102 protein-coding genes and 1 pseudogene (2 of these 103 only partly in view) are annotated in these 115343 nt (G+C 52.1%); 82 read left to right on the top strand and 21 right to left on the bottom strand.

The features are described from left to right. Positions 1 to 682 carry the final stretch of an NADP-dependent phosphogluconate dehydrogenase gene (gene gndA, locus R50912_RS14020; protein ID WP_039297916.1) on the top strand. The gene continues 731 nt to the left of window position 1, outside the view, so only the last 682 of its 1413 coding nucleotides appear in the window; the start codon falls outside the window, past its left edge; it ends in the stop codon at positions 680 to 682. 147 nt (positions 683 to 829) lie between these two features. After that, positions 830 to 1336: a shikimate kinase gene (locus R50912_RS14025; RefSeq protein WP_042235669.1), complete on the top strand. Its 507-nt coding sequence runs from the start codon at positions 830 to 832 to the stop codon at positions 1334 to 1336. Between the two features lie 31 nt (positions 1337 to 1367). On the opposite strand, the gene R50912_RS14030 is transcribed toward R50912_RS14025, so the two are convergent. Next, positions 1368 to 1676 carry a rhodanese-like domain-containing protein gene (locus R50912_RS14030; protein ID WP_042235672.1) on the bottom strand — a complete coding sequence of 103 codons (309 nt, stop codon included), beginning with the start codon at positions 1674 to 1676 and terminating at the stop codon, positions 1368 to 1370. Between the two features lie 117 nt (positions 1677 to 1793). Between R50912_RS14030 and aroA the strand changes: the two genes are divergently transcribed. The 8 genes from aroA to R50912_RS14070 all read left to right on the top strand — a co-directional run bounded on the left by aroA (position 1794) and on the right by R50912_RS14070 (position 11640). Next, positions 1794 to 3086, top strand: coding sequence for a 3-phosphoshikimate 1-carboxyvinyltransferase (gene aroA, locus R50912_RS14035; RefSeq protein WP_042235675.1), 1293 nt, complete (start codon positions 1794 to 1796; stop codon positions 3084 to 3086). Next, positions 3074 to 3634 carry a GNAT family N-acetyltransferase gene (locus R50912_RS14040; protein ID WP_231637854.1) on the top strand — a complete coding sequence of 187 codons (561 nt, stop codon included), beginning with the start codon at positions 3074 to 3076 and terminating at the stop codon, positions 3632 to 3634. Before aroA ends, R50912_RS14040 begins: the two co-directional genes overlap by 13 nt. Before the next feature lie 168 nt (positions 3635 to 3802). Next, entirely contained in the window at positions 3803 to 4237 is a 435-nt protein-coding gene (locus R50912_RS14045) for a CoA-binding protein (RefSeq protein WP_042235678.1), read from the top strand. A 332-nt stretch (positions 4238 to 4569) separates the two neighbouring features. Next, the gene (locus tag R50912_RS14050) at positions 4570 to 5241 is read left to right on the top strand and encodes a hypothetical protein (RefSeq protein WP_042235681.1); all 672 of its coding nucleotides are present in this window, start codon (positions 4570 to 4572) and stop codon (positions 5239 to 5241) included. 586 nt (positions 5242 to 5827) lie between these two features. Next, positions 5828 to 7714, top strand: coding sequence for a glucose PTS transporter subunit IIA (locus R50912_RS14055; protein WP_042235684.1), 1887 nt, complete (start codon positions 5828 to 5830; stop codon positions 7712 to 7714). Further along, the gene (gene ptsP / locus R50912_RS14060; RefSeq protein WP_042235687.1) at positions 7711 to 9477 is read left to right on the top strand and encodes a phosphoenolpyruvate--protein phosphotransferase; all 1767 of its coding nucleotides are present in this window, start codon (positions 7711 to 7713) and stop codon (positions 9475 to 9477) included. Before R50912_RS14055 ends, ptsP begins: the two co-directional genes overlap by 4 nt. A 221-nt stretch (positions 9478 to 9698) precedes the next feature. Next, the gene (locus tag R50912_RS14065) at positions 9699 to 10238 is read left to right on the top strand and encodes a sigma-70 family RNA polymerase sigma factor (protein ID WP_081956497.1); all 540 of its coding nucleotides are present in this window, start codon (positions 9699 to 9701) and stop codon (positions 10236 to 10238) included. Then, on the top strand, positions 10225 to 11640 hold the full coding sequence (locus R50912_RS14070) for a hypothetical protein (protein ID WP_042235690.1): 1416 nt from the start codon (positions 10225 to 10227) through the stop codon (positions 11638 to 11640). The genes R50912_RS14065 and R50912_RS14070 overlap by 14 nt, the downstream gene beginning before the upstream one ends. Positions 11641 to 11732: 92 nt before the next feature. Here the strand turns inward: R50912_RS14070 and R50912_RS14075 are convergent, their stop codons facing one another. Next, positions 11733 to 12257 carry a type 1 glutamine amidotransferase domain-containing protein gene (locus tag R50912_RS14075; RefSeq protein ID WP_042136527.1) on the bottom strand — a complete coding sequence of 175 codons (525 nt, stop codon included), beginning with the start codon at positions 12255 to 12257 and terminating at the stop codon, positions 11733 to 11735. 283 nt (positions 12258 to 12540) lie between these two features. Here R50912_RS14075 and R50912_RS14080 point away from each other — a divergent pair, with 283 nt between their 5' ends. The 3 genes from R50912_RS14080 to R50912_RS14090 all read left to right on the top strand — a co-directional run bounded on the left by R50912_RS14080 (position 12541) and on the right by R50912_RS14090 (position 15171). After that, positions 12541 to 12996, top strand: a complete 456-nt coding sequence (locus R50912_RS14080; protein ID WP_042235692.1) for a hypothetical protein — start codon at positions 12541 to 12543, stop codon at positions 12994 to 12996. Between the two features lie 374 nt (positions 12997 to 13370). Then, positions 13371 to 14381 carry a catabolite control protein A gene (gene ccpA / locus R50912_RS14085; protein ID WP_036695017.1) on the top strand — a complete coding sequence of 337 codons (1011 nt, stop codon included), beginning with the start codon at positions 13371 to 13373 and terminating at the stop codon, positions 14379 to 14381. Positions 14382 to 14475: 94 nt separating this feature from the next. Next, positions 14476 to 15171 (top strand): 5'-methylthioadenosine/adenosylhomocysteine nucleosidase, encoded by a 696-nt coding sequence (locus R50912_RS14090; RefSeq protein WP_042235695.1) that lies wholly within the window; start codon positions 14476 to 14478, stop codon positions 15169 to 15171. A 26-nt stretch (positions 15172 to 15197) separates the two neighbouring features. Here the strand turns inward: R50912_RS14090 and R50912_RS14095 are convergent, their stop codons facing one another. Continuing rightward, on the bottom strand, positions 15198 to 15830 hold the full coding sequence (locus R50912_RS14095) for a GNAT family N-acetyltransferase (RefSeq protein WP_042235696.1): 633 nt from the start codon (positions 15828 to 15830) through the stop codon (positions 15198 to 15200). Between the two features lie 160 nt (positions 15831 to 15990). On the opposite strand from R50912_RS14095, the gene acsA reads away from it, so the two are divergent. Then, on the top strand, positions 15991 to 17715 hold the full coding sequence (gene acsA / locus R50912_RS14100) for an acetate--CoA ligase (RefSeq protein WP_042235698.1): 1725 nt from the start codon (positions 15991 to 15993) through the stop codon (positions 17713 to 17715). Between the two features lie 95 nt (positions 17716 to 17810). Here the strand turns inward: acsA and R50912_RS14105 are convergent, their stop codons facing one another. Further along, positions 17811 to 20729: a transglycosylase domain-containing protein gene (locus R50912_RS14105; RefSeq protein WP_042235701.1), complete on the bottom strand. Its 2919-nt coding sequence runs from the start codon at positions 20727 to 20729 to the stop codon at positions 17811 to 17813. Between the two features lie 244 nt (positions 20730 to 20973). Then, on the bottom strand, positions 20974 to 21573 hold the full coding sequence (gene rpsD / locus R50912_RS14110; RefSeq protein WP_039297946.1) for a 30S ribosomal protein S4: 600 nt from the start codon (positions 21571 to 21573) through the stop codon (positions 20974 to 20976). Between the two features lie 391 nt (positions 21574 to 21964). Between rpsD and R50912_RS14115 the strand changes: the two genes are divergently transcribed. From R50912_RS14115 to R50912_RS14135, 5 genes are all read left to right on the top strand, one after another. Beyond that, on the top strand, positions 21965 to 23965 hold the full coding sequence (locus tag R50912_RS14115; RefSeq protein WP_042235704.1) for a sensor domain-containing diguanylate cyclase: 2001 nt from the start codon (positions 21965 to 21967) through the stop codon (positions 23963 to 23965). Positions 23966 to 24135: 170 nt separating this feature from the next. Next, positions 24136 to 25002, top strand: coding sequence for a hypothetical protein (locus tag R50912_RS14120; RefSeq protein WP_042235706.1), 867 nt, complete (start codon positions 24136 to 24138; stop codon positions 25000 to 25002). 95 nt (positions 25003 to 25097) lie between these two features. Beyond that, positions 25098 to 26213, top strand: a complete 1116-nt coding sequence (locus R50912_RS14125; protein ID WP_042235709.1) for an aminopeptidase — start codon at positions 25098 to 25100, stop codon at positions 26211 to 26213. Between the two features lie 138 nt (positions 26214 to 26351). Continuing rightward, the gene (locus R50912_RS14130; RefSeq protein ID WP_042136544.1) at positions 26352 to 26597 is read left to right on the top strand and encodes an HPr family phosphocarrier protein; all 246 of its coding nucleotides are present in this window, start codon (positions 26352 to 26354) and stop codon (positions 26595 to 26597) included. A gap of 178 nt (positions 26598 to 26775) precedes the next feature. Then, a complete protein-coding gene (locus R50912_RS14135) occupies positions 26776 to 27078 on the top strand; it encodes an Fpa/YlaN family protein (RefSeq protein ID WP_039297956.1) in 303 nt (100 codons plus the stop codon). Between the two features lie 72 nt (positions 27079 to 27150). Here the strand turns inward: R50912_RS14135 and cax are convergent, their stop codons facing one another. Beyond that, positions 27151 to 28221 (bottom strand): calcium/proton exchanger, encoded by a 1071-nt coding sequence (gene cax / locus R50912_RS14140; RefSeq protein WP_042235710.1) that lies wholly within the window; start codon positions 28219 to 28221, stop codon positions 27151 to 27153. A gap of 154 nt (positions 28222 to 28375) precedes the next feature. On the opposite strand from cax, the gene R50912_RS14145 reads away from it, so the two are divergent. Then, entirely contained in the window at positions 28376 to 28741 is a 366-nt protein-coding gene (locus R50912_RS14145; protein WP_019911482.1) for an Asp23/Gls24 family envelope stress response protein, read from the top strand. A gap of 106 nt (positions 28742 to 28847) precedes the next feature. Here the strand turns inward: R50912_RS14145 and ftsW are convergent, their stop codons facing one another. Together ftsW and R50912_RS14155 are read right to left on the bottom strand one after the other, a co-directional pair. Further along, positions 28848 to 30116, bottom strand: coding sequence for a putative lipid II flippase FtsW (gene ftsW / locus R50912_RS14150; protein WP_081956498.1), 1269 nt, complete (start codon positions 30114 to 30116; stop codon positions 28848 to 28850). Continuing rightward, entirely contained in the window at positions 30113 to 30460 is a 348-nt protein-coding gene (locus tag R50912_RS14155) for a YugN family protein (RefSeq protein WP_042212854.1), read from the bottom strand. The genes ftsW and R50912_RS14155 overlap by 4 nt, the downstream gene beginning before the upstream one ends. A 240-nt stretch (positions 30461 to 30700) precedes the next feature. On the opposite strand from R50912_RS14155, the gene R50912_RS14160 reads away from it, so the two are divergent. From R50912_RS14160 to R50912_RS14230, 15 genes and pseudogenes are all read left to right on the top strand, one after another. Next, positions 30701 to 31873, top strand: a complete 1173-nt coding sequence (locus R50912_RS14160; RefSeq protein ID WP_042235714.1) for a M20 family metallopeptidase — start codon at positions 30701 to 30703, stop codon at positions 31871 to 31873. 80 nt (positions 31874 to 31953) lie between these two features. Next, positions 31954 to 32385 carry a CBS domain-containing protein gene (locus R50912_RS14165; RefSeq protein ID WP_042235716.1) on the top strand — a complete coding sequence of 144 codons (432 nt, stop codon included), beginning with the start codon at positions 31954 to 31956 and terminating at the stop codon, positions 32383 to 32385. Positions 32386 to 32556: 171 nt separating this feature from the next. Then, the gene (locus R50912_RS14170; RefSeq protein WP_042235718.1) at positions 32557 to 34269 is read left to right on the top strand and encodes a DNA repair helicase XPB; all 1713 of its coding nucleotides are present in this window, start codon (positions 32557 to 32559) and stop codon (positions 34267 to 34269) included. Continuing rightward, positions 34266 to 36431, top strand: coding sequence for a helicase-associated domain-containing protein (locus tag R50912_RS14175; RefSeq protein ID WP_042235720.1), 2166 nt, complete (start codon positions 34266 to 34268; stop codon positions 36429 to 36431). The genes R50912_RS14170 and R50912_RS14175 overlap by 4 nt, the downstream gene beginning before the upstream one ends. A gap of 46 nt (positions 36432 to 36477) precedes the next feature. Then, the gene (locus R50912_RS14180) at positions 36478 to 36915 is read left to right on the top strand and encodes a YlbF/YmcA family competence regulator (protein ID WP_042235721.1); all 438 of its coding nucleotides are present in this window, start codon (positions 36478 to 36480) and stop codon (positions 36913 to 36915) included. 42 nt (positions 36916 to 36957) lie between these two features. Then, entirely contained in the window at positions 36958 to 37221 is a 264-nt protein-coding gene (locus R50912_RS14185; protein WP_020432997.1) for a YlbG family protein, read from the top strand. Positions 37222 to 37605: 384 nt separating this feature from the next. Then, positions 37606 to 38756: pseudogene (locus R50912_RS14190) on the top strand (IS110 family transposase). A 400-nt stretch (positions 38757 to 39156) separates the two neighbouring features. After that, complete coding sequence (locus R50912_RS14195; RefSeq protein ID WP_042235722.1) at positions 39157 to 40665, top strand: ethanolamine ammonia-lyase reactivating factor EutA; 1509 nt, start codon at positions 39157 to 39159, stop codon at positions 40663 to 40665. A gap of 20 nt (positions 40666 to 40685) precedes the next feature. Further along, positions 40686 to 42041: an ethanolamine ammonia-lyase subunit EutB gene (locus R50912_RS14200; protein WP_042235723.1), complete on the top strand. Its 1356-nt coding sequence runs from the start codon at positions 40686 to 40688 to the stop codon at positions 42039 to 42041. A 20-nt stretch (positions 42042 to 42061) separates the two neighbouring features. Continuing rightward, the gene (gene eutC, locus R50912_RS14205) at positions 42062 to 42772 is read left to right on the top strand and encodes an ethanolamine ammonia-lyase subunit EutC (RefSeq protein ID WP_042235724.1); all 711 of its coding nucleotides are present in this window, start codon (positions 42062 to 42064) and stop codon (positions 42770 to 42772) included. A 610-nt stretch (positions 42773 to 43382) separates the two neighbouring features. Continuing rightward, entirely contained in the window at positions 43383 to 44291 is a 909-nt protein-coding gene (locus R50912_RS14210; RefSeq protein ID WP_042235727.1) for an EAL domain-containing protein, read from the top strand. Continuing rightward, positions 44272 to 45240 (top strand): GGDEF domain-containing protein, encoded by a 969-nt coding sequence (locus tag R50912_RS14215; RefSeq protein ID WP_042235730.1) that lies wholly within the window; start codon positions 44272 to 44274, stop codon positions 45238 to 45240. The genes R50912_RS14210 and R50912_RS14215 overlap by 20 nt, the downstream gene beginning before the upstream one ends. Positions 45241 to 45357: 117 nt before the next feature. Then, a complete protein-coding gene (locus R50912_RS14220) occupies positions 45358 to 45795 on the top strand; it encodes a hypothetical protein (protein WP_042235732.1) in 438 nt (145 codons plus the stop codon). A gap of 122 nt (positions 45796 to 45917) precedes the next feature. After that, positions 45918 to 46817, top strand: coding sequence for a selenium metabolism-associated LysR family transcriptional regulator (locus tag R50912_RS14225; RefSeq protein WP_042235734.1), 900 nt, complete (start codon positions 45918 to 45920; stop codon positions 46815 to 46817). A gap of 126 nt (positions 46818 to 46943) precedes the next feature. Next, positions 46944 to 47804 (top strand): PHP domain-containing protein, encoded by an 861-nt coding sequence (locus tag R50912_RS14230; protein WP_042242377.1) that lies wholly within the window; start codon positions 46944 to 46946, stop codon positions 47802 to 47804. Between the two features lie 154 nt (positions 47805 to 47958). Here the strand turns inward: R50912_RS14230 and R50912_RS14235 are convergent, their stop codons facing one another. Beyond that, positions 47959 to 49845 (bottom strand): Rqc2 family fibronectin-binding protein, encoded by a 1887-nt coding sequence (locus R50912_RS14235; RefSeq protein ID WP_042235736.1) that lies wholly within the window; start codon positions 49843 to 49845, stop codon positions 47959 to 47961. A gap of 191 nt (positions 49846 to 50036) precedes the next feature. On the opposite strand from R50912_RS14235, the gene R50912_RS14240 reads away from it, so the two are divergent. The 20 genes from R50912_RS14240 (at position 50037) to spoVM (ending at position 74517) form a co-directional block, all read left to right on the top strand. Continuing rightward, positions 50037 to 52847 carry a calcium-translocating P-type ATPase, SERCA-type gene (locus tag R50912_RS14240; protein WP_042235740.1) on the top strand — a complete coding sequence of 937 codons (2811 nt, stop codon included), beginning with the start codon at positions 50037 to 50039 and terminating at the stop codon, positions 52845 to 52847. 112 nt (positions 52848 to 52959) lie between these two features. Continuing rightward, positions 52960 to 53796, top strand: a complete 837-nt coding sequence (gene dapF, locus R50912_RS14245) for a diaminopimelate epimerase (protein ID WP_042235742.1) — start codon at positions 52960 to 52962, stop codon at positions 53794 to 53796. A gap of 251 nt (positions 53797 to 54047) precedes the next feature. Beyond that, on the top strand, positions 54048 to 55364 hold the full coding sequence (locus R50912_RS14250) for an ABC transporter substrate-binding protein (protein WP_042235745.1): 1317 nt from the start codon (positions 54048 to 54050) through the stop codon (positions 55362 to 55364). Continuing rightward, entirely contained in the window at positions 55361 to 57076 is a 1716-nt protein-coding gene (locus tag R50912_RS14255; RefSeq protein WP_052416322.1) for a methyl-accepting chemotaxis protein, read from the top strand. Before R50912_RS14250 ends, R50912_RS14255 begins: the two co-directional genes overlap by 4 nt. 257 nt (positions 57077 to 57333) lie before the next feature. Continuing rightward, positions 57334 to 59208: a bifunctional homocysteine S-methyltransferase/methylenetetrahydrofolate reductase gene (locus tag R50912_RS14260; protein WP_042235748.1), complete on the top strand. Its 1875-nt coding sequence runs from the start codon at positions 57334 to 57336 to the stop codon at positions 59206 to 59208. Between the two features lie 38 nt (positions 59209 to 59246). Then, complete coding sequence (locus R50912_RS14265; protein ID WP_042235751.1) at positions 59247 to 60143, top strand: YicC/YloC family endoribonuclease; 897 nt, start codon at positions 59247 to 59249, stop codon at positions 60141 to 60143. Between the two features lie 50 nt (positions 60144 to 60193). Continuing rightward, positions 60194 to 60454: an extracellular matrix/biofilm regulator RemA gene (gene remA, locus R50912_RS14270; RefSeq protein ID WP_006209218.1), complete on the top strand. Its 261-nt coding sequence runs from the start codon at positions 60194 to 60196 to the stop codon at positions 60452 to 60454. Positions 60455 to 60472: 18 nt separating this feature from the next. Next, the gene (gmk, locus tag R50912_RS14275) at positions 60473 to 61042 is read left to right on the top strand and encodes a guanylate kinase (RefSeq protein WP_039298007.1); all 570 of its coding nucleotides are present in this window, start codon (positions 60473 to 60475) and stop codon (positions 61040 to 61042) included. A gap of 54 nt (positions 61043 to 61096) precedes the next feature. After that, positions 61097 to 61300, top strand: coding sequence for a DNA-directed RNA polymerase subunit omega (rpoZ, locus tag R50912_RS14280; RefSeq protein WP_039298009.1), 204 nt, complete (start codon positions 61097 to 61099; stop codon positions 61298 to 61300). Positions 61301 to 61612: 312 nt separating this feature from the next. Then, positions 61613 to 62845, top strand: a complete 1233-nt coding sequence (gene coaBC, locus R50912_RS14285; protein WP_042235754.1) for a bifunctional phosphopantothenoylcysteine decarboxylase/phosphopantothenate--cysteine ligase CoaBC — start codon at positions 61613 to 61615, stop codon at positions 62843 to 62845. After that, a complete protein-coding gene (priA, locus tag R50912_RS14290) occupies positions 62845 to 65376 on the top strand; it encodes a primosomal protein N' (RefSeq protein WP_042235757.1) in 2532 nt (843 codons plus the stop codon). The genes coaBC and priA overlap by 1 nt, the downstream gene beginning before the upstream one ends. Before the next feature lie 104 nt (positions 65377 to 65480). After that, a complete protein-coding gene (def, locus tag R50912_RS14295; protein WP_042235760.1) occupies positions 65481 to 65966 on the top strand; it encodes a peptide deformylase in 486 nt (161 codons plus the stop codon). Positions 65967 to 65971: 5 nt separating this feature from the next. Then, positions 65972 to 66913, top strand: coding sequence for a methionyl-tRNA formyltransferase (gene fmt / locus R50912_RS14300; protein WP_042235762.1), 942 nt, complete (start codon positions 65972 to 65974; stop codon positions 66911 to 66913). Beyond that, entirely contained in the window at positions 66910 to 68394 is a 1485-nt protein-coding gene (gene rsmB, locus R50912_RS14305; RefSeq protein WP_081956500.1) for a 16S rRNA (cytosine(967)-C(5))-methyltransferase RsmB, read from the top strand. Before fmt ends, rsmB begins: the two co-directional genes overlap by 4 nt. A gap of 151 nt (positions 68395 to 68545) precedes the next feature. Continuing rightward, positions 68546 to 69586 (top strand): dual-specificity RNA methyltransferase RlmN, encoded by a 1041-nt coding sequence (rlmN, locus tag R50912_RS14310; RefSeq protein WP_042235764.1) that lies wholly within the window; start codon positions 68546 to 68548, stop codon positions 69584 to 69586. Positions 69587 to 69592: 6 nt separating this feature from the next. Beyond that, a complete protein-coding gene (locus R50912_RS14315) occupies positions 69593 to 70369 on the top strand; it encodes a Stp1/IreP family PP2C-type Ser/Thr phosphatase (RefSeq protein ID WP_042235766.1) in 777 nt (258 codons plus the stop codon). Further along, complete coding sequence (gene pknB, locus R50912_RS14320) at positions 70366 to 72573, top strand: Stk1 family PASTA domain-containing Ser/Thr kinase (protein ID WP_042235767.1); 2208 nt, start codon at positions 70366 to 70368, stop codon at positions 72571 to 72573. Before R50912_RS14315 ends, pknB begins: the two co-directional genes overlap by 4 nt. A gap of 118 nt (positions 72574 to 72691) precedes the next feature. Beyond that, positions 72692 to 73597, top strand: a complete 906-nt coding sequence (gene rsgA / locus R50912_RS14325; RefSeq protein WP_042136602.1) for a ribosome small subunit-dependent GTPase A — start codon at positions 72692 to 72694, stop codon at positions 73595 to 73597. A gap of 4 nt (positions 73598 to 73601) precedes the next feature. Then, on the top strand, positions 73602 to 74270 hold the full coding sequence (gene rpe / locus R50912_RS14330) for a ribulose-phosphate 3-epimerase (protein WP_042235769.1): 669 nt from the start codon (positions 73602 to 73604) through the stop codon (positions 74268 to 74270). Positions 74271 to 74436: 166 nt separating this feature from the next. Then, the gene (spoVM, locus tag R50912_RS14335; protein WP_020431362.1) at positions 74437 to 74517 is read left to right on the top strand and encodes a stage V sporulation protein SpoVM; all 81 of its coding nucleotides are present in this window, start codon (positions 74437 to 74439) and stop codon (positions 74515 to 74517) included. A gap of 98 nt (positions 74518 to 74615) precedes the next feature. Here the strand turns inward: spoVM and rpmB are convergent, their stop codons facing one another. Then, entirely contained in the window at positions 74616 to 74804 is a 189-nt protein-coding gene (gene rpmB / locus R50912_RS14340) for a 50S ribosomal protein L28 (RefSeq protein WP_019911441.1), read from the bottom strand. A 191-nt stretch (positions 74805 to 74995) separates the two neighbouring features. Here rpmB and R50912_RS14345 point away from each other — a divergent pair, with 191 nt between their 5' ends. From R50912_RS14345 to R50912_RS14360, 4 genes are all read left to right on the top strand, one after another. Beyond that, positions 74996 to 76774 carry a DAK2 domain-containing protein gene (locus tag R50912_RS14345; RefSeq protein WP_042235772.1) on the top strand — a complete coding sequence of 593 codons (1779 nt, stop codon included), beginning with the start codon at positions 74996 to 74998 and terminating at the stop codon, positions 76772 to 76774. Between the two features lie 59 nt (positions 76775 to 76833). Continuing rightward, positions 76834 to 77694 carry a DegV family protein gene (locus tag R50912_RS14350; protein ID WP_042235774.1) on the top strand — a complete coding sequence of 287 codons (861 nt, stop codon included), beginning with the start codon at positions 76834 to 76836 and terminating at the stop codon, positions 77692 to 77694. Between the two features lie 14 nt (positions 77695 to 77708). Continuing rightward, a complete protein-coding gene (gene recG / locus R50912_RS14355; protein WP_042235776.1) occupies positions 77709 to 79760 on the top strand; it encodes an ATP-dependent DNA helicase RecG in 2052 nt (683 codons plus the stop codon). 66 nt (positions 79761 to 79826) lie between these two features. Further along, a complete protein-coding gene (locus tag R50912_RS14360; protein ID WP_039298036.1) occupies positions 79827 to 80114 on the top strand; it encodes a stage VI sporulation protein F in 288 nt (95 codons plus the stop codon). Between the two features lie 111 nt (positions 80115 to 80225). Here the strand turns inward: R50912_RS14360 and R50912_RS14365 are convergent, their stop codons facing one another. Both R50912_RS14365 and R50912_RS14370 read right to left on the bottom strand, forming a co-directional pair. Continuing rightward, positions 80226 to 81098 carry a YitT family protein gene (locus tag R50912_RS14365; RefSeq protein ID WP_042235778.1) on the bottom strand — a complete coding sequence of 291 codons (873 nt, stop codon included), beginning with the start codon at positions 81096 to 81098 and terminating at the stop codon, positions 80226 to 80228. Positions 81099 to 81168: 70 nt separating this feature from the next. Further along, positions 81169 to 81525 carry a hypothetical protein gene (locus tag R50912_RS14370; protein WP_042235781.1) on the bottom strand — a complete coding sequence of 119 codons (357 nt, stop codon included), beginning with the start codon at positions 81523 to 81525 and terminating at the stop codon, positions 81169 to 81171. Between the two features lie 185 nt (positions 81526 to 81710). Between R50912_RS14370 and R50912_RS14375 the strand changes: the two genes are divergently transcribed. Beyond that, a complete protein-coding gene (locus R50912_RS14375) occupies positions 81711 to 82124 on the top strand; it encodes a DUF2500 domain-containing protein (RefSeq protein WP_231637855.1) in 414 nt (137 codons plus the stop codon). A 141-nt stretch (positions 82125 to 82265) separates the two neighbouring features. Then, positions 82266 to 84974 carry a calcium-translocating P-type ATPase, SERCA-type gene (locus tag R50912_RS14380; protein WP_042242388.1) on the top strand — a complete coding sequence of 903 codons (2709 nt, stop codon included), beginning with the start codon at positions 82266 to 82268 and terminating at the stop codon, positions 84972 to 84974. 99 nt (positions 84975 to 85073) lie between these two features. On the opposite strand, the gene R50912_RS14385 is transcribed toward R50912_RS14380, so the two are convergent. Then, positions 85074 to 86003, bottom strand: coding sequence for a C40 family peptidase (locus tag R50912_RS14385; RefSeq protein ID WP_042235783.1), 930 nt, complete (start codon positions 86001 to 86003; stop codon positions 85074 to 85076). Positions 86004 to 86329: 326 nt separating this feature from the next. Between R50912_RS14385 and R50912_RS14390 the strand changes: the two genes are divergently transcribed. The 3 genes from R50912_RS14390 to R50912_RS14400 all read left to right on the top strand — a co-directional run bounded on the left by R50912_RS14390 (position 86330) and on the right by R50912_RS14400 (position 89182). Then, the gene (locus tag R50912_RS14390; protein ID WP_042235785.1) at positions 86330 to 87406 is read left to right on the top strand and encodes an ABC transporter substrate-binding protein; all 1077 of its coding nucleotides are present in this window, start codon (positions 86330 to 86332) and stop codon (positions 87404 to 87406) included. A 68-nt stretch (positions 87407 to 87474) separates the two neighbouring features. Further along, positions 87475 to 88401 (top strand): ABC transporter permease, encoded by a 927-nt coding sequence (locus tag R50912_RS14395; protein WP_042136618.1) that lies wholly within the window; start codon positions 87475 to 87477, stop codon positions 88399 to 88401. Then, the gene (locus tag R50912_RS14400) at positions 88388 to 89182 is read left to right on the top strand and encodes an ABC transporter ATP-binding protein (RefSeq protein WP_039298046.1); all 795 of its coding nucleotides are present in this window, start codon (positions 88388 to 88390) and stop codon (positions 89180 to 89182) included. The genes R50912_RS14395 and R50912_RS14400 overlap by 14 nt, the downstream gene beginning before the upstream one ends. Before the next feature lie 149 nt (positions 89183 to 89331). On the opposite strand, the gene R50912_RS36205 is transcribed toward R50912_RS14400, so the two are convergent. After that, positions 89332 to 89454 carry a hypothetical protein gene (locus R50912_RS36205; protein ID WP_269322101.1) on the bottom strand — a complete coding sequence of 41 codons (123 nt, stop codon included), beginning with the start codon at positions 89452 to 89454 and terminating at the stop codon, positions 89332 to 89334. Positions 89455 to 89646: 192 nt separating this feature from the next. On the opposite strand from R50912_RS36205, the gene R50912_RS14405 reads away from it, so the two are divergent. The 4 genes from R50912_RS14405 (at position 89647) to R50912_RS14420 (ending at position 94702) form a co-directional block, all read left to right on the top strand. Then, positions 89647 to 90438, top strand: coding sequence for an SDR family oxidoreductase (locus R50912_RS14405; protein WP_042235790.1), 792 nt, complete (start codon positions 89647 to 89649; stop codon positions 90436 to 90438). A gap of 224 nt (positions 90439 to 90662) precedes the next feature. Further along, positions 90663 to 91388 carry an MgtC/SapB family protein gene (locus R50912_RS14410; RefSeq protein WP_039298052.1) on the top strand — a complete coding sequence of 242 codons (726 nt, stop codon included), beginning with the start codon at positions 90663 to 90665 and terminating at the stop codon, positions 91386 to 91388. Positions 91389 to 91474: 86 nt separating this feature from the next. Further along, positions 91475 to 92464 (top strand): aldose 1-epimerase, encoded by a 990-nt coding sequence (locus tag R50912_RS14415; RefSeq protein WP_042235792.1) that lies wholly within the window; start codon positions 91475 to 91477, stop codon positions 92462 to 92464. A 426-nt stretch (positions 92465 to 92890) separates the two neighbouring features. Next, a complete protein-coding gene (locus R50912_RS14420) occupies positions 92891 to 94702 on the top strand; it encodes an LTA synthase family protein (protein WP_042235795.1) in 1812 nt (603 codons plus the stop codon). A gap of 15 nt (positions 94703 to 94717) precedes the next feature. Here R50912_RS14420 and R50912_RS14425 read toward each other — a convergent pair whose 3' ends face one another. From R50912_RS14425 to R50912_RS34185, 4 genes are all read right to left on the bottom strand, one after another. After that, on the bottom strand, positions 94718 to 95704 hold the full coding sequence (locus tag R50912_RS14425) for a hypothetical protein (protein ID WP_042235797.1): 987 nt from the start codon (positions 95702 to 95704) through the stop codon (positions 94718 to 94720). Next, positions 95701 to 96693: a BtrH N-terminal domain-containing protein gene (locus R50912_RS14430; RefSeq protein ID WP_231637856.1), complete on the bottom strand. Its 993-nt coding sequence runs from the start codon at positions 96691 to 96693 to the stop codon at positions 95701 to 95703. Before R50912_RS14430 ends, R50912_RS14425 begins: the two co-directional genes overlap by 4 nt. Continuing rightward, entirely contained in the window at positions 96683 to 97603 is a 921-nt protein-coding gene (locus R50912_RS14435) for a helix-turn-helix transcriptional regulator (RefSeq protein WP_042235803.1), read from the bottom strand. Before R50912_RS14435 ends, R50912_RS14430 begins: the two co-directional genes overlap by 11 nt. Before the next feature lie 125 nt (positions 97604 to 97728). Beyond that, entirely contained in the window at positions 97729 to 97917 is a 189-nt protein-coding gene (locus R50912_RS34185; RefSeq protein WP_042136633.1) for a hypothetical protein, read from the bottom strand. 256 nt (positions 97918 to 98173) lie between these two features. Here R50912_RS34185 and R50912_RS14440 point away from each other — a divergent pair, with 256 nt between their 5' ends. The 9 genes from R50912_RS14440 (at position 98174) to R50912_RS14480 (ending at position 109177) form a co-directional block, all read left to right on the top strand. Then, positions 98174 to 99187: a substrate-binding domain-containing protein gene (locus R50912_RS14440; RefSeq protein ID WP_042235806.1), complete on the top strand. Its 1014-nt coding sequence runs from the start codon at positions 98174 to 98176 to the stop codon at positions 99185 to 99187. A gap of 24 nt (positions 99188 to 99211) precedes the next feature. Next, the gene (locus R50912_RS14445) at positions 99212 to 101071 is read left to right on the top strand and encodes a cache domain-containing sensor histidine kinase (protein ID WP_042235809.1); all 1860 of its coding nucleotides are present in this window, start codon (positions 99212 to 99214) and stop codon (positions 101069 to 101071) included. A gap of 21 nt (positions 101072 to 101092) precedes the next feature. Beyond that, the gene (locus R50912_RS14450; RefSeq protein WP_042235812.1) at positions 101093 to 102319 is read left to right on the top strand and encodes a response regulator transcription factor; all 1227 of its coding nucleotides are present in this window, start codon (positions 101093 to 101095) and stop codon (positions 102317 to 102319) included. Between the two features lie 43 nt (positions 102320 to 102362). Beyond that, positions 102363 to 102686 (top strand): hypothetical protein, encoded by a 324-nt coding sequence (locus R50912_RS14455; RefSeq protein WP_042235816.1) that lies wholly within the window; start codon positions 102363 to 102365, stop codon positions 102684 to 102686. Between the two features lie 181 nt (positions 102687 to 102867). Further along, a complete protein-coding gene (gene chvE, locus R50912_RS14460; RefSeq protein ID WP_042235818.1) occupies positions 102868 to 103956 on the top strand; it encodes a multiple monosaccharide ABC transporter substrate-binding protein in 1089 nt (362 codons plus the stop codon). Between the two features lie 99 nt (positions 103957 to 104055). Beyond that, positions 104056 to 105585: a multiple monosaccharide ABC transporter ATP-binding protein gene (gene mmsA, locus R50912_RS14465; protein WP_042235820.1), complete on the top strand. Its 1530-nt coding sequence runs from the start codon at positions 104056 to 104058 to the stop codon at positions 105583 to 105585. A gap of 6 nt (positions 105586 to 105591) precedes the next feature. Continuing rightward, positions 105592 to 106755 (top strand): multiple monosaccharide ABC transporter permease, encoded by a 1164-nt coding sequence (gene mmsB, locus R50912_RS14470; RefSeq protein ID WP_042235825.1) that lies wholly within the window; start codon positions 105592 to 105594, stop codon positions 106753 to 106755. A 151-nt stretch (positions 106756 to 106906) separates the two neighbouring features. Next, positions 106907 to 107575 carry a TraX family protein gene (locus R50912_RS14475; protein WP_042235828.1) on the top strand — a complete coding sequence of 223 codons (669 nt, stop codon included), beginning with the start codon at positions 106907 to 106909 and terminating at the stop codon, positions 107573 to 107575. Between the two features lie 93 nt (positions 107576 to 107668). Further along, positions 107669 to 109177 (top strand): copper amine oxidase N-terminal domain-containing protein, encoded by a 1509-nt coding sequence (locus R50912_RS14480; protein WP_052416327.1) that lies wholly within the window; start codon positions 107669 to 107671, stop codon positions 109175 to 109177. Between the two features lie 431 nt (positions 109178 to 109608). Here the strand turns inward: R50912_RS14480 and R50912_RS14490 are convergent, their stop codons facing one another. Continuing rightward, positions 109609 to 109962, bottom strand: coding sequence for a DoxX family protein (locus tag R50912_RS14490; RefSeq protein WP_042235833.1), 354 nt, complete (start codon positions 109960 to 109962; stop codon positions 109609 to 109611). A gap of 135 nt (positions 109963 to 110097) precedes the next feature. Between R50912_RS14490 and R50912_RS14495 the strand changes: the two genes are divergently transcribed. The 5 genes from R50912_RS14495 (at position 110098) to R50912_RS14515 (ending at position 113914) form a co-directional block, all read left to right on the top strand. Continuing rightward, positions 110098 to 110442, top strand: coding sequence for a winged helix-turn-helix transcriptional regulator (locus R50912_RS14495; RefSeq protein WP_042235835.1), 345 nt, complete (start codon positions 110098 to 110100; stop codon positions 110440 to 110442). A 78-nt stretch (positions 110443 to 110520) separates the two neighbouring features. Further along, on the top strand, positions 110521 to 111735 hold the full coding sequence (locus R50912_RS14500; RefSeq protein WP_042235836.1) for a chromate transporter: 1215 nt from the start codon (positions 110521 to 110523) through the stop codon (positions 111733 to 111735). An 18-nt stretch (positions 111736 to 111753) separates the two neighbouring features. Beyond that, the gene (locus R50912_RS14505) at positions 111754 to 112260 is read left to right on the top strand and encodes a P-loop NTPase family protein (RefSeq protein WP_042235838.1); all 507 of its coding nucleotides are present in this window, start codon (positions 111754 to 111756) and stop codon (positions 112258 to 112260) included. A 246-nt stretch (positions 112261 to 112506) separates the two neighbouring features. Further along, positions 112507 to 113436 carry a phosphotransferase gene (locus R50912_RS14510; RefSeq protein ID WP_042242392.1) on the top strand — a complete coding sequence of 310 codons (930 nt, stop codon included), beginning with the start codon at positions 112507 to 112509 and terminating at the stop codon, positions 113434 to 113436. Positions 113437 to 113539: 103 nt separating this feature from the next. Then, positions 113540 to 113914: a hypothetical protein gene (locus tag R50912_RS14515; protein ID WP_042235840.1), complete on the top strand. Its 375-nt coding sequence runs from the start codon at positions 113540 to 113542 to the stop codon at positions 113912 to 113914. Positions 113915 to 114212: 298 nt separating this feature from the next. On the opposite strand, the gene R50912_RS14520 is transcribed toward R50912_RS14515, so the two are convergent. After that, positions 114213 to 114428, bottom strand: coding sequence for a helix-hairpin-helix domain-containing protein (locus R50912_RS14520; RefSeq protein WP_042235843.1), 216 nt, complete (start codon positions 114426 to 114428; stop codon positions 114213 to 114215). Between the two features lie 28 nt (positions 114429 to 114456). Continuing rightward, on the bottom strand, positions 114457 to 115343 hold the 3' portion of the coding sequence (locus tag R50912_RS14525; protein ID WP_197073082.1) for a metallophosphoesterase. The gene runs 490 nt beyond the window's last position; 887 of the gene's 1377 nt are visible here — the last part of the coding sequence; the start codon falls outside the window, past its right edge; the stop codon is at positions 114457 to 114459.

Here is a 115343-nt window from a genome sequence, read left to right on the forward strand (position 1 = left end):
AACCGGCAAACCAATGGTTGATGTCATTCTTGACGCTGCCGGACAAAAGGGTACCGGCAAATGGACAAGCCAAAGCTCGCTGGATCTCGGCGTGCCTCTATCCATGATCACCGAATCCGTATTCTCCCGCTTCCTGTCTGCGATGAAGGAAGAACGTGTTGAAGCCAGCAAAGTGCTGAGCGGTCCCGCTGCTGTAGCCTTCGATGGTGACAAGGCTGAATTCATCGAGAACGTGCGTAAAGCATTGTTCGCCAGCAAAATCGTATCGTATGCACAAGGCTTCGCGCAGCTGCGTGTAGCTTCTGATGAATATGGCTGGGATCTGAAATATGGTGAACTGGCCAAGATCTGGCGCGGAGGCTGTATTATCCGCTCCCGGTTCCTGCAGAACATCACGGATGCCTATGCCAATAATGCAGACCTGAAGAACCTGCTGCTTGATCCGTTCTTCAAGGATGTTATGGATAACTACCAATCCGCATGGCGCAAAGTTATTGCTTCGGCCGTAACCCTGGGTATTCCGGTTCCAGGCTTCTCTAGTGCGCTTGCTTACTATGACAGCTACCGTACAGAACGCCTTCCCGCGAACCTGCTGCAGGCACAACGCGATTATTTCGGCGCCCACACCTTCAAACGCGTGGACAAAGAAGGCGTATTCCACCACAACTGGCTGGCTGAGTAACAGCAACCGCCCAGCTTAGGCTATAGAGAGCCCGAAATGCTTTTCGCTTCCTGCGGAGAGCTTTCGGGCTTTTTTACACCTCTGCTGCATTGTGCAAACTTTTCACCCTGTGTTATGATATGACAAATGTCGCGGTTGGAGGTAGTTATGTACCATAGAAATATCATACTCGTCGGAATGATGGCTACGGGGAAGACCACGGTAGGCGCTATGCTGGCTGAGGAGCTTGGATATGAACTGGTTGATCTGGATGCAGTGATTACGGAGAGTGAAGGCCGGAGTATTGCTGATATTTTTGCCGCGGGCGGCGAAGAGGCTTTCCGGAAGATTGAATCAGCCGTACTGAAGCGGATGCTGCAGGGTGAACGCAGAATTATCTCTACAGGCGGAGGCGCAGTGCTTGCACCCGGTAATGCGGAAGTTATGCTCGAGCAGGGACTTGTTGTGGCACTTACAGCCACTGAGGAAGCGATTATCGCCCGTGTCAGCGGGGATGAGAACCGGCCGCTCCTCGCCGGCAATGCTGCAGAACGGGTCCACGCTATTATGGAGCAGCGCAGGGAAGCTTACCGTTTCGCGCACTGCACGGTCGATACAACGGAGCTGAATGTGGCCGAAGTCTCACAATATATTTTAATGCATTACCGCGCTTGAGCTTTTAAGTGTGTTTGCGTTCGTGATATGACTAGGCTTGTTCGGTTTCATTCCATTCAATCATGCCGCCGCTCAGATTCGAGCCCTTAATGCCGAATTGCTGCAAATATTCGCAGACACGCTGGCTGCGGTTGCCGGAACGGCAAATGAAGATGATCTCGGTATCAGCCGGAAGCTCATCAGTCTGCTGCGGGATCTGGCCCATTGGGATATGCTGCGCACCGGGAATCATGCCGAAGGCAACCTCATCGTCTTCGCGGACATCGATCAGAACAAGCTCTTCGCCTGAAGCGAGCCGCTCACGCAGTTCCTGCGGTGTAATCTGTGGGATTTCATTCATGGTTGTACCCTCTTTTCTGTCCTAATAGAATGTATCAATGATAACACAACTGCGGATTACCCTGTCAAACGGGGCCGTACATACAGAAACTATATTACTTTAAGGAGCGCTTAAATTATGGACGTTATTGTTAGGCCAACGCCGACACTGCAAGGGGAATTCGGAGCTCTGTCATCCAAAAATTACACAACACGCTACCTGCTGGTAGCTGCCCTGTCGGAAGGAGTCAGCACGATTTATCATCCCGCGCACAGCGAGGACAGCGATGCCATCCGCAGATGTATCGCCGATCTCGGTGCTGTACTGACCGAAGATGAGGAGAAGATTGTAGTTCAGGGGTTCGGGCGGCACCCGCGTGATGTCAAGGAGCTGAATGTCGGGAATGCCGGCGCCGTGCTGCGTTTCCTGATGGCGGTTGCCGCGCTGAGCCCGGAGGTCACTTTCGTGAATACGTATCCGGATTCGCTCGGCAAACGCCCGCATGATGACCTGATTCAGGCGCTGAGCCAGCTTGGTGTAGAGGTGGAGCATCATAACGGAAGGCTGCCGATCACTATTCGAGGCGGCAAACCGCAGGGTGGACGGATTACCGTATCCGGTGCCGTTAGCTCACAGTATCTCAGTGCGCTGTTATTTCTTACTCCGCTTCTTGAAGATGACAGCGAGATTATCGTCCTGGATGATCTGAAATCCAAGGTGGTCATCGGACAGACGCTTGAGGTCATGGAGCAGGCCGGTATTACCGTACATGCTGCTGAGGATTATATGTCCTTCAAGGTGCCTGGCCGTCAGGCCTATGCGGCCAAGTCCTATACGGTTCAGGGAGATTATCCGGGATCAGCAGCTGTACTTGCTGCCGCAGCGGTGACCAAATCGGATGTGACGATTCACCGTCTGGCCGAGCGTAGCAAGCAGGGGGAACGGGCGATTGTCGATGTGCTGCGGATGATGGAGGTACCGCTCACGCATGAGAATGGTACCGTGCATGTGCAGGGCAACGGTATTCTTAAGGCGGTGGAATTCGATGGTGATGCCGCTACGGATGCTGTGCTGGCCATGGTGGCAGCGGCAGTGTTTGCCGAAGGGACATCACGCTTCTATAACGTGGAGAACTTACGCTACAAGGAATGTGACCGTATAACCGATTACCTGGCCGAGCTGACCCGTGCCGGTGCGAAGGTGGAAGAGCGCCGTGACGAGATCATTGTCCATGGCACGCCTGAAGGTGTCGAAGGCGGCGTAACCATTAACGCGCATTATGATCACCGCGTAATTATGGCGCTAACAGTAGTGGGCCTCAGAGCCCGTCAGCCGCTGCGGATCAAGGATGCCCATCATGTCGCGAAGTCGTACCCGCAATACTTCGATCACCTGCGTTCGCTGGGCGCGAATGTGGAATGGGTAGAATAACAACCATGACAACGGCAGGTCCATTAAGTATTGTTCCGCTCACTGAGGACGATATTTCGCCGGTATCGGAGCTTTATAAGATTGCAATCACGGATGCCTTTGAAAGAGAAGGATTGGGTCACCTGCAGGGTGACATTCAGCAGGAGGTCGAATCCAAGATACGAATGGCTACTGCTTCCTTGAATCCGCCGAATTCAGATACCTGGTTCTGGGTTGCCCGAATAGATGGGGGTGTCGCAGGCACCATTTCTTATGCACCCTGCGGAGAGGACATCAGGGTCTGTACCGGGAATCAGCTGGATGCTGTAGGCGAGCTGGGTAGTCTGTACGTTTTGCCTGAATATCAGGGGCAAGGGGTTGGGTCCGCTTTAATTGCGATGCTTATGGTATTTCTTCGGGAGCAGGGTATCACTCAGTTCTGCCTGGACAGCGGCTACAGACGCGCACAAACCAGGTGGCTGCGGAAATTCGGAGAACCCTATGTGATAGTTAAGGATTATTGGGGTCCTGATTCTGTCCATATGGTCTGGCTGTGTACGGTGAGCTGAAATTTCTACCGCACCAATGCGAACGTGTCTCCCCGGCGCCGGCTTCTTTGCCAGACTGGTAATGAACAAGTTCTGCAGTCGCGTGAGCCGTGTGAATTTGGAACTTGGTAAGCTCCGCTGTATGATGTATTTATAACGAACATCTAACCACAGGAAGGGGAAATACACATGAGCTTTGAGAATCCAAGCAGGGAAGAAATCGGAGATATTCTGGCTGGAGCAGGTAATATTGCCGTAGTCGGCCTATCTGACAAAACGGACCGCACCTCTTATATGGTCGCAGGCGCTATGCAGAGCCGGGGGTACCGGATTATTCCGGTCAATCCGTCGGTAGACGGAGAGGTCCTGGGCGAGAAATGCTATCACACGCTGGCGGAAATTCCTGAGCCGGTGGATATTGTGAATGTATTCCGCCGCAGTGAATACTGCGCAGCTGTAGCGCAGGAAGCCGCAGATATCGGAGCGCGCGTGCTCTGGCTGCAGCAGGGCATCATTAGCCAGGAGGCTGCTGACATCGCCGCTGCACACGATATGATCGCCATCATGGACCGCTGCATCAAGGTGGAAGAAGCGATTACGATGAAGGGCCGGAGCCGGACCTAGATGATCGAATGTAACCGGATGAAAGAGCTCATGTGGAGCCGGATGGAGCCCGGCTTCTGGTTTCCATCATCCGGAATTCTGGAACGGTACTGAGCCTTAAATCCGCTTGTTTGTAACAGAAACTGTCTTCTTGTCGTGCACGGCAGGGGGAGTATAGAAAGAATAGGCATATGGGTTTAGCATACATGATCAGCTCATCTGTGAAGATCAGTTACTCATGCAGATTATAGATTTTATTGATTGCGATTGCTGTACTTGAAACAGACGAAGAACGTCCTTAACTCCATTTCATGGGGGAAGGGCGTTTTTTTATTTTACAGGAGGTCATTCATATGGACTTTGAACAGGCACATTGCACGTTTATGGAGACGCATACTAATGAACGAGCTGGTGAACGGCGGGGGAGGATGCTGCGTGGACACAACTATGCGGAGAAACTGTTTTTACAGAATGTATGGTGGCCGCTGTTTGAGTCGCTGGAGCAGCTGCATCCGGAATACGAAGTATATGACTGGAACCGCAAGTCGCAATTTTTGGATTTTGCTTTTCTGCCTGCAAGCGGCAGCCGTTTCGGAATCGAATGCGATGGTTTTCAGAGTCATGTTAAAGAGATGGACCGTGAAAAATTCAGCTATGCATTTAACAGGGATACCTTCTTAACAGGAATGGGTTGGAAAAGGCTGCATTTCTCATTCGACGATATCCAGCAGCGTCCGGAGGTATGCCGGATGCTGCTGCAACTGGCGTTGGCTCCTTATTTAGCCCGGAGTACTGCCGGAGGAGAGAAGCTGTTATCAGCAGAAAAAGAAGTGCTGCGCTTGGCGTGGCAGATTGGCAGGCCGCTGCAGCCGAAGGAGGTTACCGACTTTATCCAGATTAACTTTCGAACTGCCCGGAAGATGTTAAACTCTTTGAGCAATAAGGGGTTGCTCCAGCCCGTTCCTGGCGGAAGAGGAACAAGATCTTATGAATTGAAGCCGATGCATCCTGATCAGAGTTGGTAAAGAGAAGCAGTTAAGCTTAAGCGGCAAGCTCGTTAGGTGGGGGAGATGAGAAATGGAAGTGAAGCGGGGGATAGGGCAAATATATTGGTTGGCTGTTACGGCCTCCACTACTTCTACAACTGCTACTGCGTTGGATTGATTGTATTTTGTACACTAGAATTCATTAAAAAAACACTTTTTTAAGACTCTGTTGCACTTTGTACAGTAGAATAATGAATTTTGATGGATTTTAATCGATTTTTGAGAATTCTATTGTACGAAGTGCAATAGATCGTTAATTTGAGCGGAGATAGAGTCAATCTATTGTATAAAGTACAATTGCGGCTTAAGAGCGACCAAGATAATGGTTAGGCCTACTATTCAATTACGATTCAACACATTCCCAATACATCCTTGTAACCTTTGCATATGTTTCCATTGCAGTTCTCACCTCTTTTTTGCAGATGTTCTTCGGAATTATGTCCCCGTCTCCATTACTTGTTCCTGAATTCAGACGATACGATTGCCTAAATTCTCACACGTATTCTTTTGACAAAAACTGCTGCAGCGCTTACCATTCAATATAGAAAGAAAGGAGAGGGTCACCTTGAATTGGCTCGGATCTTTGCAGCAGTTAGGCAGAGCCATTATGCTTCCTACCATGGTGCTTCCGGCGGCGGCCATCTTGCTGAGTCTGGGCAGCTTACCGTGGTCTGCATGGGGACTTTCTTCGGTATCCGAAGTGACGACATACGCGGGGCAAGGAATATTCTATTTCATGCCTTATTTGTTTGCTGTCGGTGTAGCGTGGGGATTGTCCAATCAGGCCGGACCGGCCGGACTGGCGGCGCTCGCAGGGATGTTCACTTATGACCGGATTGTTTCCAACATGGGAGACGGGGCTGTACAGCCTGCAACATTAATTGGTATTATCCTTGGGATTGTAGCCGGCGTAGCGCATAACCGGTTTAAGAATATTAAGCTGCCGGAGGCGATCCAGTTTTTTGGAGGGTCGCGTTTTGTACTGCTTTTTATGGGTTTATTCTCCGCGCTGTTCGCCTGGGTGATGCTTGGCGTATCCCCGCTGCTCCAGCAGCTGCTGAATGATCTCTTCAGGGTAGTGCAGGTTACCGGCGGATATGGAGTTTTTGTCTACGGGGTATTGTATAGAGTGCTGACGGCCTTTGGCCTGCATCATATTCTCAATAATGTATTCTGGTTTCAGCTGGGCTCCTTCACGACGCCTGACGGAAGTGCGGTCGTGCAAGGGGATTTGCCGCGTTTTTTTGCCGGGGACCCTACAGCGGGGATCTTCATGGCCGGGCTATTCCCGATCATGATGTTTGCCTTGCCGGCGATTGCCTTTGCTATTATTCAGGAAGCGCGCGAGGACCTCAAGCCAAAGATCAAGAAGACTTTTTTGCGTGCCGCTTTGGTCTGCTTTCTGACCGGGGTATCGGAGCAGATTGAATTCGCGTTTCTGTTCGCTTCCCCGTATTTATTCGCGCTGCATGTAGTCATGTCCGGCCTTGCCATGGTACTGACCTACTCACTCGGTATTCATCACGGGTTCTCCTATTCGGCCGGTGCGATCGATTTCTTCCTCAATCTGCATCTGTCCCAGCGGGCTTGGCTGCTGATTCCGATCGGGATTGGTTACGCGATTGTTTATTATAATCTGTTCCGCTGGGCGATCCGCCGCTTCCAGATTCCTACACCGGGCCGCGAAGAAGGGTCCGAGCTGGGAGACTGGGCGGGGAATATACCGTATCAGGCTCCGCTGATTCTGGAGGCGCTGGGCGGCAAGGAGAATATCGTACAGGTACAGGCCTGCATCACCCGGCTAAGACTCACAGTGCATAACGACCGTTTTATAGATACAGGAGCACTTAAGGGGCTTGGCTCCGCAGGCATTATCAAGCTGGGCGGCGGCAATGTGCAGGTCGTCTTCGGTACATACTCGGAGCTGATCCGGGAAGAGATCGATAAGCTGATGCTGCGCGATTTGCCGCAGGTGCTGTTCAGCTCGCCCATCCAGGGCCGGATGATGCCGATCGAAGAGGTGCCGGATCATATTTTCGCCGCCAAGCTGGTTGGGGACGGAGTAGCCTTTTTCCCGGAAAAAGGAGAGCTGGTCTCGCCCGTATTCGGCAAGGTGATGCATGTATATCCTACAATGCACGCAGTGGGCATTTCTACACCCGAAGGGCTGGAGGTGCTTATGCATATAGGGATTGATACTTCGCAGCTTAAAGGGCCATTCGAGGCGCTTGTACAGGAGGGGGACAGCGTGGAGCCGGGGCAGCTGCTGGTCAGGTTTGATCTGGCTTTCTTGAAGGAGCATGCCGCTTCACTCGCTACACCTATGGTCATTACCAACCCGGACCGCGTAAAATCCTGGAGCTATGCTCCATTTAAAAATGTTAAAAAGGGGCAGTCGTCAGTCATGTCTGTGGTTCTACACGAAAGTAATGTTGGAGGGATCGAAGCATGATACAAGGCATAGGCGCCGCAGCAGGTGTTGCCATCGGGAAGGCCTTTGTCTTGCCGAACTGGGAATGGAGTCTGCCGGATACTCAGGTGAATCCGGTGGATCTGGCTAAGGAGTTTGAACGTTTATACGAAGGGATCCGCACCTCTAAGGATGAGATCGAATTTATCAAAAGAGAATTCCGTGAGGTCGTCGGACCGGAGGAGTCGAGTATTTTTGATGCCCATCTGGCGATCCTGGACGACCCTGTGTTCATGAGCGAAATCCGCGGTATTATCGAACGCCAGTATAAAGCGGCTGAGGTGGCGGTTAAGGAAGCCATTGACCATTTTGTAGCGATGTTCGATCTGCTGGACGATGAGTATATGAAGGAGCGAGCGGTGGATATCAAGGATGTCGGCAACCGTCTGCTGAAGCATCTGCTGGGTGCGCCGGAAGTTACCCTTCCGTCTGATACACAGCCTTATATTCTTGTGGCGAAGGAGCTCTCTCCGTCCCAGCTGGCGCATTTGAACCCGGCCTATGTGCTGGGGATCGTCACGATGATGGGCGGCAAGACTTCGCATTCCTCCATCATGGCACGGGCGCTCGGCATTCCGCTGGTCGCCGGCCTGGAGAACAAAATCCTTACCCCGATTCAGACCGGGGACATGCTGGTGCTCGACGGTGAGACCGGAGCTGTGATGCTCCATCCGGATGAGTCCACCGTGCGGGATTTCACCTCCAGACGTGCCAAGCAGCTCAAGAAGCGGGAACAGCTGGAGCTGCTCGCTACCGTTGAAGCTTTCACCAAGGACGGCGTATACCTGCGTCTGGCCGGCAATATCAGCTCTGTGAAAGAGCTTAATATGGCGCTGAAATATGGAGCCGAAGGTGTGGGGCTGTTCCGTACGGAGTTTCTGTATATGGATCGTAATACGTTCCCGACGGAAGATGAACAGTTTGAAGTCTATAAGCTTGTAGCTGAAAAAGTCGGCAAGGAGTCTGTCGTCATCCGCACCCTTGATATCGGAGGAGACAAGCATCTGGATTACTTCCAGCTGCCGGAGGAGCAGAATCCGTTCCTCGGCTACCGCGCCATCCGCATCAGTCTGGACCGCAAGGACATGTTCAAGACGCAGATGACAGCCATTCTGCGGGCCAGCCATTACGGTAATGTCCGGATGATGTTCCCAATGATCTCCTCCGTTGAAGAGGTTCAGGCTGCCAAAGCGGTGCTGGAGGAAGTGAAAAGCGAGCTGGACAGCCGTGGGATTCCATATGACCGCAAGCTGCCTGTAGGCATTATGATTGAGGTTCCAGCCGCCGTCATGATTGCCGATCTGCTGGCGGAGGAAGTGGATTTCTTCAGTATCGGCACGAATGATCTGGTGCAGTACGTACTCGCTGTGGACCGGATGAATGAGCAGATTGCCCATATGTATCATCCCTACCATCCGGCAGTGCTGCGCATGATCAAAATGACAGTAGATGCGGCCCGCAGCGTGGGGATCGATGTCAGTTTGTGCGGTGAGATGGCCGCAGATGAACGGTCATTACCGCTCTGGCTGGAGCTCGGAATTAGTGTGCTGAGCATGTCGCCGCAGGCGCTGCTTAAGGTAAAGCACCGTACCCTGAACACGCTGGCTTCCGAAGCCAGAGAAGTTGCCAAGCTCTGCTTCCGTAACCGGACCAGCTCGGAGACGGAGGCACAGCTGAGTGCCTTTGCCGGGCGCAGCGGAATTACACTGGGTGCAGGCGGGGATTCCAAAGAAAAAACGTCATAACCATTAACGGGCACACATAATGAGCTTAACTAATATAAAGTCCGGCGTGGTGGTCAACCCATACACGCCGGGCTTTTTGCTGTGAATAACAGCTGTCACTGGCTCCTTAAACAGAAGATGTCTTACCTATTTTTCTTATTTGTCCCAAAAAAGTAAAACCGTTTGCTGCGCAGCACAGTCAGTATATACAGAAATCAAAAAAAGCAGAGGGAGGATGCAGGATGGAGAATGTTTGGGAAGGCGAGCGGATGCGCGTCTTAAATGAGCAGGAACAGCTGTTCATCAGCCGGGTGCTAGAGCAGAAGAAAATACTCTACAGCATAGCCTATAGCTACTTACGGAGTGAGGCGGAGGCGCTTGAAGTAGTGCAGGAAACTACATACAGAGCCTGGGTCAAGCGTGGGAGTCTGAAGGATACGGACCGGTTTGCGCACTGGCTGACAAGAATTCTGATCAATTGCTGCAAGGATGAATTGAAGCGCAGGAAACGTCTGGCGTCTCCTGGTCCGGTTCCGGTTAGCGGCGGACTACAGGAGATGACCAGTGACCGCAAGCTGGATATGGAGCAGGCGCTGAATGGGGTCAAGCCGAAATACCGCCAGGTGCTCGTACTGAAGTATTACCGGGATATGACGCTGAGTGAAATTGCTGAGGTGCTGGGGAAGCCTGAAGGGACGGTCAAGACTTGGCTGAACAAGGGATTGAAACAGCTGCGCGACAAAATGAGACTTAGAGGAGGACTGCAGGATGGCCACGAGTGAAGAAACACTGCTGAAGGAGTATTATCACAGTCTGTCAGTTGAAGCGGATGAAATTGCTGAGCTGAAGCTGAATGCAGCCGTTCGTATGGGGATGGCCCGGTCGCGAAAAGTCACTCTGTCCTTAAGGGCGCGTTATGTACTAGGTTCGGTGGCTGTGCTGGCGATTCTGCTGCTGTTCTCATTGCCCTGGGCAAGTGAAGCCTTAAAGCCCCAGACTGCATCTCAGGCTCCGCAGGTAACAGCGCAGAATTTGGAATGGTTTTGGGATTACAGCAATTTTGCCGGAAGTGATTCTACAGTTATTTCAGCATTTGAGGCGGGATCACTTAAGCAGCTAAGCGGAGCAACAGCTGAAAAGGACGGTTATATCCTAACAGTGGATTCTATCGCAGTAGATCGTATGGGGATTCTCGTGCTCTATTCGCTGGAGAACAAAAACAAGGAAGCACTGGATTACTCGTTTTCGGTGACCAATGACGGGGATATGGTATTAGGACAGGGACAATGGGTTAGCGGTAACCAGAACGACCTATCAGGGGTGAAGCATGGTTATCAAATCATACAATGGAACCGCAATTATACGAAGCTGCCCGTGCAGATAATGATGAAAGCTTCTGTGATCGTTCCGGCTCCGTCTGGGGAGAAAGCTGAGGGCCTACAGAGTTATGAGCCTACAACAGAAATCTCTGTGCCTATTACACTTGATCAGAGTGCCATTGCCAAATCGGGAGAAACTCTTACACTTAATAAAACGGTAAACGTGGCGGGTCAGGACATCGGGATCCGGAATGTATACGTGGCTGCAACGGGCATCTATGTGGAAACTGCATACAGTCCGCAGAATTCCATGGAAATATTCAGTCTGAATAGCCCGCATATTCTGCTTGGAGGTGGTAATGATTTTACTGCATTGTACTCCAAGGCATCGATTAATGTTGAGGGCAAACAGTATCTCGTATTCCCTGGCAGTGAATTGTCACCCGGCACCATGAAGCTGCAAATTGACGGTATCATCGGTCTTGAGAAATCTGCCCAGGAGCTGATAGTAGATACCGATAAGAAGCAAATTATCAAAGGACCTGACGGCCGCCTGCGAATCACCGCTGCGTCTAATCCTCATAGCTTGATTATGGAATACCAAAGACCTAGCAATAAAAGCGCTGGCTATATCGCAAATGTAATTCTGGATCGGACATTTAAGGACGGAGTAGGCAAATTGCATACGGCTACGTATAATTCCGCAGTGCCTGCTATTGATCCTGCTCATGCTGATGAGAAGGTTCCTCCGATTCAGTTTGGATACAAGCTGGGAACGGCTGAGCTGCCGCAGCCTTTGACTTTCAAGATCATCAGTTACCCGAATCTGATTAAAGGTTCTGCAGAGCTTACTCTTCGCAAATAATACAATGCAATTCAAAAGAGCCCTGCTCGCCGCTACAGCGGAGAACAGGGCTCTTCATGTATTAACATCACTCATCTTCAGTATGGAGCAGGTTATTCCCCCGCCAGCGCATCGCAGAAAGCCTTGCCGTAAGGCGGCAGATCCGGGGGACGGCGGGCTGAAATGATATGTCCGTCGGTCACCACAGGCTCGTCCTTCCAGATGGCTCCGGCATTCTCCATATCATCACGGATGCCTGGAGTGGAGGTGACCGTCACACCCTCCAGTATTTTGGCAGAGATCAATACCCAGCCGGCATGGCAGATCTGCCCGATAGGCTTCTTGGCATCATTGAAATCCTGCACCAGCTTCAGTACTGCGCTGTAGCGGCGGATTTTGTCGGGAGCCCAGCCTCCGGGTACCAGGATGCCGTCATAATCGGCTGCGTTAAGTTCATCCCATGAATATTCAGCGGTGGCGGGTACACCGTATTTGCCCACATAGGTCTTGTTTTTTTCCAGTCCGGCCAAATGAACCTCGGCGCCTTCTTCCCGCACGCGGTACACAGGGTACCAGAGCTCCAAATCTTCGAACTCATCATCTACAAGCGCTATAACCTTTTTGCCAGCCAGTCTCATTCCATGCAGCTCCTTCCGGTTAATAACATCTCGGTTCTAAGCCATTCTATCAAAAGAAAAAGTTGAAGTCACTTTTCATTTGGTAAAACCTAAGCGTATTGCCAATTAAATCATTATATGCAAAACGGCAGGGATTCGCAGGAGTAAGGTCGAATATAGCATCTGAACAGGTAAACTTACGCGTTTTTTATAAGATAATGGATAGACTTCATGCAATAATTGTTCCAGGACGGTGTAGCTGTTTTTGCTTGGTTTATTAAAAGATCATTCTGAGGTGTGGGAGATGTATAAAGATAACTTAATGAAGAAGTCATGCGGCTGCGGCGGGATCATGACCATACATATGCATACGCTGATTTATAGTGCAAAGATCAAAATTACTCATGTACCGGTATATACCTGCAGACAGTGTGCCCGCTATGAACCTTTGCCCGTGATCAAAGGGGATCTGGGGAAGCTCATCGGGGAGCTTGCTGCAACTTCGCCTGGCCGGAAGCAGCTCTCGTTTGCAGAGCGCAATGAGTGGGCCAGTGTGCTGAAGGAAACGTTTGCTTCCGGTTTATTTGCCGGCGGCTTGCCTGAACTGGAGGAGTCAATCCGGAGTGCGATTCAGGGGCGGATAGATCTGCTGCTGGACGTTTACCGCGTAGCTGTAGATATGTCCGACAGGTCATGGATGGGTGAAACTGAACTTAGACTGTCCCAATTAACGGCTCAATCGGCAGAAAGTGCCAAATAAATGGCGCTTTTGGCGTTTTGAAAAATTTTTCTGCAAAATCAATGAAAATCTTTCAACGAATGTTGGATTTTTCACGCACTTTTTGATACGATAGAAAGAGATTACAGAATTGCTGCTGCTGTCTTGGGGATGGAGCGCAGGATCCGCTTTTATCCGCCCTTGCGTTTCTGAAATTTAAAGCGGTTTACGGCTGGGAGTTATTGGAGTATCAGGAATTGGCGGAAGGCGCTAAAGCCGCGCCAGGACTGGCGTTTCAACCTTTGAAAGAAATTTTGAAAGGAAAATGAAGCGTTATCATTGCACAATTGTACAAAGTGTCGTATCATAATTTTAATTAGTCGAACGATAAAATTTATCGCAATGGAGAGAGTAATTTGACGGTAACCATTTACGATGTAGCTCGAGAAGCAGGCGTATCTATGGCTACGGTATCACGGGTTGTGAATAATAACCCGAACGTGAAACCGCAGACCCGGAAGAAGGTTTTTGAAGCGATTGAGCGTTTGGGCTATCGTCCAAATGCCGTGGCGAGAGGTCTCGCCAGCAAGAAAACGACAACCGTTGGGGTTGTTATCCCTGATATCTCCAACTCGATTTTTGCGGAAATTGCCCGCGGGATTGAAGATATTGCCAATATGTATCACTACAATATCATTTTGTGTAATGCGGACAAGCGCAAGGAGAAGGAAATTCGTGTTATTAACACGCTGCTTGAGAAGCAAGTGGACGGGCTGCTCTTCATGGGCGGAACCGTTACGGAGGAGCATATTCAGGCTTTCCAGACCTCAGCAGTTCCAATTGTGCTCTGCGCCACGCGTGATGAGAAGGGTACATACCCTTCCGTCGATATCGATCATGAGACGGCTGCGTTTGATGCAGTGAACACGCTCATCCGTCACGGCCACCGTGAGATTGCAATGATCAGCGGAACACTGCAGGATCCCGCGAACGGCTATGCCCGGTTCCACGGCTACAAGAAAGCACTGGAAGCGGCAGGCATTGAGTACCAGGAGGATCTGGTCCGCATCGGTAACTATCGTTACGAATCCGGTGTCGAAGCCATGAAGTACTTCCTCGGTCTCAAGAAGAAACCGACTGCTATTTTTGCAGCAACCGATGAGATGGCCATTGGGGCAATTCACAGTATTCAAGATGAAGGTTTGAAGGTTCCAGACGATTTCTCGATCATCAGTGTCGACAATATCCGGATGGCATCTATGGTTCGTCCTTTGCTCACTACTGTGGCACAGCCAATGTACGATCTGGGAGCGGTAGCGATGAGACTGCTGACGAAACTGATGAAGAAGGAAACGGTGGAGAACCCGCGGGTTATTCTGCCGCATGAAACCATACTTCGCCTGTCCGTCAACCATGTGAACAAATAAGATTTGTCCGTTTAACAAGTGAATATAAGGTACGTAGAAAGCTCCTTCGGGAGCTTTTTATGTTTCAGGGTAGTAATAAAAGGGAGGGTTTTGGATGAGTGAAGTTCTGGGTCTGCTTGGCGCAATGGATGAAGAGATTATACTGCTGCTTGAGGAAATGAAGAATAGAGAGACAACCGTAAAGGCAGGGATAACCTTCCATTCGGGAAGTGTATTCGGCAAACCAGCGGTGCTCTGCAAATCGGGGGTCGGTAAGGTGAATGCTGCAGTTACAACGCAGATTCTGCTGGACAGCTTCGGCGTTTCGCGGGTCCTGTTCACAGGTGTGGCAGGCGCAGTGCATCCCGATTTGAATATCGGGGACATTGTCATTTCATCGCAGTGCATCCAGCACGATATGGATGTGACAGCGCTTGGTTATGCCAGAGGGGTGATTCCCTACCAGGAGACCTCTTCATTTCCGGCAGATCCGCGGCTGGTGAAGCTGGCGGAGCAGGCGTGCCGGGAGCTGAATCAGAAGTCTGTGACAGGTATTGTATTGTCCGGAGATCAGTTTATTGCAAGTAAGGATACCGTTACCGTGCTGCGTGAACAGCTGGACGGAGCTTGCGCCGAGATGGAGGGGGCAGCTGTCGCCCAGGTCTGCAATATGAACGGGACGCCGTTTGTGATCATCCGTTCCATGTCTGACAAAGCGGATGGTTCGGCCCATGTCAATTACCGTGAGTTCACGGTGACTGCTGCGGAACGTTCACACGCCATACTGGAGTATATGCTGAAGGCAATGTAAGCTCGGCGCAATGCAACTGGCTCCTATCAATACATGAACCGCTGTCTGAAGCGGACCCGGTCGAAGGTCTCGCGGGAGGACAGTGGAACAGCCTGGCCCATGCGCACCATCAGGCAATTGGCCGGATGGGAGCAGATTTCCGGGTCATCCGTGGCATACCACACCATATCTACGGTCTTCATCAGCTTCTCCATCATCTGCCGGTATTCCCAGACCGTGAGGCCGCTGCCCTTCAGATCCCAATGCCAATAATATTCTGTAGTGAATACGATGCAGTTCTCCAATTGCCCTTCTTCAAAAGCACTGGAGACCAGCAGCTTCGCAAGCCCGCATCCGCGGTATTCATCCGCGACTTCGATGGCCCCCAGCTCTACGAGATCTTCCATCCCTCCCTGGGACCACAGCTCCAGCTCATCCGGATAATGAAAGGTGACATACCCTACTATAACGCCTGAGACCACTGCAGCGACGACGCGGCCTTCCGCCAGTTCTGATATCTCGATCAACGCTTCCAGCTGTTCCTGCGGCTTCCGGAAGGCATCCAGATCCCGGTGCATAGCCAGGAGCTTGAGAGTATCCGGAGGTAAAGGTCCTTCAACGGATATAAGCCTGTCTTTACGCTCTAAGGTATGGGACACGAGGATTTTGCAGTGCTCCATGATTGGGCTCCCTCCGGTTCACTATATTATGGAATGTAACCGCTTCCTGTGATATACTGGTTCCGACACGAAAAATTCACATTTGGCGCGTTGACAACATTGCAGTTAAGAGATTCTTACCCTTAAAGCTTAAATCAAACCAGTAGGGGAGGCAAGAGTAATGGGGCAAGTCCACAGCGAAATTTTGCCGGGCCGTGTGCAGCACGCGAATATGAAGGATTATTCCCGGGCCGTTGACGAATTCCGGTGGGAGGATGTCGAGAGCAGCTTCTCCTGGCATGGAACAGGTAAGGTGAATATGGCTCATGAAGCCGTAGACCGTCATGTGCAGGAGGGGCGGGGAGCAGCTACTGCTTTGATCTATAGTGATACTGTGCGCGTGGAGAGGTATACCTTTGCCGACTTGCGTGAACGGTCGAACAAATTCGGGAATGTGCTCCATAAATATGGGATTGGTAAAGGGGACCGGGTATTCATCTTCATGCCGCGCACACCGGAGCTGTACTTCAGCCTGCTGGGCATTCTGAAGGTGGGAGCCGTAGCAGGCCCGCTATTCGAGGCGTTCATGGAAACAGCCGTGAAGGACCGCCTGGAGGATAGCGGAGCGGTGGCGCTGGTGACTACGCCGGAGCTGCTGCAGCGGGTGAAGCGCGACCAGCTTCCGGGGCTGCGCCACATTATTCTGGTCGGAGATTCCTCATCTGAAGATCCGGGGCTGCTGAGTTATGAAGCGGAAATGGCTGCAGCTTCGGCAGAGCTGGAACCGGAATGGCTGGGTCTTGAGGATGGTTTGATCATGCATTATACCTCCGGGTCCACCGGTAAGCCTAAGGGCATCTATCATGTGCAGCGGGCAATGATACAGCATTATTATACAGGCAAGGTTGTACTGGATTTGCGTTCGGATGATGTGTACTGGTGTACGGCAGATCCCGGCTGGGTGACCGGAACCTCTTACGGGATCTTCGCTCCTTGGCTAAATGGAGTAGCCAATGTGATCCGGGGAGGCCGCTTCAGCCCGCAGGACTGGTATAAGACCATTGAACGCTATGGGGTAACGGTATGGTACAGTGCGCCTACGGCATTCCGTATGCTGATGGGAGCAGGGGAAGCAAGCCTTCAGGATATTGATCTGAGCAGTCTGCGCCATGTCCTGTCTGTTGGGGAACCGCTGAACCCGGAAGTCGTGCGCTGGGGTGATAAATTCTACCATCAGCGGATCCATGACACCTGGTGGATGACGGAGACAGGAGCGCAGCTGATCTGCAATTATCCGGGGATGGATATCAAGCCTGGCTCCATGGGGCGGCCGCTGCCCGGAATTGAAGCTGCGATCCTGGATGATCACGGCAACATTCTGCCGCCGTATTCCATGGGCAATTTGGCGATCCGGACACCCTGGCCGTCGATGATGGGTAAGGTATGGAACAATCAGGCCAAATATGATGAATACTTCCGGATTGCCGGATGGTATATTTCCGGGGATTCGGCTTATATGGATGAAGACGGTTACTTCTGGTTCCAGGGCAGGATTGATGATGTAATCAATTCTTCCGGAGAGCGGATCGGTCCGTTCGAGGTGGAGAGCAAACTGGTTGAACACCCGGCGGTGGCTGAGGCTGGAGTGATCGGCAAGCCGGATGTGATGCGCGGAGAGATTATCAAAGCGTTCATCTCACTGCGGGATGGCTACGCCCCGACTGCAGAGCTGAAGGACGAGATTGCTGCTTTTGTCAAAGCGGGCCTGTCTGCCCATGCTGCGCCGCGCGAGATTGAATTCAAGGAGAAGCTTCCGAAGACCCGCTCCGGCAAAATTATGCGCCGTGTCCTGAAGGCCTGGGAGCTGCATCTTCCGGCAGGCGATTTATCTACGATTGAGGATTGAAGACTCTATCAGCCAGCCTATAGAAAAGACCGTTCCCTCGGATACAGGGAACGGTCTTTTGCATTTCATTCAGAGCGCCATCCACAGACTGTAGCTTATGGCGTGGTTGCACCGGTATTGCCGCCAGATTCGTTGCTGCTGCCAGACGGTGTTGCTTCATTGCCGCCTGGCGGCTGGACAATGATTATACCCGGATCCTCGCTGCTTTCCGGAATGATTCCCGGATCAGGCGTTGGCTCCGTGCCGCCAGAGCCCGGTACTTCCTCTGGAGGCAGCGTCGGCTCTGGTGTAGGCTGAGTCCCGGCTACACTGCCGGAGGCTGTCTCATGCCCTGCAACGTCTACAGCAGCCACATAGAAGGTGGCATTGGCGCTGGCAGGCGTTCCGGGCTTGAAGACGGTACTCTCACCTGCTGAGAGTACAGCCTGCTTTTGGAAGGAGCCGCCGTTCAGTGAACGGTATAACCGGTAGCCTACAACATCGGATGATCCGCTTGGAGTGAAGGTAACTACTGCTTTGCCGGTACTGTAGGAGACCATCACTTCACCCGGAGCACTAGGCGCGCTGCCGTCATCCACCCGGGGGTCCACCTCAGTCGGGAAGTCAGTCTTGGCATCTTCCGGCATGTAATACGACAGAGATTCATGTTCTTTCATGGCCGGGAAGGCCGCAAGCAGTTCTTTGACCAAGTTCTGAATCGGCTTCTCCCGCTTGACGACAATCTTCTCTTTCAGGAAATCCTCGGGTGTTCCTTCCAACGGAAGGTAATTCACCCCGTTGTAGGTGATATATTTGGCTTTGGAGATTCCGTCATCACTTTCTGTGGGTACGAACTTGGTGTTGAACAGGTCCGTGGTGAATTTATCTGTCAGCTCCGACGGTTTCTTGCCGCTGTAAGCGGAGACCGTCGCTTTGACAATACCCTCCGGCTTCGGAAATTCCTTCGTCACGAACAGCTCCGGACGTTTGTCGATCACGGTATTCATAACCTTGGTCCACAAAGTCTGCGCTTGCCGTTTCTGCGTATCTCCCTGCAGGGTGTTAATCTGTTCTTTGTATCCAACCCACATGCCCAGGGTAACATCCGGGGTATAACCCATGAACCAGACATCCCCGTAGTTCTGCGTAGAACCGGTTTTGCCGACAATCGGAACTTTTTTGAAGTGCTCATATTTAGTTTTGACTGTACTTGCCGTACCGTCGGTTATTACTGTGCGCAGCATATCCGTCATCAGATAAGCGGTCTGCTCGGAGAAGACCTGCTCAGGATTCACTTTGTGCTGATAGATAATCTTGCCTTGTGCGTCTACAATCTTCTCAATCATATAAGCATCATTGAATGCGCCTTGATTGCCGATTGAGGAATAGGCATTCGTTAATTCTTCAACGGAAACCCCGTAACGCAGTCCGCCGATTACTCCGGTCTGTGCATTATAATCATCGTCCTGAATCGTAGTAATCCCGAGCTTCTTGGAGAAGGCCCAGGCTTTCTCGATCCCCACCTTGTCATTGAACAGCTTGAGGGCCGGAAGGTTCAGGGATTTGTTCAAGGCATAACGGGCGGTAACCAGACCCTGATAGCGGTTGTTGGCATTCTTCGGAATGTGGAAGCCTTTGCCGCCGTCCTTCATAATAATCGGGGCATCGTCCAGGATGCCTGCAGGCTGGATTAATCCGGCATCCAGTGCAGGCAGATACGCGGCAATCGGCTTCATGGTGGAACCGGGCTGGCGGATCATCTGGGTAGCATAATTCATTTGCTCGATGTTGAAGTCACGTCCTTCAATCATCCCGAGAATCGCGCCGGTCTTGTTGTTAATCATGATGCCGGCCGTCTGTTCCTTACCTCTGGCCTTGCTGTCCTTCGTGAAGTTATCGCTGTCTTCCGAGATGCTGTGCATCGCGCTGTACACTTTCTTATCAATGGTAGTGTATACACGGTAGCCCCCGGTCATCAGCTGCTGGCGGGCTTCCTCGAGAAGCTGCGTGTTGTCGGTGGGGGTGGCAGCAGCAGAATCCGAACCAGCACTTGCGTTGTCTTCGTTCAGCGTCAGCATAATTTCAGCCGCTTTGCGCTCTGTTTCCATCATCAGATAAGGGAAGGTAGCATAAGCCTTCTTCGTATGCGGAGCAAGCGAGCCCTTGACATCAAAGAGCAGGGCTTCATCATACTGGGATGTAGTAATCTTGTTCTCCTCCAGCATCCGCCGCAGCACCAGGCGCTGGCGCTCCATGGCCCGGCCAAAGGCAGTCTCATTGAATTCGCCTACGCCGCTAAAGGCGGAGTATTTGGATGGGAGCTGGGGCAGGCCGGCCAGATAAGCCGCTTGTGCTACATTCAGCTTTTCCAGATCATCGAGACCGAAGATGCCTTTGGCGGCAGCCTTGATGCCGAATACATTATAGCCATTCGATCCGTTCCCGAAAGGAACCTTATTTAAGTATGCCGTTAAAATTTCCTGCTTGGACAGAAAACGTTCCAGCCGAAGCGACAGCAGGATCTCCTTCACCTTGCGGTCTTCTGTCCGGTCCAGATTCAGGAACACGCGGCGAGCCAACTGCTGGGTCAGCGTACTGCCCCCGGTCTGAACGGATTCGTTCAGCAGCCTCTGCTTGACTGCACGCAGGGTGCCATTGAAATCCACCCCTTTATGATTGTAGAAATTATTGTCCTCTATAGCGAGAACGGCATCAATCACAAGCTGTGGAATATCGTTGAATTCAATAAGTCTGCGGTCTTCTTCCGTCCGGAGCTGGCCGATCGGCTGCCCGTCACTGAAATAGGCAAAGCCGGTAATAGCGTTCTGGCTGACTTCCTGTTGAATTAATTCTTCGGTGCGGACAGGGTCATCTTTCACTATCGAAGTCACGTAGCCTGCCACAGCGCCACCGGCAAACAGAATGCCGAGTATACCGAGTATAAACATCCACTTCACGACTGAACCGAACCTGCGGAGCCAGGATCTGCGCGGTGGACGCTGTTTTGCGGTCTTCTTCTTATTCTCCTCAACCATCGACGATTATCCTCCTTTTAACGGAACTATTATAGCACAATTTGGCGATTTTGAATGCGCTTCTGCCGCAGGGGATTTACTCTGACGCTGCTTTTGCCAAAGATGCTGAGGGCGGAATAGTCCTAAGTGTTGTTTCCGGGAGCAAACTATAGGAGTATCGCTATGCCGAGAGGGGGATAGAACAAAAAAAGCTCCCGGATAAAGTATCCGGGAGCTTTGATCAGATTCTGCTTGCAGCGGAATCTTAACGGTTGTAGAATTCGACGATTTGTTTCTCATCGATATCTTGGGACAGCTCGGCACGTTCTGGCAAACGAATGTATTTGCCTTCGAATGAACCATCAGCATATTCCAAGTAACCTGGAAGGTGGGAACGGTTGTCAAGAGCTTCTTTGATAGAACCCATAGCGCGGCTTCTTTCGCGAAGTCCGATAACGTCGCCCACGCTTACGCGGTAAGAAGCGATGTCGACTTTTTTGCCGTTAACGGTTACGTGTCCATGGGATACCAGCTGACGTGCGCCTGCACGGGAGTTAGCAAATCCAAGACGGTAAACCAGGTTGTCCAAGCGGCTTTCGAGCAGGAACATGAAGTTTTCGCCCGCGATACCCTGGAGCTTTTGTGCTTTGGTGAAAAGAGTTTTAAACTGCTTTTCGCCCAAGCCGTACATGTGACGCAGTTTTTGTTTTTCCAAAAGCTGCATTCCGTAGTTACTTACTTTTCTGCGTTGGTTAGCGCCGTGCTGTCCTGGTGGGAAAGGGCGTTTCAGGTCTTTGCCTGTACCGCTTAGGGAAATGCCCAGACGGCGGCTGAGTTTGAATTTAGGTCCGGTGTAACGTGCCATTATAGTAGACTCCTTTTAATTTGAAAATGTATTGTAGGGCCTATTTGCGCCGCAAATCGTATCCGTGAAAGCGTTAGATGGTTTCACACTGCCGAGGGAAGTTCAGCCGCTGCCCTGGCAGTAACGAAATGCGTAGAGGGTGACACAACGTTACGCCCAATTAAGACTTGTTACAGTCTTGTTCAACAATAAATATTATATGAAAATGACAGTCAAAGTCAAGCGCAACTTAAAAGAGTTTTTGTCTATCTTTGTCGTTAGTTCTTTGGTCCTAAAAAAAATCCCGGTTTTGAGGAAAATATAATGCAATACCTAAGAAAAGGGAGTAAAATATAGCTAATTAGATGTTTTCGGGAAAATTTGATATCAAATAGCAAAGGGGATCCTCTTTATGTCGGAGCAGGAAGCATACGACCGCAAGGGTAGTCGTATGCTGTTACAGGACATCAAGCAATCAGGCGGAGATTATGAAGATCCCACTGCTTGGCTGCGGGAGACGGACATAGTGTCCCATGATTTTCCTTATGCAGCCAATTTGATTGCCGAGAGTTTCAATGAATGGCTTGGACAGGCCGTACCGTCCTTCGCCAAGTCTTGGAACTGGTGTGTACTGAACTATGAAGCAGAATGGATTGATCCCATATTCGAATTCCGGCAGGGGCGTTGGAAGTCTGAATGGGAAGAGGCGGCGGAAGCCTGTCTGCGCTCTGGCGGGATGCATGCCATAGAGGTTCAAGAGGCTGGACAGGCGCGAACATTATTAGCTATGCCGATTTTCACACGCGGGCACGGGGAAATATTCGCGATCCTCGGCTGTGAGATGCCGTCAGAGCAGTATGCAGAAGGGGGAAGACATACGGCAGAAGCGATGTCGATGCACTACCAGACCTGCTTTTATCATAAATTTGAGCATGTATTTGTTTCAGATCTTGCAGGTGTGCACCTGCATGCTGAGCGGGAGAGCAGCCGCCGTTCACTGCTCTTTCAGATTGTCCAGCGGATGCATGACAACATTGATGTGGATGCCGTGCTTACCGAGGTGATTGACAGTATTGCGGCGATGTATCCCGGGGCTCGGCTGGACCTGTACATGTCGCAGGACCACCGCAGTGCGCATCCCCAGGTTAAACCGTTGCCGCTACGCTGGGCCATTAATGACGTATGTGCCAGAGCCTTCAAGGATGGCCGGGTTGCGCTTCATACCGGACGTGAGGACAGCTGTACGGTCGAGGTAGGTCTTCCGCTCGGAGGTAAGCAGGGGGTCTATGGTGTCTTTCATATGGTCCTGGACAAGTCCTCCTTCCGTGAAGTGGATCTGCGCTTTCTGACCATGGTTGCGGATACGGCCGGCACGGCATTCGAGAATGCCAAGCTGTATGAACGCTCCAACCAGCTTATCCGGGAGCTGCGCATGAGTAATGAACTTACGCAGCGTCTCAATCAGAGCCTGCGTCTTGGGGATATTTTTCAATTTGCCTTTGAGGAGCTTCTGGGGATGTTCGAAGCCGATTATTGCTGCATCCTCCATATGAATGAAGAAAGAGGCGGACTCGAAGTCATTGCCTGCAATCATATCCCGCTATTGGGGGAATTGGTGGAGGCCGGGCATGGACTGGGCGGAAAGGTCTATACTTCAGGCGAGCCGCTGCTTCTATCCGACTATAAGTACGCCGCCGGATTGACGTCTAAGCTTTTGGATGCTACAGGCTCACAGTCGCTGATCGCCACTCCGCTAAGTGTAGGGGGAGAAGTTCGGGGGGCTATTATGCTCGCCCATAAGGACGCCCACTTCTTCTCCTATGACAGCTACAGGCTGCTGCAGGCTATGGCTGGGCATATCGGGCTCGCGGTTGGCAACGCGCGGCTGCATGCTGAAGTGCGGCGCCTGGCGAACCGCGACAGCCTGACCGGGCTCTTCGCCCGGCATTATCTGGATGAGGAGATCCAACAGCGGCAGTCTACGGATTTCTGCGGAACGCTGATTGTTGTTGACATCGATCAGTTCAAGGCGGTCAATGACACTTACGGCCACCAGAAGGGTGACAAGATACTGAAGCAGGTAAGTGAAATTGTGAAGTCCTCGATCCGCCAGGGGGATGTCGCCGCCAGGTGGGGTGGAGAAGAGCTGGCCGTGTACCTGCCCCAGCTTGGGGTGCAACAGGCAATATTTGTGGCCGAGCGCATCCGTAAGCGGGTGATGGGGGAGACGGAGCCGCGTGTAACCGTGTCCTGCGGTATTGCAGAGTGGAGCTGGACAGATGAGCGAGTGAGTGTAGAATCACTGTTCTACCGGGCGGACATGGCGCTGTATGAAGCCAAGAACAACGGGCGGAACCAGGTAGTGATTGATAACAAAATCGTTGAGAATACCGCTAAGAATCCTTGGGCCTAAGCCTCAAGGGTTCTTTTATTTATTGAGGCTCCCGCAAGATACTTGAGTCATCATCGAAGCCTAAGCTCCACTTTGTGGGGTTGTTTGTGGGGTTGATTTGCGTATAAGCCCTGCAATCAGGGAGACCCTAGGAAGAATGAATGTTAATCTGACCGGAGGTCTTGAATGCCATGATGAAAATATTGCTGTCCCGTCCAGGAATCCTCTCCCTTGTCCTGCTGATCTGTTTGATTCCTGTAAGCGGCTGCGGTGTCATGAATGACAGACCGGCTGCGGAGGATCTGAGTCTCGTACTGGCCGGGATGGACGGCAGTGACGGCGTTTCCTTCGAAGGGGCAGCAGCGCTGCTGGTCGGCGGCAAGGCGGTTCCGGAATCCTCACTCTATTATGGAGGAAAGGTGGCGGAGCATAACAAGGTCAGCTTATATTCCCTGCTGCCGGACGGGAGCCAGCCGGGTACCGCCTCCGAATCAGCCCCGCATCCTCTTGAGCAAGGCTCAAGGGATGTTCCGGCTTACTATACCAGACTGGTGAAGGAAGACGGTGAATGGAAGCCGCAGCAGGCAGCGCCGACTTCGCAGGAGAGTAATCCGCTGGAGGCGCTGAACCCGCTCCGGCAGCTGGAAGAGCTGGAGGGGCGGGAGAAGACGGTAACCGAGGAGGCGGGGAGTGCCAGGGGAACCCGCGTGCTGCGCATTGAACTGACACCGGAGGAAGCGCGCAGCCAGCTGTCGGCGGAGCTGGAACGGGAGATGCAGGCGATAAGGCCCGCTAGCCAGGTTGCCACTGGAACGGCTGCTGGAGAGCCCGCTAAGGAGCTGGAGGCACGCGCAGCATTATGGGAGCAGAAGCAGGCTGAACTGCAGCAGAGACTGAAGCAAGCCAGTATCAGAACGGTTTATTATCTCAAGGTAGACGCGAAGCGCAATCTGCCCGCGCGGCTGACCTGTAACCGGACGACAACCTCCCCCGGCAGTGCGGGAGTGGTTACTGAGGAAACCTACATTACACAGGTTGATTTCTATGGCTATCAATGAAAGCTCACATACCGTAAGAGCTTGCGCTCTTTAGCGGGCATGCTACAATATAACGGTATATTTATTTTTAGCATGAGGAAGGAAGAGAGAGAAACATGAATGATCCACGAATTCAGAAGCTTGCGGCGAACCTGGTAGGGTATTCCGTAAACGTACAACCCGGCGAGAATGTGCTCGTCGAAATGATCGGCAGTGAAAGAGATTTAATCAAAGCAGTAGTGGAAGAAGTGGGCAAAGCCGGAGGCCGTGCATTTGTACAGCTGACGGATCGTACCGTTCTGCGCAGCATGCTTAAATATGCTACACCTGAAGGCATTCAGACCTGGGCAGAGATAGATCTGAACCGGATGAAGCAGATGGACTGCTATATCGGCATCCGTGCCGGTGAGAATGTCAATGATCTGGCTGATGTGCCGGAAGAGAACATGAAGCTCTACAATTCACTCTATTCCCACCCGGTACATAGCGAACAACGCGTCAAGCATACCAAATGGGTAGTATTGCGTTACCCTAATGCCAGTATGGCGCAGCTTGCCAATACAACAACCGAAGCTTTTGAAGACTTTTACTTTGCGGTCTGCAATCTGGATTATGCCAAAATGGACAAAGCCCAGGATTCGCTGGCTGAGCTTATGCGCAGAACGGACAAGGTGCGGATTGCCGGTCCCGGAACGGAGCTGACCTTCTCCATCAAAGGCATCGGCGCAGAGAAATGCTCCGGCCAGAAGAACATTCCCGACGGTGAAGTCTACAGCGCACCGGTGCGTGACTCTGTGAACGGGACAATCAGCTACAATGCGGCGACGCTCTATAACGGCGTGACTTTTGAGAATGTGAAGTTTACGTTTGAGAAAGGCAAAATCATCGAAGCCTCCAGCAATGACACGGTGCGGTTGAACGAGATACTCGATTCCGATGACGGCGCGCGCCATATCGGCGAATTCGCCATTGGCTTCAACCCGTATATTCTGCATCCGATGAAGGACATTCTATTCGATGAGAAGATCGCAGGCAGCCTGCACTTTACACCGGGCCAGGCTTATGATGTAACTGACAACGGCAACCGTTCGTCCATCCACTGGGATCTCGTGCTCATTCAGCGTCCGGAGTACGGCGGCGGAGAGATTTACTTTGACGATGTGCTCATCCGGAAGGACGGAATTTTTGTGTTGCCGGAGCTTGAAGGTCTGAATCCCGAGAATCTGAAATAAAATGTAAAACAAAGCTCTGAAATGCAAGCTTGCAAGCTTGTTTTCGAGAAACACCTTGCGTGAGTAAGCGGATTCAATGTATCATGGAATTGGTTACAAATGAACTTAAGTTTATAATCAAGTTGTGGAGGGATTCTCATGTCCAGTAACAATGCGGCAATCGTGGATATTGCACAAACAGCCAGCCAGTTTAATTCATCTATCGTTCTACAAGCGGACAACAAGTACATTGATGTTAAGAGTATCCTTGGTCTGTTCACTACTCTGGTATCCAGCCAAAGCTACGAGCTTCATGTACATGGCACAGATGCCGAGGAAGCCAAGAAAGCAATGAGCGAAGTATTTGCTAAGCACAATTTGAACTTTACAGTTGTAGCGGAGTAATCCATTATTTCCGAAGACGTCCGGCCTTGCGGCAGGGCGTTTTTGCTATGTGACCCGTAATATTTGTCCGTTCTTCACGAAACGTAAACTGAATTCTTGTATTAGGTCCTGATTTCGACTAATATTAAGTATAATAAGCAGTAGAAGCTGTAACTTTTGGACATAGGGGGGATAATGCATGACTTCATCGGATTTGCAGGAACAGCTTAATATTAAAGCAATCAATCTTCTACAAGAAGATGCCAATAAAATTGAGAAGCTTATCGAAGTGCAGATGGAGAATTTGGCGACTCGTTACTGCCCTCTCTATGAGGAAGTGCTGGATACCCAGATGTATGGTTTCTCCAGAGAGGTTGATTTTGCGGTCAGAGCCGGGCTGGTGCCTGAATTCACAGGCAAGCAGGTTCTAAGCAAGCTGGAACGCAACTTGGCTGTACTGTACGAAGCACTCAATAAGAAGGCTGAGGAGCGGGAGATGTAATTCCGGTCATTCATAAAAACGCACACGGGGACCCGGGAGGCCGCTCATGTGCGTTTTTTTTGTGCAGAGTTGTTATACCAGATAGAACGATACACCGAGAATCAGATATACCGTGAGCAGCAGCAGTCCTTCGTACCAGTTGGTTGAGCCGTCCTGAATAATCGACTTGGCGATAAATACCGATACAGCAATAGCTACAATCTCGATGGTAGTGAATACAATGGACATGGTGTTGCCCATGAAGTAGCTGGCAAAGATCAGCACCGGTGCAACGAACAGCGCAATCTGCAGACTGCTTCCAACGGCAATCTCTACCGCAGCGCCGATTTTGTTCTTCATGGCCAGCATAATGGCTGCACTGTGCTCGGCGGCATTACCGATGATTGCCACCAGGAATGCACCGACGAACAGCTCGCTAAAGCCGAAGCGTTCTGTTAGGGTCTCCAGGGTGCCGACCAGCCATTCGCTGACGAAAGCGACCATAACCGTAGCAAGTACCAGATAGAGGATCGAACGGTTTCTGGACCAGACCGGAGCATGCTCATTAGGCAGCTCTTCTGCACTGTCATCCGTTACATCCGCGAGATATTTCTTGTGCGTAATCATAGAGAAGACGAGCCAGGCCATGTACGCGGCAATCAGGAGGCCGGCGACGACAAGGCTGAGTACATCTGTATCCTTCTCTGTGATAGAGTGGGTGTTGAAGAACATGGCGGGAACGAACAAGGCGATGACGGCAACAATCATCAGCGATCCGTTCAGCCCGGCGAGCGTGACATTGAAGTTCTGAACCTTGAACTTCATGCCGCCGGCAAAAATACTGAGTCCCAGCACCAGCAGCAGGTTGCCGATGATCGAGCCGGTGAGACTGGCTTTGACCATGTCGAAAAGTCCTTCTTTGACCAGGAAGAAGGCGATGATCAGTTCGGCAGCATTGCCGAATGTAGCGTTAAGGAACCCTCCCAGCCGCTGACCGGCATAGTGAGCTACGCTCTCTGTCGCCCGGCCGAGGAAACCGGCCACGAAGATAACCGAGATAGCGGACAATACGAACTGCAGGGTATGGTCCCAGTCCGCATAATGTCCGATGGCGCTGAGGAGGAAGGTGATGACCAGCAGCGCCGGCGAAATCCATTTTTTCAAGGTAAAGCACACTCCAGTCTCTGTATGTAGGTTGAATTCATAATCAATATACCCAAATTGTTCCTGACTGTAAACGGGAATTCGAGAAAGTCATTTGCTTTTTAGCCTGTTTTCGAATTACAATAATTGATAATGAGTGTAGGGGGGATATGGCATGGCAGAACAACTTCAACTTGAAATGGGAAATATACGGATATCGAATGATGTTGTCTCGAAAATTGCCGGATTGGCAGCTTTGGAGACTCCCGGAATTGCAGCCATGTCTGGCGGTTTGTCTGAGGGCTGGGCGAAACGCCTGAGCGGCAAGAATGTGCAGAAGGGCGTTACTGTTGAAGTAGGCCAGTTGGAAGCGGCAGTGGATTTGCGCATTATTGTTCTCTATGAAACGCCGATTCACGAAGTGTGCCGGATGCTGCAGCAGAATGTCCGCGAGGCTGTGGAGAGCATGACAGGGCTTCATATCGTAGAGGTAAATGTTAAGGTTGAAGGCGTGGCCTTCAAGAACGATGAGATCTCGTAAGCGCTAACTGCTTAAGGAGCATAGCGGGTACACAAAAGGCAGTCCGGGGAGTTCATTCCGGACTGCCTTTTGTTATACCCTATTCAACCGGTCAGGATGCAGCCACTTAACGGGCACGCGTGCTGGCACGGCTATTCGCACGCACCTGTCTGACGGTAGTGACAGACTTGACGACTTCCTCTTTGGAGGGACGGTTGGTTTCCCTGGAGATGCTGAGCATAATCCCCATACAGAGCATGGTGACCAGCAGGGAAGAGCCGCCGTAGCTGATGAAGGGTAACGTAACTCCCGTAAGCGGAATAGTGTTGGTCACACCGCCTATATTGATAAAGGCCTGAATCGCAATCAGCCCCATCACACCTATGCCGACCAGTGTGCCGAAGGGGTCTGTACACCGCAGTGCGATCAGAATGCCTCTCCAGATGAAATACAGATAGAGCAATAGGAAGATAGAGGTTCCTACAAATCCGAGCTCTTCACCGATAATGGCAAAAATAAAATCCGTATAAGGGTACGGCAGATAGTGCAGCTTCTGGATGCTTTGACCGAAACCGGAGCCTTGTGTCCCGCCTTCACCTAAAGCGATCAGTGATTGCATAATATTATAGCCGCTGCCATCAGAGTTACTCTCGGGATCCAGAAAGGCTTCAATCCGGCCTTGTCTGTAATCCTGATTGGCCGCTGCCTTCTCGGTCGGCGGTGACAGGGAGTCGATGGCAGTCTTCGCTCCCATGACCAGTGCGACACCCAGCACCAGCAAGCTGATCGAACCAAGAATATGCTTCATGCTTGCGCCGCCGGCATAGATAACAAGTCCGCTGGTAGCCACGAGAATCAGACAGGAGCCCAGATCCGGCTGCATCATGATCAGTCCGGCCACAATGCCGACGATGATCATTACAGGGATATATCCGGTTCGAAGATCCCGCAGGCGTTCGCCTTTTTTGGTTATGAGTGCAGACAGGTACAGGATGATGGAGATCTTGGCCAGCTCGGTAGGCTGGATGCCTAATCCGCCAATATTCATCCAGCTCTTGGCTCCGTTAATTCTCTCGGTGGTGGCCACGAACAGCAGTAGCACCAGGGTGATGACGAAGATCGGAGCGTACCATTTCTTGAACTTGCTGTAGTGGATATTCATCACCGTGAACATGACGAAGCTTCCCAGCACGGCCCAGACCAGCTGGCGTTTCACGAAATAAAAAGCGTCATAGCTGAATTTCTCACTGGCCAGAGTCAAGCTGGAGCTGGCGCTGAACACCATGACCAGTCCGAAGCCGACAAGCAGCAACGTGAGAATGAGCAATTGGAAATCGGGCGTTCCTCTTTTGGGCAGGCTGGCTTTGGAGGCTATCTTTCCCTTCGCGGTACTCAAGCTTCCAGCAGCTCTTTCAGTTGATGAATATGCTTCGTTGCCGTATCCAGCACCGGTTGAGGCACAGGAGATTCATACTCCAGACCATGGGGGAAAGTGGCTTTGCCCAAGTAGACGGCTTCAATGGCCAGTATGGCATCCGCCTTTTCCAGCTTCCCTTCCACAGCGCGGGTGTTGATCCGCAGGAAGTACTCGCCGCCGTTCTGGCGGTCTTCTATCTTGCAGTCGTATGTAGCGCGGTAGTATTCCCACTGCCAGCGGATAAACCCGGCTTTGGTTGCGCTCTCGTCCAGATAAAGAAGGTCACTCTTCAATCCTTCGAGGCCCGTGTTCTCAAATATCATAGCGCACAACTCCCCTGTTATGAAGTATAATGAAACATTTGTAATTAAAATTTGCGATGTTCCTCCTCATGATAGTATGTTTCACGGGGTTGTGCAAGGTAGAGCGGGCCTATTGATACCTACTTTTTTGTGTTTCTGCTACAATAAAAGATATATGGCATGCTGCGGCCGGTCTTTACATAGAAGAGTCAGACTGCAGGCTTGTCCGAAGTATGCTGCCGGAGAAGGGAATGGAGAATTATGGAGAGGTTAACGGTAGAGGACCTGCTGCCGGAGATGGTGAAATGGCGCCGCCATTTACACCGCCATCCGGAGCTGTCTTATCAGGAGAAGGAGACATCCGCCTATGTCGGGGCAAGACTGTCCGAACTGGGGATTGAAGTTAGAAGAAGCGGGTCCGGCTACGGGCTGACAGGTATACTTACAGGGGCATTGCCCGGCAGAACGGTTGTTCTGCGCGCAGATATGGATGCCCTGGCGATTACTGAAGAGAATGGGCGGGAGTATGCTTCGCAGAATCCCGGGGTTATGCATGCTTGCGGTCATGACGGGCATACGGCTATGCTGCTGGCTGCGGCTGCCTATTACAGCGCACGCCGTGAAGAAATCCGTGGCGAGATCCGTTTCCTGTTCCAGCCGGCGGAAGAGGTCTGTCCGGGCGGTGCAATGGGGATGATCGCAGAAGGGGTGCTGGAAGGTGCAGATGCCGTCTATGGGCTGCATCTGTGGACGCCGTTTCCGCTAGGAACCGTGGGCAGCGCGCCAGGCCCGCTGATGGCTTCTGCCGATGAATTTTTCATCGATATTATCGGCAAGGGCGGCCACGGCGGCATGCCGCACCGTACGGTGGACAGCATTGTGGCAGGGGCGGCTCTTGTCACCCAGCTGCAGAGCATAGTCAGCCGGACTGTAGATCCGCTGCGTCCTGCAGTGGTCAGCGTAGGAACGATTCAAGGCGGATCTGCCCAGAATATTATTGCCGAGCGCTGCCGGATTACCGGGACTGTGCGCGCGTTCGATGAAGAGACGCGCTATCTGATCCGCCGCAGAATCGAGGAAATGACAGCTTCCATCGCAGCAGCGTATGGGGCAGAGGCGACTGTAGATTATCTGATGGGGTACCCGCCGCTGGTGAACGATGAAGAGGAGTTTAACCGCTTTTACCGTGTCGCCCCGGAAGCGCTGGGTGAAGGCGCTAATGTAATTCTGATGGAGAAAATTATGCCGGCAGAAGACTTCTCGTATTATGTTAAGGAAATTCCCGGCTGCTTCATCTTTGTGGGTGCAGGCAATCCGGACAAGGATGCTGTCTATCCGCATCATCACAGCAAATTTGACATTGACGAGGATGCCATGCTCTATGGGGCGAAGCTTCTGGTAGCTATGGCCGATTCCTGCCTAAATGAACAATAATGTATTTGTATAATATTTGACGCTTGAGGTAAAACTACTCACAAATGGCATGGTGACATGGCAGACAGGAGGGTTCATTCTTGAAGACAGTCAAGGAAGTAATGACCGCCGATCCGGCTTCGGTCACGCTGCTCGATAATATCTATGAGGTTGCCGTCAAAATGAGAGATTACGGGACGGGCTTCATTCCTGTAGTAGATTCGGCCGACGGGGCAACGCTGCTGGGTGTAATCACGGACCGTGATCTTGTACTCCGGGGTTACGCGGACAAGCATCCCGGTTCCACAGCCGTTGAAACCGTCATGAGCCGGGAGATTATCTCCATTTCGGAGACGGCTTCTGTTGATGAGGCTGCGGAACTGATGGCTTCAAGGCAAATCCGCCGTATTCCGGTGACCCGTGACAAGAAGCTGATCGGAATTGTGTCGCTTGGCGACTTGGCGGTGAAAAGGATTTATGCGGATGAGGCATCAGAGGCGTTAAGCGGAATCTCCCAGCGGCAGCTGCATTAAATAGGGTTATGGAAAGCTCATGTCCGTTACGCGGAGGTGGGCTTTTTCAAAATTGAAATTAATATGTGAAAAGCCCCACGTTGTGGGGTTATTTTGTGCTACCTGTCTATGGGATGATCCAATTCCTGCTGTATTAAAGCTTACACACTATAGATCACAAGGAGGGATACTATGAACACTGATGGAACGGGTGCGTGCATTACCAGAGACGACCGGACCGTTCTGCTGGAATGCGGCCATCCCGGTTATGAGGAGGCCAGGGCGGTCCTGGCTGAATTTGCCGAGCTTGTCAAAAGCCCTCCGGTCTATCATACCTACCGGATAACACCGTTGTCCCTGTGGAATGCAGCGGCTGGTGGCCAGGAGGCAGAGGCGGTTATTGCTAAGCTCCGCAGGCTGTCACGCTGGGGAATTCCCTCAGGACTTGAGGGTGAAATCAGGCAGCTGATGTCCCGGTACGGAAGATTGCAGCTGCGCACGCATGTAACGGATCCGCTGCTCATGACGCTCTCGGCTGATCAGGCCGGACTGCTGGATGAACTGGAGGACAGCCTGATTCTGAAAGAACTGGGCTGGTATAGGGCAGGGCCGTTGCACAGCTATTGTCCGAAGAGCAACAGGGGGCTGCTCAAGCAGGAATTAACAGGACTTGGATATCCGGTACTTGATTATGCCGGTTTCCGGGATGGACAGGAGCTGAAGCTTGCCTGGATAGAGGAAGCAGGCAAGGGCGACGGAATTACCGGGGAAGCTTTCGGGCTCCGGGATTATCAGAGGGATGCCGTCAGGAAGTTCCAGGGGATTGGGGGCATCGGCGGCAGCGGTGTTGTTGTTCTGCCTTGCGGAGCGGGCAAAACGGTAGTAGGGATTGCAGTCCTGGAGCATCTGCAGTGTGAAACGCTGATTCTTACCTCCAGTACCACCTCGGTGGAGCAGTGGCGGGGTGAGCTGCTGCAGCGGACGACCCTGAGCGCGGATGAAGTAGGGGAATATACCGGTGAGAAGCGGGAGGTACGGCCTGTCACGGTCGCCACCTATCAGATTCTGACCCACCGTACAGCCAAGGGAGGACCGTTTGTCCACATGAATCTGTTCAATGAGCGGAACTGGGGGCTCATCATTTATGACGAGGTCCATCTGCTCCCGGCTCCTGTCTTCAGGGCTACGGCAGACATTCAGGCTACGCGCCGGCTGGGTCTTACAGCAACACTGGTCCGGGAGGACGGCCGGGAAGGTGATGTGTTCTCCCTGATCGGGCCCAAATGTTACGATCTGCCCTGGAAGGTGCTGGAGAGACAGGGGTGGATTGCGGCAGTGGATTGTACAGAAGTGATTGTCCCGATGGATGAGCGGCTGCGGCAGCAATATATCTATGCCGGGGCGAAAGAACAGTTCCGCCTAGCGGCCGGCAATCAGGCTAAGGCTGCAGCCGCGGCATCGATTGCTGCGGCACATGCCGGGGCGGCGATCTTGGTGATCGGCCAGTACCTGGACCAGCTGGAGCAGCTGGCGGAGACTCTGGGCGCGCCGCTTATTACCGGCAAAACTACACAGAAGGAACGGAGCGCATTGTATGCCGCCTTCAACGAAGGGCGGCTGCCCCTGCTGGTCGTCTCGAAGGTGGCTAATTTTGCCGTTAATCTGCCGGATGCCTCGGTGGCGATTGAGGTATCCGGAGCCTTCGGCTCGCGGCAGGAGGAGGCTCAGCGGCTGGGGCGTATTTTGCGGCCAAAGCCGGGCGACAACAAGGCGTATTTCTATACGCTGGTCTCGGGGGACAGCAGGGAGCAGGAATTCGCCTTGCGGCGCAGGATGTTCTTAACCGAGCAAGGCTACGATTACGCAGTCAGAATGCTGGAATCCGCGGAGGAGGCTATTCTATGATGAGGCAGAAGCCTGATGCAGATGTGCAGAAGCTGACGCCGGAAGCGCAGGCAGTACTCCAGGCGATATATGCGGAACATGCAGCCAGCCCTTGTGCGGCGGATAGCATTGAACGGCTGCGGCCGGCATTCCTGTGCCGCGCTGAGCAGGAGCTCGCGCTGAACGAGCTGCTCACGGCAGGAATGCTGGAGCTGCGCCAGAAAATGTGGGGAGAGAAGCTGTATCAGATCCCGCAGCAGAGGTTCCCCCGGATCGGGCGTAGCTTCTGGCCTGCCCGTCCGCAGAGTCTTGGAGAAACAGATGTACAGGCCCAGCTTGCTACCTGCACGGGTCTGGCTGCCGAGCTGTTCCGGGGGCTGTTATTTACAGCGCGGGAGGGCTTGCCGCTGACAGCCAAGGGACTTATACACAAGAAGCAGCTTGGCTTGCTCGCAGGCCAGCTGTCGGTGCAGGAGGAGCATCTGGCTGGACTTAAGCTGAACCAGGACAGTCCTGAGCTTTACCCGCTTTCGGTAACGGTTATCGTAGATTTGATGGTTGTTCTGGGTCTGATCAGCCGCAGCAGCAGCGGATATTTAATAGATATAACGAAGCTGCAGTGCTGGCTGGCGCTGACCGAGCAGGAGATGACCGATATGCTATACCGCATAGTAATCAACCGATACGGCTCTCCGAAGCCTGATGAACAGCATTTCAGGCATGTGATCTCCACAGCTGAATTCCCCTCGGGAGAATGGTTTGCCGTGCCGCCTCTTCTAGATTGGATGATACAGAGCGGCCTAACCAAGGTGCAGTCGGATGCCGGGCCGGACGCTTCGGAGCTTCATGCGTCCGCCATTGCCTGGCTCCGCTGCCTGGTAGGCTTCGGATGGTGTGACCTGGGTTATTCAGCCAAGGGAGAGCTCTGCTTCCGGTGGAAGGCAGTGAAGCCGCAACTGGACGGAGCTTCGGCAGGTACAATAGAACCGGAGATAAGTAGAGAAGATTCAGAAATAGTGAAAGCGAAGGAATCTCAACCAGATGAAGTTTGCGGCGGAGTTGCTGTATCAGAAGGCTGGCCAGAACATGGGCAGGAGGAGCAGGAGCAGGAGCAGGAGCAGGATCAGGAGGAGCAGGATCAGGAGGAGATACGTTCCGGCTGCTCATTGAAGTCAGGGGAGACTGGCGCGGACTGGGGTTTATCCGCAGAATCCGCTGTACCTGCGGCCTGCAGGTTCATTGTCCAGCCGGATTTCGAGGTGCTGGTTCCGCCTGAAGTTCCTTATGCCATCCGCTGGACCCTGGCAGGATACGCCGAGCTGCTGCATAATCAGGACCTCTGGAGCTTCCGGCTGACCCGTGAAATGCTGGAGTCCGCAGCGGAGCTGGGCTGTCCTCCCGGGAATGCCATTGCTTGGCTTACCGCGCATGCTCAGGGGGGGCTGCCGGAGCAAGTGGAGCTGTCGCTGCGGCAGTGGGCTAAGGGAATCGGGCGGACATCATTGTATGAGGTTATTCTGCTGTCCTGTGCAGGTGAACAGGACAGCGGAGATATTGCTGCCCATCCCCGGCTGCAGGATAGTCTGACCCGGATTGGCCCGCTCCACTTCATCGTTCGCCCGGAATCTGTCGGCCAGCTGCGCAAGGAGCTGGCTGCAGCCGGGCTGGCTCCGCCCAGAATCATCGGCGGCCGGGAGCAGGCCTTGCAGCCGCACAACCCGTTCGGACCTTTTGAACGGTCCGCTGCAACGCTCCGTTATGAGCTTCCTTCTCCTGCCGGGGAACGGGGACTGATTGATGCTGCTCCGTATCCGAAGCTCCTGCCGCTGGCGGGGACAGCGCAGGATCAGGAGCTGCTTCCGGGTGAAGATGCCGTTCCGCAAATGTGGTTCAACCACTGGAGGCAATACCATGTGACCACTGCGCAGAAGGTGATGGAGCAGGCGCTGGGCTGGGGAATCAAGGTTAGAATTTCCGTGCAGGGCCAAACAGCAGACTTCATTCCGGAGCAAATAAGCGGCCGCCCGTGGAGAGTACGTGGGAATCTGCTGCGTTCAGGTTCAGGGACTGTAGAGCAGATTCAGCTTGCTGCCGAAGACTGGCAGGAAATGAAGCTGCTGCATCCGGTCAAACAGAGAAATTCCTCTTCTTCTGGAGCAACCGGATATGTTATGATAAGGTAGTCTACCGTTTGCGGTAGAACATTAATGCAGAAAAGAGTTGAAGTTCATGAGCGTAGCGGAATTAAATACGGTCGATATGGCCGAAGTGCTGACATACGCCTATGAATTAGGCGATATGATTAACCAATCCGCCGAAGTGTCGGATTACTTATACTGGAAAGGGCGGGTCGATCAGAGCCCCGAAATCCAGGCCATGGTCAAACGGCTGCAGAGCAAGAAGGAGCTGTTTGAGGAGACACAGCGGTTTGGACATTTTCACCCGAACTATCATTCGGCCAAGGATGAGGTTGAGTTAGTAGAGCGGGAGATGGAACAGTTCGAAGAGGTTGTCCGCTTCAAGAATGCGGAGAAGACGCTGGATGATATTCTTCACTCCATGTCTGAAGCAATCGCCTTCTCGGTATCGGACAGCATCAAGGTTCCGAGCAATGACCCGTCCCCCAAAGGCGGATGCGGCAGCGGAGGCAAATGCTCTTGCGGATAAGCTGGCCGTATGGAGAATAGAGAAAGAAAGGCGGATGAGCTTATGTTTGCGGAACGGACAGGTTATATCGTTTGGGTTAGCGACGTCAAGGCAGCGCGTAACCTGGAGAAATACGGAACACTGCACTATGTTTCCCGAAAAATGCACTATGCGGTAATGTATGTGAACGCGGAACGCGCCGAGGAAGTTATGAAGAATGTCCGCAGACTTTCCTACGTGCGCAAGATTGAGCGTTCCTACCGCAATGAACTCAAGACTGAATACACCAGCAATGGACCGGACAAGTCCCGTTATTACGGTTTGTAAATTCAAATATAGTTATATTGGACAGGCGCCGCTGGCGTCTGTTTTTTTGAATTTAATGTATTTCTTGATCACTTAAACAATGCTCCAGCGATAGGGAAGACGAGCCGGATGTATGCGAAAACAATCATGTCTTCCAAGGCACAACTCCAGCATGAAAATGAGCAGCGTGCGTTTATCGCAGGTTGTGCCATCCCATACTTTTAGTACCATGGTGAACACTACGCTACGGTTAATGGTGGTTTACCCCTGTGCGAAAACTGTAAGGATCGAACTCTGTGTACAACTCCTTGCTAGCTTCAAATCGCCCGTTTGGAGAACTGCGAACAGAAAAATGGTTAAGCTCGAGTTCATCCTCACCATGGAATTTAGGTTGGAGCTGATGATATGGAAGTCATGTATTCACGATGCGCCGGAATGGACGTCCATCAAGAAACCATCGTAGTATGCGTCCTCACGCCCGGTGAAGAGGATCAAGTCGAGAAGGAAACACGTACGTTTGGCACGATGACGAAACATTTGTTTGAGCTCTTAAAATGGCTTGAACACAAGGCGGTCACCCATATTGCCATGGAAAGCACGGGGGTGTATTGGAAGCCGGTGTATAACATCTTAGAAGGTTACTTTGATGTTACGGTGGCTAATGCACAACGAATCAAGAATGTCCCGGGCCGGAAAACGGATGTATGCGATGCCGAATGGATTGCGAAATTGCTTCGTGTAGGATTAATCGAGCGGAGTTTCATTCCTTCCGAGGATGTGCGGGAACTCCGTGATTTATGCCGGCTTCGTAAGAAACGCCTGGGCCAACTCACGGCGGAAAAGAATCGTATCCAGAAATACCTCGAATGCTCGAATGTGAAATTGGGAACGGTGGTTTCGGATGTATTTGGGGTGTCCGGCCGGAACCTGCTGGAAACCTTGATTACGAAAGGCTATGTCGATGCGGAGGATGTGGAGGAAAGTGTAAAAGGCAAACTTCGAAGCAAGAAGGAAGCCATTAGAGACTCCATGCTCGGCACGATCACTCGCCACCAAATGGATTTGATCCGCGACTGCTGGGACCACATCGAATACCTGGAGAAGTCGCTCAGCCAGTTAGAAGAAAAAATCGATGCTCATCTAGAACCGTACCGGGAAGAATACGAGCTGCTTCAGACGATCCCCGGGGTGAGCGAGGCCACAGCAGCTGTTCTTATTGCAGAGATTGGAGTCAATATGGATCAATTTCCATCGTCCGATCATCTCTCTTCATGGGCAGGGTTGGCCCCCGGTAACCACGAAAGCGCTGGTAAAAAAAAAGTACAAAGAGCTTAAAAGGAAATTCACATACAAAAGTAGCATTATGCGAAGCGGCTTGGGCAATCGCTCGTACAAGAAACAACGGTTTATCCACAAAATTTTGGAAGATCGCCTCTCGGCGGGGAAAGAAGAAAGCTTGCATTGCGATGGCACGAACGATACTGGTCATAGCCTATAGCATGCTAAAAAACAAACAAGCTTACCTCGAAGGCGGACCCCAAAAACGAGCAAGTTAATTCGTGTTACCAACTCATTGATCGTCTAAACACGGACTCATGGAAATGGAGATCCCGGGCATTGTATTGCCCAAAAACAGAAATTCGTTCATTCGCCTGGTTACCTTTATTTTCACAGAAAAACCGAATACAATGTGGGGTACGAATACCTTGGAATCAGCCGGTAGTGGGATGTGGATGACATTATGCAGGGGAATGTTAATTAAATTGACAGCTAACCGCCGGTGACTTACTATATCCTCAAGGAAAGCAAGCTGATCGCGCTGGGACTATCTGCAATAGATCTATACAATGAATACAACACAATAAATACAACACAACGAGTACAACAGAGGGCACAGACGTAATAGGTACGCATGGCAGAGCGATGCAAGGCTGATAAGGCGTCTTTTTTTATATCATGGCACTGCGGCAGGCGGGAGGGAATGGTATAGAACCGAAGCGCGAAATTACCAGTGTCGGAATTGATATTGGAACGAGTACGACTAAAATAGTCTTCAGCAGACTTACGGTCGGACGGAGATATGGTGTGTCCATGCTGCCGCAATATCAAATCACGGAGCGGAATATTATATATGAGAGCCCAATGCATCTAACACCGCTGATAGGCGAATCGCAAATTGATCTTCCGGCATTACAGCGGATTCTGTCGGCAGAGTACCGCAGTGCGGCACTGAAGCCTGAGGAGGTAGATACAGGGGCTGTCATTATTACTGGAGAAACGGCGGTAAGATCGAACGCGAATTCCATCCTCCATCAGCTGGCGGGAGAGTCGGGAGAGTTCGTGGTTGCCCAGGCGGGCGGGGATCTGGAGGCTGTCCTTGCAGGCAAAGGCGCTGGAGCGGAGGCTTATTCGCGAAGAGCGGCGGGGACGATAGTCAATGTGGATATCGGAGGTGGCACAGCAAACGCGGCATATTTCAACAGCGGAAGCATTATAGGAACCTTGAACTTTCATATCGGCGGCCGGCTGATTATGCTGGATAAGGCTGGAACCGTAGCGAAAATATATCCCGCAGCCCGGCAATGGCTGAACCGGGAAGGGCTGTGGCTGCAAGAGGGGGAGCAGACGGATTGGCCTGTGCTGCAGGAGATCACCCGGAGATGGAGTGAACTGCTGCTGGAGAACCTGCTTAAGGGCAGTGATCCGCAAGCCTGTCCATTAATTTATGGTCACCCGGACCTTCCGGTTGCATTTGCAAGAGAGGCTACAGTTACGGAGCTCTGGATCTCCGGGGGTGTGGGTGCATTAATGGAGCAGGCCGCTCCCCGCAATATCGCGGAGACTGCAAGGTATGGGGATATCGGGCCACTGCTCGCTCATGCCATTATAAAGGCGTCCGAACACTACCCGGTGAAGCTACAGGTCGCTCCAGGCGCGCAGCGGGCTACAGTGATTGGTGCCGGTGTTCATACCCTGCAGCTCAGCGGTTCAACGGTTTATGCAGACCCCAACCTGCTGCCTCTGCGGAATATTCCCGTTGTAGAGCTGGTCTGGCCCGTACAGGTCCAGGACGGTGAGCAGCCGGATGAGATATTGGCCTCTATACAAGCCGCTTTTGCTGCGGGAGCCATAAGGCACGGTTCAAATGAACCGGAAGAAATGCAGTTTGCAATCGCCATCCCCGAAATGAACTCCTGCTCCTATTCTGTGTTACGCCGGATTGCTGAAGCAGTGACCGGGTGCTCCCGGAAGTATAAGCTGAAGCTTTGCATCCTGATCTGTGAGAATGACATTGCCAAAGCTTTGGGCAATTGTATCTATCTGCTATCCCAAGGCGGGCAAGCCTGCGTCTGTCTGGACCAGATTTCAGTGGCACATGGCGATTATATTGACATTGGAATCCCGGTGGACGGGGATTATATACCGGTTGCCGTCAAGACCCTGGTCTTTAGTTCAACGAATTAGGCGGAAAGGAATGAAGCGCGATGAAACTGACCGTCTCTTTGCTTGGCCAAAGCTACCGGTTTCATGATCTGAAGGAGCTGTTTGCCAAGGCAAATGAAGAAAAGTCCGGGGACCAGCTTGCCGGAATTGCTGCAGCGGACGACCGCGAACGGATGGCAGCCAAGCTTGTGCTGGCCGGCTTGACGCTGGCGGATATCCGCAGCCACCCGCTGCTGCCTCCAGAGACTGACGAGGTATCCAGAGTGATCGAAGAGGGAGTGGATGAAGCGGTCTACGAAACGATCCGCAGCTGGACGGTTGGAGAGCTGAGGGAACAGCTGCTCGCTGCCTCTGAGACTAAGGTGCGCCGGATCGGCAGAGGCCTGAATAGTGAGATGGCCGCTGCGGCTGCCAAGCTGATGTCCAATCTGGATCTGATCCAGGCCGCGGCCAAGTGTGAAGTGATTACCCGCTGCAATACTACGCTGGGAGAACGCGGGCGGCTCGGGAGCCGGGCCCAGCCCAATCATCCTACGGATGATCCGCTGGGGATGAAGGCTTCCGTCTATGAAGCATTGAGCTACGGCATCGGGGATGCGGTAATCGGTATCAATCCGGTCATTGATACAACAGAGAATATTATCCGCCTCTTCCATGAAACCAAAGAGGTCATTCACAGATGGGGCATACCAACGCAGAACAGTGTGCTTGCTCATGTGACCACCCAGATGAGAGCCATATCCAAGGGGGCTCCGGCGGATCTGATCTTCCAGAGTCTTGCCGGTACACAGAGCGGCAACCAATCCTTCGGGATTGATCTGCGGTTACTGCAGGAGGCGGATCAGCTGATCCGGGAGTCCGGCACGGCCAGCGGGGAGAACCGCTGGTATTTCGAGACGGGGCAAGGGTCTGAGCTGTCAGCGGGCGGTCATCACGGTGTGGACCAGCTTACACTGGAATCCCGCTGCTATGGAATGGCCAAAGCGTTCAAGCCGTTTCTGGTGAACACCGTCGTCGGTTTTATCGGACCCGAATACCTGTATGACAGCAAGCAGGTAATCCGGGCCGGGCTTGAGGATCATTTCATGGGCAAGATCCAGGGACTCCCAATGGGTGTGGATGTCTGTTATACGAACCACATGAAGGCAGACCAGAATGACATGGATAACTTAGCTGTCCTCCTGGCAGCAGCGGGTGTGAACTTCTTCATCGGAGTTCCAATGGCGGATGACTGCATGCTGAATTACCAGTCGACCAGCTTTCATGATATTGCTACTGTACGGGAGCTGCTGCGTCTGCAGCCGGGGGCAGAGTTCTCGGCTTGGGCGGACAAAATGGGCATCCTGAAGAATGGCCGACTGACTGCACTTGCCGGGGATCCCACATTATTCATTTAAACAGCGAAGGAGGGGCAAGCATGGCATTCTACGATCCGGAGGGAATGGAAAGATTGCGTAAGGCTACACCGGCGCGGATCGGCACAGGCCGGGCAGGAACACGGCCGACGACCCGTGAGCAGCTGCAGCTGCGCCTGGATCATGCGGCTGCAGTCGATTCAGTATACGGCAGCGTCAGCAGCACGTTGCTGGATGAGCTGGAGCTGTTTGCGGTTGACTCAGAGGTGACGGACAAGGAGCTGTACCTGAAACGGCCGGATCTGGGCCGGCAGCTGCCGGAGAGCAGTATCCGGCAGCTGCGGGAGCGCTGTATCCAGGCTCCCCAGGTGCAGATTGTGGTGTCGGACGGACTAAGTGCCGATGCCATTGACAGCAACCTGCGGGATATCTATCCGGCGCTGCTGGACTCTCTGTCGGTTCACGGTCTGGCTGCGGGGACGCCGTTTTTTGTACGGAAGGCCAGGGTCGGCTGTATGAATGCTATTGGCGATATTCTGGAGCCCGAAGTGATTGTAATGCTGATCGGAGAACGCCCGGGACTGATCACCTCCCGGTCTATGAGTGCTTATCTTGGCTACAGGCCGCGTTCCGGAATGACAGATTCCCAGCGGATGGTCCTGTCCAACATTCATCAGGGAGGTACTCCTCCGGTAGAGGCCGGCGCCCATCTGGGCAGCCTGATTGCCAGGATGCTGGAGCTCAGAATGAGCGGAGTCGGCCTGGAGCTGTAACTGAGGCTTTAATTCTAACGCATCCTAATTAAGTCTGATGCTCTTGTGTGTTTCTAACTTAACCTCATTCCGCAATTGCGGGCCTGAGGTTATTTGCTGTACCTGGAAATATCCTGAATATGTTCCGGTTAGTACAACAGTTCATTTAATGCAGTAATTTGTGTATTCAGTTTCAAATGGGTATTCAGTGATAGCTGTATTCTGTACTGTTAAACACAGCGAAAAGATGTGCGTGCATCTTATAACTGTATTCTGTACAACTAAATCTGCGAGAATCGGTGGAAGCCTTCTGCTACAGTCACTTTAATTGCACGAAATACAACTAAACGGAGAGGTGGTTGAAAATCAGAAGATTTAGTTGTGAAAAGTGCAATTATGCATACCGGATACTCTTAGGCATATACCATAACCGGGTCATTCCAGACCCTCAGCAGGCGGTTTGCCCATGTGTTTTTCACTAGTGTGAATCTAACGTTATACCAGTCCGGGCCTGTTCTAAATTACTGCCGGAAACCGATGACTGCCCCCCCATAGTTTATACCTGCTTAATACTTCCGGACTATGCTGGAGAGAGTGACAAAATTCACGAAGAAAACATACAGGTGATAAAATGAATAAATCAGGGACTCTGTCCCGCAAGCTGGCGGCACTGCCGCAATACCTCCAGCATCTGAGCGGAAGATTAAGGGAAGAAGCCAGGGAGCTGGGGAGATTATCCATGCTGCTTGATATTATGGATAAGGAAATGCTGGATACATACTTTCAGCCGATTCTGCATCTGCGGAGCGGGACAACGATCGGACATGAAGTACTGAACCGGCCGCCCAGCTCCCCGCAGTTTCCGAGCACCGAGCATTTCTATGATTTTGCCGGAAGGACAGAGCAGATGTTCAGATTCGAGCAGTATTGCCGGAGAATGTCCTTGTCCCGTTATATGGAGAGGCTGCCTGGGGCGGAGGCTGCGGGTGATAAACTGGTATTTATTAATGTGCATCCGGGAGTGCTGAATGATTCCCGCCACAAAAGCGGTGAAACTCTTACCCTCCTGAAGGAGCTGGGACTTGCGCCGGAGCGTGTGGTGTTTGAGCTGACGGAACGTCAGGCGGTGCAGGATTATATCGGATTCGAGAAAGTGCTGTCCCATTATCGTGAACAGGGCTTCCGCATTGCCGTTGACGATGCCGGTTCCGGTTATAATAGCCTCAAGACGCTAGTCTACCTGAAACCGGAGTTCATTAAGCTGGACAAGTCGCTGATTCGCGGAATTCACAGCAGCAGGGAACAGCAGGAGCTGCTGGAGCTAGTCAGGGAATACGCGGACCGCTCGTCCACCCGGGTGATTGCCGAAGGCATCGAGACGGCGCAGGAGCTGCTTTTTTTACAGAAGGCGGGAGTGGAGTTTGGTCAAGGTTATGCGCTTGGAAGACCGGCCCATCTGCCTGAACATGGAGGATTCCCTACTTCGGCACAGCCGTTTCCAGTAAGAGGAGGGTATAGGCATGTTTCTTCAAATTGGTGAAATCGCCGAACAGATTCCGGAAATTACGATTCATCACAAATGCGAGTTTGTAGATCAGATTTTCAAAAAGAATCCACAGCTCCAAGGCGTCGCAGTAACTGAGAATGGCTATACGGTAGCGCTCATCATGAGAATCCGTTTTTATCAGCAGATCGGTACGCTGTACGGTTATACGCTGTATATGGGCAGATCCGTGGAGCTGGTGATGGATAAAAATCCGCTTGTGGTGGATTATAAGACGCCGATCATTGATGTGAGCAGGCTGGCTATGGCCAGGAACGATGAGAATCTGTACGACTATGTGATCGTCACCCACGGGAACGCATTGTTCGGAGCGGTGAGTGTGCGGGATCTGCTGCTTAATTTTGCAGAAATTCAGGCGGTGGCGGCCAGCTTTCTGAACCCGTTAACAGGACTGCCGGGCAATGTCAGTATTACGGAGTGGATGGTTAGATCGCTGCTGCAGGAGCAGTTCAGTGTTCTTTACATTGATCTGGATCATTTTAAGGCCTACAACGATACATACGGGTTTAAGGAAGGCGACCGGATGATTCAGGCTACGGCGGAGCTTCTGAAGCATGAGGCGCTGCGTCTGGACGGTTTTCTGGGACATATCGGCGGGGATGACTTTATTATTTTCATCAGCCATTACCAATATGAGGAGTGCTGCAGGAGCATCATCAGGGCGTTCGATATGGTGGTAAAAGATTTCTATCATGCAGAGCATCTGGCCCAGCAGTTTGTGCTGACCGAGAGCCGTTCAGGACGGATGGAGGAAATTCCGCTGGTCTCGATCTCCATCGCCGTTGTAACCACCCGCAGCCGCAGATTCGCTTCGGTCGAGGACCTGTCCGAAGAGGCGGCCCGCTTCAAAAAAAGCTGCAAAATGATCAAAGGCAGCAGCTATGTTGATGACAGCGATATCAGCCTTCACAAGAACGGATACTAAGACTATCGCCTCTATGCTTGACGGAGAGGGCGGTATGCTTGAACAACAGACATCAATGCGGTAAGATTGACAACAATAAGAGCATGCCAAGACCCTTTTACGTGGAGTGTGATGACAATGCATGGCAAGGGGATGGAATGGTGGGGGGCGTATGAGCCCTTCCATATCGTGCTGAATGACTACGGGATTGCCGATATCGTGCTTACCCAGCATGCGAAGAGCCGCTATGCGGACCGTGTCGCAGAGGAGGATGACGGGAACGGCGAAGTGACGGCATGGATCTGGCAATGCTTGAAGCAGAACAGGGTGAGACCCTATTCGCTCAGTGAGTATAATGCCTATCTGATCGACGGTGATACGGTGATTGTGGTCGATTTCAGGCAGCTTGAGGGCGTGACTTCGCTCGCTGGTGAGCCGCTGTACGTCATGGTGATAGTGTCGTTTCTAGGCCGGATTTCGGCGACTCCCCAGCTGCGGGATCTCAAGAAGTACTATTCGTGGCTGCGCCACTCCCGCCGCATGAAGCTGATGAAGAAGCGCCGCAGACGCAAATAGAAGGGATGTAAGTCAAGGAAGGCATGCGGCTTAAGGCTGCGTGCCCTTTTTTTGAAGAATAGGCGTTCACCCGAAGCAAATCGCCACTTTGTGTGGTTATTTTGAAAAGGAGTCAGAAAAGCATGAACTTTCACCAGCTACATATTTTTTATACCGTATCCGAACGGGGCAGCTTCTCGGCGGCGGCACTGACGCTGCATATGACACAGCCTGCAGTGACAATGCAGATTCAGGCGCTGGAGGATTATCTCGGGGCCAAGCTGTTTGACCGGTCGACTAAGAAAATAATGCTCTCCGAAGCCGGCCGAACGCTGATGCCGTTCGCGCTGCGCAGTATGCAGCTAATGCGGGAGACGGATCAGGCGATGTCAGCCTTCACCCATATGCTGGAGGGGCGGCTGCAGCTGGGTGCGAGCCTGACCATCGGTGAATATGTGCTTCCGCGTCTGCTCGGTCCCTTCGGCAGGGAATACCCGAACATCTCAATCATGATGAAGGTGATGAATACCACGCAGATTATGGAGGAGATTAACAAACACCAGCTGAACTTCGGGCTGATCGAAGCGCCGGTATCCCATCCGGATATGGTCATCGAGCCGGTCATGGGCGATGAGCTCAAGCTGATCGTTCCGCAGGGTCATCCGCTGGCGGAGCTGTCTGAAGTTACCCTGAGTGATGCGCTCGGTTATCCGTTCGTGCTGCGTGAGCAGGGCTCAGGGACACGGAGGGTGATGGAAGAGCAACTGGTAGCGAAGGGACTTGATCCCGGTGACATGCGGATTGTGATGGAGCTGGGCAGTACAGGTGCAGTGAAGTCGGCTGTGGAGGCAGGGCTTGGAATAACGATTATTTCAACATCATCGGTTAAGCATGAGGTAGCGCTCGGACTGCTGAAGATTGTTAATCTCACAGATGCCTCATTCAAACGGCAGTTCTACGCGATTCATCTGAAGTCAACACTGCTGCCGATTTCGGCCGTGACATTCCTGACCTTCCTGCGCCAGCATGCAGACGGGCAATAGCTCATAAGAACGGCTAAGGCGTCTGCCCCTGGGCGGGTCCGGAAGCCGCAGACAAGATATACACTTGGAGAATGGAGGGGGATTCATATGGAAGTGAAGAATAATAACAGTGAATATACACAGGGAATAGAAGAGGGGCATGCACCGGGAAGATGTGATCTGCATAGCCATACACAGGCTTCGGACGGTATGCAGCCTCCTGCTGAGAATGTGCGTCTGGCTTATGAGAAAGGGCTGGCGGCAGTAGCCATTACCGACCATGATACCGTAAGCGGTATTGCAGAAGCGGTGGAAGCCGGTAAGCGGCTGGGTATTACTGTAGTTCCAGGTGTAGAGATCAGCACGAGGACCGGAGGGAAAGAGATTCACGTGCTCGGCTATTATATCGATACGGAGCAGGAGCTGTTCCTGTCCCGGCTGGAACAGCAGCGGAATACCCGCCTAGGGCGAAATGAGGCAATAATAGACAAGCTTCGCGGGCTGGGGATTGAGATCAGCATGGAGCAGGTGTTATCGGGCATGGGCCGGGAGCTGAAGCCGGATGAGAGTGTCGGCCGGCCGCATATTGCCGATGAGCTGGTGCGCCTGGGAGCAGCAGCGGACATGCGGGATGCGTTTGATAAATATCTGGCTGAAGGTGCAGCGGCGTATGTATCGCCTCCACGCATCACGCCGGAAACCGCCTGCCGCTGGATACAGGAAGCGGGCGGTGCAGCGGTGCTGGCCCATCCCGGTATTTACGGGGATGATGAACTGGTGCGGATGATCTTGGAGACCGGTGCTCTGCGCGGAATCGAGGTCTACCATTCCGATCATGGTCCGTCGGAGCATGAGCGTTATCTTGCGCTGGCTGAGGAATTCGGCCTGCTGGTCACCGGCGGCTCGGATTTCCATGGGGCGCGGCAAGGCGTGATTTTTCACGGGGATATTGGCAGTGTCCATGTATCCACAGCTGTGCTGGAGCAGTTGAAGGCGGCCCGAGACTGAGCCTGAACCTGAATACAAAGCGATCCTCTTAAGGAAGGGCCGGCAGCCTGTGACAATACCTGCCCTATGAAACTTGAGGGCGGCAATACCACAAACAACCTCCATTCCATTGGCGATGATGCCAGTGGAATGGAGGTTGTTTGGTTTCCCGGGACTAGCTTCGCAGAACGCTTGCCAGACCTTTGATACGCTCTTCATCCGGTGTGACGAATAGCGTCCGCTGATGATCGTAGATGACGAAGCCCGGTTTCGCTCCGCTGGGCTTGCGGACATGCCGGATCAGGGTGCAGTCTACCGGAACGCTGCTCGACTGCTTGGCCTGGCTGAAGTAGGCGGCGAGCTGTGCAGCTTCTTCCAGGGTGGCATCGCCGAATTCCTCGCTGCGGATGACCACATGCGAACCCGGAATGTCTTTGGTGTGCAGCCAGGTATCGTTTGCTGAAGCCAGCCGGTTGGTGACATATTCGTTCTGGAGATTGTTTTTGCCGACATAGATATCTATGCCTTCGGAAGAGGTGAACACCTGCAGGGTAGGGCGGGTCGCCTTCTTCTTCTTTTTGCCCTTTTTGCTGCGGTCACGCAGGTAGCCCTGGCTTACCAGCTCCTCACGGATTTCCTCTATGTCATTCAGGGAGGCGTGGGCGAGCTGCTGCTGCAGCGTCTCCATGTAGGCAATTTCCTCATGGGTCTTGAGCAACTGTTCGCCGATGACCCGCAGGCTGTTCTTATATTTGTTGTATTTCTTGAAATAGCGCTGCGCATTGTCCGTAGGACTTAACAGCGGATCTAGCGGAACCGTGATTTCTGCCTGATTCTCATCGTAATAGTTTACTAGCTTTGCCGTCTTATCCCCTTTGTTCAAAGTATGCAGGGATGCGAACAGCAGCTCACCCCAGATCCGGAACTGGTCGGCGTCCTGGGCCTCGTCCAGATCCTTCTGCAGATTGGCAAGCTTCTTGATGTTTTTGCCTCGCTCATTGCCGAGGAAACGGATCAGGTCGCTTACCCGCTGCTTCACGGTATCCTTCTCCGCTTTATCCCCGTAATAATCCTCCAGACACGTGCTGATGGAGCTGTACTGCTTCACATTCCCGCCCATCAGTTTCAGCGGTATGGCGGAAAAGATCGGTTTGCCTTTGGCATTCAAGCCGGAGATCGGCGAGAACTGCAGCTCCCTTACCGGCTCCATTACGGAATCGAAGGCTTCCCACAGCTGCTCCGGATGTCTTGCCCCGCTGCTGAACTCCAGGGCTCCGCCACCGAGCTCCTGATACCGGAGGACAATCTCTCCGGCAATGAGCGGACTCAGGCCGCTCCAAGCATGAACCAGCCAGCCCGCGGGGTCGGCTGAAGGGGCGGGGCCGCCGGAGCCGTCGATTTTCGGTTCTTCCAGAGAGGCCAGAAGCCCCGCGATCTCGCCTTCAATCATATCCTCTTCAGGTTCTTCCGGATGCTCGGCCGCGTACAGAGCTGCTTCTTCGGCCGAAGCCATCAGGGCAATGAAATCCGCACGACCGGTGCTGAGCGGATTCAGCTTATGCTGCTGCGGCGGTTCGGTATAGGCCGCTCCCGGCATAACGACCCGGTAGCTGCTGATCGACGGGGTGACATGATGAATCCCGTCGATAATCGTGCCTGTGGACAACTCAGTCAGAATGATGTTGCTGTGGCGTCCCATCAGCTCGATGATGATCTTTTTGGCGGAGACATCGCCCAGCTCATCCCGGGTTCTGATTGTAATATGAATAATCCGCTCCATGCCTACCTGCGTGATGCTCTCAATGGTGCCGCCTTCACAATGCTTGCGCATCAGCATGCAGAACATTGGCGCTTCCGCCGGATTGATAGTGCTTCTCTCGGTCAGATGCAGCCGGGGGTAGGTCGGATTCGCTGACAGCAGCAGCTTGCCGCCGCCGCCCGCGCCGCGCAGGGTGAAGATCAGGTCATGTGTGCTGGGTTGATATATTTTGCCGACGCGTGCACCGATGAAGGATTGAAGCTCATGCACGATCGCTTTGGTAACGATGCCGTCTAATGCCATGATAAAGTTCTCCTGTCGCCTAAAAATAATGTACTCCCCCCTATGATGCCATACTTTCACTCGTTCGCGCAAAAGGAGAAACCGGATGCGGTGATAATTTGGGACGACCATGAATACACTTGGACATGAACAGGTGGAAAAGCTGTGCGCCGCCGGAAGTCAAGAAACGACCGGGAGGGGAAAGATAAGTCATGGAACAAAAAAGTTGGCACCGCCTCGGTGCAGAGGAGCTGCAGGAGATGTTCGGCGTTCATCCGGAAGCGGGTCTGAGCGCTGAGGCTGCTGCAGAGAGACGTAAAGAGAGCGGGTACAATGAGCTGTCGGAGGGCAAAAAGGTATCGCCTGTTACGCTCATGCTCAATCAATTCAAGGATTTCATGGTGCTGGTGCTGATGGGTGCGACACTGGTATCCGGCCTACTGGGCGAATATCTCGATGCGATTACGATTATTGCCATTATTCTGCTTAACGGGGTACTCGGTTTCGTACAGGAGTTCCGCGCTGAGCGTTCGCTCAGGGCACTGAAACAGCTGTCTGCCCCGTCTGCCAAGGTATTGCGCGGCGGGAAGCAGGAAGTGATTGCAGCCAAAATGCTGGTGCCCGGTGATATCGTCCTGCTGGAGAGTGGAGACCGTATCCCTGCGGATGTCCGCTGGCTGCAGTGCAGCGCCCTCTACGCCGAGGAATCGGCACTGACGGGGGAATCCTTACCGGTCTCCAAGCATGCGGAGGTGATTCATGCCGAAGAGATCCCGCTTGGCGACCAGAAGAATATCGGCTTCATGGGCACGATGGTAACCCGGGGAACAGGCCGGGCGGTCGTCGTCCGCACCGGCATGAATACCGAGATGGGCAAGATTGCCGACCTGATCCAGAATACCGAAACCCAGGAAACGCCGCTGCAGCACCGTCTGGAGCAGCTTGGCAAGATTCTGATCTATGTCTCCCTGGGCCTCACGATTGTCGTTGTCCTTGCAGGAATCCTGCATGGACAGCCCGCACCGGCGATGTTCCTGGCAGGTGTCAGTCTGGCTGTAGCAGCCATTCCGGAAGGTCTTCCGGCGATTGTAACCATTGCTCTTGCCCTGGGTGTCCAGCGGATGATCAAGCGCAAGGCCATCGTCCGGAAGCTGCCGTCTGTCGAGACCCTGGGCTGTGCCTCGGTCATCTGCTCGGATAAGACGGGAACGCTCACTCAGAATAAAATGACGGTAACGCGGGTGTGGAACGGCGGACGGAGTCTGGAAGTGACCGGAGAGGGTTATTCGCCTGCGGGACATGTACTCCATAAGGGCAAGCCTGTAGATCTGAAGAATGACCAGAGTCTGCGGCGGATGCTGCAGGTAGGCGCTTTATGCAGTAATGCGGAGATTTTTGAGACTGTCGCCGATACACGCGGCAAGAAGAAGGGCAAAGGCGCGGAAGTCGAAAAGGTTGCAGACGCCCAGTCTGTGTGGGAGCTTAAAGGGGATCCGACCGAAGGCGCGCTGGTGACCTTGTCTGCCAAAATGGGGTTAACCGCACAAACGCTTGCTGTTACCTATACCCGGGAAACAGAATTTCCATTTGATTCTGAACGCAAGCTGATGTCTGTGATCGTCAGCCATCCCGGCGGACGGATGATCTGCACCAAGGGCGCGCCTGATGTGCTGCTGAATTGCTGCTCCTATATGCTGTGGGAAGGCGGAGTGGTTCCTTGTACGCCAACCTTGCGCCAGAAGGTGCTGGAGGCCAATGAGGAAATGGCCGGAGGTGCGCTGCGCGTACTGGGGATGGCGTACCGCGAGATGCGTACCGGAGAAGTGGCCGGCAGCGAGAAAGAAGCGGAATGCCAGCTTGTCTTCGTAGGGCTTGCCGGAATGATTGACCCGCCGCGCCGTGAAGTGCGCGATGCGATTCAAGTTACCCGCCGGGCCGGAATCAAAACAGTGATGATTACCGGAGACCATGGAACGACTGCGGAAGCCATTGCCCATCAGCTCGGCATTCTGCAGAGGGGGGGCACTGTCCTAACCGGCAGCCAGCTTACCCGGATGGACGATGATGCACTCGACAAAGTGTCTGATAACGTCTATGTATACGCCCGGGTATCTCCCGAGCATAAGCTGCGGATTATCAAGTCGCTTCAGCGCCAGGGCCATGTGGTGGCGATGACCGGGGATGGTGTGAACGATGCTCCGGCAATCAAGGCGGCCGATATCGGAATCTCCATGGGTATCACCGGCACGGATGTAACCAAAGAAGCATCATCACTTATCTTAGGGGATGACAATTTCTCGACGATTGTTGCAGCCATTGAAGAAGGCCGGAATATCTATGAGAACATCCGCAAGTTTATCCGCTATCTGCTGGCTTCGAATGTCGGCGAGATTCTGACGATGTTCTTCGCCATGATGCTGGGGCTGCCGCTGCCGCTGGTGCCGATCCAGATACTCTGGGTCAACCTGGTCACAGACGGGCTGCCGGCTATGGCGCTTGGGGTAGATCAGCCGGAGAAGGATTTAATGGAGCACAAGCCGCGCGGAGCCAAGGAAAATATCTTTGCCCGCCGTCTGGGCTGGAAGATCGTCAGCCGCGGGCTGCTGATCGGTCTCTGCACCTTGGCCGCATTCTGGCTGACGCTGCGCATTGCTCCGGATAATGCACAGCAGCTGGTGCGGGCGCAGTCGGTTGCATTTGCCACACTGGTTATGGCCCAGCTCATCCATGTCTTCGACTGCCGCAGCTCCCGGTCGGTATTCCACCGGAATCCGTTCCAGAACAAAGCGCTGGTGCTCGCCGTTCTGTCATCCGTGATCCTGATGCTGGCCGTAATGTACCTGCCGTTCCTGCAGCCGGTATTCAAAACCGTCCCGCTCAGCTTCCGCGAATGGTGCCTGGTGCTTGTCATGGCCGGCGTCCCGACTTTCCTGATGGGTGCGGGCAGCGTCTGGGGCGGCAAGAAGAACCGCAGCCGCAGCGGTGGACGGCAAATGATAAAAAGTACAAAGTTTTCGGCATAAAATCAATAGCATCACTCCACTCCTTTAAGGTATGCTGGTTACACTGGGAAGCTTGGTTTATGATGAACCGGCTGGCATATTTCAAACAAAACTTTTAGGAGTGGACGATACAATGGAATTTACTAAGATGCACGGACTAGGCAATGACTTTATAGTTGTATTCGGCGAGGATGAGCTGCCGGGCAATGCTTCGGAGCTGGCAATTACGCTGTGCAACCGGTTCTTCGGCATCGGCGCTGACGGTCTGGTGTATATTCTGCCTTCAGAGCGCGGTGATTATATGATGCGTATCATGAACTCTGACGGCTCGGAAGCCGAGCAATGCGGCAATGCCATCCGCTGTGTCTCCAAATATGTGTATGAGCACGGACTGGTGGAATCGGAGCAGATTGTGATTGAAACGATTGGTGCCGGTGAACAGAAAGTGTCCCTGAAGGTAAAAGATGGTGTAGTGGAGACTGTTACAGTGGATATGGGCGAGCCGGTATTGTCAGGACTGCAGATTCCTGTAGCTATCGATGCAGAGCCTGTGCTGGATCAGCCGATCGAGGCGGACGGAACGGAATTCAAATTCACTGCCGTATCCATGGGTAATCCGCATGCGGTCATTTATGTAGACGATGCAGTATCCTTCGACCTAGGCACATGGGGACCGAAGCTGGAGGTTCACCCGCTCTTCCCGCGCAAAGTAAATGTGGAGTTCGCTACCGTTGTGGACCGCGGACATGTGGATATGCGTGTCTGGGAGCGCGGCGCCGGACCTACACTGGCCTGCGGAACCGGAGCCTGTGCCACTCTGGTCTCCTCCGTACTGAACGGGGTAACGGACCGTTCAGCCTGGATCAGCCTGAAGGGCGGCGACCTGTTCATCGAGTGGGATGAGGAAGATAACCATGTGTATATGACGGGTCCTGCACAGGTGGTGTATACCGGGTCGGTGGATATTTAATCTGTCTGACCCAATTAAAGATCAACACTATAAGAGCTATTCTCAAGTGGAATATTCACTTGGAAATAGCTCTTTTTTCGTATTTATGTAGAGAGTTAACTTATGTACTATAGGATAACATTCTTATTGTTGAATAAAGTCGAATAAGTGCAGGAAAAAACAACTGGACCAACCGATATAGAGTATAAGTTTCTTACAATTAAAGAAATTTACTTTCCAGACATTGATTAGTATTAGAGAGGCGGGCATTCATGAAACACAAAAAACACAAACCAACACGTATTTCAGCAATTTTATTAACCTTTGTGATGTTCATATCACTTGTGGGCTGTGCTGGGAAAGGGAACGAAGAAGAACAGAAGTCGGATGAACCAATCACATTGAATTTTATGTGGTGGGGGAAACCAACCCGTAAGGAGATCACGTTAAAGGTTATTGAGATGTTTGAGAAAGAGAATCCCAATATAAAAATAAAAACAGAGGATTACTCTTCAACTGCCGAGGTAGCCCAAAAGTTAGCGATCGATACCGCTGAGCAAAAAACACCGGATATTATGCAGACAGACTATAATTTTGCTTTCAATTATGTCACGCATAACTTAATCGAGCCGCTCGAACCATATATAAAATCCAAGATTCTTGATCTGTCCGATGTGGATAAATCCTATCTGGCCTCCGGACAGTATGAGGGGAAGCAGTATGGCATCCCCATGGGATCGAATGCTCTCGGAATTGCATATGACCCTGCTATGTTTGAACAGTATGGCATAGAGCTGCTTCAAGATTCGTATTCTATTCAGGATCTGCAACAAACCATGCAGCAATTTAAAGACAAGGTGGAAACCCCGGGTTTTTATCCTCTGTATGCGATGTTTGATTTGCCTTACTGGTTCAGAATGAACGGCGAATCCTTTTACAATAAAGAAAAAACGGGTCTTGGTTTCAAAGATGCCACGCTGGTTGAATATCTGACCTTGACGAAAACATGGCTGGATCAGGGGCTTCTGAACCCCGGTACGAATTCATCCTCTGATGAGAAAAATGCGCTGGCAACCGGGAAAGCCGCATTTTTACAACTTGTAAGCAACCAAATGGTTTCGAACGGTGACGAAGCGGGCAGAACCCTGAAAATCATGAACCTTCCCACGGTTGAGGGGGCTGTTGCAGAAGGGAACTTTGTGAAACCTTCCATGTTCATAATGGTATCTTCTTATTCTAAACATAAAGAAGCGGCGGTTAAATTCGTTGATTTTCTCACCAATAACAAGGAAGCGAATAACATTCTTAAGGGTGACCGAGGCGTTCCGATTGCTTCTAAAATTGCTGAAGAATTATCCGGTCAGTCCACCGAACAGGGGAAAGAACAATATACATATATGAATTATATTGCTAAACACTCTACCCCAATCGATCCGCCGGCACCACTGTCTGATACAGTTGTTCAAAATGCTCTGAAAATCATACAAAAAAACCTGTATGCCGGCAGTATTACACCAGAGGCGGCTGCAAGCACGTTCAGAGCACAGGCTGAAGAGATTTTGGGGCCAAGGGGGGAGGGAAACAAGTGAACAGAATCCAGGGGTTATTTCAAGCAAAAAGTATAAAACAGCGGTTGTATGTAGGATTTGGGATTGTTTTGATTTTGCTGGTGTTTCTCGGAGCTACCGGATACATCTATCTCTCACAAATTAACGGAACCTATACCAGCCTCCTGGAAAAACAAGTGGCTACGATTGGCTTACTCAAAGATTTGAACACTACAATCGAATCTGAACATGCCAATGTATCCGATTATATTATTTCCGCAGATCCGAAAAAAATGGATGGTTATGCAGCTGCACGCCTCGAATTCATGGAACATCATGCGAAGCTGGAATCACTGATAACTGATCCCGGAAATAAGCAGATTTTGGCCGGATTAGATCTGTTGCAGCTGCAATTTATTGTAATCTCCGATCAGATGATTGACGCGAAAAATAAAGGTGAAGTAGAGAGTGTTGTTTCTATTGCGGTTAATCAAAGCGTTGTGCTTGATAAGTTTGTTGAAGTAGCCCGCAACCTGGTTACCACAGAACAGGCTGAAGCTGATAATAGAACTGCAATGGCACAGCAACATGCCAAAGATGTGAAAGCGACAATCATAGGAATCAGTATCATATCTCTAATAGCAGCAGTGGCATCCTCTGTGCTGATCAGCAGTCAGATATCCAAGCCCATTAAGCTGCTGCAGACTGCAGCTGTCCGGATTGCTGACGGCGATTTGACACTTAACGAGATTCATATCAAGAATAAGGATGAGCTTGGAGATTTGGCCATTTCCTTTAATCACATGTCGGGCAATCTGCGGCATCTGATTCAGGAGATCGGGTCTCATGCAGAGCAGGTTGCAGCTTCCGCTGAAGAACTGACAGCAGGTGCTGAGCAAACAAGCCAAGCCACTGAACATATTGCCCGCACTACTGAGAATCTGGCCCAAGGTACGGATAAACAAGTGGAAAGTATAGCCGGAAGCATGAAGATGGTAAACAGGATGAATGAACAGGCATTTTTTATTGAAGAAAGTGCCTATAGTGTGAACCAGTCCGCTATTAATGCCTCGCAAATTGTGGTTCAGGGTTCAGATGCCGTTAAATTAGCTATACTGCAAATGTCATCGATCAAGGATAACTCTACTGAGGTTGCCGTATCTGTTAAATCCCTGGGTGAGAAATCAAAGCAAATCGGTACCATTATTAACTTTATCAATGAGATTGCAGAACAGACTCATCTGTTGTCCTTGAATGCCTCTATCGAAGCGGCGCGTGCAGGAGAAGCAGGCCGAGGATTTGCAGTTGTAGCTTCTGAGGTGAAAAAGCTTGCTGACCAAACCGCTATGTCAGGAAAACAGATATCTGAGGTCATCAAGAGTATACAGGCGGAGAGCGAAATCAGCGTATCCAAGGTATTGAAGGGAGAAGAAGTGGTGCTTGTGGGCATCCGTTCGGTCACTGAAGCGGTGGAAGCTTTTGGACAAATAGAATTGGCCATGAATGGTGTGACTGCTGAGATTAGTGAAGTTTCTGAGGCCTCCAAAGAAATGTCCCTTGATACCAACAATCTGGTTACAACCTTTGAAGGGATATCTGCAATTGTTAATGCAACCTCTGATGGGACACAAAGTGTGTCAGCTTCTGCGCAGGAAACACTGGCAACGGTAGAAGAAGTCAATAGTGCATCTATGGCTCTGGCAAAAATGTCTGAAGAATTATTAGAACTGGCTGGAAAATTCAAAATTAGCTAATCCTTCATTAATTTCACAGCAAGTCTCCCACTCGGAGATTTGCTTTTTTAAAATATAAGAATTTATATGTTTCACATAATAACTTATCCTTATATTTCTCGCTGAAACGGTACCGTCCTAATAAAAGGCCGGCAAAGCCGTTTCCACTTGTTAAGGTCTGTTAAGACGTATAGCTTTTGCTTGCTAAAGCTTATCATCCATCCCGTTTTATGTTACATTAGTATGAAACTAATGACAGTATAGGGGAGGTTCTTGCGGTGAAGCCGGATTTGCGCTCTGCATGGGAGAATAACGTATTGGTCGGAGACGGGGCGATGGGAACCTTTTTATATCAAAAGGGATTTCCTGTAGGCATCTCCTATGAGGAATTGAATCTGACCTCTCCGGAGGTGATTGAGGATGTGCACCGGAGCTACATGGAAGCCGGTTCAGTCCTGCTGGAGAGTAACACATATTCGGCAAACTATGATAAGCTCTCCAAATTCGGGCTGGAAGCGAAGGTTGCGGAGATCAACCGCGCCGGGGTGAGTATTGCCCGCCGTGCAGCCGGAGAGACCGGCTATGTAGTCGGGGCTGTGGGTTCTATACGAGCCGGCAAACGGGCTAATTTATCCTCGGCTGAACTTAAGCGGTTTTTCTCGCAGCAGATTGCTGCGCTGCTGGAAGAGCAGCCGGACGGTATCATGCTGGAGACCTTTTATGATGTGGAAGAGCTTCATCTGGCGCTCCGAACCGTCCGCAAGCTCAGCGGACTTCCTGTAATCTGCCAGCTGGCTGTAGATGACTCAGCGCGCACACTGGACGGGCTGACACTGCCTGAGGCGTTCCGCATTCTGGAACAGGACGGGGCGGATGTAATCGGCTTCAACTGCAACACCGGGCCGAACGGCATCAAGCGTGCGCTGGGCACTCTTCAGGGGCGGCTTGTGCTTCCGGTATCGATCTATCCCAATGCGGGGGTAGCAGATTATGTGGACGGCCAGTACCGCTATGGGGCGTCACCGGAATATTTCGGCCAGATGGCTCCGGTCTTCGCGGATATGGGCAGCCGGATCATCGGTGGATGCTGCGGCACTACTCCCCGGCATATTGCAGAAATTTCCGCTGCACTCAAGGATTATGCGATTACTCCGTTACCGGAACCTGATGAACATAGAATGGCAGAACGGATTTCTGTGCATGAGCATTTGAGTGAGGATGAAGGACAGGGCGGAGCAGAGCCGACGCTTGTGGATCTGGTGAAGGAACGGCATACAGTGATCGTAGAGCTTGATCCGCCGCGTGATCTTGACATCGCGAAGTTCATGCGGGGAGCGGAAGCGCTGCGCAGAGCCGGGGCGGATGCGCTGACGCTGGCAGATAACTCGCTTGCGGTTACCCGGATGAGCAATATGGCACTGGGACATCTGGTTCAGGCCCGTACGGGGCTGCGGCCGCTGGTGCATATTGCCTGCCGGGACCGCAATCTGATTGGTACCCAGTCGCATTTAATGGGCTTTGACGCTCTTGGCATTGACCATGTACTGGCGGTAACCGGTGATCCGGCGCGTTTCGGTGATCTGCCCGGGTCCAGCTCGATTTATGATCTGACCTCTTTTGAAATTATACGTATGATCAGACAGCTGAATGACGGTGTCGCCTTCTCGGGCAAGCCGCTCAAACAGAAGGCGAAGTTCGTGATCGGTGCTGCATTTAATCCCAATGTCAAGCATTTGGACAAGGCGGTGGAGCGGCTGGAGAAGAAGATCGCATCCGGTGCGGATTACATTATGACCCAGCCTGTCTATGATCCTGAATTAATTGCCCGGATTGCCAAAGCCACAGAGCATCTGGATATTCCGATTTTTATCGGAATCATGCCGCTGGCCAGCGGCCGGAACGCTGAATATCTCCATAATGAGGTTCCGGGAATTCAGCTCTCCCCCGAGGTCCGCAGCCGCATGCAGGGACTGGAAGGCGAAGCGGGGCGCGCGGAAGGCGTGCTCATTGCCAAGGAGCTGCTGGATGCGGCGACTGCGCATTTTAACGGCATCTATCTGATTACACCCTTTATGTTCTATGATATGAGTGTACAGCTGCTGGAGTATGTCTGGGCGAAGCAGGGACGCAGATTGTCCCCCTTGTTTCGCTAGTAAGAATCAATTACAATAGTGTAATGGATGTGATTCCGTTGTCATTTAGTATGACCGGATACGGTCAGTCATCCCTGCAATTCGGTGGACACAAGATTAGTTTCGAAGTCAAATCGGTGAATAACCGTTACTGCGAAGTTGTGCTGCGGATGCCCCGGGATTGGACGGGTTATGAGGATATGGTGCGGCGGCTGGTTCAAGCCCATATCAAACGGGGACGGGTAGATGTCATCATTAATAGGGAACTCACTGAGGGTGCGGCTGACGCGCATGCGCTGAACCGTACTCTGGTGAAGTCCTATCTGGACGCAGCAGGGGCCTTAAGACAGGAGTATGGATTCCAGGGAGAGTTGACTCTCCGTGATATACTTTCTATGCCCGGTGTTATGGAATTCAATGAAGAGATTCCAACTACTGCTGCGGATCCTACTGAAGAAGTTGCAGAGCTCCTCGAGAAGGGGCTCCGCCTTAGTCTGGAGGCCCTGCTGGAGATGCGTGCCCGCGAGGGCGGGTATCTGGCTGCTGATCTGTCACGCCGGCTTGACCGACTGGAGAAGCTGCATGCCGGGATAACCGGGCTTGCGCCTCTGGTTGTGCATGAATACCGCGAGAAGCTGCGGCAGCGGCTCAGCGGACTGAATGACGGGAACTTCCCATGGGATGAGCATAAATTCGGCATGGACATTGCTATTTTCGCCGACCGCTGCAGTATAGATGAGGAGCTTACCCGGCTGTACAGTCATTTCGGGCAATGCAGGGCTTTGCTGCTTGGCAGTGAACCTGCAGGACGCAAACTTGATTTTCTCATTCAGGAGATGAACAGGGAGACCAACACCATCGGGTCCAAGTGCAATCATCTGGACATCGTGAATCTCACGCTTGACATGAAAGCGGAGCTTGAGAAGATACGCGAGCAAGCGGCGAATTTAGAATAACAGGACCTGAAACAAGCAAAGATGTAACTTATGGGGGGAACAACCGGAACATGGCAATCAAATTAATCAACATCGGCTTTGGGAATATCGTGTCGGCCAACCGCATTATTTCCATTGTCAGCCCGGAATCTGCACCGATCAAACGAATTATTCAGGAGGCCAGAGACCGGCATATGCTGATCGACGCCACCTACGGAAGACGGACGCGGGCCGTCATCATTACAGACAGCGACCACGTCATTCTCTCGGCCGTTCAGCCGGAGACCGTTGCTCACCGCCTATCCAGCAAAGATGACGATAACGACGAATAACAACAAATGGAGTGTACTATGTCAAAAGGATTGCTGATCATATTATCCGGCCCTTCCGGCGTCGGCAAAGGTACGGTATGCACTGCGCTGCGGCCGAAGATGCCTGAACTCGTCTATTCCGTTTCCGCCACCACGCGTTCACCGCGTGCAGGTGAAGAGAACGGCGTCAATTATTTTTTCAAATCCAGAGAGCAGTTTGCGGACATGATTGAAGGTGACCAGCTGCTCGAATATGCGGAGTACGTAGGCAATTATTACGGTACTCCGCGTGACTTTGTGGAGAGAACACTCGAGAGCGGAAGAGATATTATTCTGGAAATCGAGGTTCAGGGAGCTCTCAAAGTCAAAGACAAATTCCCGGAAGGCATCTTTGTCTTCCTTCTTCCTCCGTCGATGGACGAGTTGAAGGACCGTATCCGCGGACGCGGTACGGAGCATCCTGATGTGATTAATCACCGCATGTCTGTTGCAGAGGATGAGATCGGCCTGATCCGGCATTATGATTACGCAGTAGTGAATGACGAGATCGATCTGGCCTGCAAGCGAATAGAAAGCATTATTATCGCCGAACATTGTAAGGTGAGATGACAGGCTCTACAGGATTGGTTCATATTTACAGTAAAAGATGAAGAGGTGTCTTACATGCTATATCCATCCATTGACGAACTGGTGACCAAGGTCGACAGCAAGTATTCCCTGGTTGTCGCTTCAGCCCGCCGGGCTAGAGCACTCCGTGAAGGCGGAAAGACTGATATCAAGAACCCGAGATCGCACAAGTATGTTGGTGTTGCGCTTGAAGAGATCTATGAAGACCGCATTATCGTAACCCGCGGCGACGAAGAATAGTCTCAAGGTTCCGGCTCAAGGCTCACAGCAGAAACGGAAACCATCCCGCTTAGGGATGGCGCAGCCGTTTCTTCTTGAGTTAAGCCAGTTAAGCTGCACAATGAAATAGATAATGGCCCGCACCGGGCTGTTCCTGACAACCGGAAGGTTGTTATTTTTTTCTCTATTTATAAGGGAATTTAGTTCCTTTATTCAAAAAACTAAATGAAATCTATACAGCTTCCTTTTGACGTAAATATGAAGATTTTCATTTCTTCTTTTCATAGCGGCATATACAATGGGCACAGATTGAGGTACAGGGGGGAGATCAGTTTGAAGAGTTTACAAGGAAAGTCGATTATACTCGGAATTACAGGAGGCATTGCTGCCTATAAGGCGGCGGCCCTCACCAGCAAGCTTACCCAGCAAGGCGCCGAGGTTCATGTTATTATGACTGCTTCGGCAAAGCAGTTCATTACGGAGCTGACACTGCAGTCATTGTCCAAGCAGAGGGTATACAGCGATACTTTTCAGGAACGCGACCCGTCCTCCATCTCACATATTGATCTGGCGGATTCGGCCGATCTGGTCTTGATCGCACCGGCTACCGCAAATATTATTGCCAAAATGGCGCACGGGCTGGCAGATGATATGCTGTCTACTACACTTCTTGCCGCTACAGCTCCTGTAATGGTGGCCCCTGCGATGAATGTTCACATGTATCAGCATCCGGCGGTACTCAGCAATATCGATACACTATACAACCGGGGGGTACACTTTATTGAACCGGGCGAAGGACTGCTGGCCTGCGGTTACGTGGGCAAAGGGCGGATGGAAGAGCCGGAAGCGATCGTGAAGGTTGTGGAGAACTTCTTTGCGCTGCAGAACGACAAGAAATCCGGCCCGCTCGCTGGTAAAAAGGTAGTTGTTACCGCTGGCGGTACGGTTGAACGTATCGATCCTGTCCGGTACATTTCCAATGATTCCTCCGGAAAAATGGGCTTCGCGCTGGCGCGGGCAGCACGCGCCATGGGGGCAGAGGTCACCTTGATCGCCGCGCGTACGGATGAAGCGCCGCCGCGAGATGCCGATATCCGGCTGGTCCGCGTGGAATCGGCGCAGGATATGTATGAAGCGGTCACGGAACGCTGGGCCGATTGCGACATTCTCATTAAAGCGGCTGCTGTCGCAGATTACCGCCCGAGACACAGCGCGGAGTCCAAGATCAAAAAGAGTGGTGACACCATGACCCTTGAACTGGTGAAGACTACGGATATTCTGGAGAGTCTCGGCAAAATGAAGGATAAGCAGTTCCTGATCGGGTTTGCCGCCGAAACCGGGAATGCGGAATACTACGCCAAAGACAAGCTGGTGCGCAAGAATCTTGATCTGATCGTAGCCAACGATGTTGCAGTGGAAGGTGCCGGATTCGGCACAGATACCAATATTGTGTCAGTCTATGATGCAGACGGTCTGGTTCTGGATCTTCCCTTAGCCTCCAAGGATGAGGTAGCGCGCCGGGTGCTGCAGCTCGCTGCTGAGCGTGTTGCCGGAGCCTTGTTATAATGGATATTGCCAAGGTCATAGTCGATGTTCCTGTGCGCAGCACCGACCGGCCGTTTGATTATTTGATTCCCGATTCACTGAAGCTTTGGATTGAAGTAGGCAGCAGAGTGGCAGTTCCGTTTGGACCCCGGACCGTTCAGGGCTTTGTTGTATCCCTGGAGTCGGGAGAGACCGGCAGTGTATCAAGAATGAAGCCGATTGTGGAAGTGCTCGATCTGCTGCCTCCGCTGTCGCCGGAGCTGGTTGAGCTGGGCGACTGGATAAGTCAAAGATATGCTTGCAGACGGATCTCCGCACTGCAGGCTATGCTTCCGACTGCCTTGAAGGGAAAAGCCGAGCGGCTGATCTCACTGGGTGATACAGAGGCAGCAGCCTATACTCCCGGAGATGAGCTGTTTCCGCTTTTCCTGGAGGCAGACAACGAAGAGCAGGAGATTACTGACTTCGTCAGACGTCACGGGGAAGTATCCATGAAGCTGCTGACCCGTACCTTCCCGGAGGCTGCTGAGACTGTAAAGTTCATGGTGCGGCGCGGGGTGCTGGCGGAGAGCCAGTCGATCAAGGACAAGATGGGCAAGAAGAAGCTGAAGGCGGTTGATTTGGCCATAGGCCTCTCGGCAGCACGCGAATCCCTGTCCGGCTTCCCGGCACGTTCGGCGCGCCAGAAGGAAATTCTGTCTTTCCTGATCGATATGGAGGCAACACTTCCCATGCCGCTCAAGGATGTGCTATCGGTTCTTCAGGTAACGGCCGGCACGGTTAAGGCTCTGGAGGACAAAGGGTATATTGAGATTAGTGAAATTGAAGTATACCGCGACCCCTATCAGGGACGCGATTTCAAGCCGAGCACACCCTTGCCGCTGACAGCGGAGCAAGAGGTTGTCTATAAGCGGATTGTGGGAACTGTTGAGCAGCAAACGCATGAAGTCTTCTTGTTGCATGGGGTAACGGGCAGCGGGAAGACGGAGATTTATCTGCAGTGCATTCAGCGCTGTGTGGAGCAAGGGCGTCAGGCTGTAGTGCTGGTGCCGGAAATTGCCCTGACTCCACAGATGGTTGAACGGTTCAAAGGCCGGTTCGGCAGCGGGGTGGCGGTAATGCACAGCCGGCTGTCTGTCGGCGAACGCTACGACGAATGGCGCAAGATCCGTGAGGGTAAAGCGATGGTTGCTGTCGGCGCACGCTCGGCAGTGTTTGCTCCGTTCGCCAATCTGGGCCTCATAATCATGGATGAAGAGCATGAAGGCTCTTATAAGCAGGAAGAAAATCCGAAATATCATGCCCGTGATGTCGCGGTCCGCCGGGCACAGCAGGGCGGGGCAGTAGTGATTCTGGGCTCGGCTACGCCTTCGCTGGAGAGCTATCACGCAGCCAGATCACAGAGCGACATTCATTTCTCGCCTATCCTGCTGGAGATGCCCAGCCGGGCACTCGGCAACGAGCTGCCCAAGGTGGCGGTGGTCGACATGCGGGACGAGCTGAAGGAAGGCAACCGCTCGATGTTCAGCCGCAGGCTGCATGCTGCGCTGGTGAGTAGGCTGGAACGCGGGGAGCAGACGGTGCTTCTATTGAACCGCAGAGGGTTCTCAACCTTCGTCATGTGCCGGAGCTGCGGATATGTCGCCGGTTGTCCGGAATGCGACATCTCGCTGACTTATCATAGCCGCAGTGACAATCTGCGTTGCCACTACTGCGGCCATGCCGAGCCGGCACCCAAGCTGTGTCCCGAATGCGGCAGCGAGCATATCCGCTTCTTCGGGACAGGGACCCAGCGGGTTGAAGAGGAGCTGGGCAAGCTGTTTCCGGGTATCCGCGTCATCCGCATGGATGTGGATACAACCACAGAGAAGGGTTCACATGAGAAGCTGCTCAACCAGTTCAGGGATAAGAAGGCCGATGTCCTGCTGGGAACGCAGATGGTGGCTAAGGGACTAGACTTCCCCGATGTTACACTGGTCGGTGTAATCACTGCGGACTCGGCGCTGAACCTGCCGGATTTCCGGGCGGCCGAGAAGACCTTCCAGCTGCTCACACAGGTTGCCGGAAGAGCGGGCAGACATCAGCTCCCCGGTGAAGTGGTGGTGCAGTCTTATACACCGGAGCATTATTCGATTATACATGCCAGCGGTCATGACTACAGGTCGTTCGTGCGGGATGAGCTGAAGCACCGCAAGGAGCTGCATTATCCGCCGTATTGCCGGCTGATTCTGGTTACGCTATCGCATGAGCAGCTTCCGCTGCTGCTGAAGCTGGCGGAGAATTATGCCCTGAATATCCAGGGCAAAGCAAGGCAGCTGCGCTGGTATGGAAGCCTGGACAAGCTCTCCTCGGATGCACTGGATCTGCTGGGTCCGGTAGCGTCACCCTTGCCGCGGCTCAAAGGCCGTTACAGATTCCAGTGTATTATCAAATGGCGCGGTGCGATTGATGCGATCGGACTGGCCCGTCAGGTGGCCGAGGAGCTGGAGGACTCTGTCCGTGACAAAGGACTGCAGATCAGCATTGATGTGGACCCGCAGATGTTGATGTAATCTCCCGGCGTGTTACAATGGGTAAGGTGTTTTACTATGAAATGAAAGAATGATTTCATTTTATATACTATAGACATGTTCAGAACAAGGATGGTGTTTTTGTAATGGCAATCAGGCTGATCGTGAAAGAACCGGATGAAGTATTACACAAGAAAGCTAAGACCGTAACAACCGTAACCCCGAATGTGCAAAAACTGCTCGACGATATGGCGGATACGATGTATGACGCGGAAGGTGTTGGTCTCGCAGCTCCGCAGGTTGGAATTCTAAAGCGTCTAATCGTAATCGATGCCGATGAAGAGCATGGATTGATCAAGCTGATTAACCCTGAGATTATCAGCATGGACGGGGAGCAGTTCGGACCTGAAGGCTGCCTGAGTATCCCCGGCCTGAACGGCGATGTACGCCGTGCAGAGACAGTAACCGTACGCGGTCTGGACCGTGAAGGCAACGAAATTACAATTACCGGAAGCGGATTGCTTGCACGGGCTTTTCAGCATGAAATCGATCACCTGAACGGTGTGCTGTTCACGGATATCGCCGAGAAGGTATATGAGTATACAGCAGAACGCAGTGAAACTGAGGAGTGAATGAAATGAAGATAGTGTTCATGGGAACGCCGGCTTTTGCGGTACCCTCCCTGCGGATGCTGCTGGAGGAGGGCTATGAGGTAGTCGCAGTGGTTACCCAGCCGGACCGTCCGCAAGGACGCAAGAAGACGCTTGCCCCTTCACCTGTGAAAGAGGCTGCACTTGAACTGGGCTTGCCGGTTCTTCAGCCGGAACGGATGCGGCGCCCGGAGGCGGTAGCTGAACTGGCTGCCTATGAGCCGGATCTGATTGTTACAGCGGCTTACGGGCAGATTCTGCCGAAAAGTGTGCTGGAGCTGCCGAAGAACGGATGTGTGAATGTCCATGGCTCACTGCTGCCGAAATACCGCGGCGGCGCCCCGATCCAGCGCTGCATCATTAACGGTGAGAAGGTAACGGGTGTGACGCTGATGTATATGGCGGAAGGACTGGATACCGGAGATATGATCTCGCGGGTAGAGGTGCCGATTGAGGACGAGGATACCTCAGGCACCATGTTCGGGAAGCTGAGCATTGCCGGACGTGATTTACTGAAGGCGGAAATGCCGCGCCTCGCGGCTGGACGTGTAGAGGCGACGGTGCAGGATGACAGCGAAGCAACTTATGCGCCGAATCTAAGCCGCGAAGATGAACGGATCGACTGGACGGCCGGGTCACTGGCAACCTATAACCGTATCCGCGGGCTGGTACCATTCTCGGGTGCCTTCACCCTATGGAATGACGAGACCTTCAAGGTATGGGCGGCGGCGAAGCCGGATAACGGCAGTTCCACCGGCGGCAATGCTGCTCCGGGTACAGTGCTGTCTGTAAGCGAACGCGGGGTTGAAGTGAAGACCGGCGACGGGATTCTCCTGTTGACAACCGTACAGCCTGCCGGCAAAAAAGCGATGAGTGCGGCAGATTTCAGCCGCGGCGCAAGTCTTAAGCCCGGCACGGTGCTGGGTTGAGCGCGGGCGGCAAAGGCGGCGGACCGCGTAATCCTTCTGGCGGCAATACATCAGCGGCTTCCGGGAGCTCAGCTCCGGGTGGTCAAGCCAGAGGAGCAGGCAAGAAGAAGCCGGGCGGCAAACCGCCGGCGGCAGCTTCTGCACGCGAGGTTGCGCTTGATGTTCTTGTCCGCGTAGAGCAGCAGGGGGCCTACAGCAATCTGCTGCTCGGCAGCAGCCTGCAGAAGGGCGCTCTCAGCCGTGAAGATACCGGACTGGCTACGGAGCTGGTGTATGGCACGATCTCACGGATGATTACTCTGGATTATGTTCTGGAGGGTTTTGTGAGCAAGGGAGTAGCTAAGCTTCAGCCTTGGGTGCGTAATTTGCTGCGTCTGAGCCTGTACCAGATTATGTATCTGGACCGGGTTCCTTCGCATGCAGCCGTTAATGAGGCTGTGAATATAGCCAAGAAACGCGGCCATCAGGGTATTTCCGGCATGGTTAACGGCGTGCTTCGAAGCGTGCTGCGGGCCGGGGAACTACCGGTGTTGCCGGAGGGGCTCAGCAGGGAAGAGCGGATCTCTATTGTTCATTCCCATCCGCTCTGGATGGTGCAGCGCTGGTCTGCGGAATATGGCACAGACACGGCGGAGGCCATGTGTGCTGCGAATAACGAAGCGCCTGCGGTCAGCGTCCGCGTCAATACAACTATGATCAGCCGTGAGGCGCTGCTGGCCGAGATGCTCGAAGCGGGTCTTGAGGCCTCTGAATCGAAGGTTAGCCCCTTCGGGGTGATTGTTAAGGGCGGCGGCAATATGGCTCTGACTTCCTGGTACAGGGACGGGTATCTCTCAGTGCAGGATGAAAGCTCCATGCTGGTGGCTGAGGTTGTAGCTCCTGAAGCAGGAATGAAGGTGCTGGACTGCTGCGCCGCTCCCGGAGGCAAAAGCGCGCATATGGGCGAGTTGATGAAGGACGAAGGAGCTATACTGGCCAATGATCTGCATGAGCATAAGGCGAAGCTTATCGCAGATCAGGCGGCCCGTCTGGGTCTGGAATGCATCGCCACCTTAAGCGGCGACGCACTGCAGTTGGGTGCCGTTCTTCAGCCGGAATCCTTCGACCGGATTCTGCTGGATGCCCCTTGCTCGGGGCTTGGAGTGATCCGGCGCAAGCCGGATCTGAAGTGGCGGAAGCAGCCCGGAGATGTGGACAGCGTAGCTGCGCTGCAGCATGAACTGCTGCAGTCGGTCGCCGGGCTCCTTAAGCCTGGCGGTGTATTGGTCTACAGCACCTGCACTACCGAGCAGGTGGAGAACGGCCGGATTATCGGGGAGTTCCTGGAGCATAATCCCGGGTTCGCTCCGGTCAGCTTCAAGACCGCCGTCTGGGGACGGCTTGAGGGAACCGCAATTGCCGCAGGCGATGGAATACAGCTGCTTCCCCATCATTTTGGAAGCGACGGATTCTATATTGCCCGGCTGGAGCGACTCTCGTAATATAGTGATTTCTGCATGGAATTACAGCTTCCCGCCCCGCAGAGGTTTTGCGCGGCGGGCTTTTCTTTTACCGGCTCTGGAATTTGTGTTAAAATAGGAAGAATGAGAAATAATACGCATATAATTTACGAAAGAACAGGTGCTAATAACAATGAAACCTTTAATATATGATTTTTCTTTAGAAGAGTTGCAGCAGTGGGCCAAGGATAACGGAGAGCCGGCTTTTCGCGGCGGACAGATTTTTGACTGGCTGTATGTGAAGCGGGTCAATGAATTTGAATCCATGAGCAATCTCTCCAAGGCACTGCGCGGCAAGCTGGTGGAACAATTCAGTATTTCGGCACTGACCGAAATTACGAAGCTGGAATCCAAAGACGGTACTGTGAAATTCCTGTTCGGTCTGCATGATGATCATGCGATTGAGACAGTTATTATGAAGCACAATTACGGCAACAGCGTATGTGTAACTACCCAGGTGGGCTGCCGGATCGGCTGTACCTTCTGCGCGTCTACGCTTGGAGGTCTGAAGCGTGATCTGACCGCAGGGGAGATTGTGGCCCAGGTAGTGCGTTCCCAGCAGATTCTTGATGCCCGCGGCGAACGCGTCAGCAGCATTGTTATCATGGGCACCGGCGAACCTTTCGAGAACTACGACGCAACCATGAGATTCCTGCGCCTCATGATCCATGAGAAGGGTCTGAATATTGGCCAGCGCCATATTACAGTATCGACCAGCGGGATTGTGCCGAATATTTACAAGTTTGCTGACGAAGATACGCAGATCAATCTGGCGATCTCGATTCATGCGCCTAATGATACGCTCCGTTCCAAGCTGATGCCGGTTAACCGCCGCTATCCGTTTGATGATGTAATCGAGTCATTGCGCTACTATCAGGCCAAGACAGGCCGCCGGATCAGCTTCGAATATGCCTTGATCGGCGGAGTGAACGATCAGCCTGAGCATGCCGAGGAATTAGCGGGTGTGCTTAAGACCATGCTCTGCCATGTGAACCTGATTCCGGTTAACCATGTGCCTGAGCGCAAGTATGTACGGACTTCCCGCAATGATATCTTTGAATTTCAGCGTATACTGGCCGATCATGGCGTGAACGTTACGATCCGCCGTGAGCAAGGCCATGATATTGCGGCCGCATGCGGTCAGCTGCGTGCCAAACATATGGAGTTGGGGTGAGGATATTTGATCAGAACAGTTCAAGCCAGCGACATTGGCCGGGTACGTACCGTCAATGAGGATTCGGTCTGGATCGGCGCTACGCGCCACGGTTATACCCTCGGCATTATAGCCGACGGGATGGGTGGACATTTGGCTGGCGATACCGCGAGCAGAATTGCGCTGGAGACGGTCAGGAACATTCTGGACCAGCTTCAGCCTGATCTTCCGGAGGCAGAGCTGAAGGAGGCACTGTCAGCCGCCATATTGGAAGCCAATCACACGGTCCACAAAGAGGCTCAAAGCGATGAGAAATACCACAACATGGGGACTACCATCGTAGCTGCTCTACTGAAAGGGTCAGCGGGATACATCGGCCATATCGGAGACAGCAGGGCATATCTCATTCAGGACGGTGCTGCAATACAACTAACCGAGGACCATACGCTGGTCAATGAGCTGTTCAAGAACGGCCAGATCAGCCTGGAGGAGCTGGGCAGCCATCCGCGCCGTAATGTGCTGACCCGGGCTCTGGGGACGGATGCCGTGGTGTCTGCAGATCTGGCTTCTGTTATGCTTGCGCCTCAGGAGCTTCTGCTGCTGTGCAGCGACGGACTCAGCAATTTCGTCAGCCCCGAGCATATGGCCAAGGTAGCCGGAATTCATGAGATTTCTCTGGAAGAAAGAGCGGATCGATTACTTCAGCTGGCATTGCTTGCCGGCGGCAACGATAATATCAGCGTTGCTATGTTAGAACACCAAGGAGAGGCCGCAGTGCCCGAGACAAAGGAGTGGGATAGATGATCGGTCACGAATTGGGCGGCCGCTACCAAGTCATCGAACGGATCGGTGGAGGTGGCATGGCGCTCGTCTACAGAGCCCATGACATTCTGCTCAACCGGAATGTTGCTATCAAAGTATTGCGCAACCAGTTTGTGCATGATGAGGAATTCATCCGCCGGTTCCGGCGGGAGGCGCAATCAGCTGCATCGTTATCTCATCCAAATGTAGTCAGCATTTACGATGTCGGCCAGGAAGATGAAGTCCATTATATTGTTATGGAATATATTGAAGGCAAGAATCTTAACGAAATCATTAAAGAGCGGGCTCCGCTGCAGGTTGACGAGTCCGTGCGGATTGCATCACAAATTTGTGATGCGCTTGATCATGCGCATCTGAATCAGATTATTCACCGCGATATTAAACCTCATAATATTCTGATCGGCCGTAATGGCCGGGTTAAAGTAACGGATTTCGGGATTGCCCGGGCGGTTACGTCCACTACCATAACCCAGACGGGTTCCGTGGTCGGTTCCGTGCATTATTTCTCGCCTGAGCATGCCAAAGGCGTGACCACAGGAGAGAAGAGCGACCTCTATTCTCTGGGAATCGTGCTCTATCAGATGCTTACCGGGGTGCTGCCTTTTCTGGGGGAAAGCCCGATTAGTGTAGCGCTGAAGCATCTGCAGGAGGAATTTGAGGAGCCGCGCCTGCTGAATCCGCTGATTCCGCAAAGCGTGGAGAATGTAATCCTGAGATCCATGCGCAAGAATCCGGAAGAAAGGTATCAGTCCGCCAAGCAAATGCTGCAGGATCTGGAGACCTGTCTGCTGCCAGAACGGCGGAGCGAGTCCAAGGTCTTATTCGATGACGAAGAGGACGAGGACAGAACGCGGGTAATTCCTGCAATCAAACCGCTCCAGCGGGGGCTGGGCAGCCGTGGCGGCGGTGGAGAGGAACGTGTCCGCAGTATGGAGGATGCTCCGCCTCCTCCACCCGGCAAGCGCAAATCGGGCCGCGCGGCGCTGTGGATCAGTCTTACCCTTATCCTGCTGATCGCCATGGGCGGGGTCGTCTGGTATGTCAACTCCAAATTGTCCGTGGATGAAGTGGCGGTGCCGGTTGTTACCGGTATTTCATTTGAGCAAGCCAAAGCTGCCCTAGAAGAGGTGGGCTTGTTCGCAGAGGAGCCGCCCGTGCAGGCGTACAACCCGAATTTTGCAGAGAATATCGTCTGGAAACAGAGCAAGACTGACACGATGGTCAAGGAAGGAACGCATATTATCCTTACGGTAAGTACCGCCAAGGTTCTGCCTAAGCTTAAGGATGTTTCTAATATGAGCTATGACGATGCAGTTAAGGAACTAATTGCACTGGGAATTGCACAGGATAGAATCAGCAGTCCGGACGAACGTTTCAGTGAAGAATTTGACAAGGGCAAAGTAATCAGCTCTGAGCCTGCGGCAAATAGTGAGTATGATCCTGAGACTGTAACGGTTAAGCTAATCGTGAGCAAGGGCGAAGAGAGCACGAATATGCCGGGCCTCCTTGGAATGACGGAGAAGGAAGCCAGAGCAGCGATTGAGAAAGCCGGCCTTGTGCTGGATGAGATTAAGGAAGAGCCAAGCTTCACTTATGAGAAGGGCGAAGTCACGAAGCAGTGGGCATATGAGGAAGGGGATCAGGTTCCCCCTGGAGAGAAAATAACCATTTACCTCAGTTCAGGTTATCCTCCGGAAGCACTGGAATATACCTTTAACGTACCGGTTGCACCTGCAGTGGACGGACAGAAGAGCAAAATCCGTATTGTCTTTGCAGATGCGCGTAATAATGGCGAGAACCAGGAGTGGGGTACACGCACGATTGGCAAAAGTCAGACCTTATCCGTGAACATGGTGCTTGCTCCCAACAAGGACGGAATGGTGTCTGTATACCGGGACGGGGAATTCCTCGAGACTTATCCTATAACTTACGTGGATGTCAAGAATAATAATGTGCAGACGCCTGAACCGCCTCCGGTTCAGACTCAGGCACCTGAGCCGACCGTTACACCTACTGAGGCTCCGGTTGAGCCGACGATCGAACCTGAGATTCTGCCGCCGGGCACCGGAGAGGGCAACGAGACAGGTACAGGTGATCAGACGGGCTTCGTACCAGGTAAAGACAACAATAATAAACTGCTTGCCGCTTCCCCTGGAAATGGCAAGGGCAAGGGCAAAAATAAATAAAAAGAGATAAGCTTCAGCGGGGCGGTGGCAACACCATTACAGCTGGAGCGGCGAAATGACCCGGGGGATCCAATCTTGGGTCATTTGCGCAAAATCAGGAGAGGAAGGCTTAATATGTATGCCTGAAGGAATCATTATCAAAGCGCTGAGCGGATATTACTATGTGAAGCCGCTTAAGGATGGACTCATCGCAACGGAGGAACAGGCTGTACAATGCCGGGGACGCGGAATACTGAAGAAAAGAGGAATAGCCCCTCTGGTAGGTGACCGGATTATCTATATGCTGACCGAGAACGGGGAGGGGATGGTGGATGAACTGCTCCCCCGTGACTCTGAACTGATCCGTCCGCAGGTAGCGAACGTGAAGCTGGCCGTACTGCTGTTCTCTGTACGGGAACCGGATATGAACCTCAACCTGCTGGACAAATTTCTCGTTCACATCGAGCATTCAGGACTGGACACGCTGATTGTATTGACCAAGCAGGATCTGGCGGATGATGAGGGCCAGGCTACAGAAGCAGTCAAAGCTCTCTATGAACAAATTGGCTATGAAGTAATGGTTACGAGCTCACTAAACGGATCAGGTGCTGATGAGCTGCGGAAGCGATTGGGCGGAATCATCAGCGTATTCTCAGGCCAGTCCGGCGTAGGAAAGTCAACCCTGCTGAACCGCCTCGTACCTGGCCTTGAGCTGGAGACAGGTGAAATCAGTATGCGGCTTGGCCGCGGGCGTCATACGACGCGTCACGTTGAATTGATGGATATCGGGAATGGCGGTTTCGTGGCCGATACACCAGGTTTCAGCCAGCTGGACTTTCTGGAGCTGGGTGTGGATGAATTGTCCGAATGCTTCCGTGAGTTCGCTTCCTATGCGGAGAATTGCAAATTCCGCGGCTGCAGCCATCTTCACGAACCGGGCTGCAAGGTGATAGAAGCATTGCAGGCTGGAGAGATTGCGGATAGCCGCTATGAGCATTACAAGCTGTTCTACAACGAAATGAAAGATAAAAAGCGGAGGTACTAAACACATGGTTATTATTGCTCCTTCCATATTGTCGGCAGATTTTGCCGCACTTGGCGCAGAAGTCAAGGAAGCCGAAGCCAGCGGTGCAGACTGGATTCATGTAGATGTGATGGACGGTCATTTTGTGCCGAATATAACCCTGGGTCCTGCCATAGTGGCAGCGGTCAAGGCTCATACTTCCTTGCCGCTGGATGTTCATCTGATGATCGAGAATCCGGAACGGTATATTGCTGATTTTGCCGCCGCAGGGGCGGCTGTAATTACCGTCCATGCCGAAGCTTGTGTACACCTGGACCGGGTGGTTCATCAGATCAAGGAGCTCGGCCTGATGGCCGGTGTGGCGATTAATCCGGGTACTCCAGCAGCGGCTGTGCGTGAGGTTCTCGAGGATGTTGATCTGGTGCTGGTCATGACAGTGAATCCGGGATTTGGCGGACAAGCCTTCATTCCGCGTACGCTGCATAAGATTACACAGCTAAGAGAATGGGCCGGTGAGATGAATCACAAGGGGCTGCGCATTGAGGTGGACGGAGGAATTGCCGAGGCTACAGCGCCACTCGTGGCTCAAGCAGGGGCAGATGTATTAGTAGCGGGCAATGCGGTCTTCGGACGCAGTGACCGTGCAGGTGCAATCCGGGCGATCCGCGAGGCGGCGGATGGTGCTGTCCTTTAATCCGGAGTGCTTAGGTATAGGCCAAGTTATACCCGCATAAATATGGTTACATGAGCAGAAATCTCATGTAGCCTTTTTTTGTAAGGGAGGTCTGCAGTTCGTTGGCATACACATCATGACAGGATAGTCTCCTACTGCATGGCATGAATTGATGGGAGGGTTAATCATGAAATTTTACACGTTCAAGCTGCCAAGATTTTTGGGAGGTTTTGTTAAAGCGATTTTGAACACTTTTCAGAAGAGCTGAGCGAGGCAGAACAGAAAACATGAAAAAAAGCACCTTACGAATGTAAAGGGTGCTTTTTGCTTCATATGAGATATCGCTAGGTCTAGGATAATCCAAGACTAAACGCGTTCAACTTTACCGGCTTTCAAAGCACGGGTGCTGACGTACACGCGTTTCGGTTTGCCGTTCACTAGGATACGGACCTTCTGAACGTTAACTCCCCAAGAGCGACGGTTGCGGTTGTTTGCGTGAGACACGTGGTTGCCGCTGCCCGGTTTCTTGCCTGTTACTGTACATTTGCGGGACATAGATTACACCTCCTTGTTACTTACACCTGCGTAAAACAATACTTAAATATAATATCACAGCAAAATTTGCTACGTCAACCGATTCAAAAACATTTATTTCTTTAGACTCTTATAGTACAATATAAATTAGTGCATTATGTCCAGTTAATCATAGAATTGATTAGGCATGAAGTTAGGAAGGGGAATTCTCATTGAGTAAGCGTTCTATAAACGGGACAGATTTTACCGCAATGGTACTCGCCGGTGCGGAAAAGCTGCAGCAGCATGCGGAGCATGTCAATTCTTTAAATGTTTTTCCGGTTCCGGATGGAGACACGGGAACAAACATGAATTTGACGATGACCGCTGGCGCGAATGAATTGAAGAAAAATAATACTGCCTCTGTAGGCCAATGTGCAGGAGTACTCTCCAAAGGACTCTTGATGGGCGCGCGGGGGAACTCCGGCGTTATTTTGTCGCAGTTATTCAGAGGTCTTGGACGTTATGCAGCCCAATATGAAGAATTGAACACGCAGCAGTTCGCTGCAGCACTGCAGACTGGCGTTGATACAGCCTACAAAGCAGTGGTTAAACCGGTTGAAGGCACGATTCTTACCGTCGCCAAGGAAGCTGCGAGACATGCAGTGTATTATGCGCGCCGTACAACGGATGTTACTGAGCTGATGACCGAGGTTTTGGCCAAAGCCAAGGAAGCGCTAGCCAATACACCTGAACTTCTGCCTGTGCTCAAGCAGGTCGGTGTTGTGGATTCCGGCGGGCAGGGTCTGGTCTACATCTATGAAGGTTTCCACCAGTATCTGACCAGCGGATCAGCCGCTGTACAGACACCTGTACAAGGACAAGCCTCAGTTCCTGCACCAATTCCTGCAGCAGTACTGACTAAACCTGAGAACGTATTGTCCTCCGTACAGTCTTCCGCCCAATCCCAGCTTTCTACGGAAGACATCGAATTTTTATATGATATGGAATTTTTCATCAACCGCCAGCTTGGCGCATCTGTGAAATCAGATTTTGATGAGGAAGTTTTTCGGAAAGCGTTGTCAGTTAACGGTGACTCCATCATCGTAATTTCGGATGATGAGACCATCAAGGTGCATGTGCACTCGAAGACTCCCGGCGAGGTGCTTAACCTGGCGCTGCTGCATGGTGAGATCACACAGATTCACATTCTTAATATGCGTGAGCAGCACCGCGATCTGTTGACAGCCGGAATGGATATTGCTCCAATGCCGGATGTATTCGCCGATATTCCGGAAGAGAAGGCCAGCATACAGTCGCCGGCAGTTCCTCCTGCGGATGATCTGGCGCCATACGGCTTCATCGCAGTCTCTTCGGGAGATGGAATCTCTGATATCTTCCGCAGCCTTGGCGTGGATGCCATCCTGGCCGGCGGCCAGACGATGAACCCGAGCACGGAGGATTTCGTTAATGCGATTTCTTCTATTTCAGCGAAGCATATCTACATTTTGCCGAATAACTCCAATATAGTACTGGCTGCGCAGCAGGCCAAGGAGCTGCTGGAAGGCGAACGTGACATCACGGTTATCCCTAGCAAGAGTATTCCCCAGGGAATCTCGGCCGCCTTTGCTTTCCAGGAAGAGGAAGCGGTAGATGCCAACACGAGCAATATGCTGGAGGCAATCGCACAGGTCAAATCGGGACAGGTTACCAATGCCGTGCGGGATACAGTCATTGAAGAGCTGGAGATCAAAGCCGGGCAGTATATCGGAATCTCGAACTCCAAGATCGTTGCTGCCGCCGATGAACTGCTTGCTGTAAGCAAGCAGCTGCTGGCTAGCATGCTGGTGAACGGTGACGAGATTGTAACGGTGCTGACAGGTGCAGATACCGAAGCAGACGTTACAGATTCCCTCAGCACATGGCTGGAAGAAACGTATCCGCAGGTTGAAGTAGAAGTTCATGATGGAGGCCAGCCGCTGTATTACTATCTTTTCTCAGTGGAGCCATAGACATCTTAGACCTAAGCAAGCAGAGTGGATCAGCTAATCATAGTATGGGGAGGAAATCCATGAATCGTACCGTAATCGTTACCGACAGCACTTCCGATATCCCGCCTGCCTTGGCGGATCAGTACGGCATTGAAGTCGTTCCGCTGACACTGATGTTCGGCGAAGAGGCTTTCCGGGATAATCTGGATATGACTCCGGAGCAGTTCTATGAGCGTCTTCCCCGCTCGCCGCAGTTGCCGACCACCTCACAGCCGTCGCCGGTCGAATATATGAACGTGTACCGCAGCATTCAGGAACGTTATCCGGGCAGTCCGATCCTGTCCTTCCATATCTCCTCCGGACTTAGCGGAACCTATCAATCTGCTGTCCTGGCCAAATCCATGCTGGAAGAGGAAGGGGAGTCGGTCACCGTGGTTGACTCCCTGTCCGCTTCCTACGGATTCGGGTTCATGGTAGTGGAAGCCGCTAGATTGGCCGGGCAGGGTAAGGCGCCGGAGGAAATTCTGGAGCAGGTAGAGAGTCTGCGCAAGTCGCGCAAGCTGTACTTCCTGGTGGATACGCTGGAATATCTCCAGAAGGGCGGCAGAATCGGCAAAGCGTCCGCCATCCTGGGTACGCTGCTCAATATCAAGCCGATCCTGTCGATCGATGCAGAAGGAATCATCTATGCGGTAGAGAAGGTTAGAGGCCGCAAGAAGGCAGTTGCCCGCATGATCGAGCTGTTCAAGGCGGATCTGCCGGGTGTGAACAAAATCAATGTGGCCGTGGGTCATACGGCTGAACCGGCTTCCGGCGAAGAATTCCTGAGGGAATTGTCCGGGCATTTCACCTTGGAAGAGAAGGTACTGACCAACATTGGACCTGTCGTAGGCAGCCATGTCGGCAACGGGACCTTAGCCGTATTCATCTGGCCCGCCTAGTATAGGGGATGAACATGGTGCTGGCTTTGGAATCCATTGAAGTGAAACAAATAACTGGCGTGAGCGCTCAAAAGCAAGGTGAGCTTCACGCCTTTGGCGTCTTTACAGTGAAGGATTTGCTGGAATACTACCCGTTCCGTTATGAGGATTTCCGGCCTAAGTCTCTTAGTGAAGTTAAGCATGGGGATAAAGCAACCCTGGTAGCTAAGGTGATCGGCATTCCGGTGCTGCAGCGCTTCGGGGGCAAATCACGTATGAGCTGCAAGATGGTGGCCGAGCCGTGGATGTTCACGGCAACATGGTTCAATCAGCATTATGCACGTGAGCAGCTGACAGTGGGCCGCGAAGTAGTATTAACCGGGAAATGGGACCAGAAACGCAATCAGATTACCGTAACCAATTATGAATTTCCGGACCGGGGAGAAGGCAAGACAGGAACCTTGCAGCCGGTGTACTCTGTAGGCGGCAAGATCACTCAGTCATGGATCCGCAAAGTCATAGGCCAGGCCCTGCAGCAGTATGGAGAGCTGATTCCGGAAATACTGCCGCACAGTATTATGCGCAAATATGATTTCATGTCGCGTAAAAAGGCGATTGCCACTATCCATCAGCCGGAGGATACACGCGAAGGTCAGCAGGGAAGGCGCAGGATGGTCTATGAAGAGCTATTCTTGTTCCAGCTCAAGGTACAGGCCTTCCGTGTACTAAACCGCGGCAGAATGGACGGTGTGGTCCATACAGTGGATAACGCTACAGTTCGCCAGTTTGTGCGGAGCCTGCCGTTTGAACTGACGGACGCCCAGAAGCATGTAGAGCTGGAGATTCTGCATGACATGCGCTCAGGGCATTGTATGAACCGGCTACTGCAAGGCGATGTAGGCTCCGGCAAAACCGTGCTGGCGGCAATCGCACTGTATGCCACTGTAAGGTCAGGGTTCCAGGGGGCACTGATGGTGCCGACTGAAATCCTGGCAGAGCAGCATATGCGCTCGCTTACGAGGATGTTTGAGCCGTTTGGTATAACCGTCGGTCTGCTGACCGGGAGTGTGACCGGACGCAAACGTAAGGATCTGCTGGCTTCCCTGCAGCTGGGAATGCTGGATGTGGTCGTCGGAACCCATGCGTTAATACAGGATGATGTCTTCTTCCGCAGTCTGGGGCTTGTAGTCACGGATGAGCAGCACCGCTTCGGGGTGAACCAGCGCAGCGTCCTGCGGCGCAAGGGCTATAATCCGGATGTGCTGACGATGACGGCAACCCCGATTCCGCGTACGCTGGCGATCACTGTTTTTGGCGACATGGATGTGTCTACACTGTCGGAACGGCCGAAGGGACGCGTACCGATTACGACCTACTGGGTGAAGCCCGATCTGATGGAGCGGGTGCTGAATCTGATCAGCCGCGAGATAGACCAGGGCCGGCAGGCCTATCTGATTTGTCCGCTCATTGAGGAGTCGGAGAAGCTCGATGTGCAGAATGCGATTGATCTGCATGTTCAGATGTCTCAGGCTTTCCCGGGATACAAGGTAGGGCTGCTTCACGGGCGGATGACACCTGCGGAGAAGGATGAAGTAATGCGTGCCTTCTATAGCAACGAAGTGCAGCTGCTGGTCTCTACGACGGTCGTAGAGGTGGGGGTGGACGTGCCGAATGCCACGCTGATGATCATCATGGATGCCGACCGCTTCGGCCTGTCCCAGCTGCATCAGCTGCGCGGACGGGTTGGCAGAGGGGAGCATACTTCCTACTGCGTGCTGATGGCAGATCCCAAATCTGAGATTGGCAGAGAGCGGATGACGGCCATGACGGATACGGACGACGGCTTCGAGGTGTCCCGGCGTGATCTGGAGCTGCGGGGACCGGGGGATTTCTTCGGGACGAAGCAGAGCGGGCTGCCGGAATTCAGGTTGGCGGATATGACAGCCGATTTCGAAACGCTGGAGCTGGCGCGCGATGATGCTGCGGAGCTGCTGCGGGATGCCGCGTTCTGGACATCAGCGGATTATGCTCCGCTGCGCGGGTACCTGCAGCAGGAGCAAATTTTCCAGGGAGATTTAATTGACTGATTAGGCACATGCGGAGACCAACCCTCATATACTGTGAATGATTGGATATGACGGGAGGTGCTATGCTTGGGTTATCAGCAATTCGGAATCAGTCCTGCGCTGGTGGATCGCATTAAGCTGAAGATGAAGAATCCGGCGGTTAAGGAACGCATCAAGAATATGATCAACGGAATTTCCAAACAAGAGCTGCAGGACACTGCCGTTGTGCGCAGACTGGTGCGCAACGCTTCTGCAGTGATGAATGAGAAGCTGACGTCCTCGCAGGAAGAGCAAATTGTTAAATTTGTGATTGCCCAGAAGATTGATCCGGGCAACACATTTCACCTGATCCGCTTATGGGGAATGTTCCGCTGACAGGGCGGAGCCTGCCCTTGCCTGATCTAACCAAAAAGCGTTCCCGCAACTAAATGCGGGAACGCTTTTTGGTTGATCAGGGGCTGGAAGCTGTCCGGTGAATACCCTTGGTCATCCTGGCGGGTGATTACGGAAGAGCGCAGAAATCCGGCTGTTCCGGGCCGCGTTAATGACAATCTTACTATCCTGGTCGCATCCGTGGACGATGGAAGCCAGCTTCTCCTCCTCCAGCCTGCTAGCCAGGCAGAAGACGGTGCCCGGCTGTCCCTCAGGACCGGTGGACCTGACGAGTTTTACTTCGCGGTCAAGAGACTGCTGGAGCCTGCGGCGGATCTCTTCACAGTTTCTGCTCGTAATCCAGACAGCCTGGGAGAGGGATAAGTCTCTTAACGAGAAGCGCAGGGCTTCAAAGGCCAGGAGGTAAGCAATGATGCTGTACATCGCCTGATCCCACCCAAACAATGAACCGCCAAAAAGCAGAATGGCACAGTTGAACAGCATAATCACCATTTCAGCAGATTTGGGCGGACCGCCATTCAGCAGCCGGACTCCCTGCTTCTCGCTTCCGCTGGTAATGCCTCCGAAGCGGACAGAGATGCCAAGTCCAAAGCCCAGGCACAGTCCGCCGGCTATCGCAGCAGGCAACGGTTCGCTGGTGGCGGCAGGGAAGTGGTGGAGGGCCAGCGAGCCCGCCGTCAGACAGATTAATCCAAGCATTGTATACAGGGCAAACCGGAGATTAATCTGCCTGCGCGACATTAGAATGAACGGAAGGTTGAGCAGGAACAGAAATAAGCCAAGACGCATTTCGGTCAGATGAGACAGCAGGGCAGACAATCCGGCGATGCCGCCCGGCAGCAGCTTGTGCGGCATCAGGAACAGTTCCAGTCCTACAGCAGCGAGCAAGCCCCCGCCTATAACCGAGAGCAGGCGAAGTATTCTGGAAGGGCGCAGGGGGGCAGCCCCTCTATATCTGATTTTCAATGGATTTCCTCCTTTCAGCAGGAAACCTGAATGATAATGCGTTGTGCACTCAAAGGATTTAGGAAAGCCTTTACCTTATAAAGTGTGATGTGCATTTCAGCGGATACAGCAGCAGCCGCTTCAGAATGATGTAAATGATGGGGAAAAACGACACACAGAGCAGAGGCAGGGACGCTTCCGGATGAAGCGCCAGCAGGTTCTCAGGATGGGCCAGCCGCGCGGAAGGAATGTAATGGAACGTTGTGTTGTGCACACGGACCGGCTGAGCCATTTTATGCTCATAACGCTCCAGTCTGGCATGCTGCACTTCGGAAGCCTCCTGTACGTTCAGCAGTTGGGAAGAAGCAGCCAGAAATGTCAGGAGAAGCACCGGTATGAAGGCCGCCTTCAGCAGCTTAGAAATGGACAAGCGCGCTAGATATGTCATCAAGAGAACACCTCCTTACTGTATATTGTAGTTAAAGCATAACATATGATTCTGGGCAGGACCAAATTTCCGGCACTTTTTTTGGGGGGGGAATTTCATGAAAATACGAAACCAGAGCCGGTACACCGCGTATTCTCTAGTAAAATGAACATTTTATAATTATTTTTACCAAAGGAGCGTTTAATTTGCATATAGAGGGCATTTTTAACGGATTTCTCAATTCGGCTTTAGCCAGTTCCTCCCGCGGCTTCTTCTCCGAAGGGCCATATTTATTACAGCTGGTGCTGCTGCTGATCGCAGTTTTTGTTGCTTACACTATTACCAGAGCCCTGAAGATCTGGATGACCAACAATGCCAGCCCGCTCGAGTCGAGGGTGGCGACAGCAGTTACTAAACGCGCGGAGGTGTGGGGCGGCAGAGGGCATGCGGGTACTCACACCAGCTACTATGTAACCTTTGAATTCCAGGACGGGAACCGGAGGGAGCTGGAAGTGAAGGCCAAAGCGTATGGTCTGATCGTTGAGGGAGACAGGGGGGAGCTGACCAGCAAGGGGACCCGGTTCAAAGGATTCGCCCGTTCGAGCAGGCGCAACCTTTGATAAATATACATATGTTTTTAGAATTCTCCTGCTATTTTTGGGTAAAACTCCATATAAGGGTTTGATTGAACTAAATAAATTATAGAAGGAGCGGATGATTTGAACTCAGATTCTACTAAAAGCAAAAGTAAAGAAGGTGTACTGTTCCATACTCTGGATACGGCTGAGGTGCTAAAGCAGCTGGAGAGCAGGGAAGCAGGGCTGACTGCAGAAGAAGCGGCACGGCAACTGGAACATTACGGCAAGAACATGCTGCAGGAAGCCAAGTCTAAATCGCTGCTGGCCAAATTCATTGAGCAATTCAAGAATGTAATGATTTTCATCCTGCTGGCGGCTGCCGTACTCTCGGGAATCCTTGGAGAGTGGACGGATACCGTTATCATTTTGCTGGTGGTGATCCTGAATGCGGTGCTGGGCGTCATCCAGGAGAACAAAGCGGAGCAGGCGCTGGAGGCTCTCAAAAGCATGTCCTCTCCGCAGGCGAGAGTCCGCCGGGGCGGACAGGTCACAGAGATCAAAAGCGAGGAGCTGGTGCCTGGCGATATTGTGCTGCTGGAAGCCGGCAACGTGGTGCCCGCTGATCTACGTCTGCTCGAAGCGGCGTCACTGAAGACCGAGGAGGCGGCGCTGACCGGTGAATCACTGCCCTCGGATAAGCAATCGGGAGTGCTGGAAGGCAACGATCTTGTGATCGGTGACCGGACGAATATGGCTTATATGAGCAGCAGCGTAACCTATGGACGGGGTGTGGGTGTGGTAACGGCTACGGGGATGCATACCGAAGTGGGCCGGATCGCCGGATACATCTCCGAGGCGGAGAATGAAGTTACCCCATTGCAGAAAAAGCTGGATGAGCTTGGAAAATATTTCACCTTCATTATCCTGGGTGTCTGTGTCGTTATCTTCGTGGTCGGCTGGTTGGAGGGCAGAGAGCTGCTTGATATGCTGCTGACCTCCATCTCACTTGCAGTAGCGGCGATTCCGGAAGGTCTTCCGGCCATCGTAACCATCATTCTGGCGCTAGGCGTGCAGCGGATGGCTAAGCGTAAGGCAATTATCCGCAAACTGCCTGCTGTGGAGACACTGGGCAGTACGGAGATTATCTGCTCTGACAAGACGGGCACATTAACACTTAACAAGATGACCGTTGAAAAGCTGTATGTTGGCGGAGAGACGGTCGAGGCCGATTCGAAGCTTAACGATACGCCGGGCGGTGATTTGCTACTGCAAGCGATGACCCTGTGCAATGATTCCAGCATAGACGAAGGCAAAAGTGCTGCAGATAAAGCTTCGGATGGGGCCCGGGCAGAGGTGAAGCCTGGTTTAGCAGGCGGGACAAGGAGCGGTAAAGCCATTATCGGCGACCCTACCGAAACGGCGCTGGTTGACTTCGCACTCAGCATCGGGACAGACAAACGGGAGCTGGAGCAGCGTTATCCGCGGGTGAATGAGCTGCCTTTTGATTCGGACCGAAAGCTGATGACGACGATTCATAAGCTGGATAACGGTGAGTTTCGGGTGCTAACCAAGGGAGCGCCGGATGTACTGGTGTCCAAATGCAGCCATATTCAAGAGAACGGCACCGTGGTGCCCTTGACGGAGGCGCATATCAGCAGGATCACAGCCAGCAACAAAAGTCTGGCAGACGAAGCGCTGCGGGTGTTGGCGTTTGCTTACCGCGACCATGCAGAGCAGCCCTCCGATCCTTCGCCGGAGGGGACGGAGAAGGATCTGGTGTTCATCGGCCTGACCGGGATGATCGATCCGCCGCGCGAGGAGGTCCGGGATGCGGTTGCCGTGTGCAGACGGGCGGGCATCCGTCCGGTGATGATCACCGGGGACCACCGGGACACGGCTGCCGCCATTGCTAAGCGGCTTGGAATCATCGACGATGACAAGGCAGTGCTGACCGGCCGCGAGCTGGATCAGATCAGCGAGGCGGATTTTGCCACAAGAGTGGCCGATTATTCCGTGTACGCCCGTGTATCACCTGAGCATAAGGTGCGGATCGTCAAGGCCTGGAGACAAATGGGCAAAATCGTTGCTATGACAGGTGACGGAGTTAATGATGCGCCTGCGCTGAAATCAGCGGATATCGGTGTTGGTATGGGCATCACAGGAACAGATGTGGCCAAAGGCGTATCCGACATGGTACTGGCCGATGATAATTTCACTACGATTGTCGTTGCTGTCGAAGAAGGCCGCAAGGTATACAGCAACATCCGCAAAGCGATCCAGTTCCTGCTGTCGGCCAATTTGGGGGAAGTGGTGACCCTGTTCATTGCGACACTGATCGGCTGGCGGATTCTTGAACCGATTCATATCCTGTGGATTAATCTGGTCACAGATACCCTGCCGGCGCTCGCGCTCGGACTGGAAAAAGCGGATAATGATGTGATGTCGAAGAAGCCGCGTAAATCGAGCAGCAGTATTTTTGCCGGAGGCGTGGGGATTGGAATCATCTATCAAGGGCTGCTTGAGGCGGCACTGACCCTGCTGGTGTATTACTGGGCACATACCCATTACGACGAAGGTGTTGCAGTCACGATGGCCTTTGCGACGTTGGGACTGCTGCAGCTTACCCATGCTTTCAATGTCAGATCCAATACCAAGTCATTGTTCCAGATCGGCTTGTTCAGCAACCGCTACATGCTGGGGGCTTCGGTCATCTCGGGACTTCTGCTGGTGCTGGTTATTATCATTCCCGGGCTGAATGAATGGTTCGGAGTGGAGCATCTGAGCGGTCTGCAGTGGGGAATTGTCTGCGGGGCTGCAGTGGCGATAGTGGTGATTGTGGAGCTGGTGAAGCTGATTCTCCGCTTAAGCGGGCGCAGTAAGAACTGGGAATAGTATACTGCCGGACAATGGCGGTGGCATAAAAAAATGCAAGGTGGTACGGCGCTTCGGCAGAAGCCCGTAACCTTCCTTGCATTTGTTATATTTAGGGGATTATAACACCCGCTGCATGTGCAGAATAACATTACTCCAGTACCCGCTGTCCAGGTCACTGATCTGTACTCCGGGATCGCCCCAAGTATGAATGAAACTGCCGCCCCCCATGTAGATGCCTACATGACCGGGAATGGCGTCGCTCTCGAATCGGCCGGGTACCGTGAAGAAAATTAAATCCCCGGGCTCCAGCTCGCTTCTTGATATGCGTCTGCCGATATTATCCTGATCTTTGGCCAGCCGAGGGAGATCGACACCAAATTTCTTAAATACATGACGGGTGAAGGATGAGCAGTCAAACCGTTTGGTCTCCTCATAAGGTCCGGCACCGAAATCGTAGGGTACGCCGAGATACTTCTTGGCATAGGCGATTAGTTCACCGGTATCCACATTGGAGACACTCTGGATCCGCAGCGGCTTAGCTGCTTCACCTGCACCAGTATTGGCAGTAGTATCCCTGTCAGAGGGGGCAGCAATATTGATCTCTCCGGTGCTTGGATTCCAGCCAACCTCGGTCTGCAGCAGCTTGGACAATGCATTAGGCGTGATGTAGATTTGACCTTCGCGGCGGATAGGAACATCCGGCAGGGTGATCTTCTCCCCCAGGGAGAAAACCTGGCTGGAATCCGGACGGAGCATGTACATTACATCGCTATAGCCCAGCTTGGTATATCCTCCGCTTGAGGTGTCGTCTTTCATTCTGTATCCTATGGAGGCAGCGGCCGGCTTCAGCGGAATCCAATACTTGCCTTCTTTGTCCGTGATGGCATTCTTCTCATAGTAGCTCCCGGCAAATGTTCCGGTTGGCGTAACCGAATTCCCCTTCGGGGTATCGTCCTTGCTGGAATAGCTGCAGGCGGTTGAGCCAAGAATGACGGCAGTAAGCAGTGCGGCTGTGGCCGCAGTTTTGTATGCGTTGTTTATTGGCATTTGGCACGCTCCATCTTCAAACTTTAAGTAAAGTTTGTGCAGGGCGGCTTTTTTTATGTGGATAAGGGTTTAGCAATCAATGTCAAGAGCAACAGGCTTGTTCTTGTCGAAACATCAGCCCATTGTGCGTTTTTTGTAAAATATGGAGCCGTGATAAATGATTGACGGAAAATCAACCTACATATAATATATGTTTAATAGATTGCGGCAGTGGATGCGGAAATGGTGCGGGCTTTTGCTTTAATGCTTTCAAAGATGAAAGCGATACTGCTGAACCGCTAACCCAGGTTCGCGCGCTGAATCCGTAAAAGAAGAGGGGTTATCTGATGAAGAGAAAGAACATTTGGCTTGGCCTGAGTATGTCCTTGATGCTGGTAGCAGCAGGTTGCGGTAACAATAATGCAGCCGTAAATAATGGAGCCAATGCAGGAAATACTCCGGCAAACGCAACCAGCGCTCCGGCAGACACCGGTTCTGCGGAGACCAAATCCTATACGATTGCCATCTCACAGTATGTAGAACATCCGTCGCTGGATGCAACACGGGAAGGCTTCCTGGCGGCACTGAAGGACGCCGGAATCGTGGAAGGCGAGAATTTGACGGTAGACCTGGAGAATGCCCAGGCGGATCAGGCAAATAACCTGTCCATTGCCCAGAAGATTGCCGGCGACAAAAATGACCTGGTACTGGCCATCGCCACTCCTTCCGCTCAATCGGTCGTACAGAATGTAAACAAGGACACACCAATTCTGTTCGCGGCAGTCACTGACCCGCTGGATGCCAAACTTGTAAGCGACCTGGATCATCCCGGCGGCAATGTCTCCGGCGCATCCGATACGAATCCAGAATCGATTACGCGTCTGATGAATTTCATCGCAACGCAGTTTGCGGATGTGAAGAAGCTGGGACTTGTCATTAATGAAGGTGAACCTAACGCAGTAGTTATGGCGGATATTGCCAAGGAAGAGCTGGACAAGCACGGTATTGAGCTGGTCAAGGCGGCGATCACGAATACATCGGAAGTGAAGCAGGCTGCTGAGTCCCTCGTTGGACGTGTGGATGCCCTCTACATTACACTTGATAACTCTGTTGTAAGCGGTGTGGATACAATCATTCAGACTGCCAATGACAACAAGCTTCCGTTCTTCTCTGCAGACCGTGATACGGTGGAGAAGGGTGCTTTTGCAACTGTAGGCTTCAAATATTATGATCATGGCTACCAGGTTGGCGAAATGGCAGTGGAAGTGCTTAAGAACGGTACAAGCCCGGGTGATATGAAGGTAACGATGCAAGAGAAGCTGGATCTCATTCTTAACCTCAAAGCGGCAGCAGCTCAGGGCATTGAAGTAACCGATGCTATGAAGGCTGAAGTTGCAGATCCTGACAATAACATTATTCAATAACATACAGATATCATAAGGGGGCGTTCCCAATGCGGGCGCCCTTTGCCGCTTGAGGGAGGAAGTCATCTATGTATAGTTCATTAATCGGCGCCCTGGAAATGGGCCTGCTGTACGCTTTTATGGCACTCGGGGTGTATATTACATTTCGTATTCTTGATTTTCCGGATTTAACTGTAGACGGGAGCTTCACCACCGGCGGCGCGATTGCCGCGGTCATGATAACCCACGGATATTCTCCGCTGCTGGCAACAGTATGTGCCCTGCTCGGAGGGATGGCTGCAGGCATGTGTACAGGACTGCTGCACACTAAAGGGAAGATCAACGGCCTGCTATCCGGGATTCTGATGATGATTGCGCTATATTCCATCAATCTGCGGATTCTCGTGCGGCCGAATGTTTCCTTAATGGGTGAGGTATCTCTTTTCAGCTCTATTAATCCTCTGTTGGTTATGCCCTTTGTGGTTCTGCTGGTCAAGATCCTGATGGATCTGTTCCTGCGTACAGACCTTGGACTTGCCCTGCGTGCAACAGGAGATAATTCCCGGATGATCCGCAGCTTCGGGGTCAATACGGATACTACGACGATTCTCGGTATCAGTCTGGCGAACGGAATGGTGGCCCTCTCGGGTGCACTGATCGCTCAATATTCTACATTTGCCGATTCATCCATGGGTATAGGCATGATTGTTATCGGGCTGGCTTCGGTAATTATCGGGGAAGCGATATTCGGTGCGGGTAACGTCTTCCGCGCTACATTGGCTGTAGTGCTCGGCTCCATCGTCTACCGGATCGTTGTGGCGCTGGCTCTGCGGGTGCCATGGCTCAAGGCTTCGGATCTCAAGCTGATTACGGCTATTATCGTTATCATCGCCCTCGTCTTCCCGTCTGTTCAGCGGTTCCTGAAGCAGAAGACGATGGCCCGCAGACGGACTGAAGAGCTTGCGGAGCTGACCCGCAGCAGCAAGAAAGGAGGGGCAGCCGATGCTAAAGCTTGATAATGTATCCAAGCTGTTCAACCCGGGTTCCCCTGACGAGAAGATTGCCCTGCTGGGTATAGATCTGGAGCTGAGCGCCGGAGATTTCGTGACGATTATTGGCAGCAACGGGGCCGGTAAATCGACACTGATGAATATTATATCCGGTGTCATGAAGCCGGATCTCGGTGAAGCGCGCATTGAAGGCAGCTCGATCAGCAATCTGGCCGAGTACCAGCGCGCACGCTGGATCGGCCGTGTCTTCCAGGACCCGATGGCTGGTACAGCGCCTCATATGACCATTGAGGAGAACCTGGCCATGGCTTATAAGCGGGGTCAGAGCCGCGGGCTGTCCTTCGGAGTGAATGCGGCCAGACGCACGCTGTTCCGGGAGCAGCTCAGCAAGCTGGGCATTGGCCTGGAGAACCGGCTGCGCGCTAAGGTAGGGCTGCTCTCCGGAGGCGAGCGGCAGGCGCTTAGCCTGCTGATGGCGACCTTCACCCAGCCGCAGATTCTGCTGCTGGATGAGCATACAGCTGCGCTGGACCCTTCGCGCGCTGAACTGATCACGAAGCTTACGGAATCCATTGTCCGTGAGATGAAGCTGACTACACTGATGGTCACCCACAACATGGATCAGGCTATCCGTTTAGGCAACCGGCTGATTATGATGGACAAGGGGTCGATCATTCTCGATTTTGATGAATCCCGCAAGAAGGATCTGACGGTAGAGCGGCTGCTTGGTGAATTCGAAGCCATTAGCGGCCATAAGCTGGCGGATGACCGGATGATGCTGGGATAAGCAGGTATCGAACCTGGTGAAGGCTTGAGTGCTGTCTGTTAAATGGACAGCTGCTCAAGCCTTTATTGTTGTGTCTTTACTCTTTAATGGTGAAGAGGATTCGGTTAAATCCGTCCAGGGCTTCCTTCAGTTGAGTCAGATGACGTTCTTCATAAATGCCGATGAAACACAGCTGACCATTTGCCTTCAGGCTTCCGGTTCAGGGTCTCGGACGAGAGGCCGGAGACCGCAGCGCAGATCTGATCACGGATCCCTTCATTATGATTCATCATGAGTAATAATCTCCTCTGTGTAGAAAATAAAAGCATGTCTAAAGTCAATTTCATTAGAGCCTCTTAAATTATATCCCCAAATATGCTTTGTCAAAACAGCAGGGCCAGCCGATTCACCAAGCGGTATGGGAGGTATATTTAACGAAAGAACTTGATTTTGAACAACAATGACCATAGGAGGAAACTACACATATGAACACTAAGAAGCTGGAAGGCAAAGTAGCAATCGTAACCGGAGGCGGATCGGGCATCGGCCGGGCCACGGTGCTGGAGTTCGCCAGAAATGGAGCTAAGGTGGCTCTTCTGGACCGGACCGTGGAGAACGCAGAGAAGGTTGCACGTCAGGTGGTGCAGGAAGGCGGAGAAGCCGCTGTGTTCGAATGCGACATCGCTGAGCCGCAGCAGGTGGAGGACGCCGTGAAGCAGGTTGTTGCCAAGTGGGGGAAGCTTGACATCGTGTTTGCGAATGCCGGGATTAACGGAGCGATGACACCAATTGAGACAATGGATATTGAGTCCTGGGACCAGACCATACAGATCAATCTCCGCGGTACGTTCGCTACGGTCAAATATGCCATCCCCCATTTGAAGGAGCAGGGCGGCAGCATCCTGATCAACAGCTCCATCAACGGTAACCGTGTATTCTCCAACATCGGATTCTCAGCATATAGCACAACGAAGGCCGGGCAGGTCGCTTTTATGAAAATGGCGGCGCTGGAGCTGGCCCAGTTCAAAATCCGCGTGAACGCCATCTGTCCTGGTGCGATCACCACTAATATTGATGACAATACGTACCCTTCGGATGATCTTAAGGAAGTGCAGATCGAGGTTGAATTCCCGGATGGCGGACAGCCGCTGGAGAAGGGACCCGGGCGTCCTGATCAGGTAGCCAAGCTGGCGCTGTTCCTGGCTTCTGCGGATTCGGATCATATTACAGGAACGGAAATCTACTGTGATGGAGCAGAATCGCTGCTGCATGGCTGATTCTTCTATTCGTACCTTTCCACTCATATAATGTATGGAGTACAGCCTTTTACTACAAGCGGGCGTTGTCCCTTTGCCGGAGCTCATCAGGTACTGATTGATGACCGGGTACAGAGGTGCAGACGTCCGTTTTTTCTTTTAAATCTGCTTGCGAAAAATTACTGTAAAGATTGCAGTGCTTTTCAGGTATACTGATTCTATCTGTCACGGAGAGGAGGACAACTATGAATATTGATTTGCACACGGAGTCGATTGTGAAGCTGCTTGTGGCCATGCTGTTCGGGCTGTTCATCGGGATTGACCGGCAATTGAAACAGAAACCGCTGGGAATCCGGACCAGTATGGTCATTAGCATCGCCAGCTGCCTGGTAACGCTGGTCTCGATCCATGCTTATGACAAGTTCGGCGGTACAGATCATCCCAATATGGACCCGATGCGTCTGGCGGCGCAGATTGTCAGCGGGATCGGTTTTCTCGGGGCGGGCGTCATTCTGCGCAGAGGGGGAGATGCGATATCGGGACTCACATCTGCGGCGCTCATCTGGACGGCTTCCGGTATCGGGATTGCGGTCGGCGCGGGATTCTATGTAGAAGCGGGTTATGCAGTTGTGCTGCTTATGTTCGCAGTAAATGCAGTGCCCCTGCTAATTAAAGCCATTGGCCCGGAGGTGCTGAACAAACATGAGATATCGATTAAGATCATCATGGAACCGAACTATATTCTAACCGATGTGATCCAGAAAATTGAGCAGCGCCATATCATTGCCGAGCAGCGCAAAACACGTAAAACCGGCCGGACGATCCGGCGGATGAAGATCAAGGATCTCGAAGACGGGAGACAAATGATTGATATGGTGATCTCCGCACCAGACCGTGATTATGCTACGGAAATCTATTATGATGTGAAGAAAATTGAACATGTGATGAGTGTCGAAGTGGAACAGCTGTAAAATTGGCATGTTGCCAATCCGGCAGATGTGGTACTCTATCTATGAGAGAGTCATTATGAGTTTATGGAAGGGAGTTTAAAGTTATTATGTCGATTACTGCATTTGAAGGACAATATGAGGGAGAGGCCGCAGTCTGGCTCAAAGCTGGACGTTATGAGGCCGCAGTTCTGCCGGGCATCGGAGGCAACCTGATCTGCTTCCGTGATACTGAGAGCGGTTACCGTTTCCTGCATGAGCCGGGCTCAGAGGAAATGGAAGCATTCAAGGCAAACCCCGGGATTCACGGCATCCCTGTATTGTTCCCGCCGAACCGATATGAGGATGGAGAGTTCCCGTGGAATGGACAAACCTACCGTTTTCCGGTAAATGAGGCTAAGACGGGTAACCATCTGCACGGGTTCCTACATACAGCAGCCTGGGAGGTCGAAGAATTCGGCAGCGGCAAAAGCGAAAGCTTCGTCACTGTAGCGATCAAGGTGGATGAGAATCATCCTTCTTATCAATATCTGCCGTTCAAATACACCGTCAAGCTGCGTTATACTCTGGGAGAAGGCGGCCTGTCCCAGCAACTGCTGGTTCATAATGACGGCGCAGAGCTGATGCCTTGTCTGCTGGCGTTCCATACTGCCATTAATGCTCCGTTCGCACCAGGCAGCACGCCGCAGGATTACCGTGTGAAGCTGACCATCGGCGAGCGCTGGGAGCTTAGCGACCGGATGCTGCCGACCGGCAAATTCCAGGAGCTGACTGCGGATGAAGTGGCACTGCGTGATGAGGGCTTGTATCCGTTCTATGCGCCAATGGATAACCACTATACCGCTGTAGCCCAGAATGGCCGCAACCGTATGGAGCTTACCGACAGCAAAGCCGGCGTTACCCTGGTGTATGATGTGGGAACCTCCTATAAGCAGTGGATGATCTGGAACAACGGAGCTACCGAAGGGTTCTTCTGTCCGGAGCCGCAAATCAACCTGGTGAATGCACCGAAGGTAGATCTTCGTGCCGATGACATCGGATTGTTTGGTCTGGAGCCAGGGGAGTATTGGGAGGAGACTAGCCGCCTATATGTGAAGTAGGGGGAAATAGATTGAACCGGGAAAATTCCACTGTAGGGATTAGCCGAGGCTGCAGAGAATGTTTGACTTCCGGCCACTGTTAGGTTTGTATTTCCTGATTTAAACTGCTGTTCGCAGTAGAAATACAAACCTAAAGGCGGACGCTATCGCTCCTACAGTTCAAACTTCTCTTCCGCCACTCCACCCTCATTGTATATTTTCAAGTTCAAGCTATATAGTTTTGAAGAATATATAAAAAGAGCAGCGAAGTTTGCTGCTCTTTTTTGTTGCAGAAATAACGTGCTGGAAATCTCGTATCCATGGATTATGGAGGAGGCTGTGAGGTGCATAATACGAAGATGTACTTCTTTTGGATACTGAATTTTAAGGCGGCTTTAAGCTAAAAGGCGTATACTACTCCTTTAATCTAGTTAGGAGTGAATCCATTTGTCGCGGTTATTGCCTTCCAAACGTTTGTCGTATTTGCTGTTAGTCTTGCTGGCCGGGGGATTTGTGCTGAATTTTTTCCTGCAGGCAGCATCCTTTAGTATGAATATATCCGGTGCTCTGCAGTGGACCCGCGGTTACCCTTGGCTGTATGGTGCGGGAGGTCTGTTCCTTTTCTTCATTCTGCTCTTAAGTTCAGTGATATTGCCTAATACATATGCAGGGCCTGCAGTTGTCAGTTTAATGTGTCTAATGCTGGGTGTAGCTGATTATCAGAAGCTTGTCACGCGAGGAGAGCCGCTTTTTCCATGGGATCTGATGCTGGTCAAGAATGCCGGTGAAATGAGCAAGATTACCAAAGGAATGATCTCACCGCTGGCGGTAATAGCCGCAATATTAGTGGCTGTTGGTCTGGTGTACATGATCCGCAAGTTGCCCAGGAACAGAATCAAGCTGCCTTTACGCTTAAGCCTGGGCGGAATCTCAGTCGCGCTGAGCGCAGGTTTTCTTGTGCTTGTGTCGGGCCATTCGTCTGTTGTTACCGCTATGAACTACCAGAACATCTTCTGGAACCAGAAGGTTAATTATTCGCAGAACGGATTCATATTTGCTTTTGCCGGGAATTTGCGGCAGAGCCTGCTGGAGAAGCCCGAAGGGTACAGCCGTGAAGCGGTTGAAGCGGTGTCAGCTAAGTATTCGGCATTGCCGGATGAACCGGCGGTAGCCAGTCCCGGGGAACAGCCGAATATACTGTTTATGATGGATGAGGCTTTCTTTGACCCTACGCGTCTGCCGGGGTATACCTTAAGCGAAGATCCGCTGAAATTCATTCATACGGCGGCGGATGAGACTCCGTCTGGTTATTTGCTGTCACCGGAATTCGGCGGCAATACAGCCAATGTTGAATTCGAGGCCATGACCGGGCTGTCGATGTATTTCCTTGGGGACGGAACCATTCCCTATCAACAGCGGATTGTCAAAATGTCCTCAATGCCGTCCATCGTCAGTATTCTAAAATCGCGGGGCTACCATGCACAGGCGCTGCATCCGTTCGATGAGACCTTCTATAACCGCAACCGTGTCTATCCGGTACTTGGTTTTGACAGCTTCATCAGTGAAAAGGATCTGCCGGATGCTAACCGCCTCACCCCGGATGGCTATATATCCGACAAGGCTGCTGTACAGGAGGCTGTCCGCGAGCTTAAGTCGGCGTCGAGGCCGGCCTTCCTGCATCTGGTGACGATGCAGAATCATTTCCCGTTCACCAAAGGGCTGAACGGACCGAACACGATTACCGTAGAAGGCGGACAGCCGGCGCAGAAGGACGAACTGGAGACTTACGTGCAGGATACTAAGCTGACCGACGAGGCACTGGCTTATCTGCAGGAAGAGCTGCTGACGATTGAACGTCCAACCGTTGCTGTATTCTGGGGCGACCATCTGCCGGCGCTGACCGCCGGGATCTATACAGAGGCCGGCTGGGATCAGGAGCCTAGATTGAAGCACGAGACGGAGCTGCTGATTCTGGCTAACTATGATATCGGAAATGAGCCGCTGGGGACACTTAGTCCGGCTTACCTTGGCCCAACCGTCTTTAGACTATCCGGCCAGCCGCTGCCTGCCTATTACAAGCTGCTGGAGCAGGTGCAGGAAGAAATCCCCGGCCTCAGCAAGAATGTGCTGGTCGGGTCCGGCAGCAGCGGAATCCTGACTGGATTGACACCCGGGCAGCAGGAGCTGCTGGATGACTATCGCCTGATCGAATATGATCTGCTGGAAGGGGAGAAGTACGCGGAAGGCTTAATGTTCTAACCGGAATAGCATGACTCAGCGCAGCCCCACATCATGGAAGCGGTTCTCGATCGGCTCGCGCAGCAGCACGCGGATGGACTGAATCGCTTCGGCCTCGGTATGCTTAGCCTCGCGGATGAGAGGAAGCAGCCTTTGTGGCCGTAGAGTTGGAGCATGAGACGCGTTCGGGCTTAATAGAGCTGTAATTTCATGATAGACAGCAGAAAGACGCTCATAATGGCTGGCGGTAGACTCGAGCTCAGGCCAATATTCGCAGGCTGCTCTGGTATAGCTGGACGCGTCTTTCTTAGAGGCAGCATAGAACACCAAGGTTTCATAAGCACCGGAAGCATCATATGATCTGCCTGACAAGGCGTCCAGCATGGCATCATAAGCCTGCAGTCCGCAGGCATACTGCGATTCCGGCAGCATCGGATCATGTACCTCTGCCTTGTATACAGCCTGGAGGAAGGATTCTCTGATCACCTGCCTTATGTCCTTCCGGATCTGTCCTTCGAAGATCTGACAGTGCCAATAAGGGCTCGCATTTCTTCCCAGCTGATCATAAGGCAGCTCCAGTTCTGCTCTTGAAGATATTTCGTTGTAGCAGAATACCTGCTTCTGATCATCGGAGCGGGTTATCACCACAAACTTATCTTTCCAGCAGACGACAGGAGTGCCTTGCTCAAGCGATTTGCGGATTTCCAGGATAGCCTGCTTCTGATAGAGCGGAAATGTAGGAGCGAAATGAAACCCTGCCGCCTGAGTCGAAATCATTCCGATTAAATCTGCAGCTACCGTATGCTCAGCCATCCAGTTATAAGCCGTAGGTGAGTCACGGTGAAGCTGCCTATGCAAGGACAGACGGAAACAGGAGGCAGTCATTCCGGATAACATATATTTGGGCAGTGTGAACCAGCCGTTAGCCGACAGAACCTGGTACATGGCATCTACATAAGAATGAGTCAACTGCGGAGGATGCAAGGCCGCTGGTACTGAATCCAATTCTGTTCTGTTCATCATCTGGCCGTATGCGCCCCCCATCTTGGCAGAATGGAACGTTTCCGGTCCGGATACCGCCCGGAGATTAATCTAAACTGCTGCATAGCGCGTTCCTCCAGCTCAAGCGCCTGCTGCAAGGCGGCACAGAGTGAGGGAAGCTGCTGCTGCACCAGCGTCATGCTGCCGTTAATCAGCGTATGAGCAGCCTTCGACTGCCCGCACAACATCTCATCCAGCTCAGCATAAATGCTATGAACCTCATTCAGCCCCGGCAAGACGGACTGAACCTCCTGCAGATAACTCCGGATCTCTGAGCGCGCTGTCAGGAGTGATTCGAGAATATAGACGGCTCCGCTGCTGTCGAACTTTCCCTGCTGAAGAGCCCGGATCAGGAAACTGTAAGCCATTCTGCCTGATGCAATGCTCTGATCGGGCAGTGTTTTGTATGGAGTCTCCCAATCCTCAAGGGCGAGCCTCAGTGATTCCAGTACTGCGTCATGCAGCGGAATATCAACCTTATCTCCGAAAAACTGGCAATACCAGAACGGGGTAATGTTGAGGCCGAAGTTATCATAGAGCACATAACGGGTCTCGATGGACGATCCATCCTGCACATAGAACACCCGGTCGTCCTCATCATAGCCGTGAACAACGCCGAACTCCGGTATCCAGTAGACACAGGCGAGTCCGCGGTCCAGACTATGCTTCACATCTTCAATGGCGGCCTGCTGATATACGGCGAACGAATCATGTCTTGTTCTCCCTCCGCTATGTCCGGTAAGGACGCCGAGATTATCGATGGCCGGTCCATGCTCTTTGCCCCACTGTCCATAAGCGGTAACGGAGAAGGGGAAGAGCTTCTCATGCACAGAGAATTTGAAGGCCATACCGCTGAGCCCGGAGAGCATGAATGTGGGTCCATGGAATAACCCTGCGGCAGTGAGGACGGCATAGAGGGCATCGGTAAAAGATTTGGATTCGCGCTTCATTTGTATTCCGTTAATGATCACTCCGGCTCTCCTGTTCATTCAGCAGATTCAGTACGTTCTGGCATCTGATCCTTACTTTCTCTTTCAGCCATTTGGGGGACAGAATTTCAGACCATTCCGAGCTGAACAGCTGCCCCACAAAGGCATCCGTGTCAATAAATTCAATTTCATAGACTTCTCCATCAGCGGATCGGATCGTATACCCTCCCCATGAGGAATCCGCAGGCATACCGCTCAGCCGGATTCTGGCTGTGAACGGCTTCAGCTTCCGGATCTGTTCCGGCGGAGCCGATGGGAATTCTTCGTTTGTTGCAAAATATCTGTCCGTCAGCTTCAGCTGCAGGATCTCGGACAAGTTATAGAACTCCGTCTGGCAGTTCCCTTCGACAGCTGCAAGCACATAATCTTCATCCAGACGGCGGCTCAGCTTCATTGGACAGAGATATAATTCCCTGGGGTTATCCGGCTGCTTCCGGCAGAGGATATGGACTACCCTGCGGGCTTGAATAGCTTGCTCTAAGAGCCCGATGACCTGCAGACGCCGGGCATTTACTTCAAACAGAGGCAGCCTGTATTCTCCAGCCTGCAAGGGCTGATCTGTGAACCGTTCCAGCAGACCGCCGACTCTCCGGATAGTCTGGCCGTTCTCATAATCATAATGGCTGTACCGGTAAGCCAGATATTTCAGTACCTGCTGCTCTTCGTCGGTGATGTACAGATGAGGCAGCACAAAGCTGTTATCCTCGTACATATACCCGCGCTGGCTGGCCACGTACCGGAGCGGAGCCCGCAAAGATTCCGCCATATATTCAATATCCCGCTGCGCCTGGCGCCTGGAGATTTCGAATTGCTCCGCAAGAATATTACTGTTCGGATAACAGGCATTTCTGATTTGCTGGTCGAACCACTGAATACGGTGAATATGGCTCATGCGGCTCCGCTCCTTTCTGTCAGATTTCAGTATAGCGTCTGATGAACATCCACCGCAACAAGGCAAAGATGCCGCCCGGGCATCCATGCATGAAGCATGAAGCCGGGCGGACATCCGGGTTGTGTTTACTTGGCTACGGCATCTACTTTGGCTTGTGGCGCCTTGTCGCAGCGCTTGCAGACCTTCAGGGTTCCCCCATCAGACTTTACTTTTGTGTAGAGCAGCTTAATTCTGGTTGTTCCACAGACCGGGCAGGTGCCCCGGCCATGGGAGGGCAGGGTCCAAAGTACCCGTCCGCGCTTTGTTTTTACCATTTGTGTAGTCCTCATTTCAGCAATTTGAATGTTACTTGTCCAGTATAAAACAGCTGGTACGACATAAAATGTCGCATCAAATTCATAATTCTAAGAGCAAGGTCTCTGGTCCGCATAACGGATGCTCTAGCTGTAACAGTTCAATCCAGCGGATCGTAATTGACGGAAAGCCTGCCAAGCCTTTAGACTAGACTGGACGAAGACCGGACAATCTGGACGGCGTCATTTATTTCTTGATTTGAAAGGGGTTACATACGTGAAAAAGCTCTGGCTTGTCTACGTGCTGCTGATCGGCATCTTCCTGATCTACGTGCTGAACTACAAGCAGCAGGGGGATTCGGCGGACCCGTGGGAGACAGCCGGACTGCGCGGGAATATTGAAGATAAATATGTGATGGTCACGTTCCAGATCGGAATCGACTACTGGAAAAGCGTGCTGAAGGGCTTCGAGGATGCTGCAGAGGAGCTTAATGTGTCCGTGGAATACCACGGCTCGACCCAGCATAATGCCAATGAACAGATGACCGTATTGGAGCAGACTATCGCCAAGAAGCCGGCGGGGATTGCGATTTCGGCGGTGAATTCCAAGCTGCTCACGGCGACGATCAACAAGGCGGTGGAGGCCGGTATTCCGGTGGTCCTGTTTGATTCGGGAGCGCCGGACAGTAAGGCCTATTCTTTTCTGGGAACAGATAATTACAATGCCGGCACCCAGGCCGCACACAAAATGGCGGAGCTGACCGGCAGCAAAGGTGAAGTGGCTATAATCACCACGCCTGACCAGCACAATCATCAGGAACGGACAGACGGCTTCAGCGATACCATCCGCAGTGAATACCCGGAGATGAAGCTGGTGGGGATCAAGAACGGACGGGGAGACCAGGTCGCCTCGCGGGAAGCTGCCGAGCTATTGCTGGGAGAATATCCGCAGCTTGCGGGGATCTTTGCTACGGAGTCCAATGGCGGTATCGGTGTAGCGGAAGCGGTGGATGCGGCTCACGGCAACGGCTTGGTTCCGCAGATCATCAGCTTCGATACCGATAAAGGGACGCTTGATTTGGTGAAGGAAGGAAAAATAGCCGCTACGATGGCCCAGGGTACCTGGAATATGGGCTATTGGTCGCTTACGGAGCTGTTTCATCTGCACCGTGATCTGGAAGCGGACCCTGAAGCGTATGCGAACCATAAGCCCGTGCCCGTACCGGATACGGTCGATACAGGGATAGACGTGGTCACACGGGTGAACGTTGATAACTATTATGCCAAATAGGCTGCAGCAGAGGAGGAGCCTGTGATGCGGAGAAGCGGCCTGAACATGGAGAAGCTGAAGCTGAATAATCTGCCAATCCGCTATAAGCTGATTATTCACTTTTTGCTGATCAGCATCCTGCCTGCCATCGGGTTGGGGCTGCTGATTGGCTGGACCGTCGACCGGATTGTGGAAGAACAGAGCAACGAGAACACTATGCAGCTGATCGGCAAAGTGAATACAGCGATTGAGAACGATGTTGAGAATCTGCAGAAGATAACCTACCTGATGTCGTTTGATCCGGGAGTACAGAAGTTCCTGAAGGGGGATACAGTAAATACGGGGCAGTCTAACAATGCAGCTGGCAACGGGGAGTCGGCTGAATACAACATCCGCAAGTTTCTGCAGGGCTTCACTACGCTCAGCTCCGAGATTGCCGGGATAATGCTGGTCAATAGTGAAGGCGATTTCATCAGCAATGAGATGTATACCCGTTCTGGTACTCAGCTGACGGAGGAGGCCTGGTACAAGCAGGCAGCGGAGAACAAAGGGATCTTCAAGATTGTAGGTCATCCATACGGCCGCGCTGTAATGTCCCATGTGGATTATCAGGAGAGCGAGGTGGTCTCTGCCGTCAGGGCGATAGTCGATCCGGAAACGCAGGTCGTGCAGGGAGTGGTGCTGGTCGATCTGAAGTTGCGGGTGATTGCCGAGACGGCCAGGGATGTCACACTGGGCAAGACGGGCTATCTAACGGTGGTGGACAACAATGGGGAGATGATCTATGCGCCGCAGCACCCTTTTATGCAAAAGATTCCGGCAGGTCTATTCACCGAGTCCTCTGGAATCACCTCGGAGACCGTGGACGGCCGCCATTTGCAACTGATCTACCGGACCTCTCCCTTTACAGGCTGGACTACGATGGGCGTGTTTCCGATGGATGAGTCAGCCTTTGGGGTGCGCGAGATTACCTTCAATGTCGTAACCTTCGTGTTTGTAGTCTGTATGCTGGGGATGACGGCTTCCTTCTATCTGGCGTATTCCATCTCCCGTCCGATTGGACAGCTGGCTTCTTTCATGAGCAAAGCACAGTCCGGTGATCTGACGATTCGCTACTGGGGGAACCGTTCCGACGAGATCGGGCTGCTGGGCCGCAGCTTCAATACGATGCTGGCCCAGATTGGGCGGCTGCTGTCACTGACGGAGCTGCAGGCCCGGCAAAAGCGGGAAGCAGAGCTGCGCAGCCTGCAGGCGCATATCAAACCGCATTTCCTCTACAATACACTCGATACGATCCACTGGATGGCCCGCAGCAAGGGTGCGGAGGATATTGCCGAGGTGGTCCAGTCCTTGTCCAAGCTGTTCCGGCTAGGGCTGAGCAAAGGGAGTGATATTATTCCCCTCTCCGATGAACTCGAGCATATCGTCAGCTATCTGAAGATCCAGCAAGTCCGCTACAGCAGCAAGCTGACCTACTCGATTGAGGTTGAGCCGCAGCTACAGGAGCTGTACGTGCTTAAGCTGCTGCTCCAGCCGATGGTGGAGAACGCTATCTATCATGGCATTAAGGAACGCCGTGGTCCCGGTCATCTCTCCATTGAGGTGGTGGAGCGGGAGAATGAGCTGTATCTTACCGTTCTTGATGACGGTGCCGGGATTCCTCCGGAACGGCTAAGCATGCTTAAGCAGCGGCTTGAAGCTGTCGGGAAACAGGATCGTGAGCATGCAGATACGCCCCTGCCGGATAGCGCAGGCAGCGGATACGGAATTCTGAACGTGCAGGCCCGGATCAGGCTGACTTATGGGGAGCCTTACGGAATTATGATTGAGAGTGAACCTGGAACGGGAACGGTTGTAACACTCCGGCACCCGGTTGTCCGCGATAGCTACCCAGCGAAGGAATAAGGAACAGGAGGATCTATGAGGATGATAGACAAGTGGAAAGTAATGATTGCTGATGATGAGGGGATCATCCGCGATGGTATCCGGCAGTGTGTGGACTGGGATAGCCTGGGGATGAGTGTGATGGCGGAGGCAGAAGACGGTGAGGAGGCCCTGGAGCTGGCGCTTCATCATTCCATTGATATTGCACTGGTAGATCTCAATATGCCGATTATGCACGGCATGGAGCTGATGAAGCGGCTGCGGGAGCAGCTTCCCGGCTGCAAAATCATCGTCATTACCGGACACGATGAATTCTCGTATGCCCAGGAATCGATTCGTCTGCAGGTGAATGATTACATTCTCAAGCCCGCCGATCCGAAGCAGCTGATGCAGGTGCTCCGCGGCGTCCGCGATGAACTGGAGTCGGTGAAGCAGCAGAGCCAGCATCTGCAGCAGGCCTCCCGGCAACTGCAGAAGAATTTCCCGCTGCTGCGTGAACGCTTCTGCCAGGAATGGCTGGATGGGAATCTGAGCCAGGCGGAGATCCGGGAGCAGCTGCAGTTCCTGCAGCTGCCGCCGGAGCGGCCGGAACTGATCGGGATTATCCGCTGGAGATGGGAAGGCCAGCATCCGGGAATGAAAGAGAACGAACGCCAGCTGTATCTGTTCGCCATTGAGAATATCATCACGGAGCTGCTTGAGCCATATTCCAAGGTGATCTTCCGGGATTCCGCCGGACTGATCGTCATTCTGCTCTGGGATGCTGCAGGTGAGCGGGTGCTGGCCGGGGCGGAAGGCGCAGTGCGCAGCAATCTCAAGATCGCGGTTGAAGTCGGTACCCAGAATGTGCAGGGGGAGATTACCGAGCTGGCATCGGCATACCGGGGCTGCCGGGTAGCGCTGGCCAAGGAGCAGCCGCTATCGCCGCTCGTCCGCAGGGCGAAGCAGTATATGCAGGAGCACTACAACGAATATGGACTTACGCTGGAGGCGATGGCCGGCCAGCTTCAGGCATCACCGGTGTATCTCAGCCGCCTGTTCAAGCAGGAGCTTGGAGAATCCTTCGGCACTTACCTGACTCAGATCCGGATCCGCAGAGCTGCACAGCTTCTGCATTCTACGGAGCTAAGTATCAATGAAGTCGCTGAGCAATCGGGTTATGAGACCCAGCATTATTTCAGCACGGCGTTCAAGAAGCATACAGGTGTATCGCCGTTACAGTTCCGCAAAGGGGTATTACCGGGAGCTGGAGACAGTAAGAACGAATAAAGAATAGGGAAACCATATATTCAAGCGGCAAGGGGTGCACTGCGTGGAGGAAGTTGAATACAAGAACAATACTGGCGGAACTGCCGGAGAATACAGACAAGCTGCACTGGGCAGCATTGGAGTTCTGGAATCCTGTCTGGAGAAGCTGTCGTTCTCAGAGCTTACCAGACAGCAGATGAATCAATTTTTCGGGCAAACGGGTCCGGTGGAAGCAGAGAATATTACCCGAAGAATCTCGGATGTTTATATGGCCTTTTTAAGTAAAACCAATTTTAAGGTAAAGGCTGCGGAGAGTAACCGCCTCCTCTTCACCCGACTGAAGCAGGAACTGGATGAGATCAAGCAGGCAATAAGCGAATTGGAATAGGTACCGACCGTGTGCGCCTCCGGGCTGCATGCGGTTTTTTTGTTGTGCTGCACATAAGTTTGATTTTTATAAAAACAGTAGTCTGAGTGTAAATACGCCCTATGGCTTCTGTTGCTATACTCAACTTGTCACACGGGAGTACCCGTGGAAGACAACAGAATAGTCCAGGGGGTAGTGCAGAATGAAAAGATATTCATTGGTCTCATTGCTACTAACACTCGTACTCATCTTGTCCGCATGCGGCAACAACGGCAACTCATCAAGCGGCGGAGACTCGTCCCAAGGCAAAGTAGGGATCGCAATGCCGACGAAATCCTCGGAACGCTGGGTGAATGACGGCAACAACATGGTGAAGGAGTTCGAGAAGCTGGGCTACGGTACGGATCTGCAATATGCAGAAGATGTCGTGGAGAACCAGGTATCCCAGATTGAGAATATGATCACTAAAGGCGTGAAAGCAATTGTAATCGCTTCAATTGACGGCGAGGCCCTGACGGATGTGCTGCAGAAGGCACATGATGCGAATGTCAAAGTCATTGCCTATGACCGTCTGATCAAAAAAAGTGAATATGTAGACTACTATGCGACCTTCGATAATTTCAAGGTTGGCGTACTGCAGGGCTCTTACATTGAGGAAAAGCTTGGCCTTAAGGACGGCAAAGGACCTTTCAACATTGAGCTGTTCGGCGGATCCCCGGATGACAATAACGCCTACTTCTTCTTCGATGGCGCGATGTCAATCCTCAAGCCTTATATTGATTCCGGCAAGCTGGTTGTCCGCAGCAAGCAGGTTACTATGGATCAGGTAGCTACGCTGCGCTGGGACGGTGCTGCCGCCCAGGCGCGCATGGATAACCTGCTGAGCGCCAATTATGCAAGCGATAATCTTGACGCTGTTCTCTCTCCTTACGATGGCATCAGCATCGGGATTCTCTCTTCCCTGAAGGGTGTAGGCTACGGTTCAGGCGACAAGAAGCTTCCGGTTGTTACCGGACAGGACGCTGAGCTGGCTTCCGTGAAATCCATTCTGGCTGGAGAGCAGACACAGACGGTATTCAAGGATACCCGTGAATTAGCCAAGAAAGCTGTAGAAATGACCGAAAGTGTGCTGAAAGGTACAGAAGCCGAAGTCAACGATACCACAACCTATGACAATGGCGCCAAAATCGTTCCGTCCTACCTGCTGGAGCCAGTTTCAGTAGATGCAAGCAACGTAGACAAGGTACTGGTAGACGGTGGCTACTATACCAAAGATCAGCTGGGAGAATAACCTGCTGGATACCATTTAGCAGCAACCGGCGGCATCTCTGAGTCAGGAGGAGCCGCCGGTACCCGCTGCTACAGTCACAAGGAAAGCTGGGTGAGACACTTGAGTGAATATATCTTGGAGATGAAAAGCATTACAAAGACATTCCCCGGCGTCAAGGCGCTCTCGAATGTCAACCTGCAGGTCAAGGCCGGTGAAATCCACGCCCTCTGCGGGGAGAATGGAGCCGGCAAATCCACGCTGATGAAGGTGCTAAGCGGAGTGTACCCGCATGGAACTTACGAAGGGGATATTCTGTATCAGGGAGAGGTATGCCAGTTCAAGGATATCAAGGACAGTGAAAGTCTGGGCATCGTCATTATCCACCAGGAGCTGGCGCTGATTCCGTATTTGTCTATTTCGGAGAACATCTTCCTCGGCAATGAGCAAGCGCGGCGCGGGGTGATCAACTGGAACGAAACGACGGTGAAGACCAAGGAACTGCTAACGACCGTCGGCCTCAAGGAATCGCCGTTTACCGGAGTATCAACGATCGGCGTCGGCAAGCAGCAGCTTGTAGAGATTGCCAAGGCACTCTCCAAGGAAGTGAAGCTGCTCATTCTCGACGAACCGACTGCGGCGCTGAACGAGGATGATAGCGAGAACCTGCTGATGCTCATTTTGGAGCTGAAGAAGCGCGGGATTTCCTCGATTATCATTTCCCACAAATTGAACGAAATCGAGAAGATAGCGGATTCCGTAACGATTCTGCGGGATGGACAGACCATTAAGACACTGGATATGAAACGCGATGCGGTCACTGAAGATGTCATTATTAAAGGCATGGTCGGACGCGATCTGACGAACCGTTATCCAGAGCGTACACCGGAGCTGGGAGAGACCATCTTCGAGATCCGTAACTGGGAGGTATATCATCCGACGCAGCAGGACCGCAAAATGCTGGATCAGATTAATCTGCATATCCGGCGCGGCGAGGTTGTCGGCATTGCCGGACTGATGGGTGCGGGACGTACGGAGTTGGCCATGAGCGTGTTCGGCAAGTCATACGGCAAGCGGATCAGTGGCCAGACCTTTATGCACGGCAAAGAGGTCCAGCTGAATAACATCACTCAGGCCATTGAGAGCGGACTGGCCTACGTTACCGAGGACCGCAAGCAGTACGGGCTCATCCTGATCGACGATATCAAGCGGAACATCTCGCTCAGCAGTCTGAAGAAGCTGTCCCGCCGTGGAGTGATTAATGAGAATGAGGAAGTGCTGGTCGCCGAGGAATACCGGAAGAAGCTGAATATTAAGTCTCCGAGCATTCTGCAAAAGACAGTGAATCTCAGCGGCGGCAATCAGCAGAAGGTGGTACTCAGCAAATGGATTTATGCCCAGCCGGATATTCTGATCCTGGATGAGCCCACCCGGGGAATTGATGTGGGTGCCAAATACGAAATCTACTCGATCATTAACAGCCTGGCCGCAGAGGGCAAGGGAGTGCTGGTTATCTCCTCCGAGCTGCCGGAAATCATCGGGATGTGCGACCGGATCTACACCATGTGCGAAGGGCGCATCAGTGGAGAAGTGGAACGCAAGGATGCATCGCAGGAGCTGTTGATGAAATTTATGACACGAAGCAGGGGGTAATACCGCATGGGAGCCATTACTGAACTTTTCAAAAAGAATATCCGCCAATACGGCATGATCATCGCCTTGATCTTTATCTCTATCTTCTTTCAAATTATGACCGACGGCATTCTGCTGAAGCCGCTGAACGTAACCAATCTAATTCTGCAGAACAGCTATATTCTGGTGCTGGCCATCGGAATGGTGCTTGTCATTATTACCGGGCATATCGACTTGTCCGTTGGTTCGGTAGCCGCCTTCATCGGCGCACTGTCCGCCATTATGATGGTGGATATGAACATGAATCCTGTGCTTGCCGTGGTTCTCTCGCTCCTAATGGGAGCACTCGTTGGGGCATGGCAGGGCTTCTGGGTCGCATATATCAAAATCCCGGCGTTTATCGTCACCCTGGCAGGTATGCTGCTGTTCCGGGGCTTAACGATGATCGTGCTGAACGGACAGTCGATAGCGCCTTTTCCTAAGACTTTTCAGAAGATCAGCTCGGGGTTCATCCCCGATATCTTCAGCGGCAGCTCTACGAATGTGCTGACACTGGTCATTGGAGTGGTCCTGTCTGTCTTGGTTATTTATCAGGAATACCGCAGCCGTAAAATTACCGTGAAATACGGTTTTGAACAAGCTCCCGCCTGGATTTCGATTGCCAAGGCAGCGGCGCTGGTGATTGTGATCAACCTGTTCACTTATGTACTGGCTCAATATAACGGGATTCCGAACATTCTAGTGATCCTGATGGTGCTGATCGTTATCTATTCATTCGTGATGAACCATATGACGATGGGCCGGCATATCTATGCACTGGGCGGCAATGAGAAGGCTGCGAGCCTCTCCGGCGTCAAAACCAAACGGGTTACCTTCTGGGTATTCGTCAACATGGGCGTACTCGCTGCACTGTCCGGCTTGGTATTCGCTGCACGGCTTAACTCTGCGACACCAAAAGCCGGAACCAACTTCGAGCTGGATGCCATCGCGGCCTGCTTCATCGGTGGAGCCTCCGCTTCCGGCGGGATCGGGACAGTGGTTGGTGCGATCATCGGCGGTCTCGTCATGGGTGTTATGAATAACGGGATGTCGCTCGTCGGCCTCGGCGTAGATTGGCAGCAGGGCATCAAGGGTCTGGTGCTGCTGCTGGCAGTAGGCTTTGATATTTATAATAAGTCGAAGACGGCTTAGGCTTGAAATACCGCCAGAAATGCTCCCTGACAGGGGGCATTTCTGGTTTTTTGACATAAAGATTCCGTGCAACACTTGCAGCATCCCGCCCGGCCATGGATAATAGCATCTAAGGCGTATACTAATACATAGCTGTGACAGGAGGCCACAGATGCAGATTATTGCCATGCTGACCATGCTGATTGACCACATCGGCTATATTTTTTTTCCGGGCGAGCTGGCCTGGAGATATGTGGGGCGAATTGCTTTTCCAATTTACTGCTACGCGCTGGTGCAAGGGCATATACATACTTCATCGAGACCCCGCTACCTGCGGCGGCTGCTGATGATCGCCCTGCTTGCCCAGATTCCGTACAATTTGGCGCTGGACCCCGGTGGATGGAATGTGGTGTTCACCCTCCTGCTGTCTGCTGCCGTGCTTACGCTGCTAGATAAGCTGCCGAAGTTGTGGTATGGGGTTCCGGTAGTTATCGTTGCGGTGCTGCTCATGGATCTTCTGCCGCTGGACTATAATGCATACGGGCTGCTTCTGGTGCTGATTTTCCGTTATACCCGCTCGTATTGGCTTGTGCTGGCACATTTTGCGCTGAATGGATTCTATTTGTTCTATTATAATTGGCTGGTGCAGATGGCCAGTATTGTGCCTACCCTTCTCATTGCGCTGACTCCGGGCTTCTGGATATTACTGGAGCGCAGACGGCTGCCACGCTGGGTCTGGTGGTCATTTTATCCCGCACATTTAGCGGTACTTGCGTTGGTAAAGATTCTCTTTTTCCAAGATTGGGTATCTATAGAGTGGCGGAGTTTATTTACCTTTTGAAGGAATAATAGATTCTGTCCTCTACATTTACAAATCCTTCCTCCTTTGAGATGATGGATACGTTACCACATTATGAGCTAGAGGAGACATGCTATGAAGAAAATGAAAGCAAGAACTAAATGGCTGGTGCCGTTTCTTGCACTGCTGCTGATCCTGGCAGGCTGCCAAACCGTCGGCGGATTTGATGTCAACAAGGCATTGCTTGGGGATCTCGATGTGAAATCCTCAGAATCAAGTACGACGCTTAGCTTAAGCGCTGTTCCTGCAGTAGGCATCCGTGCGGAGGATCAGGAGATTGTCGATCTTATTAATTCATTATCCCTTACGCTTGGAAGTGTGAAGCTGCAGGACAACGGCAATGTCTCGGCATCGGGAATTGTAGGGTATAAGCAATCCAAAATTCCGTTCTCCTTCTTCATGGATCAGGCGAATATTGTCTTTACCGCTGAAGGAGCCAAGCAGCCGTTCTACTTCCCGATTCAGGGATATGAAGACACACTCGGCATAGAAGGTCTGGATCAGACGAAGACACTGGAGCTTTCTAAGCTGATCTCCCAGTTCGTGGTGAAGAACCTGCCGAATCCTGGAGCAATTACGGTTGCCTCAGTATCGGAATCTGTATATGGCCAGCAGACGAGCTTAACGAAGCTACATACGGAAATTACCGGTGAAGAGCTTCCAGTGCTGCTGAAGAGCTTCCTGAGATCGATCTCCAAAGACACTGAAGGCTTCACTGCCCTGATCAGCGGCCTCTATGATTATCTGTATCCGCTTCTGGAGGCTTCAGGTGAAGATCTGAATAGTCTTGGCTTCGGAGAGATCCCACTGGATGACAAAGAAGGCGTAGTCACTGTAGCGCATGATGCTGCCAAGCTGGCAGTGGATGCTCTCCTGCTGGTCTACGACAAGCAGCTTGAGAGTCTCTATGAGAGCACACCTGAACTGAAGACTGTTCTTGGCAAAGATACGAAGCTGACCGTGGACCTGTTCGTGGATAGCGGTTTCCATGTCCGTAAACAGAACATTGATCTCAAGGTTGCTCTTCCGGCCAGTGAAGATCTGCCGCTGCAGAGTATCAATGTGAAGCTGGTTTCAGAGACCTGGAACGTGAATGGCCCTGTAACTGCTGATCCGATCAGCACAACCGGCGGCATTGATTTCTCCTCAGCGGAGCTTACTCCGGGTGAGACATTGAGAAGCTTTGAACAAGGCTCTGCGGTCTATAACCTGCTCAAGGATGATATGGGAATTACGTCCAAGAGCCTGATGATCGCACCGGATGATGATTACTATTATCCTATCGTGGACAATGGCACAACCTATGTTCCGCTGCGCTATATTGCAGAGGACCTGGAAGCTTCTGTTGAGTGGGATGCGGCTAATCGCGCGATTAATGTAACCGATGATGTCTACGGCGATCTGCTGGTATTCAAAATCGGCTCCGCACAGGCACAGATTGCCGGCGCTACCGTGAAGCTTCCACAGCCTGTATTCGTGGATGAATACGGAGATGCTTATGTGCCGCTGCGCGTTCTGGCACAAGGTCTACATGCTTCCGTTGAAGTGGATGAAGACGGATATATCTGGATTGACCGTCCGTAAGGTTTAAAGAGGTAAGCATGAAGCCGGAACCCCTAAGAAATTAGGTGGTTCCGGTTTTTTTTATATTCAGGTATAGTGAAATTAAAGAGAAGGATAAAATTTCAGATAAATGAAAGGGCGGCGAGGATGCAGCGGATTTTTCTAATCTACAAACAATTCTTAACAGAACCTCTGTGGTTTAAGATTCTTATTATTACCACTTTGCTTGCGGCCGTCATATTCAGCAGTTCCTCTTTACCACAAAATGGTTATTATCAGCTTACTTCTAAATTAGCAGCAGCAATCTTTTTTACAGCCTATGGCGTTAATTTCCGTTCAAACACCCGGGTTTCTGCTGTTTTTTTAGTAATGGCGGCGGTTTGCATTTTTCTGTCCTGGACTATCTGGACGGGCCTTCCGCCAGCTGAGTAGGACTACCTTGACATTCTCGTTCAGAACCGGCCAACCGCGACAATTAGAGCCAACACGATGAAGAAGATGTTCACACCGATCTCCCGGTATTCCTTGCGTTTGATATGGAAAAGGGCGCCGCTTAGGACAGTCACTGCAAGGGCTGCTGCGGCAACCGGCGTTAACACAGGTACACTATTCAGCGCATAAGGAAGTATCAATCCAAGTGCGCCCAATAGTTCGGCTACCCCTATAAAGACCACAAATGCCTTGGGAACATCTGATACCCATCCCCAGGATTTTTTCGCCTGCCCGTACCGAAAGGCCTTAAGCCAGCCCGAATATACAAAACCTGCTGCTGCAATTCCCTGTACAATCCATAATGCAATATTCATAAATGACTCCTCCTGATACGTTTTAGCTGTCTGTTACTGTATAATAGCCCCAATGAAGCAATACGCGATAGTAGGCACTTTTAATAAACATAGTTAAGAATAAGTAACCATACGCAGGATAAGGAGCTGGAGGCTATGGAATCGTATTGTAAGTTTGAATCGGCACTGGACATTCTGATCGGGAAATGGAAGCCTGTTATTCTGCTTCAGCTAATTAACAAAGGCACCATGCGATTCGGAGAACTGCAGAAATCCATTCCTGATATTAACAAGAAGATGCTCACCCAGCAGTTAAGGGAGCTAGAGTATAACGATATCGTGCACCGTGAAGTGTACAATCAGATCCCGCCAAAGGTTGAATATTCAATCTCGGAATATGGGAAAGGATTAAGTTCTGTGCTGCAGGTATTGAATGATTGGGGAGTTTCTCATATTGAGCATATGAAGAAGCTGTATGAAGCGGATCGTTCAGGAAGTTAAGCAGATGCGAGGAAATGCTGGATACATTAAATCAGTAGAGTCTAGGCTGTGCAGTTCAAAATCAAGGGGGCAATGTAAATGCAGACGGATGAGCAGAAGGTACCGGAAGATATTCAGAAGGGGAGAGGGGGGGCCCTTCTTGAAGTGCTGCTTGTATCTGCTAAACTGGGTTTTACTTCGTTTGGAGGACCGATCGCTCACCTGGGTTACTTTCACAATGAGTATATACGCCGCCGGAAGTGGATGGATGAACGGAGCTACGCTGATCTGGTAGCTCTTTGCCAGTTTCTCCCTGGTCCGGCGAGCAGCCAGGTTGGTATCGGTATCGGTGTTGTAAGAGCAGGTTTGCTGGGAGGGGTTGTTGCGTGGCTAGGCTTTACTTTACCTTCTGTCATTGCGCTGGTTGCGTTTGCCTTTTTGCTTCAAGGCTATGATATAGGCAGTGCAGGCTGGATTCATGGACTGAAGATCGTTGCTGTGGCGGTTGTTGCCCATGCTATTCTTGGCATGGGGCAAAAGCTGACGCCTGACCGGGAAAGAGTAACCATCGCTGTTATTGGAGCAGCTGTTACATTGTCCTGGCAGACAGCCTACAGCCAGGTACTTACAATTGCTGCAGCTGGCATAGTTGGGGTTTGGCTTTATCGCAAAAAAACTGCGGAAGGCACAGCAGACCTTCACGTTTCAATCAGCCGAACCTTTGCTATTCTCTGTTTACTATTATTTTTTGGTCTCTTAGTAGCTCTCCCTTTATTAAGAGGAACAGCAGAGACCGGAGGGTTAGCGATATTTGACAGCTTTTATCGTTCCGGTTCTTTGGTATTCGGCGGCGGACATGTCGTGCTTCCGCTTCTGGAAAGAGAAGTAGTTCCTACAGGCTGGGTTAGCCAAGCAGATTTCCTGGCGGGGTACGGAGCCACGCAAGCAGTTCCGGGCCCGTTGTTCACTTTTGCAAGTTACCTTGGGGCCCTGACCGGAGGTGTTACCGGAGCAATCGTTGCCACGTCCGCTATCTTCCTGCCGGCCTTTCTTCTTGTAGTCGGCACACTTCCTTTTTGGAACAGCTTAAGAAAAAGCCTGAAAATTCAGGGAGCCTTGGCCGGGATTAATGCAGCTGTTGTTGGGATTTTACTTGCTGCCTTGTATGATCCCCTGTGGACTTCAGCTATTGTGGAGCCGATGGATTTCGCGCTGGCCGCCATTCTATTTATTATGCTGGTTTTCTGGAAGCTTCCGCCTTGGGTAGTCGTTGTAGCTGGTTCAGCGGGCGGAATGTTACTTGGAGTATTTTAATCAGCGAGGGGACTGGAAATGAAATTACATATTATAGGCGGCGGGGGGAGCGGGAAATCCTACATATCCGCATTAATGAGCCGGAAGCTGAATATCCCCCATTACGAGTTAGATGATATTTTCTGGGATAATGAAGCGGATGTATATGGAGTAAAAGCGCCGGAGGAAGAGCGGGACCGTAAGCTAAAAGAAATCGTCAGTCGTGAATCATGGATCATCGAAGGTGTATACCGTGCGTGGGTAGGGCCAAGTTTACTGGCTGCAGACAAGATCATCGTGCTTATGCCGCCGTTATCCGTACAAGAAGAGCGAATATGGAAGAGGCATGAGGAGCGTGTGTCCGGAGTGGCCGTAAGTAACAAGCGTGAGACTCCTGAAAGTGTCCGGGAGTTTATAGAGTGGAACAGGGATTATAATCACGTGAAGCTTCCCCGGTTTATTGAGAACTGTGAGTATAAGGATAAGCTGATTTCCGTGAACAATAACCTGGATATTCTGGAGCTGCTGGCAGTCCAAACGGAGTAAGAGAGCAGGGGCTGTATACGGGGGATTTCGGCAAATACAAAACAGTCCTTGGAAGGATTCCAAGGACTGTTTTGTATGCCGATTTTATTCAAGACCTAATTCAACATAATAACAGAACGGAAAGAAACAGTCTATATTTTTTCCGGGAAATATAATACAGTGGGGTAGCCGGCAATAAATGAAGAAGCGGAGTGTTGTTCCTTGGAAATTTATTGTCATCTCGATGCTGCTGTCTTACAGGCGTATTTGGGGAAGGTCTTTGGCACAAGTTATTCTGTTGCAATGGTTACGAAGCTGCATGGTGGCGCGCAAAAGGTGGTCTATAAGATAGAATGCACTAATGGATTTTCTTGCGTTCTGTATGTGTGGGATATTACCATGAATTATTTTCAAGAAGAAATTGTGAATCAGAATACGAATGAGCAATCCTACGGCAGTGAACAATTTGAGATAAACAACAGATATTTACTCGAACATTCTATCCGGACGCCTGCTCTCTATGATATGAATAAGGAAGGGAATCCTTATGATTTTGATTATGCGCTTGTTGAGTATGTAGCCGGGCAAGCAGCCGAGGCCTATTTCAATCATTCTGATTCCAGGGTTAAGGATACTATCTTTCAACGCCTGGGAGACATGATTACGGGCATGCATGCGGGGGAAAGCGAAATTTACGGAAAACCGGATCAGACCGAGCCCGACACGGGACAATGTCATCTTATCCAGTTGCAAAATGCTATAATTCAGTTGTCATATGCCTCTGAATATATTGATGTTATCCGCAGGAATCAGGGTAAGCTGCTCGATATGCTGTACAACCTTGAGTCCAAAATAGAACCCAGAAGCCGTTATGGATATATTCACGGAGAGCTTGGTCCTAACCATGTGCTGGTTACGGATCAGCTTGAACCCTGTTTGATTGATATTGAAGGAGCCGGATTCTACGATATTGAGCACGAGCACAGTTTTATGGAATTCCGTTTTGGCGATTTCTACCGGTATCTGAAGAATGATAATCTCGATGTAAACAGGAAGCTGTTCTATCAATATCATCATCATCTTTCGTTGATCTCGGCGGGCTTAAAGCTGGTTCATAGAGGTTATCCGGATCAGCAGACAGCAAAGGGAATTACTGATTATCATACCAGACGTGCTTTGCAGTTTATAGAATCTTGAGGGGAATCAAAGATGTAACCGCGAAATAAAAAATATTGCGGACTTCAGAAAGAAGGTCTCTCTCCACGATGTGGATGAGAGACTTCTGTTAGGAGTTTAGAACATGGACAAAGCTAAAAGAGAACTTTTAATGAACATCTGCCTATTCTCGCTAGTGTTAAGTGTGTTATACGGCATAATGATCACGGGCATCGATAATTCATTAGTATCTGAGACCTCATATATCAGTGGCCCCGGCGGATTCGTTGTGTTTGTGCTGTTCTTTTTAATTCTGTACCCTCTGCATATCCTGCTTAGTATGCTTCAATTTGCTGTCATCAGATTAGCCGGGGAATCGCTGGTAAAGCGGCTTGTTATCTCTAATGCAACAGGGCTTGTGGTTGTCGGAGCCATTTATTATATTACACAAGAAATTGAAGCGCTCTGGCTGATTTTCTCTCTGGCGGTTTTCTCTGCGGTAGCGCTTATAAGGAAATGAAGAATTCCTTTTTCCTTATAAGCAGGCAGTAAGGAGCGCCTGGCACATAGCTGTATTCTGTACAATTAAAATTGAGCAAAGTATTCTTCTTCGGCAAAAAAGAATTATATAAGAGTACAGAGTGCAATTAAATCTCTTTCTTAGGCATATTGGCTCGCTTTAGTTGTACAAAATACAGTTAAAGCTTGCCCATGTCTCTGGCTAAGCCAGTACAACATAACAGCGGCAGCTCAGGACTTCATCCCGTCCATGGCTGCCGCTGTTTGATGTATCCCGTTGAGCGTCACACTAAACCAGCTTACTTAGCAAAATCAAGCCCTTTGTCTGCAAGTGCCTGGCGGAGAATACGGATGCCCTTGGGACCCATGCCGTGCAGCTTCAACAGCTCTGCTTCTGTAATTGTGTTTAGCTGCTCCAGGCTTACAATACCGGCTCCGGCCAGCGCCCGGTGCGCCGGCTTGGAGATTATCTCTGGCAGGCTGCTGCCTGGCGGGGATTCATGAGTATCTGTCACTAAGCATGCTCCTCTCAAATAATGTCGGTTACTGTGTAGTCAGAACCATCTCCAGCGATACATTGCTCTGACCGGAGTGTTCGGCCATACTGCGGATATACCCGGACATGAATCCGCCCTCCATACTCTCCCACAGCTTGTATCCCGGCATGGCTTGGATCTCATCCAGTGAGTCAGCTGCGCTGCCAGCGAAATATTTCACGTTCAGCCTGGACATGACTTCGGCCATCGACTGCTTCTGAGCCGCTGTAAAGGTGCTATCCTTCAGTCTGGTCATTGCCTTCTCATAAGATTCACTTGCAAAGGTCTCTTCAGCATATGATTTGAAGTTCAGCAGATGAGGGTCGGTAATATCCTTCGCTTGAGCCCAGCCCTCCACGTCTACTGCGGCCGTATTATAAGTGAAAGCACGGGAGACCGGATCAAACGTCATCGCGCCGTACTGATGGGGATTAACTGCCATTGCGCTAGTAGCAATATCGTATACAGGCATGGCCGGATCAATAGAATCTGCAGAAGGGTCCCGGCGGATATCCTGCATATGGATATGTCCGGATAAGACCAGATTGAGGCCATCCTTGCGGAGTGTCTTCATGGTTTCCTGGCTGTTGTTAAGCTTGAAGCCGGATACCGCCATGGAGGTGTGGCTTAACAGATTATGATGCATTACGGTAATGATCGAGGCATGCTCCTGTGCGGCCAGCTTCACATTTTCATCCATCCAGGACAAGGTTGAAGGTAAGAGCCGCCCGTCTGTCTGCGGGAAATTGTACTCTTCATTATGTGCATACTGGGCGCTGTCAATCATCAGAAGCCAGAGGCCTGGAGCGGCCTTAACCACATAGCTTAGGCTGTCAGCATCCCGGGATAGCGCCTCATGGTAACCGAAATCCTCATAGGTCGCGAGGAAATCCT

It is taken from the genome of Paenibacillus sp. FSL R5-0912, assembly GCF_000758605.1.
Classification (GTDB): Bacteria; Bacillota; Bacilli; order Paenibacillales; family Paenibacillaceae; genus Paenibacillus_AQ.

Coding starts and splice junctions, on each gene's coding strand:
- R50912_RS14025 (WP_042235669.1), top strand. CDS start 830: ATGTACCATAGAAATATCATACTCGTCGGAATGATGGCTACGGGGAAG.
- R50912_RS14030 (WP_042235672.1), bottom strand. CDS start 1,676: ATGAATGAAATCCCACAGATTACACCGCAGGAACTGCGTGAGCGGCTC.
- aroA (WP_042235675.1), top strand. CDS start 1,794: ATGGACGTTATTGTTAGGCCAACGCCGACACTGCAAGGGGAATTCGGA.
- R50912_RS14040 (WP_231637854.1), top strand. CDS start 3,074: ATGGGTAGAATAACAACCATGACAACGGCAGGTCCATTAAGTATTGTT.
- R50912_RS14045 (WP_042235678.1), top strand. CDS start 3,803: ATGAGCTTTGAGAATCCAAGCAGGGAAGAAATCGGAGATATTCTGGCT.
- R50912_RS14050 (WP_042235681.1), top strand. CDS start 4,570: ATGGACTTTGAACAGGCACATTGCACGTTTATGGAGACGCATACTAAT.
- ptsP (WP_042235687.1), top strand. CDS start 7,711: ATGATACAAGGCATAGGCGCCGCAGCAGGTGTTGCCATCGGGAAGGCC.
- R50912_RS14065 (WP_081956497.1), top strand. CDS start 9,699: ATGGAGAATGTTTGGGAAGGCGAGCGGATGCGCGTCTTAAATGAGCAG.
- R50912_RS14070 (WP_042235690.1), top strand. CDS start 10,225: ATGGCCACGAGTGAAGAAACACTGCTGAAGGAGTATTATCACAGTCTG.
- R50912_RS14075 (WP_042136527.1), bottom strand. CDS start 12,257: ATGAGACTGGCTGGCAAAAAGGTTATAGCGCTTGTAGATGATGAGTTC.
- R50912_RS14080 (WP_042235692.1), top strand. CDS start 12,541: ATGTATAAAGATAACTTAATGAAGAAGTCATGCGGCTGCGGCGGGATC.
- R50912_RS14090 (WP_042235695.1), top strand. CDS start 14,476: ATGAGTGAAGTTCTGGGTCTGCTTGGCGCAATGGATGAAGAGATTATA.
- R50912_RS14095 (WP_042235696.1), bottom strand. CDS start 15,830: ATGGAGCACTGCAAAATCCTCGTGTCCCATACCTTAGAGCGTAAAGAC.
- acsA (WP_042235698.1), top strand. CDS start 15,991: ATGGGGCAAGTCCACAGCGAAATTTTGCCGGGCCGTGTGCAGCACGCG.
- R50912_RS14105 (WP_042235701.1), bottom strand. CDS start 20,729: ATGGTTGAGGAGAATAAGAAGAAGACCGCAAAACAGCGTCCACCGCGC.
- rpsD (WP_039297946.1), bottom strand. CDS start 21,573: ATGGCACGTTACACCGGACCTAAATTCAAACTCAGCCGCCGTCTGGGC.
- R50912_RS14115 (WP_042235704.1), top strand. CDS start 21,965: ATGTCGGAGCAGGAAGCATACGACCGCAAGGGTAGTCGTATGCTGTTA.
- R50912_RS14120 (WP_042235706.1), top strand. CDS start 24,136: ATGATGAAAATATTGCTGTCCCGTCCAGGAATCCTCTCCCTTGTCCTG.
- R50912_RS14125 (WP_042235709.1), top strand. CDS start 25,098: ATGAATGATCCACGAATTCAGAAGCTTGCGGCGAACCTGGTAGGGTAT.
- R50912_RS14130 (WP_042136544.1), top strand. CDS start 26,352: ATGTCCAGTAACAATGCGGCAATCGTGGATATTGCACAAACAGCCAGC.
- R50912_RS14135 (WP_039297956.1), top strand. CDS start 26,776: ATGACTTCATCGGATTTGCAGGAACAGCTTAATATTAAAGCAATCAAT.
- R50912_RS14145 (WP_019911482.1), top strand. CDS start 28,376: ATGGCAGAACAACTTCAACTTGAAATGGGAAATATACGGATATCGAAT.
- R50912_RS14155 (WP_042212854.1), bottom strand. CDS start 30,460: ATGATATTTGAGAACACGGGCCTCGAAGGATTGAAGAGTGACCTTCTT.
- R50912_RS14160 (WP_042235714.1), top strand. CDS start 30,701: ATGGAGAGGTTAACGGTAGAGGACCTGCTGCCGGAGATGGTGAAATGG.
- R50912_RS14170 (WP_042235718.1), top strand. CDS start 32,557: ATGAACACTGATGGAACGGGTGCGTGCATTACCAGAGACGACCGGACC.
- R50912_RS14175 (WP_042235720.1), top strand. CDS start 34,266: ATGATGAGGCAGAAGCCTGATGCAGATGTGCAGAAGCTGACGCCGGAA.
- R50912_RS14180 (WP_042235721.1), top strand. CDS start 36,478: ATGAGCGTAGCGGAATTAAATACGGTCGATATGGCCGAAGTGCTGACA.
- R50912_RS14185 (WP_020432997.1), top strand. CDS start 36,958: ATGTTTGCGGAACGGACAGGTTATATCGTTTGGGTTAGCGACGTCAAG.
- R50912_RS14195 (WP_042235722.1), top strand. CDS start 39,157: ATGGCACTGCGGCAGGCGGGAGGGAATGGTATAGAACCGAAGCGCGAA.
- R50912_RS14200 (WP_042235723.1), top strand. CDS start 40,686: ATGAAACTGACCGTCTCTTTGCTTGGCCAAAGCTACCGGTTTCATGAT.
- eutC (WP_042235724.1), top strand. CDS start 42,062: ATGGCATTCTACGATCCGGAGGGAATGGAAAGATTGCGTAAGGCTACA.
- R50912_RS14210 (WP_042235727.1), top strand. CDS start 43,383: ATGAATAAATCAGGGACTCTGTCCCGCAAGCTGGCGGCACTGCCGCAA.
- R50912_RS14215 (WP_042235730.1), top strand. CDS start 44,272: ATGTTTCTTCAAATTGGTGAAATCGCCGAACAGATTCCGGAAATTACG.
- R50912_RS14220 (WP_042235732.1), top strand. CDS start 45,358: ATGCATGGCAAGGGGATGGAATGGTGGGGGGCGTATGAGCCCTTCCAT.
- R50912_RS14225 (WP_042235734.1), top strand. CDS start 45,918: ATGAACTTTCACCAGCTACATATTTTTTATACCGTATCCGAACGGGGC.
- R50912_RS14235 (WP_042235736.1), bottom strand. CDS start 49,845: ATGGCATTAGACGGCATCGTTACCAAAGCGATCGTGCATGAGCTTCAA.
- R50912_RS14240 (WP_042235740.1), top strand. CDS start 50,037: ATGGAACAAAAAAGTTGGCACCGCCTCGGTGCAGAGGAGCTGCAGGAG.
- dapF (WP_042235742.1), top strand. CDS start 52,960: ATGGAATTTACTAAGATGCACGGACTAGGCAATGACTTTATAGTTGTA.
- R50912_RS14250 (WP_042235745.1), top strand. CDS start 54,048: ATGAAACACAAAAAACACAAACCAACACGTATTTCAGCAATTTTATTA.
- remA (WP_006209218.1), top strand. CDS start 60,194: ATGGCAATCAAATTAATCAACATCGGCTTTGGGAATATCGTGTCGGCC.
- gmk (WP_039298007.1), top strand. CDS start 60,473: ATGTCAAAAGGATTGCTGATCATATTATCCGGCCCTTCCGGCGTCGGC.
- rpoZ (WP_039298009.1), top strand. CDS start 61,097: ATGCTATATCCATCCATTGACGAACTGGTGACCAAGGTCGACAGCAAG.
- priA (WP_042235757.1), top strand. CDS start 62,845: ATGGATATTGCCAAGGTCATAGTCGATGTTCCTGTGCGCAGCACCGAC.
- def (WP_042235760.1), top strand. CDS start 65,481: ATGGCAATCAGGCTGATCGTGAAAGAACCGGATGAAGTATTACACAAG.
- fmt (WP_042235762.1), top strand. CDS start 65,972: ATGAAGATAGTGTTCATGGGAACGCCGGCTTTTGCGGTACCCTCCCTG.
- rlmN (WP_042235764.1), top strand. CDS start 68,546: ATGAAACCTTTAATATATGATTTTTCTTTAGAAGAGTTGCAGCAGTGG.
- pknB (WP_042235767.1), top strand. CDS start 70,366: ATGATCGGTCACGAATTGGGCGGCCGCTACCAAGTCATCGAACGGATC.
- rsgA (WP_042136602.1), top strand. CDS start 72,692: ATGCCTGAAGGAATCATTATCAAAGCGCTGAGCGGATATTACTATGTG.
- rpe (WP_042235769.1), top strand. CDS start 73,602: ATGGTTATTATTGCTCCTTCCATATTGTCGGCAGATTTTGCCGCACTT.
- spoVM (WP_020431362.1), top strand. CDS start 74,437: ATGAAATTTTACACGTTCAAGCTGCCAAGATTTTTGGGAGGTTTTGTT.
- rpmB (WP_019911441.1), bottom strand. CDS start 74,804: ATGTCCCGCAAATGTACAGTAACAGGCAAGAAACCGGGCAGCGGCAAC.
- R50912_RS14350 (WP_042235774.1), top strand. CDS start 76,834: ATGAATCGTACCGTAATCGTTACCGACAGCACTTCCGATATCCCGCCT.
- recG (WP_042235776.1), top strand. CDS start 77,709: ATGGTGCTGGCTTTGGAATCCATTGAAGTGAAACAAATAACTGGCGTG.
- R50912_RS14370 (WP_042235781.1), bottom strand. CDS start 81,525: ATGACATATCTAGCGCGCTTGTCCATTTCTAAGCTGCTGAAGGCGGCC.
- R50912_RS14385 (WP_042235783.1), bottom strand. CDS start 86,003: ATGCCAATAAACAACGCATACAAAACTGCGGCCACAGCCGCACTGCTT.
- R50912_RS14390 (WP_042235785.1), top strand. CDS start 86,330: ATGAAGAGAAAGAACATTTGGCTTGGCCTGAGTATGTCCTTGATGCTG.
- R50912_RS14395 (WP_042136618.1), top strand. CDS start 87,475: ATGTATAGTTCATTAATCGGCGCCCTGGAAATGGGCCTGCTGTACGCT.
- R50912_RS14400 (WP_039298046.1), top strand. CDS start 88,388: ATGCTAAAGCTTGATAATGTATCCAAGCTGTTCAACCCGGGTTCCCCT.
- R50912_RS36205 (WP_269322101.1), bottom strand. CDS start 89,454: ATGATGAATCATAATGAAGGGATCCGTGATCAGATCTGCGCTGCGGTC.
- R50912_RS14405 (WP_042235790.1), top strand. CDS start 89,647: ATGAACACTAAGAAGCTGGAAGGCAAAGTAGCAATCGTAACCGGAGGC.
- R50912_RS14410 (WP_039298052.1), top strand. CDS start 90,663: ATGAATATTGATTTGCACACGGAGTCGATTGTGAAGCTGCTTGTGGCC.
- R50912_RS14415 (WP_042235792.1), top strand. CDS start 91,475: ATGTCGATTACTGCATTTGAAGGACAATATGAGGGAGAGGCCGCAGTC.
- R50912_RS14425 (WP_042235797.1), bottom strand. CDS start 95,704: ATGATGAACAGAACAGAATTGGATTCAGTACCAGCGGCCTTGCATCCT.
- R50912_RS14435 (WP_042235803.1), bottom strand. CDS start 97,603: ATGAGCCATATTCACCGTATTCAGTGGTTCGACCAGCAAATCAGAAAT.
- R50912_RS34185 (WP_042136633.1), bottom strand. CDS start 97,917: ATGGTAAAAACAAAGCGCGGACGGGTACTTTGGACCCTGCCCTCCCAT.
- R50912_RS14445 (WP_042235809.1), top strand. CDS start 99,212: ATGCGGAGAAGCGGCCTGAACATGGAGAAGCTGAAGCTGAATAATCTG.
- R50912_RS14450 (WP_042235812.1), top strand. CDS start 101,093: ATGATAGACAAGTGGAAAGTAATGATTGCTGATGATGAGGGGATCATC.
- chvE (WP_042235818.1), top strand. CDS start 102,868: ATGAAAAGATATTCATTGGTCTCATTGCTACTAACACTCGTACTCATC.
- mmsB (WP_042235825.1), top strand. CDS start 105,592: ATGGGAGCCATTACTGAACTTTTCAAAAAGAATATCCGCCAATACGGC.
- R50912_RS14475 (WP_042235828.1), top strand. CDS start 106,907: ATGCAGATTATTGCCATGCTGACCATGCTGATTGACCACATCGGCTAT.
- R50912_RS14480 (WP_052416327.1), top strand. CDS start 107,669: ATGAAGAAAATGAAAGCAAGAACTAAATGGCTGGTGCCGTTTCTTGCA.
- R50912_RS14490 (WP_042235833.1), bottom strand. CDS start 109,962: ATGAATATTGCATTATGGATTGTACAGGGAATTGCAGCAGCAGGTTTT.
- R50912_RS14495 (WP_042235835.1), top strand. CDS start 110,098: ATGGAATCGTATTGTAAGTTTGAATCGGCACTGGACATTCTGATCGGG.
- R50912_RS14500 (WP_042235836.1), top strand. CDS start 110,521: ATGCAGACGGATGAGCAGAAGGTACCGGAAGATATTCAGAAGGGGAGA.
- R50912_RS14505 (WP_042235838.1), top strand. CDS start 111,754: ATGAAATTACATATTATAGGCGGCGGGGGGAGCGGGAAATCCTACATA.
- R50912_RS14515 (WP_042235840.1), top strand. CDS start 113,540: ATGGACAAAGCTAAAAGAGAACTTTTAATGAACATCTGCCTATTCTCG.